The following is a 115343-nucleotide window of genomic DNA, read 5'->3' as shown; positions in this document are numbered from 1 at the left end:
TTTATCATTCTCGAGATCGAACTCGATCGTACCCTGGTTCTGACTATCAGATTTTGAATCGTCATTCTTCAGGTACGGTTCGTTCTCTTCTTCTTTTTTCTCTGGCTCAGCGGGTTCACTCTTTTGGTTCTGATCATTACTCACAGGATCAGTCAAGCGAGTATCCACATCTTCTTCAAGCTTGTGCACTTTACGCTGCGGCTTCTCTTCAAGAGAACTTGCTCCGGCATCGGGTGCGCTCTTGAAACCAGTTGCGATAATCGTTACGCGCAAACCTTCAGCGAGACTTTCATTTGATCCGTAACCCCAAATAACATCTGCGGTTGAACCGGCCTCTTCCTGGATGTAATCTGTGATATCAGAGATTTCGTCCATCGTGAGTTCGTGCTCTTCGCTCCCATATTCCATGTTGAGGAGTACATAACGTGCACCTTTGATATCGTTGTCATTGAGCAACGGAGATGCGAGTGCCTGTTCAACAGCTTTGATAGATCTGTTATCTCCCTCAGCAAAGGCAGATCCCATGATCGCAACACCACTGTCGTCCATCACTGTGCGAACATCTTCAAAGTCAACGTTCACGTGACCTGTACGAGTGATAATTTCAGCGATGCCTTTTGCGGCAGTCGATAAAACATCATCTGCCTGAGCAAAAGCTTCGCCCATTTTGAGATTGCCGTACATTTCACGGAGTTTATCGTTGTTGATCACGAGAAGTGTATCAACATGATCGCGAATAGCTTTTATTCCTTCCTCAGCTTGTTGGCGTCTTTTTCTACCTTCAAAGAAGAATGGCATGGTCACAATTCCGACTGTTAGAATACCAAGTTCTTTGCAAGCCTCAGCAATGATTGGCGCTGCTCCGGTTCCGGTACCACCGCCCATTCCGGCAGTGATAAATACCATTTTGGTGTTTTTGAGAAGTTCATCTCTCACTTCATCGATGGTTTCAATAGCTGCATTTTTACCAACTTCAGGCTTTGAACCAGCTCCGCGACCTTCAGTGAGGCTGGCGCCTAACTGAACTTTATGTGGTACAGGGCTAGCTTCCAGCGCCTGGTTATCAGTATTGCAAATAATGAAGTCTACACCTTCAATTCCTTGTTTATACATGTGATTGACAGCGTTGCTTCCCCCGCCACCAATACCGAGCACCTTGATGATAGATGGTGCGTTTTTAGGCAAATCAAATTCCATAAGCTCGAGTTTTTTCAATCAATTAAACATTGCCGTCATCAAAAAATTCGCGGCTTTTTTCTTTTATAATGTTGAAGAATCCCGACATACCTCTTTTCATTTTAGGCTGCTCATCGGAACTTTCTTCCGTTTCTTTTTCGCTCTCTGGCTGATTCGTTTTTTCGAGTCGTTCGTAACCTTTCAAAATTAAACCGGCACCGGTTGAAAAGCTCGGACTCGTAACTTCGTCAGATCCTTTTACGAGATGTTCTGTAGGATAGCCGATTCGTGTATCCATTCCGGTCATAAATTCAAACAGCTGAGAGATGTGTTTCATCTGTGCTCCGCCTCCGGTTATGACGATTCCGGCAATAAGCTTGTTCTCGAATCCGCTGTTTTTGATCTCGTAATAAATCTGCTCGATGATTTCTTCCATTCTCGCCTGAATGATATGAGCCAGGTTCTGAACAGAAATCTCTTTTGGCTCTCTTCCTCTCAGACCCGGAATAGCAACGATCTCATGAGCTGATGTGTGATCAGCTAAGGCTGAGCCGAATTTAATCTTCAATTGCTCTGCCTGCTTCTTGATAATCGTGCATCCTTCTTTGATATCCTCAGTGATAATGTTTCCACCGAATGGAATCACAGCAGTGTGCCTGATGATACCTTCTTTGAAAATAGCAACATCAGTAGTACCGCCACCAATATCAACTAAAACAACACCAGCTTCTTTCTCTTCAGAACTCAAAACAGCATCTGATGAAGCGAGTGGTTCAAGGATTAAATTAGCTACTTCTAATCCGGCTTTTGTAACACATTTGTAGATGTTCTTTGCTGCAGCAATTTCACCGGTTATGATGTGGAAATTAGCTTCCAGTCTGCCACCCGACATACCAATTGGATCCTGAATTCCCTGTTCGTTGTCGACAGTAAATTCCTGAGGTAACACATCAATAATGCGTTCGCCCGGAAGCATAACGAGCTTGTACATATCGTTGATGAGATCATCGATATCAGCTTGTGTAATCTCGTCCTCGTAAGAACTTCTCATCTTTACTCCGCGATGTTGTAAGCTTCTGATATGCTGACCTGCAATACCAACATTGACAACGTTGATCTTAACGCCAGATTTTTCTTCAGCCTCTTCAACAGCTTTTGTAATTGCATCAACAGTGGGTGATATATGGGTAACCACACCGCGATTAACTCCGATGCTTTCGGTTTTCCCCATTCCCAATATTTCGAGTTTGCCGTGCTCATTCTTGCGACCTACCAATGCTGCAATTTTGGTAGTCCCAATATCGAGGCCAACTATTATTTCATCTTGCTGATCCATAAGCTAATTTTTTGTACAAACTACCTGGTTGTGGTATTTTAAATTAATTACTTCATATTCGTTCCAACCGGTTTTATTCAAACCATCGTAGTAGAATATCTTCAGTTTATTCAGTTTTTCTTTCAGATCCTGAGCATCTCCGAGAATTATTCTGTGGTCGCCCACTCGCGGTATCAACTCGTAATCATTATTTTCATTCACATAAACCTGATTGAATTGTGCGTTCCACAATTCATCTTCTCTAATCGTTGAAACCAAACGATACAATTCGTGCAATTTCAACTTTTCGCTGTTCAGTTTCTTCCCTGAGGTGTCAGCGTAATTTTGCTGATAACTGAGGTTAAATGGAACACGAATATTCCCGTTTGCCACCGGAACATGAGCTGTATAATTACCAGAAAGTGGCATTAAAGCACCTTCATCATCTATATAAAAGCTCTCATTTCCACTGTAAACGCGGACTATAGGGTTTCGCTGTTCAATTTCAACCATAAGTTCCCCATTGATCGTGGAATATACTTGAGATTTCTTTACAGACGGATAGCGATCAAAAAATTCTTCTAACGATGTTATGTTAATACTGCGCACAGATTGAGCTCCGGTAGCATATCCCATATTTTTTACGGCTTGCTCAACTTCTGAGGTACTCACAAAAAAGTTCCCCTGATCAGTGTGGATATTTACCCGTAAATCTGAATACTTTTTAGATGCCAATTCGCTCTCTGTAAATCCGAGCACGACTATCAACCCGACAACCGAGAGTACCCAGCCCGCTATGTTCAATACTCGCTTCATCGGGTTAACTCCTCTTTTAAAGGTTCAACAAGTTTGCTGATATCTCCGGCACCAATTGTCACTAACAATTCTGGCTTTTCATCACCAATTCTTTTTACAACTGCTTTTTTGGTCAGAACCTCTACTTTATCAGCATTGATTTCTTTAGCCAGCTTATTGCTGTCAACTCCCGGTATGGGTCGTTCCCTTGCTGGGTAAATCGGCAAGAGATAAACCGTTTCACAACTCGATAAAGCCTTGCCAAAATCCTTCATATAATCTCTTGTTCGAGAATAAAGATGTGGCTGAAAAACAGCTGTTATCTTTTTATTTGGATGTGCTTCTTTAACTGCTGATATCAATGAGCTAATCTCATTGGGATGATGAGCATAGTCATCGATGAATATTGTATCGTCTTTTAGCTTGTACTCAAATCGCCTGTAAACTCCTTCAAAAGTTTGAAGTCCCTGGCGTAGTAAGTCAATATTCAACCCGAGCTGTACACAAACACCTAAAGCGGCTACAATATTTTCAAGATTGTGCCGACCGGGAAGTGTTACCTTAAACCCTTCATGAAGCGTGCCTTTAAAGTCGAGGTCAAACGAGGTTACGCCCTGGTTCTGACCGATATTTACAGCCATAATATCAGCTCCTTCCTCCAGTCCATAAGTATAGTGAGTTCCTTTGAGCTCCAGTTTTTCCTCAGCATCATTGTGAATCACCAAAAATCCGGAAATCAATTTCGCGAAACTCTCAAACCCTTCGATAAATCCTTTTTCACTCTCGTAAATATCGAGATGATCGGCATCTACGCTTGTAATTATCCCGGCATAAGGGTGCAGCTGGAGGAATGAACGATCGTATTCATCAGCCTCTATGACAGTGTAGTTAGCATCTTTACTCTGAATGAAATTCGTTTTGTAATTATTCATGATTCCGCCAACGAAGCCATTGACTTTTCCCGTAGCGTAATGCATCAAATGCGTTAAAATGGCTGATGTCGTGGTTTTTCCATGCGTTCCGGCCACGCCAATTGTGCGCTCCAGCTTAGTAATTTCACCCAGAACCTGAGAACGTTTGTACATCAGCACTCCAGATGAAAGTGCGGCTTTCCACTCGCCTAAATCTGAAGGAATTGCTGGTGTATAAATAATCAGATCAGCATCCTTAGGAATTTTATGTGGATTATCCTTGTAATGAATCTCCATTCCCTGCTTCTCGAGGTTTTCGGTCAGAGCCGACTTCACTCTATCGTAGCCGCTTATCCTCACTCCTCTGGCATGAAAATACCTGGCAAGTGCGCTCATACCAATACCGCCTATGCCCAAAAAATAGATATGTTTCGCTTCTTCGAGATTCACTTTTCTGCCAGTTTTATTACTTCGTTTGCAATGATATCTGCAGAGTCATGCACGGCAAGACCCGCTATATTTCGAGCTAAGTTTTCGAGCTTATTATCGTCTGTTATTGTAGTTGAAATGGTTGAAATCAATCCCTTACCTAAATCTTTATCGCGAATCATCAATGCTGCATTTCTATTGACTAATGCCATTGCATTTTTAGCCTGGTGATCTTCCGCAGCATAAGGAAATGGAACTAAAATAACCGGTTTTTGAACCAGTGATATTTCACTCACTGCTATTGCTCCGGCCCTACTTACTATCAAATCAGCCGCTGCATAAGCGAGATCCATTTCACTGATAAATTCGCACACTTTTATGTTTTGTGCACCGCTTTTTTCAACGGCACTTTTCACTTGTTCATGTGTCAATTTACCTGTTTGCCAAATCAATTGATAATCTGATTTTGCAATATCATCAAGCCCATCAATTAGAGCATTATTGACTGATCTCGACCCCAGGCTACCGCCCACAACGAGCAAAGTTTTTTTATCCGGTTTTAATCCAAAGTGCTCAAGCCCTCTTTCTTTTTTTCCTTCAATTTGTATCACACTACTCCGAACCGGATTTCCAGACAACACAATTTTGTCTTGCGGAAAGTATTTTTCCATTCCAGGGTAAGCGACACAAACTTTACTCGCTTTTCTACTGAGAATTCTATTTGTGATTCCCGGAAGCGAATTTTGCTCCTGCAGCAATGCCGGAACATCGCGTTTCATAGCTGCTCTTAGAGTTGGACCGCTGGCATAACCTCCGGTTCCGACCGCAACATTTGGATTGAATTCTTTAACCAGTTTTTTTGCTTTTATGCTGCTGCTGATCAACTTAAATGGAAACGCTAAATTCTTTAGCGTCAAACTTCGCTGCAGTCCACTGATCCAAAGACCTTCAATTTCATAACCTGCAGCGGGAACTTTTTCCATTTCCATCTTGCCCTTTGCACCTACAAAAAGGAACTGCGCATCAGGGCGTTTTTTCCTGACAGCATCAGCAATTGCAATAGCCGGGAAGATGTGTCCGCCCGTACCTCCACCACTTATGATCACTTTAATTTGCGGCATCAGCAATGGGTTTGTTTACAGGTTCATTTTTGGATTCGTCTTCTTTATAATTTTCTTCAGTAGCGCCTACTTCAACAGCACGGCTAACGCTCAAAATGATTCCGAGCGAAATACAGGTAAACCACAAGCTCGTTCCTCCCATCGACACGAGTGGCAACGGCTGACCAGTTACCGGCAAGAGATTCACATTTACCGCCATATTTACAAGTCCCTGGAAAACGAGACTGAAACTGAGCCCGAGGACCAGATAAGCGCCAAAAGAATGCGGTACTGCCTGCACAATTCTAACCGCCCTGTATAGCAAAATGAGGTAGAACATCAAGATAAACAAGCCTCCCAGCAGTCCGTATTCCTCCAGTACGATTGCGTAAATGAAATCAGAATAAGGATGCGGCAAGAAGTTACGTTGGGTGGAGTTTCCGGGACCTTTCCCGAAAAATCCACCCGTTGCTATGGCTATTTTAGCTTGTTCAATTTGATAATTCCCATTTGGATCTTCCTCCTTATCAGATGCAAATCGCTCAACCCTGTTGATCCATGTTTCTGCACGGGGAAATAGATCGGGTTGAATCTTTGCAACGGCAAAGACGAGTAAAAGGGCTAACCCTCCGGCTGGAATAATCAACGACATGTGTCTGAGTCTAGATCCTGCCATGAACATCAGCATCAAAACAGATGTAAACAAAACAGCTGCTGTACTGAAGTTTGCGGGTAATATCAATCCACAAATCACAATTGCCGGTAAAATAATTGGAAGAAAACCTTTCGTAAAATCTTTGAGGTCGTCTTTCTTTACTGCAAGCGTTCGCGCTGTAAACATGATCAGAGCCAGCTTCGCTAAATCTGACGTTTGAAAAGACTGGTTGATCACCGGAATAACAAGCCAACGACTGGCATTATTGAGGTTCTGACCGAGAAGAAGTGTAAGAATCAATAACGGAATACTTATCCAAAACAAAAGCTGTGCAAAGCGCGATAAATAGCGGTAGTGCACTTTGTGAATCAGGTAGATGAACAGGAAGCCGGAAATAATAAACAACCCGTGTTTCAGGATGTAATAAAATGTGTTTCCGTCCTGGTATTTATACGCGAGTGTTACAATGGAACTGTACACCAGCAATACTGATGCAAGCGCCATGAACACCACGATCATCCAGATCACCCGATCTCCGCCAATATGTTTGAATAAGCGCGTCATTAAAGTGCTCTCACGTATTCTTTAAATTGGTTTCCGCGATCTTCATAACTCTCGAACAAATCAAAGCTGGCACACGCTGGAGACAACAAAACAGCTTCGCCTTTTCGCGACTCACGATAAGCCAGACCTACTGCTTCACGCATATCAGTAACATCGTGAATAACCGGTACAACATTGTCAAATGCTGCGTGTATTCGGCTGTTGTCTTTCCCGAGTGCGATAATCGCTTTTACACGATCTTTCACAAGGTCGAGAAGTTCTGAGTAATCATTTCCTTTATCAACTCCGCCTACAATCCAAACAGTTTGTGACTGCATAGATTCAAGAGCGTACCACGTTGAATTGATGTTCGTGGCTTTTGAGTCGTTGATGTACTCAACTCCTGAAACTGTTGTCACGTGTTCGAGACGGTGTTCAACATTTTGAAAATCACTCAAGCTGTCGCGAATGATTTCTTTGCGGATCTCTAAGATCCTTGAAGCAATTCCGCTAGCCATTCCGTTGCTCGCGTTATGCTTTCCCTGAAGTGCTAATTCTTGTATTGACATTTCTAATTCCCCGTTTATATTGATTATTAATTTTTCGTTTTCTAACCAGGCGTTCAATCCTTCCTGATATCCCATTGCTGAGAAGCTGTATTGTTTTGCTTTCAGATCGCGATTTTGAAGCTCGTCAACTACCGCTTTGCTATCGGCTGAGTAGATGAAGTGATCTTCTTCTGTTTGACTTTTTGTGATTCTGAATTTTGAATCGACATATCGGTCAAACTCATAATTGTAGCGATCGAGGTGATCGGGTGTGATGTTCAGTAAAATCGCTACATGAAACCGTGTTTCGTAAATGCGATCGAGCTGAAAAGAACTCACTTCGAGTACCCAGTAATCACGATCTCCTTCGAGAATTTGGCGGGCCAGGCTCTGACCGACATTACCTGCTAAACCAACATCCAAATTTGCCTTTTGCAGAATGTGGTAAAACAGCTTGACCGTTGTCGTTTTGCCGTTTGTTCCTGTTACTGCCAGTAGCTTTCCTTTAGTGAAGCGAGCTGCGAACTCGAGTTCGTCAATCACCGGAATCCTCAAAGTATCGAGCTTGCGGATGAGTGGAGCGGTATCGGGAATTCCCGGACTTTTCACCACTTCATCAGCGATCAATACTCTATCCTCAGTGTGACCACCTTCTTCAAATGGAATATCAGCATGTGAAAGAACGTCTTTCTTATCTTGCTTGAGATTTCCCGCATCGCTGAGAAAAACCTCAAATCCTTTTTCTTTTGCCAACAGTGCAGCACCAACTCCGCTCTCTCCTCCTCCGAGTACTACAATGCGCTTCATCTATCTCAATTTGAGCGTTACAATACTCAAAACAGCCAGTATGATGCCCACAATCCAAAACCTTGTTACAATCTTGGATTCGTGCATACCAAGCTTTTGGTAATGGTGATGAATGGGCGACATTTTAAAAATCCGCCTTCCTTCACCGTATTTCTTTTTCGTGTATTTGAAATAGCTCACCTGGAGCATTACCGATAAATTCTCAACTAAAAACACTCCGCAGAGCATTGGTAAAATCAGTTCTTTGCGAATAGCGAGCGCCACAACAGCTATGATTCCCCCAAGCGCGAGCGAACCAGTATCGCCCATGAAAACCTGAGCCGGATGCGAGTTGTACCACAAAAACCCAATACAGGCTCCTATGAAAGCTCCTATGAAAATGACCATCTCCCCAGATTCAGGGATGTACATAATGTTGAGATAATCGGCAAAAATGTAGTTACCCGATACAAAAGCGAAAATCCCGAGTCCAAGACCAATAATACCGCTCGTTCCGGCAGCCAGTCCGTCAATTCCATCGGTCATGTTAGCTCCGTTTGAAACTGCTGTAACGACTATGATCACAACCGGAATGTAGAGCAGCCAAACGTAATCTTTGTAGTTGTTGCCAAGCCATGCCAGGAACCAGCCGTAATCGAATTCATTGTCTTTGACAAAAGGAATTGTCGTTTTGGTTGAACGGTGTTCTTCCCACGTAAAGCTTTCTTCACTTTTGCTTTGGTCAGATCCTTGCTGAGCTTCGGTCACAACCTCTTGCTCTACTTTTTCTTTGATTACCACATCATCGTGGAAGTAGAGAACAGCTCCTGCTATAATTCCAATTCCAACCTGACCAACAATTTTGAATTTTCCCTGAAGGCCTTCTTTATTCTTCTTGAATACTTTGATGTAATCATCGATAAAACCGATAGCTCCCAGCCAAACGGTTGACACCAAAAGCAACAGGATGTAAATATTATCTAATCGAGCAAAAAGCAATGTTGGGATAATGATAGAAGCCAAAATCATGAGTCCGCCCATTGTTGGGGTTCCCTGCTTTTCGATTTGACCTTTCAGACCCAGGTCACGAACTGTTTCACCAACTTGCTGGCGCTGGAGTAAGCGAATAATGCTCTTCCCGAACACCATTGAAATGATGAGTGAAGTAATGACTGCCATTGCGGCTCTGAATGAGATGTACCGGAATACACCTGCACCGGGCAAGTCGAGCTGATTTAAATATTCGAACAGATAGTATAACATTACTTGAGTTCGTTAAATTGTTCGTTCAACACTTCGAGGTCATCAAAATGGTGCCTCACGCCATTCACTTCCTGGTAAGTCTCATGGCCTTTTCCGGCTATGAGAATAATATCTCCCGGTTGTGACAAAGCACAAGCCGTTTTAATCGCTTCTTCCCTGCTGGTAATGGTCAGAGCCTTTTTCAAGCCAACCGGGTCGAGGCCTTTTTTCATATCTTCGATAATTGCATCGGGATCTTCAGTTCTGGGATTGTCAGATGTCAACAAAACCCTGTCTCCATACTTGGCGGCTATTTGAGCCATCTCGGGTCGTTTACCTGCATCTCGGTCGCCACCGCAGCCCACAACTACAATCACAGATTCATTTCCCCCTCTGATTCCCTGAATTGTACTGAGTACATTTTCGAGTGCATCAGGAGTATGAGCATAATCAACAATTCCCGTTACACCATTTGGCGACTGGATATGCTGGAATCTTCCATCAACCGGATTGAGTGATGAAATTGCTGTCATCAGTTCGAGTTGATCAACACCCAGTACCATTCCGGTTCCGTAAACTGCTAAGAGATTGTAGGCATTAAACCTTCCTACCAGCTTCGTAAATAGTTCTTTCTCATCGAGGATGAGTTGTAAGCCTGTCAACTGATTCTCCAGTATCTTGGCCTTGAAGTTTGCCAGAGATTTGAGAGCAAAAGTTTCCACTTTCGCTTTTGTGTTCTGAACCATAACCTCAGCGTGGCGATCATCATTATTGATGAGTGCATGAGCATGCTGAGGCAGATTATCAAACAACATTTTTTTAGCAGCTATGTAGTTGTTGAATGACCCGTGATAGTCGAGATGATCGCGCGATATATTCGTAAATACAGCCACGTCAAAGTCCAAACCCGTTGTGCGGTGCTGAACGATAGCGTGCGAACTCGCCTCCATAAAGGCATATTCACAGCCTTCGTCAACCATCTGCTGTAAAAGTTGATTGATTTGAACCGTATCCGGTGTTGTGAGCGATGCTTCAATCTCTTTCGTTCCAATCTTGTTGACAACCGTAGATAGCAAACCACTCTTTTTCCCGAGATCGGTAAATAATTGATGCAGCAGTGTTACGACTGATGTTTTTCCGTTCGTACCTGTAACCGCTACAAGCTTGAGTTTCTTTGAAGGATGATCGTAGAAGTTTGAAGCCATATAAGCCAGCGCCTCGGCACTGTCTTTCACTCTAACGTAAGTGATATTTTCAATCGGTTCTGACGGTAATTGCTCACATACAACTGCTATTGATCCATTCTCAATCGCTTTGTCGATAAAGTCGTGACCGTCAACCTGTGTACCGCGCACAGCTACAAAAACTGAAAACTCAACAGCTTCGCGAGAATCGAAAACGATGTTTTCTATCGCTACGTTTGTCGAGCCAACAACTTCCTCTATTCGGGCTTTGTACAATATGTCTTTCAATAACTTCACGTCAACTCCAACTTTATTTTTTTGCCTTTTTGAATGCGAGTACCGGCTCTGAGTGATTGCTGCTTCACTACTCCACGACCAGTCACTTCAACATGAAGCCCCATGTTTTCGAGTAAATACACAGCGTCCTGAGCTGCCATACCGCGAACATTAGGGACCAGATTTGGCGTAACTTTTCGTTCGTGTATATTCACTGAGTCATTCTCAGTTTGAGTAAAAACCCACTCTGCTTTATCGTTATCCAAATGGTATTTCACATCAACTCTGTCGAATACAGACTTCAACTTATCGACATCACCGTTTTTGGAAACAGGAATTTTAGGTCGCTCAGCAACCTGGAGTGGCTGCAACTCATCGTGAATATCGATACTTGTCGAGTAAACTTTATCGGCAATTTCCTTGAAAATAGGCCCCGCTACAAGGTTTCCGTAATAAACATTTTTCGATGGCGCATTTACCACCACAATGCAGGAGTATTTGGGCTTATCAGCCGGGAAGTATCCGCAAAACGAAGCCTGATAACTCACATCATCGTAACCGAATTTCTCTCTTGCTATTTGAGCCGTTCCGGTTTTTCCTGCAATTCTGTAATCAGCTCCTCTCAGGTTTGTTGCCGTACCATCCAGTACAACTTCTTCAAGCATTTGCTGAGCTCTTTTGATCGTACCTTCTGAAGCAATTTGATCTTTCAAAACTACCGGCTCAAAGTCTTTTACAATTTTGCCGTGTTTTTGTATTGAATGGGCAAAAGAAGGTTTCATCATTTTACCATCATTTGCAACGGCATTGTAGAATGTCAAAATTTGAAGAGGAGTCAGCTGTAGCTCATAACCGTGACTCATCCATGGCAGCGTAATACCACTCCATGTTTCATCATCTGCATCCTTAATATAAGGCACACCTTCACCGGCAATTTCAATTCCGGTTGGCTCATCGAGTCGGAAATCTTTTAGACGATCGACAAAACCCTGCGGGTTAGACTTGTAATACTTATTAATGATCTTCGCGATCGCGATGTTCGATGAAACGGCAAATGCTCTTTTCACCGAAATCTCACCATAACCGCCCTCTTTCGAATCATACATTGGTGTATCATAAAAGAGGTGTTTCCCATTGCCGGTTTCAATTTTATGATCGAGATCGATAAAACCGTCTTCCATTGCAGCCATGTAGGAAGCAAGCTTGATGGTAGATCCCGGCTCAGTGCTGGATCCGACCGCGAAATTGTAACTCTCGTAGTACTGATTGTCAGATCCTTTTTGAAGATTAGCGATAGCCCTGATCTCTCCGGTATTCACCTCCATCAGAACTACACAGCCGTGATCAGCCTCGTGCTTTTTGAGCTGTTTCATGAGTGCGTACTCCGCAACATCCTGAATATTGACATCAATTGTACTGTACAAATCAGCCCCGTCTTCCGGTTCAATTTCATTTTCATCATTGACCGGCATCCAAACACCACCGGCAATTTTCTTCATGAGCCGTTTTCCGCTGTTTCCGTGAAGCACATCGTGATAAGCCCCTTCGAGACCAACAGACTCTAAGCCTTCACGATCGTAGCCAATCGTGCGAGCTGCTAACAATCTAAATGGCTTTTGACGCTTATTCTGTTGCACATAAATAAAACCGCCTTTATAACGACCTCTTCTAAATAAAGGAAACTCCCTCATCGCTTTGAGATCATTGTACTTGACGTTTCTCTTAATAAGGTGGAATCGCTCTCCCTGGTTCCGGGCGTTTACAAGTTCTCGCTTGTACTGAAAAGGCGTTTTGTCTCTAAATAAATTCGAGAGTGATCTGGCCAGTGAATCAACTTTGCTATTGAACAACTCATCACTTAGCGCATCAGCGTTTGGATCAAAGCGCACTTCATAAATAGGAACTGAAGTCGCGAGTAACCTTGAGTTGTAATCGTAGATGTTACCACGAACAGCATCAATCGTCCTGTACTTCACCGTGAGGTTTTCTGCTTTTTCACGCCACTGATCGCCCTGCACATACATAATTTGTACAGTTTTAAAAACGATAGCAAAAGCAAACACCCCCAGTAAAAAATACAGGAGATACACGCGCATCATTTTGCTATGTTTCTTAGGCTTACTCATCTATTCCTATAGCTTCTTTTTCTTCTTCAGTCACTACTATTTTCCTGGGCGGCTGGTAAGACTCTTCAAGCCCCAGACCTCTTTTTTCAATAATCTTTATCAACTCACTTTGCTTGGTCGTGTACATCAAATCACTTTTCGTTGTGATGTATTCACTCCGCAACTCCTTCAATTCATTTGTCACCTTATTAATATCTCTCACTGTACCTTCAGCCATGTAGCCATTCGCGATGTAGAGCAAAGCCAAAAAACCCAAAAAGAGCATGTAGGGAAGATTCTTCACCACTGCATCTTTAGCCAAAAAGTTTCCGCTCACCAGATCTTTCACCGGCTGCATCACCTTTCTTCTGCTTTTTTGTTGTTCTTTTTCCTCAGCCATTTTTAATCGCAACCCTCATTTTTGCGCTTCTCGCTCTCGGGTTTCTTTTTATTTCTTCTTCGGTCGGAACCGTAACTTTATTCTTTACAGGTTTAAGCGGTCTTATCAGGTTTCCGTAAAAATCCTTCTCAGGCTTCCCAGAAAAATTCCCGGTTTTCAGGAAATTCTTCACCAGCCGATCTTCGAGTGAGTGATACGAGATCACTACTAGCCGACCACCTTCATCGAGCACATCAACAGATTGAATCAGCAGTTCCTCCAAAGCCTTTAGTTCATCATTCACCTCAATTCGCAGAGCCTGAAAAACCTGAGCGAAGAACTGAGCCATTTTATTTTTTGGTCCGAACCGCTCCACGACCGACTTCAGTTTCTCAACCGTATCGATCGACTCCGTATCACGCACACTGACTAACTCTCTTGCAATCAGCTTTGCTTTCCTCAACTCACCATAGAGCTTAAATATTCGCTCTAAAGCTTCTTCATCGTACTCTGCCACAACCTGAGCAGCTGATTTTTTTACTGATTGATCCATTCTCATATCGAGCGGACCATCAAACCGGGTTGAAAACCCTCTTTCTCCGGTATCAAACTGATGTGATGAAACACCTAAATCAGCCAGAACACCATCAACAGGAAGAGCATCATGCATTCTCAGGTAATTTTTCAAAAACCTGAAGTTCGCTTCAACCAACTCGAATCGCTCATCATCGAGCTGGTTTTTAACTGCATCTTCATCCTGATCGAAAGCGATCAACCTACCGCTACCACCCAACTTTTCAAGGATCGTTTTACTGTGTCCACCACCACCAAAGGTGACATCGACATAAATACCCGAAGGATCAATACTCAACCCCTCAATCGCTTCACTCAACAAAACCGGATCGTGATACATCACTCGTCAGTTTTATCATCGAGCTCACCCATCACATCTTCAGCGAGTGAAGCAAAATCATCCATATCTTCTTCCATCACTTCTTCGTAACGGTCTTTTGCCCAAACTTCAATTCTGTTAGCGTAGGCAAACAGCACTATTTCTTTTGATATCTCTGCCGATTTAGCAAGTGTACGCGGCAACAACAACCTACCCGTTCCATCGAGTAAAAGCTGAGTAGCCCCGTTGTGAAACTGACGGTAGAACTTGCGATTCTTCGCAACAAACAGGTTCAACTTTTCAAACTTCTGCGTTTCCTTTTCCCATTCGTTCATCGGATACAACACAAGACACCCCTCGAAACCACGGTTGATCACAAACTTCTCCTGGGCTGCAGGATCAAGCTGTTTCTTCAACCCCGAAGGCATCATGAACCGCCCCTTGGTATCTACTTTGCAATGATATTCTCCGATGAAATTAGCCATGTAACTACTACCGTCTTTTCAGAACGTAAAAGTATTGAAAATTTACCACTTTCTACCACTTCTTACCACTTTGTTGAAAACTTTCGGCTAAACGAGGGTTTTCAACAGCAAACGACAGTTGGCTATATTGCGGATCTGACCGTAAATACAAAGGGAAAATTATTCAGGTGGCAAAGAGTGGTAAAGTCGATTATGTGTCAACACGAGTTTGTTGAAACGAAAAGGGCTTTCTGCAACGGGTTAATGAATAATGTTTAATTTCGTAATCCGTTTAGAAACGCGAGAATCGAATAAATGGAAGATCAATTAATCCGCGAAGGCGAATTCGAATACGTAGAGAAAGGGGACGGCCCTGTCATCATTTTATTGCATGGATTGTTCGGGGCTTTGAGCAACTTTGAAGATGTGATTGACCACTTTAGCGAAAAATACAAAGTGGTTATACCGATCATGCCTCTTTACACTTTACCGATTATCAATACCAACGTAAAAAGTCTTAGTAAATTCATTCACAAATTCATTGAACACAAGGGATATGACAAGGTGAATTTATTGGGAAATTCACTCGGTGGTCACGTTGCATTGGTTTACATGACCAGGCATCCTGAGCGTGTGAGATCTATGATTTTAACCGGTTCTTCTGGCCTTTACGAAAATGCAATGGGTGGCAGCTTTCCGAGAAAAGGTGATAAAGAATACATCAAGAAAAAGGTTGAAGTCACTTTTTACGATCCAAAGCACGCTACTGACGAGTTAGTGGATGAATGTTTTGAAATTGTCAATGATAAAAACCGCCTGATTCGTATACTTTCTTTAGCCAAATCAGCTATTCGTCACAACATGGCGAATGATCTTCATAAAATGGATGTTCCGGCTTGTTTGATATGGGGTAAGAATGACACGATCACTCCTCCAGAAGTTGCTCAGGAATTTCAGGACAAATTACCTCAGGCAGATCTTTTTTGGATTGACGAATGTGGTCACGCGCCTATGATGGAACACCCCAGGCAATTCAACGAAATTCTGGAAAAATGGCTGGATAAGACTTTTGGTGATGCTGATTAAAAAAGCAGAGTTCATCAAGAGCAGCAAAGGGTTGGAGGATGCTCCTCCTGAATCACTTCCGGAATACGCCTTTATTGGGCGGTCTAATGTTGGCAAGTCTTCTTTGATCAACATGCTCACTGAGCAAAAAAACCTGGCCAAGACATCAGCTAGCCCGGGTAAAACACAATTGATCAATCACTTTGAAATCAATGAATCCTGGAACCTGGTTGATTTACCGGGATATGGTTATGCGAAAGTTTCCAAAAAGATGAGAAACGATTTCAAGCGCATGATCTATAGCTATCTTGAAAAACGAAAATCACTCATCGCAACTTTTGTCCTGTTAGATGCCCGCCACGAACCGATGAAGGCCGATTTAGACTTCATGCAATGGCTCGGAATAAAGCAAATACCGTTTGTGATGGTTTTTACAAAGATCGATAAGATTGACAGCAGTGCATTGCGTAAAAACCTCAACGCTTACCGCAACAAAATGCTGGAAACGTGGGAGTTTTTACCTGACAGCTTTACCACCTCAGCCGTGAGTGAACACGGCCGAGATGAGATTTTGAATTACATTGACCACATCAATACTGATTTGGCAAAAGGTTAATTTTCACTCGGTTTAATAATCTCCATTTTCATACCCCAGTCCTGTGCGAACTGTCGGAGTTCATCAGCATGATTATTCTCACCTGTTGCGCGAGCAAACGCATCGCTCATTGTCAAAATTGACTGGTAAACGAAGAGCTTCATATCATCCACCGTCATGTCTTTGGTCCACAAGTCAACACGCATGGTGTTTTGCTCATTTGAATCCCACATCGAAAGCATTGTAGCATCGCAGTTTCCTTTTTCTCCTGTGTCTTCTGCTTCCCATGTTATGTTTTCAGGAACATTATTTTCATCTAATTCTATGTTGAACTTGATCTCACTTTTCTTACCCATTACTTCTTCGGTTTATATTTAGATTTCTGTAATATCATTTGATAATTTTCGAGCTTCATGAACTCTTTCAAAGTCATATCAGGATGTTCGTCAATAAACGCTCTCGCTATTTGCCATCCTACCCAATATCCAACTCTGCCGGGAGACTCACGTGGCATTCCGGGTGTGAACGGTCCTTCAGAAAGGTAGGTTCTGACCGCTTCCTTTTCATTGCTGTAAAGCACATTTTGATCCATCATTTTGCCCCAAATCGAGAACTCACTGTTCTCACACCATTCTATTTGCTTTTTGGTATAGCCGATTTTCAAGTAATCTGGTGACTTTGGAAAAACAGCATCCATTACAACAAGTCCTTTTCCATACTCGATCATTTTTGAGAGAATATTCTTTTGTTTTTGAGGATCGCCAAACTCACTTAAAACCCAGCCTCGCAGAGCATCATAAGGCAAATATTCAGCATTCATCCTTTCAACACGATATCTAGGTAATGGAACCTTTTCATAGATTTCATGGTCAGATCCGAGATACATATCCAAACCAACTCCAAGTGTAGAATCAGTAACAGCAGCGTTGTAGCTAAACCCACCCACAAAAGAAACGACATTAGGAATGTATTTCTCAGGAAAATGATGGTGGTAATAAGCGTAGGCTTTTGATATTTTTTTTTGATAAGGGTCTACTGAAGGAAATTTATCCTGAATAGCTTTATTGAGTTTTTGAATGTATTCATCGTGAAGATAGTCATCTACCGGAAATGCAATTGCCGGATCTGTTGGATGACCTAGTCCAAGAATATTAACTAGATAACGCGTATAAAACTCCCCGTATTCAGCACTTAGAGAATCATTGACCGAGTCAATATTACGGCCTTTCATCGAGAAGAAGTCCTGATCGAGACGCTTCCACTCTATCGGTTCTGACTGTTGCTCAAGTTTAACATCCCAACGATTATCGTTACAGGCTGTTAAAATCAATACCAAAAATATACCTTTGACAACGTGTTTTAAACACAGACGGGAAGCAAATTTCCTGTTCATAAATTGAATTTAATTACGCAAAATTATGAAACCAATCAACGTAGTAAAGCACTCTGCTGCGATTGCCTTTGTTTTGTTTTCCTCAGTATTTGCAATCTCGCAGGATAACGAAGATGTAAAAACCGCAAGACTTGGCCTCAACCTGTCACCTAACCTGGGTTGGATTTCACCAGATAACGATGGTTATTCTGGAGAAGGCGTAAAGTTGGGTTTACAATACGGATTATCAATGGACTTTGTGCTTTTTAACAACCCTAATTATTATTTAGCAACTGGTGTCAAACTCAGTCATATTGGCGGAAAGTTGAGTCACCCTGATAGACCAAATTACCTTGGTGAGGATAATGATCGAGCAAGAGGTGTATCAGAAGCAAATTACAGTTTGCGTTATGTTGACGTTCCATTCGCAATTAAATTAAAGACTAATGAAATTGGCTTCGCTTACTATTACGGACTTTTCGGTTTAGAAGGTGGAGTAAACATCAAGGCTGAGGCCGATTACGATTACACCGATCAAAAAGGCAGCAGCGCTGAACTCAAAGATGTTGATGTCAAAGATGATGTAAGTCTCTTTAGAGCTGATTTAGTTTTTGGTGGTGGTATGGAACGTACGCTGAGTGGCAACACCAGAATCGTTCTTGGAATTCACTACCACAATGGCTTCACCAATATTGTAAACGGTAGATCTTATGATTTAGAGTCTAATGGTAGCTTCTCAAAAGATCAGGAATTGAAAAACCGCCAGCATTTTGTAAAACTCAACATTGGAATTACATTTTAAGTGATGCAAGCAAAAAAGGTCATTGATCATATTCAATCCTGGTTACTAAATTATGTTGATCAGGCCGGAGCAAAAGGATTTGTTGTTGGAGTTTCAGGTGGTATCGACTCAGCTGTTGTGAGCTCACTTTGTTCCCGTACCGGAAAGGATGTGATTTTAATGGAAATGCCTATTCACCAGGCTCACGACCAGGTTTCGAGAGGAAAAAAACATATCGAGTGGCTCGAAAAAAAGCACGACAATGTTTCGTCAATTGATATGGATCTGACTCCTTCTTATGATAAGTTTGTGAGAGCGCTTGAAAAGAATCAGGACATCAATTCACATACAGATTTAAAATTCCACACACTTTCAAATGTTCGCAGCAGGATGCGAATGGTTTCTCTTTACGCTGTGGCGCAACTGAACTCGCTCCTCGTTTGTGGAACTGGTAACAAAGTTGAAGATTTTGGCGTAGGCTTTTTCACTAAATACGGTGATGGTGGAGTCGATCTATCTCCCATTGCCGATTTGATGAAATCTGAAGTTTACGAATTAGGAAAAGCTCTCGGTGTCAACAAAGACATCCTCACAGCACGCCCAACAGATGGCTTATGGGATGACGGAAGAACTGATGAGGACCAAATTGGTGCCACTTATGATGAACTCGAGTGGGCGATGAAGGTTCAACAAAAGCACGGAGACAATCCACCCGAAAATGTCTTTGAAAACAGTCGTCAGGAAAACATCTGGAAAATTTACCTGGAACGACACAAAGCTAATACTCACAAAATGAAACCAATCCCAGTTTGTGAGATTCCCAAAGAGCTGATGAAGTAACCCTTATTGGTGATACCATGTATTTGGACCTGCAATTAAAGCATCCAAATCCCCTTCGCCTTTTTCTTCAATAGCCAACTCAACCTGATTGCTCAATTGATCTTCATAAGTTGGTCGGTTTTCGCTGTAAATCACACCAAAAACTCTAGGCAAATCTGCAGATTTATCATTGTCAAAAAACTGTGACAGAATATAAGCTACCGTTCTATCTGACGGATCGTGAACCAAACAATCATCAACTGAGTATTCATCACTGGTCAGATCCACAACTTTAGGTTTCAATCCATCCAGCACAATTCCTTTCTTATCCTTGTGGAAAGTCATCGGTTTTCCGGCTTCAATGAAAAGTGTATTTTCATCTTTCAAGCCCCTATCAGTGTAAGCGTTGAAAGCTCCGTCATTAAAGACAGGGCAATTTTGATAGATCTCTACAAAAGACGCCCCCTTGTGTTCATCTGCCTGGAGAAAAATATCTTTCATGTGTCTCGGTTCGCGATCGACAGTTCGTGCGATAAAACCGGCATCAGCACCAAGAGCTAGAGAAATAGGATTAAACGGATGATCGATAACTCCCATCGGGCTCGATTTAGTGTGGCTTCCTTCAGGGGTAGTTGGAGAATACTGTCCTTTCGTCAAGCCATAAATTTCGTTGTTGAACAACAAGATATTTGTATCAATATTTCTGCGCAACAGGTGAATCAAATGATTTCCCCCAATCGAAAGACTGTCTCCATCTCCCGTAATAATCCAAACGCTCAAATCAGGTCGAGCAGTTTTTAATCCGCTTGCAATAGCCGTTGCTCTACCGTGAATACTGTGCATTCCATAAGTATCCATGTAATACGGGAAGCGAGACGAACATCCAATTCCCGAAATAAAAACTATTTCCTCTTTGGGCTTTCCGGTTTGAGCAACTGCGCTCTGAACCTGCTTCAAAATCGCATAATCGCCACAGCCGGGACACCAACGGATTTCCTGATCACTCGCAAAATCTTTCGCCTTGTATTTCTTTTCCTTCACTTCACTCATCACGCATAATTTTCTTTGACTGATTCTACAATTTCCGCTGATGTAAATGGAATACCTTTGATCTTATTCAGTGGAATACATCGCTTGTTGTATTTCGATTGTATAATATGAATAAGCTGACCATCATTCATTTCCGGCACAAGTACCTTATCAAATTTGGTCAAAACCTCACCCAGATTTCGCGGCATAGGATTCAAATAGCGTAAATGTGCGTGTCCCACATCATAATCATCTTTCAGAAGATCTTCAACAGCCGTTTTCACAGCTCCGTAAGTTGATCCCCAGCTCAGTATGAGAACTTTTCCACTGTCAGATCCATTGTCGATTTCCTGTTCCGGAATGTAATCGGCAATCTTATCGATTTTCTCGGCTCTCAACTTCACCATTTTTTCATGGTTATCAGGATCGTAACTCACATTTCCGGTAAGTTCTTCTTTTTCCAGTCCGCCTATTCGATGTTCTAATCCTTCAGTTCCGGGAATAGCCCATTTCCTAACGAGTTTTTCATCGCGGGCATATGGCATGTATTCTTCTTCAGTTTTTTCAGCATATAGAGGCTTGATCGGTTTTAGAGAAGAAGCTTCAGGGAATTTCCACGGTGAAGCACCATTCGCGATGTAACCGTCACTCAACAGCATAACCGGAGTCATGTGTTCTACAGAAATACGCACCGCTTCGTAAGTCGCTTCAAAAGCTTCCTCAGGGCTACGAGCAGCAACAACCGGAATTGGAGCTTCTCCATTTCTACCGTAAACAGCCTGGAGCAAATCTGCCTGTTCTGTTTTCGTTGGGAGTCCTGTACTGGGTCCTCCTCGCTGAACATTCACCACAACAAGTGGTAATTCCAACATAATTGCTAAACCAATAGCTTCGGTTTTCAGTGCTATTCCGGGACCTGATGATGCCGTTACACCTAGCGCTCCACCAAACGAAGCTCCAATAGCAGACGTAACCGCTGCAATTTCGTCCTCAGCCTGGAAGGTTCTGACCGAAAAGTTTTTGTGTTTAGCCAGTTCATGTAATATATCACTTGCCGGAGTGATTGGATACGATCCGTAAAACATTTCGAGTCCGGCTTTTTTGGCTGCCGCTATCAAACCAATTGCAACACCCTGATTTCCCATGACGCTGCGGTAAGTTCCCGGCTCCAATGAAGCGGGTTCAACCTGATATCGAGAGGTAAACGCTTCACTTGTTTCACCAAAGTTGTAACCTGCTTTGAGCACTGAAACGTTGGCATCAATAACATCGGGAAGTTTGGAGAACTTTTCTTTGATGTAATTTTCAGTGGACTCTAATGAGCGGTTGAACATCCAAAAAAGAAAGCCGAGGACAAACATATTTTTGGTTCTGAGCTTTTCCTTTTTTGTAAGAGGCGAATCTTCCAAAGCCGCCATCGTGAGCTCGGTGATGTCCACATCATAAACCATAACATCTTCAAGCCTCTCACTCTCTAGTGGATTTTCATCTTCGCAGTTAGCTAGTTTGAGGTTTTTACTGTCAAACCCGGCAGTATTGGCAATGAGGATTCCGCCCTTCTTGAGCTTATGCATATTGGCTTTGAGAGCCGCTGCATTCATTGCTACAAGGACATCAGCAGCATCGCCCGGAGTGAAAATCCTGGAGCTACCAAACTTCACCTGGAAGCCTGACACTCCATTTACTGTACCTTGCGGAGCACGAATCTCAGCAGGGAAGTTGGGGAATGTACTTATATCGTTTCCAAAGAGAGCATGAGTAGAGGTAAATTGATTTCCTGTAAGTTGCATTCCATCACCGGAGTCTCCGGCAAAAAGAACGGTAATCTGCTCTCTTTTTTCTTTTACTTCAGCCATAAATATTCAACTGTTTGCGACAAAATTAGTCATGCCGGCAATCAGAAAACATGAGGTTTAGCAGGACAAGAACTAACTTTCATTGAGTGCGAAATTAACCGCCTCAACACCCTTAATTTCAGGAACCTGACGCATGATCGTATCTTTAACGCCCTCAGTAAATGTCATCCTGTTCATTGAACAGTTTGTGCAGGTACCTTTGAGCTCAACCTTAGCGATCATGTCATCAGTGATCTCTGCCAAAAAGAGATCGCCACCATCTTCTTTGAGAAATGGGCGAATTTGCTCCATGGCCTTTATCGTTCTTTCGTATATCTCTTCTTTGTTTGCCATAGTCCTATACTTTAGACATCTTCTTCTCCTGAAGCGTGCGTACAACCTCTTCAGTAAATTTCATCAGCTCTCGTGCCTGGATTGTATCGCCCTGTAAAACAGCCGGCCTACCAGCGTCACTCGCCTCACGTATGCTCTGTACCAACGGGATCTGACCTAAAAGGTTTACGTTCAAATCCTCAGCTAAATTCTTGGCTCCATCTTTACCGAAAATGTGGTAACGCTTATCTGGCGCATCTTCCGGAACGAAGTAGCTCATGTTTTCTACGATTCCCAACACCGGCACATTGATGTTTTCGAGTTGAAACATCGATACACCTTTCTTGGCATCACTCAAAGCTACCGCCTGAGGTGTACTCACAACAATTGCTCCGGTCAGTGGAGCTTCATTGACAAGCGTCAAATGAACATCACCTGTTCCCGGAGGAAGATCGATCAACATGTAATCCAAATCGCCCCAGTGAACATCCTGGAACATTTGCTGAAGTGCTTTTGTAGCCATGGGACCACGCCAAACAACTGCCTGCTCAGGATCAGCAAAAAAGCCTATCGAGATCATTTTTACACCCCACGGACTTTCAACCGGAGTCATCATCCTGCGACCATCAACTTCCACCACGCCCGGTTTGTCGTGAACAACATCAAACATCATGGGCATTGACGGACCGTAAATATCGGCATCGATCAATCCCACTTTGTAACCTTTTTTCACTAATCCGGCTGCGAGGTTTGCCGTAACGGTTGATTTACCAACGCCTCCTTTCCCTGAAGCTACTGCAACAACATGTTTGACTTTAGACATGTGTTTGCGTTGTTCAGGTTCGCGATCATTTGGTTTTTCGCTCAACGGTTTTACCTCGATGTGTGCATCGATATCTTCAGAAACGTGCTGCTTCAAATAATGCTCACAGGCATCAACAATTCGCTTTCTATTATGCATAGCCGGATTGTTCACCCGGAGTACAAACGCCACATTGTTTCCTTCAATCTTTATGTCAGATACTAAATTCGCTTCAATTAAATTCTTCTTGAGATCTGGCTCTATGACATAGGAGAGCCCTTCCTTAACCTGTTCCTCTGTAATCATCTTCTTTTGCGACATTTGTTCGCAAAATTAAGGATTATTCGACAGTTATTTAGACTGATTTTAAAGAAGTTCTATTTAGGAAACTTTTCCAAGCACAACCATTTGCTCGAGAGTAGGCTTTTCAACTCCGCCTTCTTTTTCAAGAGTAATAGCAAATGCATCTGCTTTAGCTGTTGCTAGCATCTCCTGGATAGTTCCGGCATCTTCACTTTCGATCATCCCTTTGCTGATTGGTTGATCTCCATCAAGCGCCCAAAGTTGATATTGCTTTCCTTCTGGAGGAGTTGGCAGTCCTGATACATTTATGAATACCGACTCAGCATCTTTGTTCCAGTGTATTTCAGCATAGCTGGAGTTGAATTTTTCAGTCCCTTTAAGTGGAATTCTTTTATAGTCAGATCCGGTTAAAGCATTCAATCGTCTGTCAACCTTTGCTAATTGATTCTCACGTTTCTCGAGTTTTTCAAGCGCTCCTTCGAGCTTTAACGATTGTTCCTCAACCTGATCAGCGAGTTTTTCGCTCTCGTTAAATTGCCAGTATGAGAGACCTAGACCCAGAATGAACAAAAAGGATGCTGCAACAGACCAGTAAACAAGGCTTTTATTCCGGTTCTGACCACGACCTGCATCGAGTCTTTCTTCCTGCGTTTTATCAATGGCTTTTTCCTTTACGGCTTCCATTACCGGTAGTTGTTCCGTTTCACGAACCTGAGCGAGAATTTTCGCTTTGAGATCTGACGGTGCTTTTTGGGCATGAGCTTTTGCGTACTCATCGAGGTTTTGCTGAACGCTTTCGAGCTCTTCCTTCAGTTCGGGATAGATAGAGGTAAGACACTGAACCTCCTGCCTCTCCTGATCACTAACCTGACCGAGAGCGTAAGCTTCAAGTATTCCTGATTCTATGTATTCTTTTACATTCACCCTACTGAAAATATATTTTTTAAATCTTTTAGTGCGTTTCGCATTCTTGTTTTCACGGTTCCAAGCGGCAATTCCATTTTCTTTGAAATCTCAGCTTGTGTGTAACCCCCAAAATAAGCCATTTCGATTAGCTCTCGCTTTTCCTGATCGAGAGAATCTACTATTTCTCTCAACCCAACATGGTCGATGTTTGGATTTGTAGAATGCTGTCGATCAATAAAATTTACGCTTGAATCGAGGTTTTGGATTTCTCCCTTTCGCTGTTTTGATCGAAGTTCATCGATAGCACGGTTTCTCGTTATGTTAAGACACCATGTAAACAGTTTTCCTTTTTCTTTACTGTAACGCTTTCCGTTTTTCCAGATTTTCACAAAAGCTTCCTGAATAATATCTGAAGCCAGGTCATCATCGCGCACAATCCTCAACACAACTCCGTAGAGTGCATCGGCATAATGATCATACAGCAATTCAATTGCATGTTCATTGCCTTCAGCTAAAAACTGGGCAATTCGCTTTTCTATGCTATTTAGTTCTTCCCGACTCAATTGCCCAAATCTACATAAAAATAATCACCGCTTTTTCAGATTTTTTTGGGTTGCGAAATCCAAACTCAAAAACTGAACGTAGGTATGCCGAATCAAAATTTTTAAACCGATAATTATGAATTACGCAAAATTATTTTCTCTGGCAGTTTTAGCACTTGCACTCGGAAACTGCGACAAAGATGACGATGATGACAACATGCCAACTCCTCAACCAAAGGAAACGGCTTCAATGACTGTCAATGATCAAACAACTTCACAAAACATGGTTGAAGTTGAGTTAGCAGATGTACCAGCCGATGGGTGGATTGTGATCCACAAAGATGATAACGGGAGCCCGGTTGTTCCTGACATCGTTTCAGAACCAAAATTCATCCAGGAAGGTGAAAACATGAAAGTAAAAGTTGCTTTCAACGATGAAACAACTCTTATGGATGGCGAAAAAGTATGGGTTATGCTTCACGAAGATACAGGCATGCCTCAACAGTATGAATTTGACGGGCAAAGTGGTGAAGATGCTCCATTTACAAAGAACGGGGATCCTGTGATGAGTCAAATCACCATTGAATCGGCTAGTATTATGGTATCAAACCAGGCGGCAACAAATAACATGGTGACAATTGACCGTGTGGTAGCAGCTCAGGACGGCTGGTTAGTAGTACACAACGATGACGGAACCGGAAATATCGTACTTCCCGATATCATTGGTAAAACAATGGTTGAAAAGGGTGTAAACACTGATGTACAAATTCAGTTAGACCAAAATGTAATGCTTCAAAGTGGGCAAAAACTTTTCCCGATGCTCCACTTAGACAACGGCCAAATTGGCGTTTACGAATTTGACGGATCAGGAGAGTTTGATGGTCCGGAGATCTTCGGAAATGAAGCGTTTCCGAACAACGTAATCTTCACTTCATTTGAAGTAATGTAATTCCCTAAGCTGCAAACTAAGCCACAACGGGAAGGGCCGACTACTCGCGAGAGTGTCGGCTTTTTTTTATTCCATGCTCAGCTCTTTCATCGGGTCCCAGAACAGTTTTTCAAACTCAATCACTTTATCATCCTCAACTCGCACACCTTCTTTCTCGAGTTTTTGTTCCATTTCCAATAAATCAGGAAAGTGGTGTTTTCCGGTCAGAACGCCATTCCTGTTCACTACCCGGTGAGCCGGAACCTCTACACTTGCCGAATGTGAAGCATTCATCGCGTAGCCTACCATTCGCGAACTGCGCGGAGCTCCAAGGTATTTAGCAATCGCTCCGTAAGATGTTACTCTGCCTCGCGGAATTTCACGAACTGTCAACCAAACAGATTCAAAAAAGTCGCTATGTTTTTTTACATCACTCACTCTTCAAGCTGAAAGATAATGTACTTGATCTTAAATCCTTTCTCGCTGAAAATACCTTCATAATGCGTTTTGATACTCAAAATTTCCTGCACACTCTCATCGAAATTCTCCATACCTTTTCCATAAAGGTCATTCGTTTCAAAAAGTAGCTTGAATCCGTGTTCTTTTATTTGCTCAAGCGTGTATTCGTACAGTGGAGTATTGTCTGTCTTGAGGTGAACGAGTCCGCCCTTTTTCAAAAACCTCTTGTAGCGATCAGTAAACATTTTTCCTGTCAACCGTTTTCTTTCTCTGCGCTCCTTGAGTTGCGGATCGGGAAAAGTGATCCATATTTCATCGACTTCACCTTTTTCAAAAAACAAATCGATGAAATCGATTCGGGTTCTGAGGAAAGCTACGTTTTTCAAATTTTCATCGAGCGCTGTTTTAGCTCCTCTCCAAATGCGGGCTCCTTTAATATCGACACCCAGAAAATTTTTATCAGGGAATTTTCGGCCCAAACCAACCGAGTACTCACCTTTTCCACAACCCAATTCCAACACGAGTGGATTTTTATTTTCATAAACTTCCTCGTGCCACTTACCTTTCAAATAGTGGCTTTTAAAGTTTCGTTCACCTTCATTTTTGATTTCGTGCAGAGCAGGCTCAATGGTATTGGGGAATTCCTTCATTTGCGCAAAGCGGGCTAACTTCTTTTTTCCGGGCATAACTTTCAATTAATGCCGCAAAAATAGCAGACTCATTTTGATTGGGTTCGCTATTTTTGACAAGTGGCAAAAGAACCGCACATATTAGTCGCCCCGTTGAATTGGGGCTTAGGACACGCCACGCGGTGCATCCCTATCATTCGAGCTCTGACCAAAAAAAATGTAAGAGTTTCCATCGCTGCTGAAGAACATCCAAAAGCTCTGCTGGAAAAGGAATTTCCCGATTTGGAGTTTTTCGATCTTCCGGGTTATCAAATCACTTATCCATCGGGTGGCAACATGGCGATTCACATGGTCAAGTTGATGCCTAAAATTTTAAAAGGAATCAGTGAAGAACGCAAAGCGCTTGAAAAACTTATCAGGGATAAAAACATCGATGGCGTGATCAGTGACAATCGTTTTGGCCTGCACACCAATCTCGTTCCCACGGTTTTCATCACGCACCAGGTTATGATCAAAAGCGCCTTTGCCGAATCAATTATTCAAAAGCTCAACAGGCGATTCATAAGCAAGTTTGACACGTGCTGGATTCCGGATTACGAAGGTGAACCCAACTTATCTGGCGATTTGAGTCACCGCTATGAAAAACCAAAAGGAGCCAGTTTTATTGGTCCGCTCACGCGTTTTTCACAGTCAGAACCACAAGAACCCGACATAGAGGTGCTAGCCATCATTTCTGGCCCTGAGCCACAGCGGACTCTTTTTCAGCACATTGTACAAACCGAGCTGGAGATTTCGAATTTGAAGTCAGTGATGGTCATTGGCAAAGCGGAGCAACCGCAACATTTAAAGCTGGAAAACATTGAAGTCCGCTCGCACGCTACAGCCACAGAACTCGAGGACCTCATCAACCGATCGAAGTATCTTGTAACGCGATCGGGCTATTCCACTTTGATGGATTTAGCAGCTATGGGGCGGTCAGCGATTATGATCCCAACTCCCGGACAAACAGAGCAGGAATATCTCGCACAATATCACATGGATCGCAAGCACTATTTCGCCATCGATCAGGATCGGTTCGATTTGGAAGAAGCCATAAAATTCTCAACTGATTTCAAAGGTGTTTACCTTCCTCCAACGCCTGAAAAGATGGGGGAGGCTATTGAGGAGTTTTTGGCTAAGGTATAAACTGCTTTTTCAACCAGTTTAAATTCAGTTCTGTCTTAACTTCCAACTCTTCACACTTCCTGTGCATCTTCGATTGAAAATCTGAAAAGTTTTTGTCATCATGGAAAGGGCTGTGATTTGCAGCTTTTGAGAGTTTCTCAATTTCGCTGACGATTTGCTTTGTTTGATCAGAGAAAAAGTAATTATTCACCTTTCCCCAAATAAAATCGATGGCCTGTTCATTAGGATGCACCATATCTTTAGCGAAAAACCGATAATCGCGTAATTCATCAATCACCCATTCGTAAGAAGGGAAATAATGAACTTGCTCAAAACTTTCTTCAGCCAAACAGCAAACATCAAGTAGCCTTCCTTTTGAGCGATTATTCTCTACAAATCCATCCTTCAAATGCCTTACCGGGCTCACTGTCAACACTACCTGGACTTCAGGATTTAGAGCCTGTAATTTCTTCAGGCAAGCATCCAATGCATGTTGAATTTCTAGCGTTTCCAATAATCGTTTGGTGAAAATATTTTGTTGTTGTTTGTGACAATTAGCAACGACTTCACCTGTTTCATCGAGTTCGTAAACCCAGGCCGTTCCAAATGTGATGAAAATTGTGTGTGCTTCTTTTAATCGTTCTTTCAGTTGAGCTTGCTTTGTTTCGAGTAGTTTTTTCAATTCACGATCAGAGCCGGCCGAAACTCTGGAGTGCGCATCATAACTGAACCAACGGTTGGCGGACTGGAGAAAATGGCTCTGACCAAAACTTTCATTCTCAATTGCTTTATTGATGTGATCGAGAATCGTTACAGGGTTAAAAATTACGCCAAACGGATTTTCTAAAATATCAAAACCTGCATTTCGCATCTTAGCTCCAATATTTTCACTGAAGCAAGATCCCAAATGCAACACTTTATCGTGATGCGTAATAGGGTCGAGGTTTAGTTTTGGGTGAAATTCGGTTCTGAACGAAGCGCTCATAATCATCATTTTCTTTACGCAAAGCTCGATTTTTTTAAAAAAGTAACGGTAGTTAGCCGTTTGCCTTTTACATTTGCGCTAAACTTTTTCAAAAAAATCAAATCAAATGGCTGAAAAACAGACCATCACGGTAGCTCACGGAGACGGAATAGGCCCAGAAATAATGGATGCCACGCTCAAAATTCTTGAAGCGGCAGGTGCGCAATTGAATTACGACAAAATTGCAATTGGGCAGGATGTATATCTCAAAGGAGTTACTTCAGGTATTGAAGAAGGTGCCTGGGATAGCTTGCGTAAAAACAAGATCTTTCTTAAAGCTCCTATCACCACTCCGCAGGGTGGCGGATTTAAAAGTTTGAACGTTACTGTTCGCAAATCGCTTGGTCTTTTTGCTAACGTTCGTCCATGTAAAGCTTTTACTCCTTTTGTGAGTTCAAACTTCCCTAACATGGATCTGGTAATCGTTCGCGAAAACGAAGAAGATCTTTACGCTGGTATCGAACACCAACAGACTGAAGAGGTTGTTCAAACACTCAAGTTGGTTTCTCGCCCTGGTATTGAAAGCATCGTGCGTTATGCATTTGAATATGCTCGTGTAAACAACCGCAAAAAGGTGACTTGCATGACTAAAGACAACATCATGAAACACACTGATGGCTTGTTCCACAGCGTTTTTGATGAAGTCTCAAAAGAATACCCGAACATCGAAGCTGATCACATGATCATCGATATCGGATCGGCTAAATTAGCTGATAACCCTGAAGATTTTGATGTTGTGGTTACACTCAACCTTTATGGTGATATCGTTTCTGACATCGCTGCAGAGGTTGCAGGATCTGTTGGACTTGGCGGTTCTGCAAACATCGGTACTGATGTTGCTATGTTTGAAGCAATCCACGGATCTGCTCCTGACATTGCAGGAAAAAATATTGCAAATCCATCAGGATTGCTCAACGGTGCCATCATGATGCTCGTTCACATCGGTCAAACTGATGTTGCCGAGAAGATCGAAAATGCATGGCTCAAAACACTTGAAGACGGCATTCACACCGGTGATGTATATCAGGAAGATATTTCTGTGAAAAAAGTGGGAACTCAGGAATTTGCTGATGCAATTATCGAACGTCTTGGTCAGACCCCAACAAAGTTCGAGATCAAGAAATACGACACTGATGCTGACCCGATGAAGGTTGAGCGCAGACCAACTAAAAACTATCGCAAGAAAGAACTCAAAGGTGTTGATGTATTTATCGACTGGATTGAGAACGATAGAGATCCTGATGTAATTGGAAAAGGTCTTGAAGATTGCCAGGGAGATACTCTAAAGCTCAAGATGATCACCAACCGCGGTGTAAAAGTTTATCCTGGTGGTTTACCGGAAACTTTCAAAACAGATCACTGGCGCTGTCGATTTGTAGCACAGGATGAGAACAAAGAACTCACTCACGCTGATATCACTCAACTATTAGACAACATCTCTAAAGCTGGTTTTGATTTTATCAAGACTGAACATCTTTACACTTTTGATGGTGATAGAGGTTACTCTCTAGGTCAGGGTGAATAAGATAAATCTTATCGATCATAAAAAATCCGCTTCGTTTGAAGCGGATTTTTTTATGCGATCTATTGAGGTTTAACTTTTTTAAGTGTGAAAGAGAATGTAGAGCCTTCTCCCTCCTGAGAGCGGACATTGATTGTTTGCCCGTGAGATTCGATGATGTGTTTCACAATTGCAAGGCCGAGGCCAGAACCTCCCTGGTGGCGAGATCTTGATTTGTCAACCCTGTAAAAGCGCTCGAATAATCTTGGAAGATGATCGGGAGCAATTCCTAAACCATTGTCTTCAACCTCAACGAGGATATTTTCATCCATATCGTAAAACTTGATGCGCGTTTCGCCATCCTCTTCCCGGCCGTACTTTATGGAATTCATAATTAGGTTGGTCAGAACCTGAGAAATTTTACTCCTGTCAGCTTCCACCCAAACAGGCATTTTGGGATCTCTAACAGTGAGCTTCACATTACTTTCTTTAGCTCTGAACTCGAGTTCTTTCACCAAATCATCCGTCAATTTTATCAAATCGAATTTTGTGAATTCCATCCTTCTCTCACCCGATTCTAACTTGGTGATTTCATCGAGCTCATTGATAAGATTCGTTAGCCTTTCCAGGTTGCGATCAGCTCGTTCAAGATAATCCCGATTGATTTTTGGGTCTTCCAACCCGCCTTCTAATAAGGTAAGTAAATACCCCTGGATACTGAAAATAGGAGTTTTGAGTTCGTGAGATAGGTTTCCTATAAACTCTTTCCGAAACTGTTCCTGCTTTCTAAGCTGCTCAATTTCTTCTTTATTACTCCTCGCCCATTCTTCAACCTCAGTGTTCACCTGGCCCAACACATCTTTACTCAAATCGAGATCTTCCATATTTCCCGATTGAGTTTTAAACCGGTGGATCGTTTTGTAGATGAGCTTAATTCTGCGGTGAATAAACTTTTCAATTCCTGTATTAACTGAAACCCAGGCAACAGCAAAGATCAGAATTATAGTAATCCCGTAAATGAGCCATGGCTCCCAGGAATCTGTAAAAAGCAAAAAAGCCGGCAACATCAGCACACCGGCAATAACAGCAACATAAAGCGCTGTAATGAACGCTATTTCGCGAGGCGTTCTATTCTTCATTAAACTTCAAATTTATAGCCTACTCCTTTAATTGTTTTAATGTACTTATCACCAATTTTCTCTCTCAACTTACGAATATGTACATCAATTGTACGATCTCCAACTACGACATCTTCACCCCAAACAGATGATAAAATAGTATCGCGATTGAAAACTTTACCCGGAGTAGAGATCAACAGAGACAGCAATTCAAACTCTTTTTTAGGAAGGTTTAACTCTTTACCAGATTTCGTTACAATATAACGATCTCTATCGATAACAAGATCGCCAACCACGTTTCCTTTTGGTTTATCATCAGAGGTTGTCCCTCTTCTCAACATCGCTTTTATTCTACTGGTCAGAACACGGGGTTTAACAGGCTTGATAATGTAATCATCAGCTCCTGCATCAAAACCTGCAATTTGGGAGTAATCTTCTCCACGAGCAGTTAAGAAAGTTACGAAGGTGTCTTTCAGTGAATCTATCTTACGCATCTCGGCACATGTTTCAATGCCATCCATTTCAGGCATCATAACATCAAGAATAATAAGGTCTGGATGTGTCTTTTTTGCGATAGCGATCGCATCGCGTCCGTTATCAGCTGTTTCAACTTCAAATCCTTCTTTTTTGAGGTTGTAACTGATGAACTCCAGGATGTCCTGTTCATCGTCAACGATTAAAATCTTTTTATTGTCCTGACTCATAGTGATTTAATGTAATTAATTAATCCTGGCGACAAAATTATTTCAAATGTACCCTTTTATATTAAACACGTATTAACATAGCTTTAATTTGAAGGTAACACAGCTTCAACACCTTTGCAATCAACAAAAAGCGGGTTTGGATCTGACCAAAAATTGCGCTAGTTAACATTAAGGAAACACTTCTTTAAATGTAAGATAAAAGCACATTAAAGTTCAAATAAAAAGACAAGCCTTCTTTTGCTCGCAAATCATAAAACAAAAAAATCTGTCACAGATGAAGAATTTAAAATTACTTTCAATGCTCGCTTTCGCTGCGGCTTTCACTTTCACATCATGCAGCGATGACGATGATGACGATCCAACACCAACACCTTCTACTGGTAACAGGGTGATTGAAGAAAACATCACTTCTAACACAACCTGGAGAACAGGAAATGTTTACGAATTAGGAAGCAGAATTTCTGTAACGAATGGTGCAACACTTACTATTGAGCCTGGTGTTATCGTTAAAGGACAAGCTGGTAGCGGTGCTAATGCAACTGCTCTAGTTATTGCAAGAGATGCTGAAATCATTGCAAACGGCACTCCTGAACAACCAATCATTTTCACTTCAGTAGCTGATGAAATTGAGCCGGGTATGATCATGAGCCCTAACCTTGATCCTAATCTTAATGGTCTTTGGGGTGGATTAATTGTACTTGGAAATGCTCCAATTTCAGCTGATGCTCAAGCTGTACAAATTGAAGGTATTCCACCATCTGACCAAAACGGCCTTTACGGTGGTAGTGATGCTAATGACAGCTCTGGAGAGTTGAGCTACATCTCTATTCGTCACGGTGGTTCTAACATCGGTGAAGGAAACGAAATCAACGGTCTTACTCTTGGTGGAGTAGGTAAAGGAACTCAAATTTCTAACATCGAAGTTGTTGCTAACCAGGATGACGGTGTTGAATGGTTCGGTGGAACTGTTGACGTAACAAATGTTATAGTTTGGAACGCTGGTGATGACGCTATCGATACTGACCAGGCATGGGCAGGAAGCCTTAGCAACTTTGTAGTTGTAGCTGGTGAAGATACTGATCACGCAATGGAAATTGATGGTCCTGAAGGAACTCTTCTTGATGGTCACACAGTTAGCAACGGTACTATTAAAGGTGCTGAAAATACTGAGCTAGGTGATTTCAGAGATGGTGCAAGAGGTTCTTTCCAAAACATCTATTTCTACAACTTCCCAAATCCTGCTGACGATGGTAGAGGTGATCTTTCTCTATCAGGTACTGGAACTCAAACAAACTTCACAACTGGTGATCTAAGTTTCTCAAACCTTGAGGCTACACTTCCTTCTGGTGCTACATTAACTGACGTATTCAAAGACGGTACTGATGCTAATGCTACTAATGTTGGATCTGGTGGAAACACTGTTGGAGCTGATGCTTCTCCATTCCAAAATTGGACTTGGACTTCATTAAGTGGTGAGTTATAAAATTGAATGATTTATATAACCAAGATTAATTAACTATAGGTAACTCGCAGGAAAATTTCCTGCGGGTTATCTTTTTTTAATGCCTTAAACAGATGAAATTCTTCACGACAGTTTTTTTAGTTTTTGTGACGGTAGGGCAATTAATTGCTCAAACAAGCGGTATAGCTGGTAAAGTCTTAGATGGCGCGACTGGTGAACCTCTCTTTACAGCTAACGTAGCTGTAAAAGGTACCACTACAGGTACAACAACAGATTTTGACGGTAAGTATGTACTCAACCTTGACCCGGGCACTTACAACATTCAGTACAGCTTTATCGGTTACGCACCTGTTACAATTACAGGTGTTGAAGTTAAAGAAGGAGAAAAGACAGTTCTCAACCCTGTTTCTCTAAAACAGAAGTCTCAACAATTAAAGACTTATACGGTAACTGCTGAATCTAACAAGAACTCTGAAACAGCTATCCTTACGATGAAGCGAAAATCAGAGAATTTACTCGATGGTATTTCATCGGCCAGTTTCAAGAAAATTGGCGACTCTGACGCTGCTTCATCAATGAAGCGTGTAACAGGAGTTTCAGTACAGGGCGGAAAATATGTTTACGTACGCGGGTTAGGTGATCGCTACACGAAAACCATGCTCAACGGACTCGATGTTCCTGGACTAGATCCAGATCGAAATACTCTTCAAATGGATATCTTCCCTACTGATGTTATCGACAATATTGTAGTCAACAAGTCTTTTGTAGCAAACTTACCTGCTGACTTTACGGGGGGTGTAGTCAACATCACGACTAAATCATTCCCAGACGAAAGAGAAGCAGGAATATCTGTAAGCGCTGGATATAACCCAAATTTTCACTTCAATTCAGACTACCTTACTTATCAGGGAAGTTCCACTGATGTTCTCGGTTTTGACAATGGTAAACGAGATATTCCAGCTGAGAAAAACATACCTCAGTTTGCTGATGTTGTGGGAAGCCCAGATAGTGAAGAAGGTCAGCGTTACCGTTCTATCATGAATTCTTTCAATCCACAGATGGCCACAATGAAACAAATGAGTTTGATTGACTTTGGAGTTGGTGGTCATTATGGTAATCAGGTTAAGAAGGAAAATGTAACCCTTGGGTATAACTTCATGCTGAATTACTCGAATAAAACTGAATTTTACGAGGACGCTGAATACGGAAGATATGGTTTGAGCGCAGATCCTGATGTATATGAAATGGAAACACGAGAGTATCAAAAAGGTAGCTTTGGTGTTAATAATGTCCTTGTGAGTGCGATGGGTGGTTTTGCAATAAAAACTGATAATGCTAAATACAAACTCAACTTGCTCCATTTACAGAATGGTGAATCTAAAGCAGGGCGTTTCATATATGAAAACTCTGATCAGGGAGCTGTTTTTGATGCTGAACAACACAACCTTGAATACAGCGAACGCTCACTATCAAATGTATTAATCAGCGGTGAACACTTTTTTGAAGAATCTGATTGGGAACTGAATTGGAAATTATCACCAACTTACTCATCTATGGATGATCCTGACATCCGATTTACTCGCTATCAAATACGAGATAATGATTATGCAATTGGTACTGAAGTTGGTTTTCCTCAAAGAATATGGAGAGATTTGGATGAGGTTAACATCAGTAGTAAAGTTGACCTCAAGAAGGACTTCACTATACTAGGTGGAAAGTCAAACCTTAAATTTGGTGGAGCATACACTTACAAAGAAAGAGACTTCACTATTCGCAACTTCAACATCAATGTTAGAAACGTACCTCTCACTGGTGACCCCGATGAATTGTTTTACGATGAGAACCTTTGGCCATACCAGGGTAACATAAATAGAGGTGTTTCTTACGACCCTATCTTTATCCCTACAAACCCCAACGATTACAACTCTAATGTAAATTACGCTGCAGCTTATGTTTCTTCAATGATCAGACCCACAACTGATTTATCAGTATCGCTTGGTTTGAGAATGGAAAACTACGTTCAGCGTTACACCGGACAAGATCAGTTAGGTACTCGTGTCCTCAATAATGAAGAGGTTCTCAACGATCTCGGGTTTTACCCATCGGTTAACGTGACTTATGCTCTTAATGACAAACAAAACATCAGAGCTTCTTACTCTCAAACAGTTGCACGTCCATCATTCAAAGAACTTTCTTATGCTGAGATCTACGATCCATTAACCGGTCGTACTTTCATCGGAGGTTTGTTCAGAGACGCTGATGATGCAAGAGGCGTAGAATACTGGGATGGTGATTTAACAAGTTCTTACATTCAAAACGTTGATTTGCGATGGGACTTCTTCCCAACTTACAGTCAAACAGTTTCTGTTGGCGCATTCTATAAATCTTTTGACGACCCTATTGAAATTGTTCAGTTTGCTACTCAAGCCGGAGCTTTCCAACCGCGAAATGTTGGAGATGGAGAGGTTTACGGTGCTGAAGTTGAGTTGAGACAAGGTTTGGGAATCATCACAGACAAACTGGAAAACTGGAAAGCTACAGCTAACGTAACACTCGTTGAATCACGCATTCGTCTTAGTTTGACAGAATATGAAAGTCGTGTAAACAATGCCAGAACCGGACAGGAAGTTGATCGATACAGAGATATGGCCGGACAAGCTCCGTACATCATCAATGCCGGTGTTTCTTATTCCGGTACTGACAGCAGTGGTATATTCAGCAACTTTGATGCTGCGTTGTTCTACAATGTTCAGGGCCCAACTCTTCAATACACGAGTATTGTTGACCGCCCAGATATTTACACAGTTCCTTTCCACAGTTTGAACCTCAACACTTCAAAGAAATTTGGAAAAGACAATCAAATGCAGGTTGGTCTTAAAGTTTCAAACATACTCAACGACTACCGCGAATCGGTATTCAAATCTTACAAAGCAGAAGATCAATACTTCACAAGACTTCGCCCTGCAACAACAATCAGCGCGAGTTTCAAGTATGAATTCTAACATATCTAAGCCCAAACAACTATAAATCAAAAAAGCCCGGAATTCCGGGCTTTTTTTATGATAACTATTTTTGGAAAAATCGCACTATTTAGCAGGCATTCCCCAGGCTTTGGTTCTGACCATTAATGCGATTTACTCTTCTTTGAAGTGCTTTTATTTTGCTGGCGAGAAGTTGCGTTGAATAAGCTTTGCGCAAATAGTCATCTACTCCGGCATTGAATGCAGCAACCTCAGAATACTGATCCTGAACTGTTGTGTAAATAACCAATATTGATTCAACATTCTCAATATGATCTCGTGCTGTCATTAGGAGATCTACTCCATCGCTTTCTTCTAAAACGAGTTCTGAAAAAATAATTTGTGGTTGTATTTTTTCACACAATGAAATCCCTTCACTGTAAGATGAAGCGTAAACCAGTTCAAAGCCTGCTACGCGAGCGGCTTCGCTAAAAGTTTTGTAGCTCTCATCGCTTGGATCTACGAGCAGTACGCGGAGAGAATTAGCCATTAGGTATATTTTGAAGGCGAAATTATAACCGCAAAAACAAGATAATTTAACTGATTGTTTATGTAACTGTTATCTATAAAAACGACTTTTAACCCTATGTTATGAGAAGTTGAGTTCAACTCCTTAACTTTTAAATAAAGCTGAATATCCATTTTATCGGGGAAGGATTATAATTTCGCATTTCAATAATGCTCATATGACATTTGATTTACTCAATATAGTTACTGCTCTTGGTGCTCTGGGGCTGTTTGTTTACGGGATGAAAACCATGAGTGAAGGCATCCAGCGCGTTGCCGGACCCTGGATTCGCCATCTCCTCTCTGATTTAACCCAAAGTACAGCTGGCGGAATTGCCAACGGTTTTCTCACAACGGTCATCGTTCAATCCTCATCTGCCACCACAGTGATGATGGTGAGTTTTGTCAATGCCGGCATCATGAAACTGAAGCAGGCTATTAATGTCATCATGGGAGCAAACATTGGAACTACTTCAACCGCTGTGCTCATTACTCTCATCGGTTTTTCTCCATTCAATGTCACGATTTGGGGTTTACCTATGCTAGCGATAGCATTCCCATTACTTTTTGCTAATAGTTCCACGATCAGATCCCTGGGCGAGTTTTTCGTTGGTTTTGGACTTTTCATTTTAGGGCTGGTTTTGATCAAAGCGAATATTCCAACGATCAATGAATTTCCTGAAATAGCTGAACTCATAGCATCTGTTCAAATCAACAGCTTTTTGCTATTCCTGATTTTTGTTACGATTGGAGCGCTGTTTACTGTTGTCATTCAGTCTTCATCCGCTTCGCTGGTTATAACCCTGACGCTTGCAGCAAATGGATTCATCGATTTTGAACAGGCTGCAGCCATGGTGTTGGGTGAAAACATCGGGACAACTGTTACAGCAAACCTCGCGGCTAACATCGGGAATGTTCATGCCAAAAGAGCTGCTCGTGCTCACTCGATTTTTAATGTGTTTGGAGTTGTCTGGATGCTCCTCGCCTTTCCGTTTTTTATTGATGGAATAGCAACATTTACTAATTGGGTTATCGGTTACAGTCCGCTCGATGTCAACCCGGCTTCAGAACAATATCAATACGCTGTCAACTGGGGAGTAGCATTTTTCCACATTGCTTTCAACCTCGCCAATACGTTCATTTTCGTTTGGTTTACTGACATTGTCGTGAATCTGGTTGTTCGCTTACTTCCATCTCAGGGTAAGATCGATAAAGAATACACACTTGAATTCATCGATCGCGGACCAATGGGAACGCCAGAATTATCGCTTCTCGAAGCCAAAAAGGAAATGGCTAAATTTGGATGGTTGACAGAAAAAATGCTCAACTACTTCACTGAACTATTCAATAGCAAAGAGCGCAAAATAACAGATAAGCGAATCCGCAAACTCAAGAAATACGAAAACATCACTGATCGCATTGAGCTAGAAATTGCTGATTATTTGATGAAAGTTTCTCGCGGTGAGTTAACTTCTCAAACATCAGAGAGAGTTCGCAGCATGTTGCGCATAAGCAGTGAGCTCGAACGAATTGGCGATTTATTTTTCCAAATGACGATCACAATGGAAAAGAAAATTGAAGATCGTATTTGGTTTACCCCTGAGCAGCGTTCAAATATCCAGGAAATGCTGGAAATGCTGAGGGAAGCGTTTGAGGTAATGAACAACAATTTAAAAGACGATGTAACAGATGAAAACATTGCGCGTGCCAAAGAGATCAAACGCAAAATCATGCAGCGCAAAGAAGAGATAAGGAAAAGTCACTTCAAGAGTGTAGAACTTGGAGATTACAACATCCACAGCGGATTAGTCTACAACGATTTGTTCAATGCGTGTGAAAAGATCACAGAAAACGTCACCAATGTAACTGAAGCGATGTACAACAAAATGGCAGAGCAACAGGCTCAATCTAATTCGAGAACATAAACATCGCTCTCGGCAGCGTTACTTTCATTCAGATCCCTGTCAACCAATATAGCGCTAAACTTCACTGTATCGAGCGAAGGATTGAAGGCTGTTTCATCGATCTTTTTGATTATTTCACCTTCGAGCAATGCATCGCCATCATCTTCCTTTAATCGGCTAATTCGGTCGTTTAGACCTGGAGAGCCTTCAGGATATTCGTATTTCAACCACTCTCCATTTTCTAAATAATAAAGGTCGATCAATAGGTTGTAATAATATTTACTTGAAGAATCGTAAGGAGGTTGTGTTTCACCTTGCTCCAGTCCTATGTTACCATCGCAATCTTTGAATTCATAAACCAATTCAAATGAATCGGCTGAGATTGGCCTAAATGATTTGTACTTCATGGAAGGAACCGGATCTGAACAAGTTTCAGGTTCACAAGACCATGCTGTGTACATCAATACAATTGCGGTAATTACCTTTGCAAGGTTTTTCATGTTTACGAAGTTACAATAAGCGCTCAAACGAATCAAATTACAATTGCCTGAAACTGCAGAAATATGGTCTATCCGTAACGAGCAACAATTCAATAATGTTGCCCTTAAAACGTTTCGTTTTCAATACGACAATGTCGCTATCTATCGCGAGTTTGTTGATACTTTAAAGATTGACCCCAACTCAATTGAGCACTTTTCTGATATCCCGTTTTTGCCCATTTCTTTTTTCAAAACGCAGTCAGTTTACCCTCAGCAATACCCAAAGCCTGAGGTTGTGTTTTCGAGTAGCGGAACCACCGGATCTGACCGTAGCCAACACAAAATTCATAAATTAAAGACTTACAGGGAATCTTTTAACCGCGCCTTTAGGCAATTCTACGGCAAGCCTGAAGAGCTGGCTATCCTGGGATTGCTGCCGAGTTATCTGGAACGAGAAGGCTCTTCATTGATTTACATGGTTGATGACCTTATTGGTCAGAGCCGAATTCAGGAAAGCGGGTATTACCTCTATGACCACGAGGCATTGCGTGACCAACTCCTCAAACTCGAAGATAAAAAACAGCCAACTCTACTCATTGGAGTCAGTTACGCATTGCTGGATTTTGTTGAGAAATATTCGCTAGATCTCAACCATACAACCGTGATGGAAACCGGAGGCATGAAGGGAAAACGAAAAGAGATGGTGAAGGAAGAGCTGCACAGAATTCTGCAAAAAGGTTTTGGAGTTGAATCTATTCACAGCGAATACGGCATGACAGAGTTGCTTTCTCAGGCCTATTCGAGCGGTCACAATATTTTTCAGGCTCCGCCCTGGATGAAAGTTTTGATTAGAGATACAAATGACCCGTTTTGTTACATCGAAAATGACAGCACTGGCGGACTCAACATCATCGATTTGGCCAATCGATACTCATGTAGTTTTATCGCTACCCAGGATTTGGGAAAGCTACATGATGATGGCAGCTTTGAAGTCGTAGGCCGATTTGACAACAGCGACATAAGAGGCTGTAATCTATTAGTTCAGTAGTTTCACGATCAGAGCCAATCTTCACAATAATCTTGAATATCGGTCCATTTATTGAAAAAAATTGCTTGTTTTGAGTGATAACTGAAAAACATCAAGCATGAACTTTCTCGGAATTATACCGGCTCGTTACGGATCAACACGTTTAGAAGGAAAACCACTTGCCGATATCAACGGCAAGCCGATGATTCAGCACGTTTACGAACGAGCTCAAAAAGCTCTCGAAACTGTTTGCGTGGCAACAGATGACAAACGCATTTTTGAAACAGTTGAGTCATTTGGCGGGAAAGTAATCATGACCAGCAAAAACCACTCTACTGGTACAAATCGGTGCTTAGAAGCTTACCAAAAAATCCAGAAAGAAAACGAAACGGAATACGATGTGGTCATCAATATCCAGGGCGATGAACCCCTTTTAGCTAAAGAAAACCTCACATCGCTCAAAAAGTGTTTTAAAGATCCCAAAACAAAACTCGCAACGCTCATCACACCCGTTGTTCGTTTAGATGACCTCTTTAACGAAAGCGAAGTTTTTGTCACATTCGATAAAAATTATTTTGCACTCTACTTTTCAAGATCTGTAATACCACACATTAGAGGCGTTGACAAAACAAAATGGCTCAAAAAAACCACGATATACAAACATCTGGGCTTTTATGCTTACACTATTGAGACACTTGAAGAGTTTGCAAGTTTACCGCCATCAGGACTGGAAAAAATGGAGAGCCTGGAACAAAATCGTTGGTTAGAAAATGGCGGTAAAATCAAACTAGGCTTCACCAGTCACGACAGTATTTCAGTGGATACAGTTGATGATTTGGAACGGGTGAGGAAAATGATGAAATAGGAATCATATTACGCGTTTATTAGCCTTTTGCTCATAAACACTCCTTTAAGCACTAAATCGTTTTGTGAACGAAACGATTTTTCGCCTTTACTGTTCCACCCACGGAACAATTGAGATGCTAACTTTAAGGCTCTGAAAAAACATATTCAATTTTACAATAATTGTTCATCCCTCAACCAAATAAGAGCTACCGATAAAACACTACTAACTTCATCCAAATACCTATTTTTGCGCAAATTTAAGTTCGAATGAGTAAGTTCAAAGTTCAGGTTGGCGACATCACAGCCGGAGATGACAAATTGTTTCTCATATCTGGCCCGTGCGTGATAGAAGAAGAAAGCACGATGATGCGCACAGCCGAAAAAATCAAGGAAGTCACTGAAAAGCTCGATATTCCGGTAATCTACAAATCTTCATTCCAAAAAGACAACCGCAGCTCTGTCGATTATTACATGGGGCCGGGAATGGATGAAGGACTCCGCATACTGGAAAAAATCAAAAAAGAGTTCGGCTTTCCGCTTTTGACAGACATCCACTATCCTGATCAGGCAAAACCTGCCGCTGATGTTGTTGACGTACTTCAAATTCCGGCATACCTTTGCATGCAAACAACACTCGTAGTTGAAGCAGCTAAAACAGGTAAAACCGTGAATCTGAAACACGGTCAGTTTTTGGCTCCTGAAAACATGGCAAAGCCAACTGCTAAAATTGAATCGACTGGAAATAAAAACATTATCTTAACAGAGCGTGGTTACACATTTGGCTACAACGACCTCGTAATCGATCCCAGGAGTTTTTACGACATGGGCAAAATCGGATATCCTGTAGTTTTTGATATCACACACGCCATTCGTAAATACGGTATTCCAAGTTCAGATCCTAGCGGTGGAGCACGCCAATACCTACCCGTTTTGGGCAGAGCCGGAGTCGCAGCCGGAGTTGACGGCATCTTTGTGGAAACACATCCGTGCCCTAGTGATGCTCTTTGCGATGCTGCCAGTCAGCTCGATATGGACCAGCTCGAGGAATTCCTCAAGCCACTCATCGAATTACATGAAGTTGAATTAAAATACCGCAAATAATTAATTCATAAGAAAACCACATCTTTGTGGTCTGATAAGAAGGAAAAAAGAAATTTAAACCATGGAATTATATCTCGATTCTGCCGATATAAACGAAATCAAACACGCTTTTAAACTCGGCTTTTTAAGTGGACTAACAACTACACCAACTTTCATGCACCGTCACGGTATCACTGATATTGACGGTACAATCGTTGAGCTTTCTAAAATTGTTCCTGTACTTCAAATTGAAGCACTTGGCGAAACTGCTGAAGAAATAGTAGCTGAAGCAAAACGCCAGGAAAAACTGGGACTCGATCGTGAAACAACAGTTTACAAAATTCCTATTTCAATGGAAGGTGTAAAAGCCTGTAAAGAATTGACTGATCAGGGATTCAAAGTAAACATTCACCTGGTGTACACGCTACAACAAGCTTACATGGCGATGCAGGCAGGTGCAACTTACGTTTGTCCACTCGTTGGTCGTTTACAGGATCAGGGAACTGACGCTCTATCATTGGTAGAACAATGTGTTGATGCAGTAAATTATTACGGCTACAACACAAAAATCATGTTCTCATCTGTTCGTCACGTTGAGCACGTTCGCAACGCTATTAACGTTGGCGTACACACAATTACAGTTCCATGGAAAGTGATGAAGCAACTCACTGAAAACCACTTTACTGAAATTGGTACACGCCAGTTCTTTGAGCACACTCGCCTCATGACTGTTCGCGTGAAGGACATCATGAACGATCACAACCCAATGGTTGAAGAAGGTGCTTCAGTTACTGATTGTACAGTTAAAATGACATCAGGTGGGTTTGGAGCAGTGAGCGTTGTCAACGACAAACAGGAAGCAATCGGTATTTTTACTGATGGCGACCTCCGCAGATTAATCGAAACAGAAGGTGCAAGTGCAGTAAACAAAAGAATGAGCGAGCTCAATCTTTCAAAACCGCTTTCTGTGGATGCAGAATCATTGCTCATCGATGCCCAGTCGATCTTTACTGAAAAGAAAATCGATGAACTGGTAGTCACCAAAAACGATAAAGTTGTTGGTATGCTCGATGTTCAGGATATCGTAAAAATGAATAGCTAATCCGATGCAGGATATTCAACATATTTTTGAATCAAAAGGCGGGGAGTTTATCTCTTCGCCTTTTTTGTTGCGCCAAAAATTAAAAGACGTGAAAGCCCTCATCTTTGACTGGGACGGAGTATTCCATTCAGGCTACAAAGATGAATCGCGCAGCAGCTCATTCTCTGAGACCGATTCGATGGGTGTCAACATGATGCGTTTTGGCTATTATTTGCTCAACAAAAAAATTCCGTTTACGGCAATTATTTCAGGCGAAAATAACCCTACTGCTATTCACTGGGCTGAGCGGGAACACCTGGATCTGACCATTAGCGGAATGAAAAACAAGGTTGAGGCGCTCGATTATTTACAGTCAGAACACGACATCAAACCAAATGAGGTGCTTTTCGTGTTTGACGACATCCTCGACTTATCTCTCGCTAAAGAAAGCGGTGCCAGATTTCTGGTGCGTAAATCTGCAAATCCTCTACTGATCGATTACTGCAAGCGCAAACAACTCGCTGACTACATAACCGGATCTGAAAGTGGTCAACATTGTGTGCGAGAGGTGAGTGAAGTTGTGTTGTCAAATCTCCAGCTATTTGACGAAACAGTTGATAAACGCGTGGCTTTTGATGATGACTACAGCGCATACATCAAAAAACGAAACGCTATAAAAACAAAAAGGGAGTGAATCCTTAAAAACACCCCCTTTTCGCACCCCTAATTTTAACTCTTAAAACTTAATCCTGAGCGTAGCCATATAGTTACGGCCAGCTTGCGGGAATAAACCTGTGTAGCGGTAATAAGGATCGCTCGCATCATTCGTTCTTTCCTTAGTCACGTAAGGATCAGATGAATCTACATACCCAGGGTTACTGCTCGCAAAACGGTAAACCCATGCGTTCGTGATATAGTCAACATCAAGCACATTACGCACCTGGAAAGCGACTTCTAAATGCCTTACAAATGAATTCTTGATTCCGTAAGAAAGCTGAATATCATTCGTCAAATAAGCATCGAGAACGCGTTGGTCAGATCCGGTATTATCAAAGTGTTGTTCACCAACATACTTTCCAAATCCGGTAATTTTCAACCGATCGTCAAGACCGGTGAAATTTGTAGGAACCGTATATGAAAGTTGAGTAGCAGCAATTGTGTTTGGAGAAAAAGCAATATCAGTATTCTCGCGCTCAATTTCAATTTGACCACCATTTACCCAATCATCAACTTTTTCTGTGTAGCTGCTGATCTTGTTTTGACTGAACGTAGCATTACCCTGCCAATCGAGGCGTTTTGTGATTTGCCAGCCAAAAGTCAATTCAATACCTGCCCTGTAGCTTTCTGGCACATTCATACGAACAGGTGATCCCACATCGTTTACATCACCAGTAAGCACGAGCTGATCATTGTAATCCATGAAATAGAGATTAGCTCCAAATGAGTAGCGTTGAGTAGCTCGCTTGTATCCAAACTCGTAGTCGATGAGTTCTTCAGGCTTTGGCTTTACTCCATCAGGAGCATCGAGGTAATCATTACGTGTTGGCTCACGATGAGCCACCGATACCGATCCGTAAAGTTTAGACTTATCACTCATGTTCCATGTAAAACCTCCCTTAGGATTGAAGAAAGTGAGCGTTTCATCCACATCGATTAGGCGACCATCGTTATCAACTCCGTTAGCCTCATATCCAATTTGGCGCAATTGTAAATCTCCAAAAAAGTTAAAATCATTCAAACGGTAGTTCGCTTTACCGTAAACGTTCCAATCCGTTTTTGTAGCTGTGTTATCGTAATAGAGATCATAGATTTCACTACCGCTCGAATACTCAGCCCAAATAATTTCTCCGTAGTGATCACCAACATATTCATTGGCTCCACCACCAAGTGTGAAATCGAAGTTTCCTTTATGATATTGGAGTGAGTAAACAATTCCGTAAAAATCATTATCCAACCACCTGCGCTGAATAAGGTTTGTTTCGTTAATCTCTGAATCACGAACAACCATTGAATCTCCGTTTACAACAGTTGTATCATAATTTGCTGATGCATCAGGATTTAGGAATGGCTCATCATTACCCAGTCCAAATGTATCAGTACCCAAATTAATTGGCTCAAGTCCATAGTCACTGAACGACTCTTTAGAGTCAAAATTCAGGTAATAGTTGTAACCTTCACCCTTATATTGCTCAAAATAACCCTGTCCTTTCGTGTAATGCAATGAAGCCGTGAACGAAAGTGACTTACTAATATCCTGTAGCCAGTGCAATTGATAATGCGTTTGCTCGTAGTTATCAACCTCATCAGGATAAGTGTATGAATTAAATGTGCGGTTTTCATCGAGCAATTGCGGAGGAACACCGTTCCACGCCTGGTAAGTGCGCTCCTTACCACCAAATGTCAAAAACTTAAGCGTTGTTTTTTCGCCATAGTAGCCTCCACTAAAGTAGTACGACTTGAGATCAGAACTCGCTCTGTCAATGTAGCCGTCACTCTGAATCGTAGATAACCGACCATCAAAAGCAAAGTTATTTTTAGTTAGACCCGAACCGAATTCTACTGTGTGACGCATCGTATTGAAAGAACCATAACTTCCAGTGTATTTTCCATAAGCCTCAGGCTCTAATTCTAGCGTGTTGATTTTCATCGTTCCGCCAAAAGCTCCGGCACCGTTTGTCGATGTTCCAACTCCACGCTGGATTTGAATGTTATCAGCGGATGAAGCGAGATCAGGCATGTTGACCCAAAATGTTCCGTGCGACTCAGCATCATTGTAAGGAATTCCATTGATTGTAACATTCACACGAGTATTGTCAGATCCTCGGATTCGCATTCCTGTGTATCCAACTCCAGCACCGGCATCACTCGTTGTGGTTACTGATGTTGACATGTCCAGGATATAAGGAATATCCTGCCCAAAATTTCGATTTTCAATTTCCTCCTCAGAAATGTTCTCGAAAGCAATAGGCGTTTCCTCCGTAGCACGCGTAGCCTCAATCGTTACTTCTCGTGCCTCCATGGCTTTGCGTTTCAACGTGACTTCAACCGGGCTCTGACCGTTAGCAGCTAAATCAACTGTAACTTTTTTAGTAGCATACCCGATGTAAGAAATCTTGAGTTCGTACTCTTTTTCCGATAAGCCCTCAAACGAAAACTCACCTTTTTCATCAGTGGATGTCCCGCGGTAAGTCCCCTCAATGAGGACCGTAGCTCCGGGGAGCGGTTCGTCAAGTGAACTGAGCACTTTTCCTTTTAATGTGACATTTTGTGCCATGGCAGTCATCACCATCAACCAAAGGCAAACAAAGAGCAGTCCTTGTCTTTTCATAACATAAATGTTTTAGACAGAAAACTGGGGCGGTTTTCCTCTGGTTAATAATTGTTTAATAATATGTAGTTACCCACTACGTTTTTACCTACGCCAGCATTACCTGGATCAGGTTTTGTCTTTAGAAAGACCTGGGTATAATCTCAGCCCGTAGCAACGGACACCCCATGAGATGGCGCAAAGGTATTGAGATTTATCGTATAGCCATGAGTGGAATTGGAGAAGTTTATCACTTGCAATGAATTTTTTCCTTAATTTCACACACTTATATTTTTAACATTTATTGACTTTTGATTATGAAGAAATTGCTAGTGTTGACAGCTTTTGCTGTAGTCGGTATTGGTGTAGGAATAGGACAAAGTGTGACAGGACAACAAGCCAAAAATCTTGTAAACGGTGCTGCTGAAGTATGGATGCAGGATAAAATCAACACACCGGAATATGTGAAATTTGCTCCGGGCGAGGAGCTCAACCCAAACGAATTATCAAACTGGTTGAAGCAATTCACAAAAGATAGTGGATTTGGACTGAAAGAGATCAACAAAAGAACCGATAAGCTGAGACAAGCTCACGTTACTTATCAATTGACTTACAACGGAATTCCTGTTTCGTTTAACCGAATCATTGCCCACATTGAAAATGGAAAAGTAACTTCGGTAAATGGAAATTTCAATCTTTCTTCTCCATCTTCAACACAGGCTGGAATTACTGAAAGCACGGCTCTGACCAATGCGCTTAACAGTATTAATGCTCAAACTTACAAATGGGAAATACCTGCTGAGGAGCAATTGCTCAAAACTGAAACAGGTAATCCATCAGCTACTTTTTACCCTGAAGGTGAATTGTGTTACGTACAGCCCGATGCTAGAATTGATGCTGACCACAAATTAGCATGGAAGTTCAACATCTACGCTCAGGAACCACTTTCAAGAAAAGAATACTTTGTGGATGCACAATCAGGTGAAATCATTTTCACTAACGATAAGATTCACCACTCTGACTCGCATGGAACAGCCGAAACGAAATACAGCGGAACACGCACAATTGTAGCAGACAGTATTTCTCCAAATTTGTTCAGATTGAGAGAAAGTGGGCGCGGAAACGGAATCAACACTTTCAACATGCAAAACGGAACCAGTTATGGAAATGCTGTAGACTTTACCGATGGCGACAATTACTGGGACAACGTAAACGCTAATCAGGATGAAGTAGCAACAGATGCGCACTGGGGTGCCGAAATGACTTATGATTATTTCCTCAGCCAACACAACCGAAACTCAATTGACGGTAATGGTTTTGCTCTTAATAGCTACGTTCATTATGACAATAACTTCGGGAATGCTTTTTGGGACGGCCAACGCATGACGTATGGTGACGGAGGAAACCAAACAACACCTTTTACAGCTCTCGATATCACGAGCCACGAAATCACACACGGCTTAACGAGCAGAACAGCTGATCTCATTTACTCATACGAATCTGGAGCATTAAACGAATCATTCTCTGATATTTTTGGAGCTGCAGTGGAAATATGGGCTCGCCCTAATAACAACAACTGGCTCATTGGTGAAGATATTGGCGTTACTCTTCGCAGTATGTCAGATCCTAATCAATACGGAGACCCCGACACTTACCAGGGAAATAACTGGGAGTTTGGAGCTTTTGACAATGGTGGTGTTCATATTAATAGTGGCGTCCAGAATTACTGGTTTTATTTACTTGTAAATGGTGGAAGCGACACAAATGACAATAATGAAAGTTACAATGTAACAGCTCTTGGACTTACTTCTGCTGCTGAAATCGCTTTTAGAAACTTAGTCACTTATTTAGGCCCATCATCTGATTATGACGAAGCTCGTTTTTACTCGATTAAATCTGCAGTTGACTTATTTGGAGCTTGTAGCCCTGAGGTAGAATCAGTGACAAATGCATGGCATGCAGTTGGTGTAGGCCCGGCTTACACTCCTAATGTTGTAAGTGATTTTTCTGCAAGTTTAACATCGAATTGTACAGCACCACTTGAAGTATCTTTTACAAACAACAGCATCAATGGACTCAATTTCACGTGGGACTTTGGTGATGGAAATTCGAGCACACAACTCAATCCATCTCACACTTATGCCAATAATGGAAACTACGATGTTCAACTAATTGTAGATGGCGGTAGCTGCGGTGCAGATTCGGTAGTGAAATCCAGCTACATAAACATTGGTCCAAATGAGCCTTGTGTAGTTACGATGCCTTCATTAGGTCCAGGTGAAGATCAAACAAGTTGTACAGGTCGCGTATTTGATTCTGGTGGTGAACAGGGCAACTACGGAAGTGGTGAATCAAGTTTTCTCACAATTGCTCCATCAGGTGGCGCAAGCAGTGTTACGCTTTACATCAACAGTTTTGATGTTGAAGCAGGATCTGGATCAACATGCGACTATGACTATCTCGCAATTTATGAAGGACAAAGCACTAACGGCACTTTGATTGGCAAGTATTGTAACACGACCGGAATACCAGGAGTAATCACTTCTCAAACCAATGCTGTTACTCTTCACTTCTTTTCTGATGGTGGTGTAGAAAATGCCGGGTTTGATATCACATGGAACTGTACTTACCCTGATGTTCCTCCCGCTGCAGACTTTACTGCTTCAGCCGTTAGCGATTGTCGCGGAACATATTCCTTCAGCGATGAATCTGCCAATGGCCCAACTGGCTGGACATGGGATTTTGGTGATGGAAACACGTCTACTGATCAGAACCCAACTCACACTTACACGCAAAATGGTGATTTTGATGTTACCCTAACAGCTACAAATAGCCACGGAACTGACAGCGTTGTAAAATCATCTCACGTTACAATTACAAAACCATCAGCTCCACAGGTCATGTTGACTAACAACCCGGGACCGGGTGACTCTGCGGTTCTGACCACTAGCGATAGCGGAATCATTTATTGGTTTGACAATATTTGGGGAGGTAATCTGTTGGATACCGGAAATACGTTTACCTCAGCTCCTCTTTCTAGTTCTACTTCATTTTTTGTTGAACGTGAAATTGTAAAACCGATTGAAAAAGTTGGCCCTGTTGACAACCAGTTTGGTTCAGGAAATATTTTTAATAATGACCAGCATTTAGTTTTTGATGCACTTTCTGATTTCGAACTCAAAACTGTAAAGGTATTTGCCGGGCAGGCAGGGAACAGAACAATCGAGCTACGCAATTCAAGCGGTCAATTGTTGGCGAGTGAAACTACTTTCATCCAGCCTGGCGAACACAGAGTTGAGCTCGATTTTGATGTTCAACAGGGAACTGATTACCGTCTCGGTATTTCTACAAATAACACGATTTCACTATACAGAAATGACGGTGGTGTTCAGTATCCTTACAGCGTTGCCGGATTAGCGTCAATCAAGAGAAGTTCAGCTAATTCAAATCCTTTTGGGTACTACTACTTCTTCTACGACTGGGAGATTCAGGAACCGTCTTGTATCTCAGAACGCGAAGAAGTAATTGTAAACCTTACCGGAACAAATGAACTATCTCAAAACTCAGGATTGACACTTTACCCGAACCCAGCTCGCTCAGAATTAAATGTTGAGTTCAGCGGTTGGAATAACGAAAAAGTTCAAATCGAGATATTGTCATCGACCGGTGCTCTCGTGAAAACGATCAACACATCAGCTACAAGAGCTACAATTAATGTTTCCAATTTAGCTGCCGGTTACTATTTGCTCAAAGCAACTGGTGATCAAAAAACAGCGATTGAAAGAATTGTGATCAACTAATATCACGATACTAAATAACTCAAAACCGTGCAGAGTCTTCTTTGTACGGTTTTTTTTTATTTTTAGGAATGCTGTAAAAAAGCAATTTTTCAAAAAAGTGCAGCAACTCTAAACATCACAACTGAAGAAGTAATCTGCAACTCATCATTAATAGTATCAGTATAGCTGTTAAAAGTTATCCCGTACCTGGCACCTTTAAGAAAGAAAGTATTTGAATAATAGTCAGTATAAGCCAATCCTAACTTGAGGTGAGAGCCAAAGTTCGATACTATGTCATCATCATTCATTTCATTCCCTATCGTTAATTCTGAGTCGTCTCCCATTTGGTCAGTTCGGTAAAAGACTCCTATGCCAAAAACAGGGGAAACACCCTCACTATTTTTTGAATAGTTTATTGATAGCGGAATAATAGCTGTATTCCCTGAATATGCTGAGGAATTATTAGATCGCTCAAATTGAATACGATGATCTGTGCTTACCAATAACCCTGTTGCCAAATAGAAATTATGACTCAAGCGATAACCCAAATTGAGCCCAAAATATTTCTCCGGGCTAATACCTGAGTTATTTTCATTAAGCACAGAGGACATTCCCAATCCAAAACCACCTCCAAAAATAACCCGATGTGCAGGAGATCCATTATCCACAGTATCGTCATCTACTTTCTGAGCAGATAAGAATGAAGGCGAGAATAAAAATATCAAACAAGCTATCTTAATTGAATTCATAGTAGAGGTGTTTACTAGTAAATACAACAACTAAACTAAAAATAACTATTCAAATGAGTAAAGCACATCATTGTCAAACCTCAAAAAAAACCTAATCTATCTACTCTAAATTCTCTTAATTTTCCCTAAATCCAACACAAAATATAGCGAATACAAAATCCGTTGAGTAATTTCGCCATTCAATAATTGATTTAATCGTGTCGAACAACGTTGTAATAATTCCAACCTATAATGAAAAGGAGAATGTGGAACGCATGGTCAGAACCGTGTTTTCACTCGAAATTCCGTTCGACTTGCTCATTATTGATGACGGCTCACCTGATGGAACCGGAGAAATCGTCAAAACACTTCAAAAAGAGTTTTCTCAAAAACTCCACATCATTGAGCGAAGAGGAAAATTAGGTCTGGGTACAGCTTATATCACCGGCTTTAAATGGGCTCTCGACAACGATTACGACTACATTTTCGAAATGGACTGCGACTTCTCGCACAACCCTGAAGACCTCGTTCGGTTACATGAAGCCTGTGCTACAAAAGGAGCTGACATGGCTATTGGATCGCGGTATGTTTCGGGAGTCAACGTGGTCAACTGGCCGATGGGCAGAGTACTCATGAGTTACTTTGCATCGGTTTATGTTCGCATGATAACCGGAATGCCCATTCAGGATGCCACGGCCGGTTTCAAATGCTACTCAAAAAAAGTATTACAACGCATCAATCTCGACAAGATAAAGTTTAAAGGTTACGCCTTTCAAATAGAAATGAAGTTCACAACCTGGAAGTTGGGCTTCAACATTGTAGAGGTTCCGATCATTTTCACTGACCGCCAGGAAGGAACTTCTAAAATGAATACCGGAATTTTCAAAGAAGCTTTCTTTGGAGTTATCGAAATGAAAATAAAATCGTGGTTTAAAAAATACTGATCGTTATGCGCACACTCATCAAGAATGCAACAATCATAAATGAGGATAAGCAATTTGTAGGAGACGTGCTTATCGAAGATGAATTCATCATTGAAGTTGGCGAGGCACTTGACAAACCGGCTGACAAAACGATTGATGCTTCAGGGAAAATTTTGATCCCGGGCATGATTGACGATCAGGTGCATTTCAGAGAACCGGGACTCACGCACAAAGCTGAAATAAAAACCGAATCACGGGCAGCTGTAGCTGGCGGAATCACGAGCTATATGGAAATGCCCAATACCATCCCACAGGCCACAACGATTGACCTTCTTGAAGACAAGTACAAAAGAGCAAATGAGGTTTCGCTGGCGAACTATTCCTTTTACATGGGCACCACGAACAAAAACCTCGATGAATTGCTCAAGATCGATCAAAAGAAAATTTGCGGTGTCAAAATCTTCATGGGTTCTTCTACGGGAGACATGGTTGTAGATGATGAAAAAGCTTTGGAGAAAACATTTGAAGAAGTTAAAACACTCATTGCCACGCATTGCGAAAACGACCCGATGATTGGTGAAAACGCAAAAAAATACCGCGCAAAATACGGAGAAAACGTTCCGATAGAATGTCATCCTGATATCCGCAGTAGAGAAGCTTGCTACAAGTCTTCTTCTTACGCCAAGAGCCTGGCTGACAAATACGGGACACGACTTCACATTCTGCATATTTCCTCAAAAGAAGAACTGGATCTTTTCCGCAACGATATTCCAATGAAAGAAAAGCATGTAACGAGTGAAGCATGCATCCACCACATGTGGTTTTCACGAGAAGATTACAAAGAAAAGGGAACTCACATCAAATGGAATCCGGCCGTAAAAGAACGTGAAGATGCTGAGGCTATTCTGCAGGCTGTAAATGACGATAGAATAGATGTAATTGCTACGGATCACGCTCCTCATACGCTTGAAGAAAAAGACAACACGTATTTCAAAGCACCATCGGGCGGACCTCTCGTTCAACATGCTCTTCCTGCTCTGTTTGAGTTTTGGAAACAGGGCAAGTTGACACTCGAAAAAATTGTGCGCAAAACAAGTCACAATGTGGCCGATATGTTCAGCATTGAAAAACGCGGTTACATCAAGCCCGGCTACTACGCTGATTTGGTTCTGATCGATCCTGAAAAACCACTGACCGTTTCAAAAGACAATCTCCTCTACAAATGCGGATGGAGTCCGTTTGAAGGAACTACTTTCCAGTGCAGCATTGACAAAACATTCGTGAACGGCTACCTCGCCTGGGACAATGGTCATATCCATGACCAGCAACTGGGTAAACGCCTAACATTTGACCGCTGATGCGCAACTTTTTATTCATAGCATTTATTTCGCTTATTTCGTTTGGCTGCAGCTCAGATGAAGAAAAAGCAACTCCGCCTAATGATATTATCCAACAGGAACAAATGGTTCAGATTCTGACCGATATTCAAATTGCAGAAGCGATTTACCAGCGTGGAAATTTCCCAAAGGATGATTACGATGGAAAAAAGTACGTTCTCAAAATGTATCAAAAGATTTTTGAGAAGTATGAAATAGATGAGCAAAAATTCAAGCAATCGCTAACCTGGTATGAAGAGCACCCGAAAATTTTAGCCGATGTATACGATGAAGTGCTCAACGAACTCTCTCAGCGAGAAGCCAACCTTCGCGACAAAAGAAAAGCAAAAAATAAGGAGAAAAAGAAAGACAATTAGTGCTCATTTAAAAACCGTTCAGCAGTATCCTTTACAGCCTTTTCAATTGAGTTAAACTCAAAGTCTAATTCCTTTTTAATCTTCTCGTTGCTGTACTGCACATTACTATTAGCCGATTGAGCCGTTTCTCGAGTAATCAACGGCTTTTTCCCCGTAAAAAAGCTGCGTACCTTTTCCAGTCGCCACGCGATGGAGCTCATTGTTTTAGTCGCCTGTACTGAGGGCCGTTTCTTATCCAGAGCATCAGCAATCAAATTGAAGTAATCGCGATACTTCATGTTTTTCCCCACAACCAAATAGCGATTTCCAAAAAGCTCTTCATCCATCACCTCGATGAGAGCCTGAGCCACATCGCGAACATCTACAAAAGCATTAGAACCCGTTGTGTAAAACTTGAGACCGTCCCAAACCTGAGAAAACATAGCGGCACTACTTGTATTCCAGTTTCCAGGCCCCACAACAATACATGGATTCACCATCGCCACGTTTAAACCTTCCTGAGATCCGCGCCATATTTCACGCTCTCCGTAGTGTTTTGAAATCGCGTAATAAGATGTATGTTTATCCTCTTTCCACTTGATGTTCTCATCCGTTTTGTCACCGTTTCGGCCAGAACCGATTGCAGCCGTAGAGCTAACGTAGCCAAACTTCCTGACACCGACATCAAGCGCGATGTTAACCAAATTAGCTGTTCCCTCAATATTGACCTTGTACAACTTATTTTTCTCAGCCGGATCAAAACTCACATAAGCTGCAGCGTGATAAACCTCATCACACCCATTTACGAGTTTTTCCAGCTCGATGACATCAAATAAATCACCATCAACCCATTCGATGTTTTTCAACAGTTGGCTATCTCCTCCGTAATGCTTGAAATGATTTTCGAGAATTGATGTATCACTCGATTCCCTTTTGAGCGCACGCAACTTTTCACCTCTTGAAAGGAGAAAGTAAGCTAAGTGAGAGCCTACAAGTCCGGTTGCGCCCGTAATGAATATCACGTGGCAAAGGTAGTCAGGGAATTGATTTTTTAAAGTGTTAATCTGACTATCTTTGGCCCGCAAAACGAAACGCAACAATGGCATCAGCATTAATAGAAGAACTACAATGGCGCGGAATGGTGCACGACATCATGCCGGGAACTGAAGAACAACTCGAGAAAGAATCAACTACAGCCTATGTTGGCATTGACCCCACTGCAGATTCTTTGCACATCGGTCACCTCGTATCAGTTATGTTGCTCAAACACCTGCAACTTCACGGACATAAACCTCTGGCTCTTGTTGGTGGAGCCACAGGAATGATCGGTGATCCATCAGGTAAATCGAAAGAGCGCAATTTGTTAAATGAAGAACAACTTCGCCACAATGAAGCTTGTTTGAAAGAGCAACTCAAACGCTTTTTGGATTTTGACCAGTCAGAACCTAACGCAGCCGAACTCGTGAACAACTACGACTGGATGAAGGAGTTCTCTTTCCTCGAATTCATCCGTGATATTGGTAAGCACATCACCGTGAACTACATGATGGCGAAAGACTCGGTTAAGAAACGTCTCGGTTCTGAAAGTAAAGAAGGCATGTCGTTCACTGAATTTACTTACCAGTTGGTGCAGGGTTACGATTTCCTCCACCTGTACCGCGAAAAAAATTGCAGATTGCAAATGGGCGGATCTGACCAATGGGGAAATATCACGACCGGAACTGAGATGATCCGCAGAATGGAGCAGGGCGAGGCATTTGCATTTACATGTCCGCTTATCACAAAAGCCGATGGATCGAAATTCGGAAAGACAGAAAGCGGCAACGTTTGGCTCGACAAAAAACTGACATCTCCTTATAAGTTCTACCAGTTTTGGCTTAACACCAGCGATGAAGATGCTGAAAAATACATCAAGATTTTCACGTTGTTGAAAAGGGAAGAAATCGAAAAAATCGTTTCAGAACACAAAGAAGCTCCCGGCCGAAGAGCTTTACAAAAGAAACTCGCTGAGGAAGTCACGATAATGGTTCACGGTGAAGAAGATCTCCAAGCTGCAATAGAGGCCAGCAACATTTTGTTTGGTAAAGCGACTGAAGAATCATTGCGTAAGCTCAGTGAAGAGGATTTCCTGAGTGTTTTTGAAGGAGTTCCGCAAACAGAAATACCCAGGAATGAAATCATCGGCAGTAATGAGTACGACTTGTTCAGCGGCAAAACAGATTTCTTGAAATCGAACGGGGAAGTTCGCAGGGCACTCAAAGAGAACTCCCTACAACTGAACAAAGAGAAAATTAAGGGAGAAATCAGTATTTCTGATGACAACCTCATCAACGACAAATACCTCCTCCTCCAACGCGGAAAGAAAAACTACTTCCTCGTTATCGCGAAGTAATTTCTTTTAAAGCACCTTTTCCAAAGTTTTGAACTTTGGGAAAGGTTTTCAATCGAACATCAAAACCCGTACTTCTTTTAAATTCGTTCATTTAACTCACTAATTGGAATAAAATCATCAATTCCTAAAACGGTCAGCTTTTTTTAACAACACCTTTTTACTATCTAATAAATTAGTAAAAACTAAATATACCCAAAAATACCAGATCATAGACCATACTCTACAATAATGAAAACCACAAAACAACTACTTAAAGTATTGTTAACTTATCTCCATCATTACAACTTCTTTTTTAACTACTTTAGCCAAGTAATATTAACCCTATAAATAATTATTCAATGAAAAAAAACATTTATCTTACACTATTATTAGGGCTTTACTTATTAAGCCCATTTAAGTTAATGGCTACAAGTCCAAATCAGACAAAGTTCAAATCATCAATTTCGGACTTAAAAGTTAGAAAATTCATACGCTCTACTTTCAATCCAAATGAGTATATTATCGCCTTATCAACACATGCTGATCTCGTTCCTTTTTGTGATGATTGGGAAAACACCCAGTACTCTGTAATTGCTAAAATAGATTTGAACGGTGACCTTATCTGGTCTCGCACACTCGACAACCACACTGTATATGAAGCAATTGGTGAAAATCCAACAACTGGTGAAATTGCCGTTGGCGCCAATCCTTCGTGTAAACTTCCAAATAATCATCATATTGGATTCCCGAAAATCATAAAACTATCACCAGATGGTACTTTGTTAGATTCTTATACATTCACATGTCCCAGTGATGAATTCCTTGAGGAATCTGGACTATATGGTTACTCTAGATCTTCTTCACAAATCCCTCCACCTGATGAATTCGATCCAGCCGGAAAAAGAAGAGAATGTGGGTTTACAGTTTATGATTTATCATTTAATGAAAATTCTTCACATTGGGAAATTGTTGGGCACTTCTCTTATCTTTCAATTAATGATGATGAAGCCCCAAATGATTACGCACAAGCAGTAACTTATACAACCCCTTACATCCTCTCCCTCTACAATATGGACTACACCTACAACAAATTTAAGCTAATTGAAAACCACTACCTTAAGGGCACAAACCAAGAAAGAACAGCTGGAGGAACAGCTATAGATGTTGTTTCAAAACTTAATAAAAACACTATTGTTGGATGTGTAGGAGGATATAAGGTTGATGAGGGAAAAGGATTCTGGGTAGAAATAGTTTCTAACACTCAAATGAATCATCACAACATTTACACTTCTCACGGATCCGCATCAGAAGCATCAGAGTTAATCGGAATTGATATAATAGATGATTACACATATACCTCTGGCGGCAACAGGGCTGTTATAAGCCCTATGCAATTAAATGTAAGTCCTGGCTTCGTTTATCCTACCGACTATGGTTTGAATAAAAGAAAAATAATTGATATTGAAATACATGAAAACTTTTTGTATGTCTTAGCAACAGAATATTTATATGGTTCTTTTTTAAAAGAAGTTACTTTAACAAAGTATAAAATTAAAGACTTGATTACTGGTCAAAAAGTCTTTCAGTTTGAAGCTAAACAAATAATTGAAAGTGAATGCAATACAATTGAGCTAAAAGACCCTCACCTTGGCTTAAACACATTAGAAAGTATAACAGCTGGTGACTTAACAATTAATCAAGACAATATCCTCACATACTCGTTTAATACCGGAAAATATGAAGATAATGATTTAATTCAATACTATGGTGAAATTCAGATCCAGGCAAGATCAGGAGAATCTCTCTATAATCCAGAAAACTGCTTGATAAATAACAATTACACTTCTATAGGTATTAATACGCTATCAGCAATATCATTTGAATACGAAAATTCTTATGAAAGTAATTTAGAGAGAGAACAAGTTGAACTATGGCCTTCTAGTCTTCAGAATGAAACAAACTGCTGTAATGAAGTCATTGAAATAAACGACACTTATTACCTGTGTGGTGGTGAAGATTCTTTCTCACCGGATTTTATTTCTTCTGACATCTTAGCTGTCTCCTATTATAGCAAGTTCTTTGAAGAATATATATACTTAGACAATGAATCATTTGATGTTTCCTCCTTTTATCTACAAAGTGGCAACCTATCTGATTTATATTATATAAACACGATAAATCAAGATGGCTGTATTACTACTTATAAAGTTAAGGTTATTAATTCAATTAAGTTTGATCACCCTTTCACATATTGTTGCCCTGGCCCTTGGTACATTACTGTTAACTCAACTCTAGGAGGCCTTTCTTTTACACCTAATGGATCGACACAGGGAACACCTTATATCGTAAGTTTTAATTACAACCAAGACGGTACTAGGACATTTGAAATAGGCATCAATGGATCCTGCTCGCCTAATGACTCTTATACAGCTACATATACAACCAATGTCTATGATGACAATGGAGACTTTCAATGTAAACTTGAAAATAGTATTCAATTAAACTTATCCTCTTGCAAAGGAGAAGCAACCTCTTCTTCTGGCATTGAGGGAATCCAGCCTCCTCATAATAAAGATGAGGTTTCTTATATTAGAATAGTTGATATGTTAGGCCGAGTAGCATATTCTGGTAACAACTTAACAAACCCAGAAATTAAAAACATATTGGAAGCAAATACTATTTATCTAATCCAAAAATTCGACAAGAATAATCAACTGATTGATAACGAAAAGGTCCTATACATAAACTAAAACCTCAAAAAAGGAGCTGCTGAGCAGCTCCTTTTTTATTATCCATAAGCATATAGCATCTCTCAAACTTTAATTTTGAATTGTCTGGTTTTTAGTAAACCATCTCCCATTACCAATTCATTAACTTTTCAAAAAGCGGTCAAAATTTTTCATAACAGATCGAAAATTGAACGTACTTTTGCCGGCAGAAACACAATTTTATGCGTTTTATACTCCTTATTACCGGGCTGCTATCCCTTCAAACACTTCGCAGCCAGGAGGACATAAAGGTCCTCACGTACAACCTCATGTTGTATCGTTCAACGATAGGTCAGTGCGATTACAGCAACAATGATCCCGCTCAAAAAGAAGACAACCTCAAAACCGTTATTCAATACGCAAATCCCGATGTTGTTGTATTTCAGGAAATCGGGAACAGTCAGGGGAATATCCTCGATCTTTTGGATAATTCTCTCAACACAGACGGAGAAACGAAATACACTTACACCACTTATGCAGGCAGCTCAAGCCTCATCAATCACTGCTTTTTCAACGAAAACAAAATAGGTTACATCGGTCACAACAGCATTGAGCGCGGCATCAACAACGAGTACATCGTTCGCCTCATCGATGCTTACCGCTTTTACTACAAAGACCCTTCTCTCGCTTCGGGAGCCGACACGACTTACTTCACGGTATTCGCAGCGCACTTCAAAGCAGGTCAGGGTGGTCAGAACCCTGATGACCGTCACGTTGCTGCTGAAGCCATCATGGAATATGTTCGCGACAACGATCTTCAAAACTTTATGCTCGCGGGCGATCTCAATCTTTATGCTGCATCAGAACCCGCTTATCAGGAACTGACAGATTTCTACGATGCCTCGTACAACTTCAATGACCCAACGGGAATTGAAGGGTCCTGGCACAACAGCAGCAGTGGCAACTTCAAGCTCGTTCACAGTCAGAGCACACATACCGGCTCTGATCCGTGTTTTTCAGGTGGCGGACTGGATGACCGCTTCGATTTCATCTTGCTCAGCAACTCGATAATGGATAATTCAAATTACCTGGAATACGATAGCTATTCTTACCGGGTAATCGGGCAGGATGGCAACCGATTCAACTCTAATGTTGTAACGCCCAGCAATGCTGATGTAAGCCTCAATGTGGCAAACGCACTTTACCGCGTAAGCGATCACCTGCCGGTTGTCGTGAATCTCAAAGCATATTCGAGAAACCCAAGTTCTACTCATGAACCAGAGTTCAATAAAAACCTCATTAAAATTCAGAACCCTGTTCGCAACAAGGCTCTGATCATTAGAAGCAGTTACAACCGACAAACAACGGCTACGCTTTACGACTTAACGGGCCGCAAAATACAGGACATTCATATTATTCCCGGAGTGAATAACATTCAGCTCGACTCAAAAACTAAAAAAGGTAACTATATATTGAAAATCAACAAAAAGGAATCAACTCCTTTCCGTATAGTTATAATTTAATCTTAACCTAACAATCAGGGAAATATTCAAAGGTAATTTTGCCGCGAAATGAAAAAGATAATTGTATCATTTTTTATTCTGGGGCTGTCGCTTAGCGGCTGGTCTCAATCGTTTGACGAAAAGGTAACCTCTTCATCAAGAGTGAGGCTAAATGTTACGAATGTAGGAACATTCGGAAACGCTTTCAGAGGATATCGCGATGGCTCAGGTACCCCTTCCTGCGAGTACCCTGCAGGCTCAGGAATTGAGCACCTTTTCGAATCCGGAATATGGATTGCAGCTAATCCCGATCAGGTTTCTACTGCAGCTTATGATGCGCCAAGTGGTTATGCTACAGGCGGACAAGGCTTTGAGATGACAGTTCCTGTCGGATCGGTTCTGAACGAAAAATCAACGCTTTTTGACAGTCCTAATTATGCGACAAATGCTATTTCACAACAGGATTTCATCGCAGATTTCACCGATAGCAATGTTGTGGTTCCCGGAACGAACACACCTATTTCAGATCACAACGATCCATTGAATATTGGTGTTCACATGGAAGCTTACAACTGGAATTACGCTTTTAGTGACTTTTTCGTGATTGTAAGTTTCGATATTGTAAATTACTCAAACCGCACTTACGACTCTATGTACGTTGGCCTGTGGTCAAATACTGTTGTCCGAAATGTGAATGTTACTCCGGCAGGATCAGGTGGATCTGCTTTTTACTCTCAAGGAGGAAACGGATACTCCGATTCGCTGAATATGGCTTATTGCTGGGATGTTGCAGGTGATGTTGGTTTCACGGAAAGTTACATCGGTCAAAAATTCCTCGGTGCCGATTACAACGGGGCATTCTACAATCCGCAAAACACACCGGGCTTTAATGTTCATTATAACACCTGGCAATTCAACTCGGGATCGGCAACATTGGCGTTCCCTACAAGTGAAAATGCGCGCTTCCAAAAAATGACACGTGGACTCAATTACGAGCAAAACTGGGATCAAATCCAAAACGACATCAGTCAGCCTGGTAACCGTTCAGATCTCGTGAGTGCAGGACCCTTTTACAACTACCAGCCCGGTGATACGATCAGCTTAGCTTTTGCTTTCATCATGGGGCAAAAGAAGGAAGACGGAAATCCGAACAGTGCGAATACACTTGCTCAACGCGAAATTTTCTACCGCAATGCAGATTGGGCACAAACAGCATACCTCGGTGAAGACGCAAACGGAGATGGAATCTTGACTCCTGATGAAGATCTCGATGGTGATAACAAGATCGATCGCTATATCCTTCCTACTCCACCCGATATCCCAAAAACAAAAGTCATTGCTGAAGGTGATAGTATTCAGCTCTACTGGGGTGATAATGCCGAGTCATCAGTAGATCCTATTTCATTGGAACAGGATTTTGAAGGCTACCGCGTTTACCTTTCTAAACTCGGTTTTGATGTTGTGGGAACATCAGATCTCGACTTTGAAGAAGAACTCTTCAAAATTGCCGAGTACGACCTCGATGATAACGGGATAGCTTACGACATAGGCCTCAACAGCGTTAGGCTTGAAGAGCCTTACACCTTTGAAGGCGAAACTTATTACTACAAGTACACAATCAATGATGTACAACCGGGCTGGCAATACGCAGTTGCGGTGACATCATTTGACCGTGGCGAACCCGAAAATAATTTGGAGTCACTGGAGAGTTCACCGGCTTCAAACCTCAAACGCGTATTTACCGGAACTCCGGTAAACGATGATCCCGACAGCGAAGAGCCTTTTGCTTATCCAAATCCGTATTACAGCGGTGCAGCCTGGGAGGGAACCAGTAACTTCCAGGAAGAAAGTAGAAAAATGTATTTCGCCAATTTACCGGCAGAATGTGTAATTCGGGTATTTACCCCGGCTGGTGATTTGATTGACGAAATTCGCCACGACCAGGACTACAATGGATCAGACATAAGATGGTTCCAGACTTTTGGAGCTGAAGATCCAGACGAAAACGTTTTCTCAGGTGGTATTCACGCCTGGGATTTACTCTCCCAAAACAACCAAATTATATCGAGAGGACTCTACCTCTTTACGGTTGAAGATTTGGGAACCGGAAAAATTCACAAAGGCAAATTCATGGTTATTAAATAATGCAAACAAATATGAAACAATTACTACTCAGCGCAGCAGCATTTTTGGGACTTGCAACAGCGCAGGCCCAGTTTGACACGGTTAGCGTGTACGACATCCAGTACGTTGACCAGAGCAGCTTACAAAGCTGCAACGACACGAGCTCATACCTCGGTGATACCGTAACCGTTGCCGGTTATGTTGTTACTCCGGGTGGATACTCAGAATTAGCATCTGGCAGCTCTCCAACAGGCCAACGTCCACTTTTAAACATCGTGGACACGATGAATCAGGGAGCTGGCGGCCCATTCCATGGCGTTCAAATTCATGGTTACTGGGAAGATGAAAATAATAATACTATTACTGCTAGTACGCTTAATAATATTCCAGCAAATCAACTTGTTTATATTACCGGCATAGTTGATGCTTACGACAATGAAACTCAGATTTATCCTTTAACAAACACTCAAACACATATTGTTGTTCCTGGTATTTCTGTAAACGAAATCAATCCGGTTAGTATTAACCTTTCAGATCTTCAGGATGGAAATGGGAACAATCAAATTGAAACTGGAGAGCAATGGGAAGGATCTTATGTTGAGCTTACTAATTTGACAGTTGTAACTGATGAATCATATACATCAAGTGGAGATACCAGAAACCAATATATTGTCCAAGACCAAAGTGGAAATCTAATTTGGATCTATGACAAGTTTTTAGGAATGAAAAATAGCAATTGGTCCACTTACAATCCAAATTCACCAGTAGCTAACGGTTCTTTTACACCTCTCCAACCTGGCCAGGTATTAGATACGTTAAGAGGAATTATTGACCATAATTCTAATGGATGCTTTGGACCAGAAGACTTTTCAGGTGGCTACAGAATATCACCAGTTTATAATTCCGACATTGTTCGTGGTATTTCTCCAGCTATTATAACTAATGTTGAGAAAGATGTAGCCATTCCAACTTCTTCAGATGACGTAACAATTTCAGCTGACATTGTTGACCCTGATGGATCTGTTGTAAACACTACGCTTTATTACTCAACAAACCTCAATGCAGGCTCTGTTAATTTCACGTCAGTAAATATGAGCAATACAAGTGCTGATACTTATGAAGCTACTATTCCTGCTCAGGGAGATGGCACAACAGTAGGTTATTACATCGAAGCAGAGGACAATGACGGAAACATGTCTTATTTCCCAATCACAAATGCCGGACAACAACAAAATGTTGAATTCTACACGGTTCGTGATAATGGACTTTCAATTTACGATCTTCAATATATTCCATATCCAAACCAAAACGATGCTTCCAGCTTTGTAGGTGAAGAAGTGACTGTAACAGGTGTCGTAACTGCTTCTTTAAAGGATTACGACCTTGGATATGTTTATATTCAGGACCAAAACGCAAGTGAGTTTGGTGGCATTATGCTTGTTGGAGCTCTTCAACTGGCAGAACTCCAACGTCATAATATCGTGACTGTAACCGGAACTGTACAGGAAACCGGCCAGGAAGTAACTCAACTAAATGTTTCAGATATTGTATCAATTGACTCCACAACGCTCGATACAATTTCACCAATCGTTCTCGATCCAGCTGACACAGCATCTAAAGCCAACAGAGGCTGGGAAAAATACGAAGGAATGTTGGTTGAGTACAGTTCTATTAACAACAGAATTCATGTTACTGACGACTTTTATGATTATTATGGATCATGGATGGTATCCTCGATTGATCAAGCTCCAAATGATCAGTCTTCACTGGTAATGTCAGGTATTGAAGCAGAACAAAACTTCTCATCACTTTATGTTTCTGTTGTTACGCAAGACACAGTTCAACAAAGTATCTTAGAAGTAGATCACATATTAACTGACACAACTCAATCAATGGATGCTATTCGCGGTGTTATGACTTCGAGATATGAAGACTATAAGCTCACTCCACGTAACAACGATGATATTATCGGGTTTAGCGTTCCTTTGGATTCTGCACAACTTGAAGATACTCAATTACCAACTGGTCTTGCTGTAATCAACGGAAACACTGTTGAAACGGCTCTTTATCCAAATCCTGCGAGCAACAGATTGAACGTTCGCGTAAAAGGTGCTCAGGATCTTACAACAGTTGAACTTTACGACCTGAGCGGTCGCAATGTAAAAACAGTTCGCGTGAATAACGGTCAGAACCAAATTGACATTGCTAACCTACAGGCTGGCGTTTACCTCGCAGTTATCAAAACTGAGGGTGTAAAAGTTCAAACTGAAAAGATCATTATTCAATAACCATATTTTATAAAACGTCTGCTGTTGAGTCAATCAATGGCAGACGTTTTCTTTTAATCCTTTTAAGAAACGCATTCAAATCAACTGATCGTTTCGTGTATAGATTTTAAGCTGATGAACAAAGTCTATCTTCAAATACTATCAATCGTGGTTCTTGCCTTTCTTTCTTCCTGTGAAAAAACAGGAGACAGAAATGAAAATAAGTATCCCGAGACAAAAATCGCTTTTGAGTCGATTGATCTCAGCGGTGATGATCGCCTCAGCAGCAGTGTTAGACTGAGTTGGTTCGGAACCGATTCCGATGGCTACATCACAGGATTTGAAATTTCAATTGATGATGGCGAATGGCAGTACACGAACGCCCAGGATAGCACTTTCAAGTTCAGCATTCCAGCCGGGAGTGACTCAGCCGACATAGAATTTGCCGTACGCGCAATCGACAATGATGACAATATCGATCAGAGTCCTGCTATACTTTCGGTTCCAATCAAAAACAGTACTCCAATAGCGACCATCGACAACAGCACCATCAAAGGTGACAGCACATTAGTTGTTCTTTCTTTCGATTGGGAAGGAACAGACCCGGATGGTTTCGAAACACTCGAAAAAGCTTATATCAAAGCAAATAACGGCTCGTGGTCAGAACTCGACTTCAGCCAGGGAACAAACCTCATTTCTGTTGTTCCCTCCCAACCTGATCAACAAGGACAACAATCTGCTGATATTTACATCGGCCAGGAAGATTCACCAAATGCCACAATTGATGGCTTTATCAACGGTGACTCAAACACATTTTACATCAAAGTAGCTGATATTGCAGGAAAGGAAAGTGAACCTGATACTTCGAATACAGTATTCTTCCGCGACATCAACTCTGATTTATTGATGGTTACCGGTCAGCCGGAAACCGTTACTGATCAATACCGCTCTATCCTCAACAATGTTTACCCGAATTACAACATTTACAATATCAGTCAGAACACGAGACTACCGCGTTATTTCAACCCAACATTTAAGTTGCTTATCCAACAATTTGATAAGGTATTCTTCAATACGGATTCGCAAATTTTCACTAATCTGAACAACCAACAGGAAGGACTGCTTTTAAATTTTGCCACTCCTTCTCTACTCGAGTTTACGAATGACGGAGGAAAACTATTCATCACGACTTCATTCACCAGTGGACAAGATCTCAGCGCAATTGCCGGAGTTCTTCCATTTGAGGAGCTTTCAACCGGTCCGGGAAGTGCTGATCTCTATCCAGACAGTACCGTGTACTCGAATGACAGCAACTATCCAAATCTCAAATCAGGATCAGTTGTATTCAGTATGGATCCGGTAGTTCCCACTGCCGATGCAGAGCCGTTTTACTTCGCCAATTTTAATAACTACCAAAATTGGAGCGACAACGTAATCGGAATAAAAAGAACAGGCGCAAATAACAACGTCAACCAAATACTTTTCGCTGTTGAACTCTACACGTTGAGCGGTAACCAACAAAATTTGGAAAACCTATTTGACACAATACTGAATGATGAATTTGACTGGTAAACACATCATCGCGACCCTCGGCTTGTTGCTTTCGGTTCTGACCGTAACAGCTCAGGGAAAACTAAAAGGAACCCTCACAGATAGTGAAACGGGACAGCCACTGATTGGTGCCACCGTGCAAATTGTGGGGACTTATAAAGGGACATCGGCTGATGTTGACGGCAAATACGAGATTAAAGATATCAAGCCGGGTGACTACTCGATCAAGATATCGTTCATCGGTTTTGCGGCTAAGGTTTTCAACGGGATAACGATTAAAGATGGTGAAACCACTAAATTGGATGCATCGCTTGAACCGCGCTCACAAACGCTTCAGGAGGTAACAATTGTTGGTGAAGCAAACCTCGTTGACCTCGAATCTGGAAAATCTGAAGTGAGCATCGGGCAGGACGACATCGAGGAGATGAACGTTCGCGATGTCAAGGAAGTTGTGAGTATGCAGGCCGGTGTCAACACAACAACTGATGGTATTCAGATCCGAGGTGGTCGTGTTTACGAAACCGAATATTTGATCGATGGAATCTCAGCTCAGGATCCGCTGGCAGGTAGTGGTTCGGGTGCAGATGTATCAGCAAATGCAGCGGCTGATGTAACAGTAATTACCGGTGGCCAGGGAGCTGAGTTTGGCGGTAGTTCGGCTGGGGTTATCTCAACGAAAATTCGCGAAGGTGGTGACAAGTTCCAAATTGGTGGTAGCTGGCAACGCGACAACCTCGGCTTTGATAAAGACAATGCTTACTCCTGGAATACTGATATCATCGAGCTCAACATGGGCGGACCAGTTCCCGGAACAAAAAAGAAGGTGAAGTTCTTTACAGCCATTCAGTCGATCATGAGTGACAACTACTTTGGGCCGACTGCCAATCAACTCGAAAGTAGTATCCTAAGAACGAATTACAATCGATCAGGAAATGACTGGCTGAATGATAATGTTATTGATCCCTTGAACCAGGGAAAATTTTGGGCTCCCCGTCAACGCAACAACTGGTCGCACACGCTCAAGTTATCGTGGCAAATAAAAGAAGGGACGAGACTTTCACTCACCAATCAGCACAGCCTCAACATCAACCAAAATACAAGAACACTTCAAATTGTGGGGTTTGATGCGATTCTCCTTCCCGGTTTTCAATTCCGCAGAAGTTTAAACCTCGACAATGCCACAACCTACACGCACCACTCAAACCTAACGGCTCTGAACTTTAACCACTTTTTAAATGATAAGTGGAACCTTGACGTTTCTGTTGGCCGACTCTTTACAAACCTGAGAGCAGACGCAAACGGTCGCCCATTCAGAACCGAAACTGTTGATCAAATTCTCGATGAGCAATCGATTATTACTGATCCAGTTCAACTCTACAATCCGGGCGATGAAATCGTTTATACAATTCCATCACCGTGGTTGATCAATAACGGAGGTATTTCTTCATTATGGCACGATCACTACGCACAGGAATACACACTCAAATACAAGTTCCGTTTTTACCCGAACAGTAAAATTCACAAGATCACATTTGGCCACGAACACAAGTTCACAGGATACCAGTGGGTTGATGTTACGCGTCCGTGGGTTGGAGCTCCAATCAGGATCGATGAGAACACAACAACACCTAACAGAAGTATCGGGAGTTCATTCGATATTTGGAGTGTAAACGCCATGAACGGAGGTCTCTTCGCTCAGGATGTCATCACTTACAAAGGAATTATCGCTACACTCGGTATGCGACTCAATTATTGGGCACCGGGTAAATTCGCTGATGATGCAGTAGAGAATCCTAATTCTCCTGTTGTCGATCAGGTTCGTCAGAATTATGAAGAAGAAACATTTGGTTTGTTTGGTCAACGCTGGAAAGCGAGATTGTTACCACGTATCAACGTTTCTTTCCCGGTTACAGAAAACAACGTGCTCTATTTCAACTACAGCCACTCGATGCGCTTACCTCACCCACGATTTGTTTATCAGGGATTAGACCCTGACTTCCAGGACCGCTCATTCCTGAGCAACCTCGGAAACCCGAATATCAATCCTGAGGTGAACGTTTCTTATGAAGTTGGGATGAAGTCTCAGCTCACGAAAGATCTAGCTTTCACGCTTTCAGCATTTAACAACAACCGTTTTGATTACATCGTATCGAGACGAGTTTTGGTAGAAGATCAAACTGGTCGCCCGGTTAGTAAGCAGATGTATATCAACCAGGATTACGCCAAAATACAAGGTGTTGAGCTCGGTGTTTTCCTCCGTATTGGCGAGCATTTCAAAGCATTTGCTAACGGAACCTATCAGGTTGCTCGTGGTAAATCGAACTCTGCTCGTGAGGCCGGACTTCAAATTGAGCAAAATGGTGAAGTCGAGTTAACCCGCGAACAATACCTCGCATTTGATCGCCCGTGGAACTTCAACGGAGGAGTTACATTCTCACCGGATAGCACACTCAAACTTTGGGGATACAGTCTTGGCGGATGGAGAGTTTTCCTCAAGCAGAGTTACCGCAGCGGCTATCGCTACACACCCGTTGAACAAGTGGGAACAAATGACCTAGGCCGCCCGATTTACGCACCGGATAACGACCGTTACCTGCAGGAAATCGGAACACCGTGGATCAGCACAGACATCAAAGTTTCCAAAACTTTCTACTTCAACGATAACAGCAAAACAGGCATTACACTCAGTATTGAATTGCGTAATGCACTCGATAACAAACGAGCTCAAATCGTGAACCCGGTAACCGGAACAGCTTATGAGCAGGGTGACCCTGTAACAAACAGCTACCGTGATCCGCGTTACTTAGGTCCGCAGGAAACTGGAGCTCTACCCAATAATCCCGCACGTTACCTACCTCCGCGTCAATTGTTGTACGGCATAAGCTTTAAATTCTAATGAAGAAATTTATAGTACATATCGCATTGATCATTATTTCAGCTCAGGCTTTCGGTCAGATCCTACCCAACTTTGGTGGGCAAAGAGCCGGCCTCTCAACACTGAGCTTTTTGAAAAATGATATGAATCCACGATCTGTTGCAATGGGCGGAGCTTCTGTTGCATTGCCGGGAGACATCATGTCGGTTTACACAAACCCCGCTTCAGTATCAGAAGTGAAAGATCTCTCATTTGGCGTTTCCAACTACTTCGTTGGAGCCGGAGCTAACCAGGGATTGGTAACAGCCATTATCCCGACAAAAAGCGCATCTTCATTTGGCATTACGGTCAACACGCTCAACTCAGGAGCGATGGAAGTGAGAACGGAATTTCAACCGATGGGAACCGGACAAAAAACCTACGCTAACAATTTAGCAGCCGGATTGACATACAGCAAAATTCTCAGTGATCAGTTTTCTTTTGGTGTAACCATGAAGTACATCTACGAGCAACTAGCAGAATATTACAATCACACTGCGGCAGTTGATGTGGGCTTCAAATACAACACCGATTTTAAAGATTTATCATTTGCCGTGATGATGCAAAACTTCAGTGGAAGTTCATCACTCAGTGGAGATGAACGAGAAGTTGATTTCAATAGATCAGGCATGAGCCTCGACAATTACACGGTTCCGAACGTGTTCAAATTAGGCGTTTCCATGAAGCCGGTTGAAGTTGGTAATCACGCGCTACTCACAACATTTGAATTGAACCACCCAAATGACAACGCTGAAAACTACCGAATTGGAGCTGAATACCAGTATTTAGATCTTTTACAGGTGAGAGCCGGATACAAGTTCAATGTGCTTGGTCAGCGCTTCCCGACTTTTGGAATTGGGATACGTCACAGCATAGGTGCTCACCCGATGCAAATCAACTACGCAGTAAACCCGACCAATTATCTTGGCGTACAACATGCTGTGAGCTTTGGTTTGTCGATCAATAAAATGGAAAGAAATTGATGATGAAAAAGATTGCACTTTATATAGCATCTGTATTTCTGCTCGTTTCGTGCAGTGATTATTTTGGTGATAAAACCGATCTCGATTTCATTGAACCGCCCGAGTTCGATGCTCGCCAGGCTGCTTATGTTCCCATTCAGCCGGCTCTGACCAATTTTGTTAAACCAGTTGATATCGTAGCAGGTTTCGATCAACTGATGTATGTTGTGGATGAAGGAAGTGAAGAAATTATTTCATTCGACTACTCGGGGCGTGAGTTGAGCAGGCTATCTGTTCCCGGTGTGACTGAGGTTGTTCAAGACCGCAGACTCAACCTGCTGGCACTTGGAAAAACAGATACAACGATTCAGGATTCCACTTACACTTTGCCTTGTATATATCGAATTGAACTGGGAGGAGCCGGGAACTACGGCTTGCAGTTTGGTCAGATCACCAACAAAATCGTACATCCGTTCTACTACAAGTCTGTCTTTTCAAAAAGTGATGCGATTGATGTGAAGTTTACCGGAATTGCGATCGCTGATGTAAACGAATTTTACGTTACGCGTACCGGCCCAAAAAACAACAACGAGTCATCCATCCTCCCTCCTGATGATGCTGTTTTGCGCTTCAATGAAGATGATGAATTTGTAACTCCGATCAACGTCACTACTTCTCAGGGACTTTTCAGGAATTACTTCAAACAACCTTCAAGCGTTACTTCACTGGTTCGTCCACCGCAAATTGAAGCTACTGCCAGTCGTGACTTCATGGTAACACTTGCAGACCCTAATGAAAGTGTGAAATTTCGCTTTATTCGCTACAATGAAAGTGCAAACGGAATTAGTTACACTCCGGCTTCAACATCGCGTGATACATCAAAAGCAAATAGTTTCATAACTGATGTGGACAAGTTTATCGATCCTACTGATGTTACAACTACAGGTGACGGTTCCAACTTCATATTCGTGACGGATGCCGGAACCGATTCGCTTTATCAATTTACGCGCGAAGGATATGAAGGTGTTCGCCCACCTCCGGGTTCAAATGAAACAAAGTACATCAAAACATCCTTTGGCGGAACAGGAAATGCTCCAACTGAATTCAACAACCCGATGGGAGTCGCATATGCTGACGAGATCCTCTACGTAGCTGATGCCGACAACGGACGCGTTCTCCGTTTCAAGCTGACACTCGATTTCGATTAACCGAGAAAATTGATTACATATTCGTCAAAGACTTTCGGTTCTTCAGCGTGAAGCCAGTGTCCGGCTTTTTCAATGGTTTTAATTTCACTATTGGGAAAGCTAACTTTGAGTTCGTCAAGTTGATTATCCTTGATGTAATCTGACGCTCCACCGCGAATGAAAAGCGTTTTTCCCTGATAGCGTGAATCCATCACGGCATCGCCCATTCTTTCGATGTTGGCTTCAATAGCATCAACATTGAATCGCCAGCCAAATGTTTTGTCTTTCTTTCTGTGAAGACTTTTCATCAGGAATTGACGAATACCAACTACCTTGATGTACTCTGCTAAAAATTCATCAGCTTCTGTCCGTTTTTCAATTTTATCGAGCGGAACGTTGCGCAAACTTTTAAGAATAAGTTCGTGGTGAACCGGATAAGACATGGGGGAAATATCAGCCACAATGAGTTTCTTCACGCGGTAAGCATAATTCTGTGCGAATTTCATCACAATTTTTCCGCCCATTGAGTGGCCAAGTAAATGCGCCTCATTGATACTCTGGCTATCTAAAAACTCTTTGAGATCTTCCATCATCACCTCGTAATTCATTTCGTCACTCCACGGAGAGCGGCCATGATTACGAGCATCAACTAAATAGACTCTGTAACCCTGATCTTTAAAAAAACGAGCATGACTAGACCAGTTATCCAACATTCCCAATAATCCGTGAATGATGATAAGTGGTTCTCCTGAGTCTCCGTACTTTTTAAAATTCAATTCCATCTTTCAAAAAACGTATTAAGCCGATTGTAGTTTTCGCAAGTAAAGCTGGATCGTATTTTCCAATCCTATATAAAGAGCATCTGATATCAATGCATGCCCGATCGACACCTCATCGAGGTGCGGTACATTTTGAGCAAAGTATTCCAGGTTATCGAGATTGAGATCGTGACCCGCATTAATTCCGAGTCCGATTGAATGAGCCAGCTCAGCACTTTCAGCAAAAGGACTCACCGCTTGCTCACGGTTCTGACCGAAACCAACTGCATACGACTCAGTGTACAATTCAATCCTATCAGTTTTTGTTTCAGGAGCCGCTTCAATCATTTTGGCATCAGTCTCAATGAAGATACTCGCGCGAATGTTGTGCTCGTGCAACTCGGCAACAACGTCCTGCAAAAGCGTTTTGTGCTTAACTGTGTCCCAGCCGGCATTTGATGTGAGTACATCTGGCGGATCGGGGACAAGCGTAACCTGAGTAGGTTTAACTTCAGTCACTAAGTCCAAAAACTTGCGGGTTGGATATCCCTCGATGTTAAATTCTGTCTTTACATGTGGAGCAATTTCGCGAACATCGCTGTAACGAATATGACGTTCATCGGGACGTGGATGAACCGTGATTCCCTGAGCGCCAAAACGCTCGCAATCCATTGCTACCTGAAAAACATTGGGTATGTTGCCGCCTCGCGCATTGCGAATTGTGGCAACCTTATTGATATTTACACTTAATCGCGTCATTAAAAAGGCTAATTTTGGCTGTTGAGCGTTCAAAAGTAAAGCAATTCAAATCAACGAAAGTTCATGATAGCAAAAGAACTCATATCTGACGATGTACCTGAAATTTCACCGAGTGATAACGGGCAAAAAGCCAGCACGTTAATGGATGAATTTCGCATGACGCATCTTCCCGTGATTAATGGTCAGAACCAGCTTCTGGGAATGCTGAGCGAATCAGCACTTTTCGATGTTGACGACTGGGACGCTCCCGTAGAATCTTACAAATCGACTCTTGTCGATATTTCAGTGAAGGAAAACGACCACATTTTTACGGTAATCAAGCAGATGGGAGAAAGCAACAGTAGTTGCATAGCCGTTGTGAGCGAAAAGAAACAATTTATTGGCGCCATTTCCATTTACCATCTCATGAAAATCATCAGTCAGTTAGCGCTATTTCAAGATCATGGCGGAATCCTAGAGCTCGAAATGAATATCATCGATTATTCACTCTCTGAAATTGCCAATATCGTTGAGAGCAACAACGCTAAAATACTGGGTATGTACATCCGCAACCACCCTGACTCGCGAAAGATTCATGTGGCGTTAAAAATCAACAAATCAGATCTATCAGCCGTGGTGCAAACTTTTGAGCGATACGAATACACCATTGCAGCTAGATTTTACCAGAACAATGAAAATGACGATTTGCAAAACCGCTACGACAACCTCATGAATTACCTCAACATTTAGTAAGGCAGTATGCGTTTTTGGTTGCTAAATACACTTTTTGTTGTTCTGCTTTCTGTTTCGGTCAGAGCCCAGCAAAACCAATACCGCGTTACAGGTATCGAGGTCAATGGCAATGACGTGACGAAAAACGAGATCATTACGCGAGAGCTCACTTTTAAAGTTGGTGATACATTATCGCTGGAAAGAATGAGCTACAACATCGAGCGGTCAGAGAACAACATCTTTAACACCACACTTTTCAATTACGTCACCATTATCCCCGAGTTTGAGGACAACACAGTAGCTTTTTCCATTTTCGTTTTTGAGCGCTGGTACGTTTGGCCTTTTCCGCTCATTGAAAATGCCGATAGGAACTTTAATGTATGGTGGCAAAACAAGGATTTTGACCGGCTATCCTACGGAATGCGACTGGTGTGGAACAACTTTAGAGGCAGAAACGAAACCCTGGTTCTGACCGGTAAAGCAGGTTTCCAGGAGCGACTGAGTTTAGCTTATGGAATTCCTTATTTAGATCGCGAGAAAAAGTTCGGACTCAAATTGGAAGTTGGTTATTCCATGAACAAAGAAGTCAATTACGGGAGTAGCGAAAACAAGAGGCTTTTTTACAAGGAAATCGAAACACCACAAAGGCGAAATTCCTACGCGAATATGCGTTTTACCTGGCGAGATAAACTTTACACCCGTCAGCATTTCACGTTATTTTACGACCGCATTTCAGTGACCGATACACTGCAAGAGCTAGGTCAGCCGTTTGAACTCCTTACCGGTAACTCATCAAAATCTGAATTTTTCAGTTTTAGTTACGACATCAAGTTTGACAAAAGAGATTACATCAACTATCCGCTCGATGGATTGATGCTCCACGCCAATATCATGAAAAAAGGATTTGGCATTGTCAACGATGAAGGCCTCGATGTACTGACAGCAAGAATGGAAGCTCATCACCACCAACCAATTGGGGAACGCTTCACCTTATCGAACGGAATATATTCATATCTCAACTTCCTGGAAAACCCACCTTACATGCTTCAAAGCGGACTCGGTTACAACGATTTTGTACGCGGTTACGAACTCTACGTCATTGATGCACAGGATTATTTTTTATCGCGAAACAATATTAAATTCCACCTGCTCAAGCCCAAACTAAAGCGTATCGATTTCATTCCGCTGGAACAATTCAAAACCATACCTTTGGCTATCTACACCAACGCTTACATCGATGTGGGTTACGGATCTGAGCTTCGCTATCAAACGAATAATAACCTCGCCAACAAATGGCTTGTTGGTTACGGAGCCGGGCTCGATTTTGTAACTTATTACGATTTAATCGTAAGAACAGAATACTCATTTAATATTGAGGGACAAAGCGGCTTTTTCTTACATTTTGTAAAACCGATTTAATGAAAGCAGTTGCACTTTACGGAAAAACAGTCAACAGGGAACACATCGAGCAAATTGAGTTTTTGATCGACACGTTACTAGAATGGGATGTGAAAATTTTCATTTGCGCACCATTTCACGATGCCATTAAAGATCATTTCTCCACTGGTAATATTGATGTTTTTTCAAACAGTAAAGACATTCTCAATGAACTGGATGTTTTCATGAGCATTGGCGGAGACGGAACATTTTTAGAATCGGCCAGGCAAGTTGCAGGAAGCTCAGTTCCAATCATCGGGTTCAACACCGGTCGGCTAGGATTTTTATCACGCATTTCATCGTCAGATCTCAAAGAAGCTCTCGTTCAACTCAAAAACCGCGATTACGGAATTGAGCAACGAGCAATGCTACAGCTCAAAACTGAGGGCGATTTATTCGGCTCTGACAATTTCGCTCTCAATGAGTTTACCGTTCACAAGAACGATACATCATCCATGATCATCGTGAAAACCTGGCTCAATGATGAATACCTAAACACCTACTGGGCCGATGGATTGATAATCGCCACACCAACCGGCTCTACTGCTTACTCGATGAGTTGCGGTGGCCCCATTATTATGCCCGGTTCTGAAAACTTCATCATTACTCCGGTTGCTCCACACAATTTAAACGTGCGCCCCATTGTAATCCCTGATAATAGTCAGATCCGATTGAGCATTGAGGGAAGAATCAACAATTACATGGTAAGCCTGGACTCGCGAATTCACAAAATAGACCACAATACAGATCTCCATATCTCGCTCTTCCCTGAAAAACTGAACCTTATAACATTAAAAGATCACTCCTACCTCACAACACTACGCAACAAACTCAATTGGGGACTCGACAAAAGAAATTAACATTCCAACGTTAATATTTTTGTAGATTTGGCGCACCTTAAGCCTAACAGTGAACCAAAAGTACCTCATATCCCTTATGGTATTCGCGTTCCTGGCTGTAAACCTTTGTGCGCAAAATTCATGGCGCTATTACAAAAATGAGTTTATAGCAGGAGCCGGATATGCCGGTTGCCTCACCGACCTCGGTGGCGGAACAGGAGATGGCGGCTACGTGAAAGATATTGACTTTCAAACTATTCGCTATTCAGCTCAGGTCGGTTACAGACTTAGAACCAGCGACCGAACGGCTTTCAAAACAACCTTTTCTTTTCTACATGTTACCGGAAGTGATGAATTTTCAGGAAATGAAGGTCGCAGAAACAGAAACCTCAATTTTCGTTCAAATATCCTGGAGCTCAAAGCACAATTTGAATACTATATTGTCGAAGAACCACTCGGTAGATATAACGGTCCCGGGGTAACATACAGAGATGACAAAAGATTTGATTATTCGCTTTACCTTTTTGGTGGAATCGCTCCATTCTATTACAATCCACAGGGACAAATAAATGGTAGTTGGGTTGACCTCCGTCCACTCAAAACGGAAGGTCAGGGATTAGAAGGTGGTGCATCAGAATACGGTAGCATAGCGGTATCTTTCCCATTTGGAGTGGGTTTTAAATACCTAATCAACAGACAAATGAGTATTGGATTTGAAACTGGTGTGCGGTTCACCACTACTGATTATCTCGATGATGTGAGTACCACATATTACGACCAAAGTGAATTGAGAAGTGAAGTTGGGGCTCAATCTGCCCGCTTGGCCGATAGAAGGTTGAGTGACAGGAGGGGAAATAGCGGAGGTATTCGAGGCAACCCCGATAGAAACGACCTTTATTTTGCAGGCTTTTTCACGTTTAATTATAAATTAGCTAAAGATCAAAAACTACAACTCAATATTTTTAAACGGAAAAAAAGACCCAAATTCTAATTCATTTCAAATAAAATTTGCTGATTTACAAATAATAACTCTATATTTGTAGCACCTTACCTTTTAAACTCTTTTACAAACAACCATTATTATGAAGGCTAGAAACATTCTTCAGGCCTTCCTTCTATTCTTATTATTTGGTACAGTTTTAAATTCTTATGGTCAGCGCTGGAAGCGTTACAGGCATGAGTTCAGTCTTGGCGTTGGAGCGTCAAACTATCTCGGTGACCTGGGTGGAGCCACTACCGGAGACGGTACGCGCTTTGGCGATTTCCAGTTTGTTGTATCCAGGCCTTCGGTGAAAGGTTCCTACAAGTACAGAGCTCTTGAGCGTGTTGCTTTCAAAGGAAACCTCGCTTACGGCAGAATTTACGGATCTGATGAATACGCAGGAAACCCGGGGCGTGAAAACAGAAACCTAAACTTCCGTTCAGATGTGATTGAACTTTCTGTTCAGGGTGAATATTACTTCATCAAGGAAAAAGTTGGTCCTGTTTATCGCTTACCTGGATTGAGAGGTCAAACTCTCGAGAGCTTCTCAGGATATTTATTCGGTGGAATTGGAGCATTCTATTTTGATCCTCAGGGTCAGAACGCTGACAACGAATGGGTGAAACTTGCTCCATTGAACACTGAAGGTCAAGGCCTACCGGGCGGACCAGATGATTACTCACAAGTATCAATTGCATTCCCAATCGGTTTTGGGTTTAAATATGCAATCGATCGTCAGTGGTCAATCGGTCTCGAGTACGGTTTGCGCATGACAACAACTGATTACCTCGATGATGTGAGCGGAAAATATTACAATCCAGATGTACTAGCTGCAGAATATGGCCAAGAAGCCGTTGATATGGCAGATAAAAGATTGAGTAGCAACCCACCATCAGGATTAACCCGCGAACAGTACGGTACAAGAGGAAATCCTGACAGGTTAGATACTTATATGTTTGGCTTTTTAACATTAAGTTACAAAATGAAGTCAAAAGGACCTGGCAGAACTCGATTCTAAAAATAATTTTGTGGCTGTTTCGTTAGCGAACTGAAAATGAAGAACAGCCTTTTAATAGCAGTCTTTTTAATAATTGGAATTAAAGCACTTCCCCAACGGTACCTTGAATTAGGTGTCTTTGGGGGAGTTTCTTATTATACAGGTGATCTAAACCCCAACGCATACTTCCCTCTTGAAAATACTCACATGGCGCTGGGATTAGCCGGCCGCTACAATTTTAATAGCCGCTGGGCCATGCGTTTTAACTTAACACATGGGAATATTTCTGGTAATGATGGAAACTCAACTGATCCCTTCCAGCAAAACCGCAACCTGAGTTTCTACTCTTCAATCAATGAGGCTTCAGCCGTGATGGAATTCAATTTCCTCTACTTTGATCCTTATAATCCCATGAGTTATTTTAAAGGGCCTGATAAATTCACACCTTTTATTTACGGTGGGTTGAGCGTCTTCAATTTCAACCCAAAAGCAAGGATCGGACAAAACGAATACGAATTACGTGCTTACACAACAGAGTTAGAAGAATACAGTAGAACAAGTATTGCCATTCCATTTGGTGGCGGGTTTAAATTCAGGCTTTCTGACAGGTTAATTGTAACAACAGAATGGGGAATGCGAAAAACCTTCACCGATTACCTGGATGATGTAAGCGGCATGTACCCTGACAGTCCACAACAACTCAGTGAAACTGGTGCCGATCTATCAGACCGAAGCGTAAAGCAACAGGGAAAAGACGGATCTAACTGGGGAACTCAAAGAGGAAACTCACAAACAACTGATTGGTTTTCATTTGCCGGCATTACACTAACATACAACATACACAAGAACCCAAATCATTGCCACTTCAATCAGTGGAAATCGAGATAGTTAAAGTATATTTGCGCGAAAGTCGTCAATAAGGGCGATTTTTTTGTTTATGGAGAAAGTTAAAGGCATCATACCAGAGAGAGTACCTGAACACATTGCCATCATCATGGATGGAAATGGCAGGTGGGCCAAGAGCCAGGGTAAGGCTCGTATTTTTGGCCATAAAAATGCTATCTCAGCAGTGCGCGATACCATTGAAGGATCGGCAGAGCTCGGTGTGAAATACCTCACTCTTTACGCCTTTTCTTCAGAAAACTGGAACAGACCAAAACTCGAAGTCCAGGCTTTGATGGAGTTATTAGTGAATACCATCAGCAAAGAAGTCAACACACTAAACAAAAATAACATCCGTTTATTGGCAATTGGTGATTTACACAGCTTGCCAAAAAGATGTCAAAGAGAGCTCAACAAGGCGATTGAAGCGACAAAAGATAACTCTCACATGAGTGTTATACTCGCTTTGAGCTATAGTGCGCGGTGGGAAATACTCAACGCAACAAAAAAAATCGCACAGGAAGTTAAAGATGATAAAATCGATATAGACGATATTGATGAAAAAGTATTTGGGTCTTTTTTAGCTACGGCAAACTACCCTGATCCAGAATTAATGATCAGAACCAGTGGCGAGTATCGCATCTCCAACTTTTTGCTGTGGCAACTGGCTTACACGGAGTTAATCTTTGTTAACAAGTTTTGGCCAGACTTCAGGAAACCCGATCTTCATCAAGCAATTCAGGAATACCAAAAAAGAGAAAGACGATTTGGCAAAACGAGCGAACAATACGCAGTTAAATAAAGCGCTATTTACTTTAGTTGTGCTCATTGTGTCTTGCGCCTTTTCACCGGCCATAGCTCAATTACAACTTCAATCGAACAGAGGTTCAGGATCGTCATCATCCATCAACTACTCTGCTCCTAAAGAGTACATAATTAGCGACATTACGATATCCGGAACCCAATCGCTCGATAAAAATGCCATCATTCTGCTTACGGGTCTGACCATTGGAGACCGCGTAACAATTCCAGGAGATGAAATTTCAAGTGCGATAAGAAACTTGTGGCAACAAGGTTTATTTTCTGATATTCAGGTTTCTTACAAAAAGATTGAAGGAGAAAGAATTTCACTCGACTTTTATGTTCAGGAACAGCCCAGAATGTCGAGATTTAGAATTGAAGGTGTTAAAAAATCTGAAGCTGATGATATTCGCGAAAAAATCAATCTCTACAAAGAGAAGATCCTCACGAATAGTGTTGTAGCAAACACCAAGCGCAAAATCCGCAACCACTTCGTAGATAAAGGGTACCTGAACACTCAGGTGGAGGTTGTTCAAAAGCAAGACACTTTATTCGATAACCACATCTTCGTCATTATAAAAGTCGACAAAAAGAAAAAGGTGAAAATCAATCGGATTTTCATCAATGGCAACGAAGCTATCAGCGATGCCAAGCTCAAGCGAGCGATGAAGGAAACCCATGAGAAGTCTGTTTTCAAGCCATTTTATAAAATGGATGACTTTATCAAAAGCCTGGCAAAAGAAACCTGGAAAGGAAATACTGATACACTTTCCACCCTCAGTTTAAATTACTTTCAGAACCGAGTAAGATTCAGGATTTTTAAGAATGCAAAGTTCCTTCGCTCAAAGTACAAAGAGGATAAGAAAAAACTGATTAGTGCATACCGCGAAATGGGTTATCGTGATGCTGAAATTGTTACCGATTCCGTAGAAAAGATAAACGACAAACTGGTTAATATTCACATCAAAGTTGAAGAAGGCGATCGTTATTATTTTAGAAACATCAAGTGGATAGGAAATTCGAAATATTCAACTGCCAGGTTATCACGCATACTCGGCATTGAAAGAGGAGATGTGTACGACCCCACAATACTGGAAAGACGATTATTCATGAATCAGGCAGGACTTGATGTGAGTTCGCTTTACATGGATAACGGCTACTTGTTTTTCCAGGTTGAGCCTGTTGAAACGAGAGTTGAAAATGACTCTATCGACCTTGAACTGAGAGTTTACGAAGGAAAACAAGCACGAATTGACGAAGTAACAATCTCAGGAAACACGAAAACGCACGATCACGTAGTGAGGCGTCAAATCAGAACCAAGCCCGGTGATCTTTTCAGCAGAAGTGATATCATGCGTACTCAGCGCGAGTTATCAATGCTCGGATATTTCGATCAACAACAAATGAATGTTGTTCCAACTCCTAATCCGCAAGACGGAACAGTTGATATCGAATATCAGGTTGTGGAGAAACCATCTGACCAGATTGAACTCTCTGGTGGGTGGGGTGGAAACTTTATCGTAGGTACGCTCGGTTTGCGTTTCTCTAACTTCTCAACCAGCAACTTATTCAACAAAGAAGCATGGCGACCTTTACCATCAGGTGATGGCCAATCGTTGAGTATTAGAGCGCAAACTAACGGTACTTTTTACCAGTCTTACAACATCAGCTTTACTGAACCATGGCTTGGCGGTAAACGCCCTAATGCACTTACGGTAAGTACTTATTACTCCATCCAAACAAATGGTGAAAAGAGAGATAGCGATAACCGTAGAGCATTAAACATCTTTGGTGCTTCTATCGGTTTGGGAAAAAGACTGAGATGGCCAGATGACAATTTCCAACTACAACAGGAAATTGCCTATCAAAACTACGATGTTAACCAATGGAGAACTTTTGAAAACTTCTCTGATGGACACGCTAACAACATCTTTTATAAAATTTCGCTATCGAGAAGTTCAATGGATGACCTCTACTTCCCTACTTCAGGATCTCAAACAACCATTTCTGCTCAGCTAACACCTCCATATTCATGGTTCAACGGAAAAGATTACACAACGCTATCAACGAAGGAGCGATTCAAATTTGTTGAATATCACAAATGGAAGTTTACTTCTAAATGGTACTCTAAAATCTTTGACAAGTTTGTGCTCTACACCAAAGTTGGCTTTGGCGGTTTGTTCCGCTACACACCTGAAGTAGGAAACGCTCCGTTTGAGCGCTTTTACTTAGGTGGTTCCGGTCTCACAGGGTTTAACCTTGATGCACGTGAAATTATTGCATTGCGCGGTTATGGTGATCAAACTGTAACAAACAGTGGCATTAGAGGTAATGAAGAAAATGTTGGTGGAATTCTCATCAATAAATACACCACTGAATTGCGCTACCCATTCTCAACAAACCCACAGGCCATGATTTACGGCCTCACATTCTTTGAAATGGGTAACAGTTGGGGAAACCTTTACGATTGGAATCCATTTGACGTTTACCGAAGTGCCGGTGTGGGTGTGAGAGTTTATTTACCGATGTTTGGCTTGCTAGGCCTCGATTGGGGTTACAGATTTGACGAAGTTCCTGGCCGCAGCGGAATGGAACGCTCACAGGTGCATTTCACGATTGGCACAAATCTTGGTCAACTATAGTATCACTATGAAAAAGTTACTGGTCATATTCACCTTTCTCGCAGTTGCTGTTAGCATGCAAGCACAGCGTTTTGCTTACGTTGATGCTCAGTACATTTTAAAACAAATGCCCGAGTACAAAGAAGCTCAAAAAGAATTAGATGCTTTGAGCTCTCGCTGGCAGGAAACGGTTGAGGCAAAATATGCTGAAATCGATAAAATGAAAAAGGCCTACCAGGCAGAGAAAATTCTCTTAACGCCTGATATGCGTAAGAAAAGAGAGGCTGAAATAAAAGAAAAAGAAGAAGAAGCCCGTAAATATCAACGTGATAAGTTTGGTGTTGAAGGCGAACTCTTCAAGAAAAGACAGGAATTAATACAACCCCTACAGGATGAGATTTTTGAAGCCATAAAGGAACTGGCCCGAGACCGCAGCTACGCTGTGATTTTCGATAAAAGTGCCGGTAACTCAAATATACTTTTTTCTGATCCTCGCTACGATAAAAGCGATGTTATCATAAGAAAGTTAGGCTTATCAACATCTGATGAATAATTTTGTAAACCATTTTTAAATAAACACAATAGAATATGAGAACCTTTATCATAATTGCAACACTTCTTACGGGAATCGCAACTAGTGGACTAGCACAAAAAATTGGGTACATCAACTCTAACGAGCTTTTAGCTGCAATGCCAGCCAGTCAACAGGTACAGGCTGAATTAGAAAAATATGCCAAAGAGCTCGAATCGCAATTGACAACAATGTCTACAGAGTACGAATCAAAAGTTTCAGAGTACCAATCAAATCAAGCGCTTTGGTCAGATCCGGTAAAAGAATCCAAAGTGGAAGAGATCGGCTCGTTGGAAAAGCGTATCAACAAGTTCCAGCAAACTGCTCAAAAATCACTTTCTGAAAAAGAACAGGAACTGCTACAACCGGTACTCGACAAAGCCCAAAAAGCAATTGATGCTGTTGCTGAAGAAAAAGGTTACGATTATGTTTTTGACACAAGTAACGGAATGCTACTCCACTACCCTGATGGAGATAATTTGTTACCCGCTGTTAAAAAGCATTTAGATATACAGTAAATTGAATGCACCTGTAGGTATATTTGATTCTGGACTGGGTGGTCTTACCATCTGGAATGAACTTGTGAAACTGCTCCCTCGTGAGCAGTTTTTTTATTTGGGTGATAGCATAAATGCCCCATACGGTAACAAATCGACAGATGAAATCATTCATCTATCAGAAAAAAACACAGATTTTCTACTCAACCACAATGCCAAGATTATCATTGTAGCTTGCAACACAGCTACAACTCAAGCAATTCAGCACTTACGAGAAAAGTACCGGGGCCTTCAGTTTGTAGGAGTAGAGCCTGCTGTGAAACCAGCAACTCAAAACACCAGGACAAACTGTATAGGTATTTTAGCCACGAAAGGAACGCTAAATAGTCCGCACTTTCACGATACTTACAGCAGATTTGGAAACGATATAGAATCTGTGATGCAAATTGGTGAAGGACTTGTTAAGTTGGTTGAGGAAAACCGCATCGAGTCTGAAGAGTCAAAAAAACTGCTCGAACGCTATATCGCACCAATGCTGGAGCAAAATGCTGATCAAATCGTCCTCGGCTGCACGCACTACCCTTTTTTCAAAGACATCATTCAGAACCTGGTTCCGACCAACGTTGAAATCATCGATTCAGGTGAAGCAGTAGCCAAACAGACTAAGCGGATTTTGACCGAGCTAAACGCGTTAGCCGACAAGCCACTCGGATCTGACCAAATGTACACCACCGGATCAAAAGAAATCATGACTGAATTGGCGAAAAGACTACAGCCAAACAGAGCTATTAAAGTTACTCCTCTTTAAACCAACCGGAATATTTCACATAATTCTGCGCGATACGCTGCACTTCACCCTTGAATAAATCCTCGCTCAAGTCTTTCACCTTTTTAGCCGGAACTCCAGCATAAATACTGCCACTCTCGAGCTTTGATCCTTCAAGGACGACCGCCCCGGCTGCGATGATCACATTCTCAGGAATGTGAGCGTTATCCATCACTATAGCTCCCATCCCGATGAGCACATTATCCTCAACTGTGCATCCGTGAACCAAAGCATTGTGACCAATTGAAACATTGTTCCCGACAATCGTACGCGTTTTTTCATACGTGCAGTGAATAACCGCACCGTCCTGAACATTTACACGATTCCCGAGCTTGATCGAGTTAACATCTCCGCGAACAACCGAGTTAAACCAAAAGCTGCACTCGTCTCCGCATGTCACATCTCCAACGATTGTACTGTTCTCAGCTAAATAACAATCATCGCCAAATTTGGGTTTAAAACCTCTGCACGACTTTATTAATGCCATCTTTAATCTTTTTATGGTGTTAAATACAAACCTAATTCATAAAAATGACGTATTCAATTGTCCATCACTTACTAAATTTGCATTCTTAAAACAACGCAATCATGAGCGAAAAAGAAGTTCCTTTTACAATATACGCTGAAACCACTCCCAACCCTAAAACGATGAAGTTTGTGGCCAACAAGATTCTGGTTCCTTACGGAGCATCAGTTGAATACACTTCAGAGCTCGAGTGCCAGGACGCACCTCTCGCGAAAGTTCTCTTTACTTTTCCATTCGTGGAGAGTCTATTCTTTTCGAGCAACTTTGTTTCAATAACGAAAAAAGATTTCATCGAATGGGATGATGTCGTGATGGAAATGAGAGAATACCTCACCAATTATCTCCGTGCTGATCAGCCTGTTTTTACAAAACCGCCCAAAACAACCGGACACGAAACCAAAAACGAAGACAATCAATCTGAAAAGATCAAAGTAACTTCCACTCCGCAAAATGAGATGGAAGAAAAGATCATCAACTTGCTCGAAGAATATGTTCGTCCGGCAGTTGAAGGAGATGGTGGAGCTATTCACTTCAAATCCTTTGATGAAGGAAAAGTTACTGTTAAATTGAGTGGAGCTTGTAGTGGTTGCCCTTCTTCAACTCAAACACTTAAATTTGGAATTGAAAACCTTTTCAAAGAACATTTACCTGAAGTTCAAGAAGTAGTAGCTGAAGATGCGTAGATTATTCAACTTTTTATGTGTTGCCTTTATCAGTATTGCCCTTTTCTCAAATTGCAATACGGAGGAAAGTTATGAGACTTTCTCCAAAATCGAAAAAACGTATTCCAACGGCAAAAAACATGTAGTCCTCCATTATCAAATGAGAGAAGACACTGTTTATCAAGTCAAAAAAGAGTATTTTTACGACAGTGGAGAAAAGCTAATGGAGGGGCCTGTTACGCCAGATGGAAAACGAAACGGGCACTGGAAAGCATACTTTCAAAACGGTAAAATTAAGAGCGAAGGCTCTTTTGAGAACGATAAAGCCAGCGGAAAAAGAACCGTTTATTATGACAACGGCCAAAAACGGTACGAGGGCAAATACAAAAACGGAAAAAGATCTGGTAGCTGGCACTTTTGGGACAAAAACGGAAAGCTACTAAAAACAGAATCATATTAATGCCAGCAGGTGATAGCGCGGAAGACCATAGATGAAATCATGCAAACCGCTCGTATTGAAGAAGTCATTGGTGACTTTCTTCACCTAAAGCGAGCAGGTTCAAACCTCAAGGCGCTCTCACCATTCGTCAATGAGAAAACACCTTCTTTCATGGTTTCGCCTGCCAAGCAAATCTTCAAGGATTTCAGCTCAGGCAAAGGCGGTAACGTAGTCACTTTCCTCCAGGAACACGAACACATGTCGTATCCTGAGGCACTCCGCTTCCTAGCAGACAAATACAACATCACCATTGAGGAAGATGGTGAGCAAACGCCAGAACAGCTCGAAGAACAAAACAAGCGTGAGAGCCTTTACATCGTCACAAACTTTGCTTTAGACTTTTTTAAGGACCAACTTCACGAAACAGAAGACGGCCAGGCAATTGGTTTGAGTTACTTCAAGGAGCGCCAGTTCGAAACCGACATCATCAAAAAATTTGATCTCGGGTATGCTCCGGGCAAAAACATATTTACCAAAACCGCTGAGGAAAAAGGCTACAAAGACGAATACCTCCTCGAAACCGGACTAATCAAACAAAATGATCGCGGTAAATACGATGGATTTCGCGAGCGTGTCATTTTTCCCATTCACGATCTTTCAGGAAGACCAGTAGGCTTTGGTGCTCGCACTTTACGGTCAGATCCCAAAGTTCCAAAGTACATCAACTCCCCTGAGAGTGACATCTACAAGAAAAACCGCATTCTCTACGGGATTTTTCAGGCCAAGCACTCCATCATCAAAAACGACCTCTGCTTTTTAGTTGAGGGCTACACCGATGTTATCTCGCTACACCAGGCCGGCATTGAAAACGCGGTAGCTTCGTCTGGTACGGCTCTGACCGAAGGCCAAATAAAACTCATAAAACGCTACACCCAAAACGTCACAATCCTTTACGATGGTGACCCGGCCGGAATTAAAGCATCCTTTCGCGGAATCGACCTTATCCTGCAGGAAGGCATGAACGTGAAAGTTGTGTTGTTGCCTGAAGGGGACGATCCAGATTCGTACGCAAAAAATTACGGCAAGGAAAAAACACTGGATTATGTTGGTCAGAACCAAACCGACTTCATCACATTTAAAACCAACGTTCTTCTAAAAGACGTAGAAAACGATCCGCTCAAAAAATCACAGGCGATTCGCGATATCGTGAACTCCATTGCGCAGGTTCCCGATCATATTTCACGAGCCGTTTTTATCCAGGAATGCAGTTCTAAACTCGATGTTCCGGAAAAAGCGATCATTGCTGAGACAAACAAGATCAGGCGAAATCAGTTCAACCAGCAACGAAGAGAGAAACTCAGGGAACAACAGCGCGAAGAAAGGGAAAGCAACCTACCTGAATCTGAACCGGAGAATTTCTTAGAGGAAAACACAAAGCCTGTTATTCAGGACGAAATCAAAAATCAGGAACGCGAGATCCTGAGATTAATCCTGAGGTATGGCTCTGAATTGATAAATACCAATATTTTTTTAGAGGAAAGTCAAAAAGAAGAAGAGGTTTCTGTTGCTGTGGGAGAGTTTCTTGTGAGTGAAATCATAGCAGACGAACTCACATTTCAAAGTCAGCTCCATGACACCATTTTTGAAGAAATAGCTGAATTGATCGAACGAGATGGAGCAATCGATGAACAACACTTTATCCATCACGAAAATGATAAAATAAGAGAGTTTGTGGTTGATTTACTGGCTGAACGCTACGAACTACACGATTGGGAAAAGAAAAACATATTTGTAAAGCGCGAAGAACAACATGTTGGCAATCATGTTGAAAAGACCCTTTACAAGTACAAACTGGCCTGTATTAACCAAATGATCCAGGCAAATCAAAACAAGATGAAAACCGCTTTCAAGAGCGAAGAACCTATCGATGACATTCTTTTAGAGCAGAGAGAATTGGATAAAATCAAGATGAAATTATCAGAAATGCGCGGGTCAGTCGTTATCCGATAAGTAATATAGAACCAATCTAAGTTTATTAAAACTAACCCACTTACCCAACCATTGTGAAATAATGCCCGTTTACCTTAATGTGTTAACAAGTAAAGACAGGCCTTGAGTTAAAAATGAATGATCGTTGATCAGGAACTTATACAGTTATGTAAGAAGGAAGATCGAAAAGCACAGTTTACGCTTTACAAGCAGTGTTACGGAATTCTTATGGCTGTATGTTTACGCTATGAGCGCAACAAAGAGGATGCAGAAGAGCTTGTTAACATGGGGTTTCTCAAAATCGTCACCAAGCTCGACAAATACAATTCCGATATTCCCTTTGAAGCGTGGATCAGGCGTATAATGATCAACACTGTGATAGATGAGTTTAGGAAAAGGAAGAAAGAGCAAGAGACCATAGAATACACCGACTTTGACGACCAACACCACCACCGACAAGTTGAAATGAATGATGCAGACTTACGCTTTGATGCTGAAGAGCTGGAGCTAATGCTGCAAAATTTGCCAAATGTTACACAAAAGGTTTTTAACCTTCATGTAATTGATGGCTACAGTCACAAAGAAGTTAGTGATATGCTCAGCATATCTGTAGGAACTTCAAAGTGGCACGTGTCCAACGCACGAAAACTGTTGAAGGAGCAAATTGAAAAGAATAAAAATAAAGCAAGTAACTCTCAGAGTATTACAGCATGAGCAAGGATTTAGATGAAATTTTTAAAGAAGGACTGAAAGACCGCAAAGTCTCCTTTAACCCAGGTGCCTGGGATAAAGCTGAAGCTATGCTCAATAAAGAGCAGGGCAATTCGAGAAAAGGCTTTGTGTGGTGGAAAGCTGCTGCTGCAGCATTGCTGTTAGTTTCACTTTCAGTAGGTGCTTATTTTGTTGTTGACTCAACTTCAAATAATCAACTCGCTGAGAAACAAGAAACAAAAGACAGTGATTCTCAGTCTCAAAACAACCAGGAAAAACTTTCTGGAAAAGATGTTTTTGAACAAGAAAACGATACCCCCAAAACAAACCAAAATCCCAAAGATCAGCTCGCGAAAGAAGAGATGAAGTCAACATTTTCCGCTACTTCGAAAAGGAACCAAAAGCGTGCTGATCAAATGCGATTTGCCAAAACCAGCGAGCCCAACAGGGCCGCTGCGGGGCAAACGTATCCAAGAGAACAATCATCACTTTCTGATGTGAAAAGTAGTTCTTCAACCGAAATAAAACAGGGTAAAAGAACTTATTCATTAAGTGAAATCCCTCTTCTAGAGAAATTATTGAGCAATTCAAAAGAAGAAAATTCACTCGATCATACAATTTACACTGATAAGATTCCAGATTTCACGCCAGTCGTGAAGCACAGATTCTTCCTCATAGGTGGTGGAATGGTAAGCAATGCTTACAAAACTGGAGACTACTCTAAAAATTACGCGATAGATCCTTTTGGTGGATTTGGTTACGAATACCTCATCAATCCAAACTTCTCACTTGAGGCAGATGTACTTTACCTCCACCGTAGCGGTGTTAACACGACAAAAACAATTGAGAGCGGTGAGTACAGCTTTGGTCGGGTTACTGATATTTACAACATCAATCATGAGGTGCTACATTATCTTGAGTTGCCGGTTTTTGCAAATTACAGAATCGGGAATAATATGATTAAAGCCGGTGTTGGTGTTAGTTATCTCATCAACTCTAAAAGTACAGTTGAACACATTCACAACACACCTTTTGAGCAACAGGTTTCAACCTCAACAGAGTACGGTCACAATGACGGATTCAACAAAATAGATTATTCTGTTCAATTTGGTTATGAGAGACTTGTTCTCAACAAATTGAATTTGGGTGTTCGCGGATCTTACGGTTTTGCTGATGTCGTAAAAGATGATTACTACAATCACTCTGCTGTTGACAACAACCTCAACGTACGCATTTACGCTAAATACAACCTGGCGAATCTGTAATGAATAAAATTGTATCCATTTCAATTGCTGTCGCATCGTTATTCCTTTTGAGCTGCGACAAGGATACTCCTGAAGTATCCAGCAATGATGTGGTTTTCTATGTCGATGGACAAATGGGTGAAAACCCCATCAGCTTAAAAGGTGGCATTGATAACAACTTCATGCACACCAATTACAATTCTGACAGCGCCAATATCAATTCATATGTTGGTATGATGGCCGGTTCTGACTGTGAAATGGACAATCCCTGTGAAAACGCATTGACTTTCAAGTTCCGCGCTAATGGTCAGAGCCATGTTGACTCAACGCTCTCACCGCAACAAAAAACTTTCCGCAGCATTTCAGATTCTAGCCTGGCGGGATACAATGTCTCCTTCAACTCCAACATTGAACCTCCCGGAGGTAATTACAAAGTTGAATGGACATTCAGTAATGGCGAAACAAGCACGTCAGAAAATCCAACAGTGTTTTTCCAGACTCCCGTTGGAACAATTACAGCCTGCATGACAGTAACAAATCTCGATTCCAATACGAGTGTCACAACTTGTAATACAATTTCACCAACAAAAAGCTGTTATGCAGATTTTACCTACAGTTTTTCATCAGGCGGTAACGTAACAGTCAACGCTATTGAAAACGGAGTTGCGCCATTTACTTATTTGTGGGATTTTGGAAATGGTTTTATGCCACTCAATCAACAACCCAATTTAAACTTTAGCGGACAGGATACTGTTTCAGCTTGTTTGAAAATCATTGATGCTGTAAACTGTGAAGCTATTATGTGTAAAACACTTTTAGTTGATTCATCAGCTACATCAGCATTTACAGTTGGAAATTTCAGTTATACAACTTCAAAACAATACTCATTTAATCAACACGATTACAATGAAGTTGTGGTAGAATATGTTGATGAAAACGGAGACAAATACACATCACAACTTAAAGAACAGCCGGGTTGGGCAAACTTCGAGATCGTTGAAATGGAGAGTTATGAGCAAAACCGTTTTGGTCAGAACACAAAACGTCTAGAATTTAACTGCAACGTTCAGCTATACAAAGTGAATGATGTTTCGCAAAAAATGGACTTCATCAACGCAACCGGATTTATTGGAGTAGCTCATCCGTAAATTGAATGTCCTTTACTTTCATTTGAAGTGACGTTTTCCCGTTAAAAGTATTTTCCTCAATTGTGTAAGCAATACTAAAAGGTTCTCCTGATTGAACAATTTCAATTTTATCGGCCATTCCAAAACCTATTCCTGAAATCATGATATTTGAACCTTCATTTTTCACAACAACACGTAAATGAGTTTCGTCACTTCCCACGACTTTTGAATATCCGGCATCATCCAAATAATGGGTAGCAAAAACAGGAAGCATATTTTTAGGACCAAACGGTCCCATTCTTTTCAGGATTTTATAGAAGCTATTGTTGATTTCATCGAGAGTTAATACAGCATCAATATCCTGGATAGGCTGCTTGTGCTCCTCTTTTATCCGCTCCCTAACCGATTGATCAAACTTCTCTTTAAACTCATCCACCTTGTTAGGAGAAATGGACAAGCCGGCTGCGTATTTATGACCTCCAAATTGCTCAATGATGTCACTACAGGCATCAATAGCCTCATAAATATCAAAGCCTCTCACACTACGTGCCGAGCCGGTTACTTTTCCGTCATATTCGGTTAAGACTATCGTTGGTTTATAATGTGTTTCAATCAATCGAGAAGCAACAATCCCGATGACTCCTTTATGCCATCCCGGCTTGTAAACGACTGTAGATACAGCGCTTTCATACCAATTATCCTCAGCAATCATTTGGAGAGCCTCCTCATTGATCGCTCTATCCAAATCTTTCCGCTCCTGGTTCTGACTGTTAATCAAGGATCCTAATTCGCTTAGCTGAGCCTCATCAGAGTTTGTGAGTAACGCAACAGCTTTTGTTGCACGTTCCATTCGGCCGGCAGCATTTATTCGAGGCCCCACAATAAAAACCAAATCGCTAACAGTGATTTCGCGATCATTAGCAGCGTGCTCGCCTAAAAGTCGCTTTATACCGGGCGATGGATTTTCGTTGATCTTCTTTAGACCGTGGAACAGCAGAATCCTGTTTTCACCGTTTACAGGAACAATATCACAAGCTATACTCACCGCCAACAGATCTAAAAAATTTGCCGGTGGATTAGCATTGGCTAGTTCCGGCTCAATTGCACAAAGAGCCTGCATCAATTTATATCCCACTCCACAACCTGAAAGTTCTTTAAAAGGATAGTCACAATCTGATCGTTTGGGATCTAAAACAGCCAAAGCTGCCGGTAATTCATCACCCGGCCGGTGGTGATCACAAATAATGAAATCAATTCCTTTCTCACGGGCATACTCCATTTGCTCGATGGCCTTAATTCCGCAGTCGAGCGCTATTACGACAGAAAAATTATTTTCTGACGCGTAATCAATACCAGCTTTAGAAATTCCGTAACCCTCAGTGTAACGATCTGGAATGTAATAATCAATTTCATCAAAATGCGGCTTTAGAAAACTGTACATCATGGATACTGATGTTGTTCCATCGACATCGTAATCGCCATAGATAAGAATTGCTTCACCGTTTTTTTTCGCGGTCAGAACCCGGTCAACAGCCGTTTTCATATCAGCCATAATGAGCGGATCATGGAGGTTTGCAAGGTTCGGATTGAAAAAATCTCGCGCTTCTTCAAAACTGCTAACACCGCGATTTACAAGAATTGTTGCAAGCGGTAGCGGACAGTTTATCGCTGATGAAAGTTCAAGCGATTTCGATTCGTCAACAGGTGGTATAAAGTGCCATCTTTTTTCCATTACTTCAAAGATGAAAAATTTTGAATGTATTTTTGGCCGCATTGAAGGTTAAAATATGGAAATACTCAACATCGTAATTCTTCTGGTTTTTCCTGCTGTAGCAATATTGATCGCTCAACGCATACCGGCACTAAATGCTATCATCCTGTGTTACGCGGCCGGAATATTAATCGGGAATACCATTCCGGAGTATGTTGCTCACGACACGGTAAGATCTATTATTGAAGTCATGGTAGTCTTGGCTTTACCTCTCCTTCTTTTTTCGTCAGATTTCAAAGGGTGGCTCAAAAATCCCGGGATGATGCTCAAATCTTACGGATTACTTTTAGTCTCTGTAACCATTGCATCCTTTGTAGGGTTTTACGCTTTCAATGAACTAGCTGATGCACCGATAATCGCTTCCATGTACAGTGGAGTGATTTCTGGCGGAACACCAAACCTCAACGCTATTGGGATTGCGCTCAACGCTGGCGATGAAATGTTTGTACTACTCAACGGATATGATGTTATATTGAGTGGTAGTTATTTCTTTCTACTCGTCTCTATAGCCAGGCCATTACTCAGCAAGGTTCTTCCTTCAAAAGAGAAAGGTGAAAAGAAAAAGGAAGTACCTCTTCAATTTCAAAATGTGACACTAAAAAGTTTCAAGGGTCATCTCAAAAATGTGATTGTGGCATTACTCTGGGGAATAGGATCAGTTGGTCTCACAATTGGACTGTCCTTTTTGTTCTTTGATGAGTTAAATGCATTGTTTGTCGTGATTGGAGCTTCGAGTTTAGGGATTCTATTTTCTTTCAATAAACGGATCAGAGCCCTTCCTCTCACCTATGAAACCGCAGATTACCTTCTCTTAATTTTTGCATTTGGAATGGGGACGCTCGCTCAATTCGATAAGCTCGTGAGCAGTGACTGGCGTAGCTTTGCTATGTGCGCTATCATTTTTGGCGTAATGCTGATTCTTCACATCTCTTTTTCCAGATTGTTGAAAGTGGATACTGATCACTTCATGATCAGCTCGACAGCCGGAGTCTTTGGTCCGCCTTTCATTGGTCCTGTTGCAAACGCAACGGGAAATCAAAAGCTCATCGCTCCCGGAGTTGCTATGGCCATCTTTGGAAATGCTGTTGGAACTTATCTTGGAATTCTACTCTTTGAGATCTTCAAAAACCTGTAGAAACAAAAAATCCGGTTGAATAACCGGATAAATTGAAAATAAAAAAGGGAGCCACCGCATTACGCTAAGTGACTCCCCCCACTAACCACCTACTTGAGTACAAATATAAGACAACTTTATTTCTCTAGCCAAATCAAAAATGATTTTTTTGAGAAATAATTCCACTCAACCAATGGTTCACCCTTTTTTATCAGGTAAAACTCATTCGTTGAGAATATCGGTTTGAACTTTAATTGACTCATCGTGAATCAATTGAAGCAACAACTCTACAAACTGCTTATCGAGTCCTTCTCCCTCACCAAAAGGTATTCGAGTATCTAGAATTTCTCTCCATCGCTCTAACTGGAGAATAGTAACATCGTTCTCTTTTTTGTAAGAACCGATTTGGCCCACGATTTCTTTCCGTTTAGCGAGTGATTTCAATATTTCTGCATCTATTTCATCAATCTGGCTACGCAACTGTTCGAGCTGGTTCTGAAAAGTTTTTGACTTACTCGTATTGCTCCTCACAGTCAATAGCGACATAGTCTCACTTAGTTGTTGAGGAGTAATTTGTTGCTGGGCATCACTCCAGGCATCATCAGGTGTGATATGAGTTTCGATCATGAGTCCGTCAAAATCGAGGTCGAGTGCTTTTTGAGCAACATTGAAAACTTTATTGCGCTGCCCTGAGATGTGGCTGGGATCACAAATGATTTTCAAATCAGGGAAATCTGTTTTTAGCTTAATAGGAATTTCCCAGTTTGGCGTATTTCTATACTCAGAGCTAATGGATGAAAATCCGCGGTGAATAGCTGCTAATTTATTGTTCCCAGTATTCAGTAATCTTTCAATCGCGCCAACCCATAATGCGTAATCTGGATTGATCGGGTTTTTAATCATAACAGGAATATCAACTCCTCGCAGCGACTCTGCTATTTCCTGCACGGCAAAGGGGGAAACCGTAGTACGAGCTCCAATCCACAAAACATCAATATCGTATTTGAGCGCTTTCTCAACATGATCAGTATTTGCTACTTCAATTGTGACTGGTAAACCGAACTCTTCTTTCACTCTTTTGAGCCATGGAAGTCCTTTTTCACCTACACCCTCAAATGAATTGGGCCTTGTTCTCGGCTTCCAAATTCCGGCTCTGAATAAATGAGGTTTATTCGATTCGACTAATTGACGAGCCGTTTCCATTACCTGATCTTCTGTCTCAGCGCTACACGGGCCAGCTATCAGGTACGGATCTGAATGTTTAATCCAACTATTTGTGAAATTATGTTTTTCTTTTTTTCCCATTTCTAATGACTGTATCCAATAAAACAGCCCTCCCTTTCAAATGTTTCAATAAAACTTGAAACTACCAGTTTACCACGACTTTCCCAATCGAGTTTCTACTTTCAAGTAAGTGATGTGCATCAGCGATTTCTTCAGCTTTAAACTCTCCTCTAATATGCGGTATTAAAATATTTTGATCAGCGAGTTCAACAACTTTAGCCATCACATCACCGAGTACAGAAGGGTTTTGCTCCGCAATGCGTAACATATTGAGTCCAATAACTCCATTACTTTTCAATAAGAACTGAAGGGGATGCATTAAGCCAAAATCCCACGCAAGTTTCAATTTATCAAATACATTTCCCTTGCTTCCGCTCCATGAAGAAACACCAAAAATGATGTGACGCCCACCAAAACGAACGAGTTTGTTGCCATTTTTGAAGGTTTTGCCACCAATCGGGTCGAATATTACGTCAACTGGGTGCTCGCCAAGCTTGGCTCTGACCGAAGTTGCAAAATCTTCTTTTCTATAATTGATCGGGTAATCAACGCCCTGCTCTTTTAAAAATTCAATTTTTTGGTCAGATCCTGCAGTACCAACAACCTCACAGCCTAACCATTTAGCGAGCTGAGTGAGCGCAATACCAACGCCTCCTGCACAAGCATGAATGAGCACTCTTTCGTGTGGCTGAATATTCGCCATTCTTATTGCCGCGTAATAAGCTGTGCAATATTGGGTAGCCAATGCTACTCCGGCAGAATTAGAAATTGAATCGGGAAGTTTTACAGTTGTCCTGCTGTCAGCTACACACTGTTGAGCATAACCACCAAATTGAGTAAAGGCCAAAACACGATCGCCTTTCTTAAACTTCTCAGCCCCAGAGCCTACTGCTTCAACACGGCCAACAGCTTCGTAACCCAAAACTGCAGGGAGTGGCGGTGCATCATTGTAAATTCCGTTTCGGGCCATTACATCAGCGTAATTGAGTCCAAACGACTCAACATTGATGAGTAACTGACCTTCACCCGGACTTTCAATCTTGTGATCTCTCAGCTCAAACGCCTTTTTAGGATCTCCGTTTTTTACGAGGTAAATTGCCTTCATACTATCTCACTTTCACTTTTGAAAGAACCTTAGCAAAGAGAGCAGGAAAAAACCTTTTTACATAAATACCTGACACCTCTTTGAGTCCGCCCATGTAAATTTCATTTTTACCGGATTGCATAGCCCTGTAGATCTTTGACGCAACATCTTTAGGATTCATTCCATTAGCCTGCGCGTCATCCATTTTATTCAGCTTCTCTCCTTTTCCGGTTAGCGCATTATTGGCGATGTTAGTACGAACAAATCCCGGACAAATAAGCGTAACCTGGAGATTATCCTGAACATGCTCAGCCCTCAAGCCATCAAAAAAGCCGTGTAAAGCGTGTTTTGAGGCAGCATAAGCTGTTCTGTAAGGTGAACTGTACATTCCGGTCACACTCGTAGTAACACCAATTTTTCCTCCTTTATTTTCAATGAAATGCGTGAGCAGTGCCTTCGTCAAGGAAATAGTACCAAAATAATTGACATCCATTATTTTGCGATCAACCTCGAGATCTGTTTCTATCGCAAAAGCTCGCTGACTGATTCCTGCGTTGTGCAAAACCTCATCTACCCTTCCAACTTTCTCAATGATGTCATCGACTACTTTTTGGTGAGAAGCAATATCAGAAATATCCAATGGCTGAACGACAACCTCAACATCAAACTGAGAAAGGTTCTCTTTGAGTTCCTTCAACTTTTCTACTCTACGGGCACTTACAATTAAATTGCAGCCCTGTTCAGCGTACTCAAAACATAAAGCCTCTCCTATTCCTGAGCTAGCGCCCGTTATCCAAATATTTCTTTTTGAGGTCATATTCACTTAATGCCGATTATGTACTTTCACTTACAATTTTCAAAATTATGAGATTTATTGTCGTCATCTCTATTTGTCTGTCGCTAATGCTAAATTGCACGAATATGAATAACGAAAACTTCGACATTCAGGGTCACCGCGGATGCCGTGGCTTACTCCCGGAAAATTCTCTCGAAGCATTTGAAAAAGCCCTGGAAATCGGTGTAACTACTCTCGAAATGGATGTTGTGGTATCTGGAGAAAACAGGTTGATCGTCTCACACGAGCCTTATATCAGCAAGGAGATTTGTGATATTCCAGACTCAATTCCGCAAAATAGCGACAAGCTAAACATCTATAAAATGGATCACGGTCAGATCCGGAATTTCGACTGCGGAACAAAGTTCAATCCCAGATTTCCTGAACAAAAAAAAATTAAAACCTATAAACCTACTCTGACTGAAGTAATTGAACTGGCTAAGTCTTTCAGTGAAAAGAACAATACTCCTCCGGTTCACTTCAACATAGAAACAAAATGCATTCCCGAAACGGATAACATCTACCATCCTGAGCCAAATGAGTTTGCTGAATTACTGATTCAAACTATTAAGAAGCACGGATTGACTGATCGGTTTACGCTTCAATCATTTGATATTAGAACTCTGCAATACGCTCATGAAAACCATCCTGAAGTAGAGATTGCTTTGCTTATTGAGAATGTAAAACCATTTGAAGAAAACATCGCTGAGCTCGGTTTTAAACCAGACATCTACAGTCCAGATTTTGAACTTTTAAATGCTCAAGACATTGAGAATTTACACGAACAAAATATTCGGGTAATTTCCTGGACAGTCAACGAAAAAGACGACATGATAAACCTGATCAACTGGGGCATTGACGGAATTATCACGGATTACCCCAACAGGTTAACTGAGGTTCTGACCGAAATTAAATAGACGCTAGTTTTTCACCTTTTACAGCATCAGTATCGATTGGAATACTATCGAGTTGCTGTTTTTGTTCGTGCATTTCCTGCTCAAACTCTTCGCGCATATCTTCTTTAACCGGTTTTGATGGAGGCAATTTTTCGCGTCTGTGATCAACCTGACTTCCGTTTTTCCAAAAGCGGTAGCAAACGTGAGGTCCGGTCGCTAAGCCTGTGCTTCCAACATAACCGATAATATCGCTCTGCTTAACTTTTACACCAGCTCTAATTCCGCTCTTGATCTTGGTCATGTGAAGATACTGAGTGGTATAAGTTCCGTTGTGACGGATTTTTACGTAATTCCCGTTGTACTTGCTGTATTGAGCCGCTATAACAACACCGTCACCTGTACTCATAATAGGCGTTCCGCGCGGAGCAGCATAATCGGTTCCAAGATGAGCTTTCCAACGCTTTTGAACCGGGTGGAATCTGCGTTTTGTGTAGCCTGAAGTCAATCGGCCAAACTTGAGTGGGGATTTTAGGAATGCTTTGCGCAAACTCTCTCCATTTTCATCGTAGTAATCTTCAAAGTCGCCATCGTTAAAGCTGAAAGCGTAAAATGGATTCCCCATGTGGTTGAAGTTTGCAGCATGAATTTTACCTACGCCAATGAATTCATCATCAACGTAATGCTCATCAAAAACTACTTTAAAATAATCTCCTTTTTGAATGCGGTAGAAGTCGATTGTCCAGGCATAAATGTCGCTTAACTCCAAAGCAAGTGCCGGACTCAAATCATTATCGACTAATGTTTCAAAAAGAGATGATGTTATTACACCTGAGGCTTCTTTCGTTCTGACTTCAATCTCTTTTTGTCCTTTAAAGACAGAAATACTATCTCTCAAATCAAAAACAACATACTCTGTTGGGTTGGGTTCATAAACAAAACAAGCAGCTTTTCCAGTGCTGTCTTTCTTGCAATAAACTGCGTAATCGCGACCGTGACGGATATCGCGGACATCAAAAATGTCTTTGGCATTTTTCACCAACCTGTCAATCTCAGGATATGAAACATTGTACTTGAGCAGGATATCTGCCAAAAACTGATTGCGTTCAATCTTTCCTTTGTACACAGAAAATGAGTCGGCAATCATTCCGTATTCCATGTTGAGTTCACTGGAATCGGGAGTGAGCGTGTCGGCTACGGTAGACGATTGCGCGAGGGTTTGCGGGTTCTGACTGTTATTTTCACAAAATAAAAGAAGGCCGGCAAAAACGGCAACTGTGATTCCCAGTAAGATGTAAGCTAATTTATGTTTCGCCATGTCAGGTATTTTGGCTGATAATTCGCGTTATTTACGAGTTCTTCTCTATGAGGTTCGCTAAAACGGCTGCGAATATACAACTCATTTATCCAAAGAAAACGAAAAGCAGGCCTAAAAATTAGACCTGCTTTAAATTTGATTCACAATGAATTGTGAAAATTATTTACTCACTAAAGCTACAGGATGTGAAAGCTGGCTGTAATTGGTAAGTTCCATTTTTATTGAGCCTACCAAAATTCCTGCTTTAGCCAAGACCGGTATTCTGTTTTTATCATCAGTAATATACACTGTGAGATCTCCCGGTTCGTCAAAAACCCTTCCCGGCTGAACGATTGGTTCAAACTTTAAGCACCTGAACTTACCTGCTTCAGTTTTAATCGTTTCTCTACCTGTGTAGCGAATTTTTAAAGGTTCAATTTTTCCGTCCATGAATGCTTGTAAAACGATTATTTCACCTTTTTCATATTTACTGAGGTCGAGCGTGCGGGCAAAGTAAAATGCACTAATCATATCCTGTATTCCGTAAGGAACTCTTTTCACTTCACCTTTTTCAGTTTTCACTTTGTTTTCGTCATGTTCAAACTTGTAGTGTTGTTTGAACTCATAACCACCTTCACTTACATCGCGCTTAAACTCGTATGGGTGAATGTTTTTAGCATCGATAAAACTCTCGTAAGTATCTCTTACTTTAAAAACCCAGTCAAAAGCACCAACACTTCTACCTTTACCTACTACGTGAAGTGCTTCACGACTTCCGTAATAATGTGTTTCGTTTTTAATTTCAATTACAGCTTTACCTGCATCAACAATCCCGTAATGCACGAGATATTCAATACGTTCACCTTTTTGAAAAACGGGATAGTCTACTCTGTGAAGTTCACTGATATCCTGTTCAATTCTTTTGATTTCGGGCTTTTGGGCATGAAGCATGCTGAGGCCAAATAACACCACGAAAACGATTCCTATTCTTTTCATGATTTCCTCCTTTTGCATCATATAGTTCAATGTTCGTGCCAAATTAGATTTTTAACTCTCAGCCAGCCTACTACACCAGAACCAATCAGTGATTTCACGAGTAGGCCCGGAATAAAATTCAGGCTTTCGAGCATAATATGAAGACTGTCCTGTTTTATAGATAATACGATAAATCCGGTTATCAAGGTCACAAATTGACTGATGCTAAAGTTAATAAATGTTGACCAAAACCTATTATTGAGGAATACTTTAAGAGCACTTGCAACAACATTTGAAATCAAAAAACCAATGAAAAAGCCAATATGAGGTCCCAATAAAACATCTATCCCAGAAGAGCCATCTGAAAAAACCGGTAACCCCAACGCACCCAGGAACAAATAGCTCAACACCAACAGCAATGCTTTTTTCAAAGGAAAAACAAAAGCGGGTAAAACGAGAAAAAGGGTTTGAAGCGATATATCTACCTCAGTTCCGGGAATCGGGATACTCAGTGGTCCGCTTAGGCAGGCCAGTCCCAATAAAATGAAGAATATGGCTATTTGCTTTGTATTCACGATTTTCTGCCGAGTCCTTCAACAACGACCACTATTTCGCCTTTAACACCTTTAGAGTCGTAATAGTCATGTAACTCATGAAGCGAGCCGCGTTTTGTTTCCTCGTGTATTTTAGTCAATTCTCTGCAAACTGCTGCTTTTCGGTCAGATCCAAAATATTCGCTGAGTTGCTTGAGTGTTTTCACCAACCGATGAGGCGATTCATAAAAAACGATTGTCCGTTCCTCTTCAGCCAGTTTTGTAAGGCGTGTTTGTCTTCCTTTTTTGTGAGGAAGAAAGCCTTCAAACAAAAAACGATCGCACGGCAAACCTGAGTTTACAAGAGCAGGGACAAAAGCGGTTGCTCCGGGAAGCGTTTGCACATCAATATCGTGAGCCACGCATTCGCGAACGAGTAAAAATCCCGGATCTGAAATTCCGGGGGTTCCCGCATCAGAGACCAATGCTAGTGTTTGCCCTTCTTCGAGTAATTCAACTACTTTTTCTACCTGCTTGTGTTCGTTGTGCTGATGAAAAGATTTGAGCGGCTTGTCAATACTAAAATGCTTGAGGAGCTTTCCGGTTTGCCGGGTATCCTCGGCCAGAATCAAATCCACCTCTTTGAGGACTGAAAGGGCTCTGACCGTAATATCCTCTAAATTGCCAATTGGCGTGGGAACCAGATAAAGGCCTGCCATATTAAATGGCTTTTTCAACTAAGCTGCTCGCGATAGCTTCTTTCGATTCGCCAGACTCAATTTTTTCTGCAACAGTTTTGATGAAATCTTCAATTTTTTCAGAGTCAATCCCCATAGCAACGCCAAAGCTCATGCAAAGCTCCTGCTCCCGCTGATCGGCTTCACCGTCAAGGCTCATCATTTCAACGAGGTCGTAAAGTTGCTCAGCTCTATCTTGCTGAGTGAGTTTGATGTTTTCATCGTGAAACTCATTCGGTTTTTGAATGATCTCGCTCAACTCTTCACGAGTGATATAAAACTGGTTTGAGATTTTAAATAAAAAATCGAGTTCTGCTTTATCTAAAATACCGTCAGCCATTGCTATACTGAGCAAGTGGCGAAAATGTTCTTTGTTTTTAAGCTTGTTTTCAGTCTCCATAAAACGGTTAAAAATTTTTACATAAATCTACGTTGAATTAACGACATAAAAGCAACAGTTGTCTCACTTTCCATGTCCCACTCATAAGTTGGTTTGAGTTGTTTTTCAACGTAATTATTTGCGTGTTCGTAACTTTCCAAATGATTCAATTCACTCAATGCCCTGTTAAACGCTTCCATATTTCCATCGAACAGTTCATTTGAAAACAAAAAGCGTTCGTTCAACCCGATTGCCGTTTTCAGGTCATCGATTCTTTTGCTGCCGAGATAATCGGCAAGTGAATTATTTGATGGTGAAGAATCTTCAATGGTTGATTTTTCTTCAACTTCATGGTCAGATCCCTTCTCAGCCGACTTTTCTTCAACTTCCTCACTTTTTTCCTCAGAGCGATCTTCGGTTTTCTCAGCCGAATCTTCAGAATCTGCTTTTGGCTGTTCCTCTTCGATTTCTTCTTCTTTCTTTTCCTCAACCGGCTCTGTCTTTTGCTCATCAGGCTTTTCTCCACTTAAGGTTTCGGATTCAGGCTCTGACCGTTCATCTTCTTTCACTTCTTCAGCATCCTCAGCAATTGATTCCTCAAAATCATCTACCTGATGCATGATTGATTCGTGTTGAGCAGGTTTTTCTTCTTTTTCGCTATTCGATTCAACAGCGTTTTGCGTCACAACCACTTCTTCGCCATCAGGTAATTCCAACATAAACTTCAGCACCGATAATTTTTGTTGAACCTGCTGAACGTGACTTAAAAGTTCATCGATTTGTTTCTCACTCAACTGCTGAGATGATTTCAACACATCAGCATCACTGTTGAGCAACTCAATTTGTTTAAGGGCAATCTCTTTTAATTCTTCTGTTTTTATCGGCATTTTGGTTCAATTATATTCACCTTTGTACAACGCAAATTTAGTTAGATTTGTGTGTCTCCTATGTTGATTTTTTAATCATCCTAAATGTTTTTAGAAGATACAATCAATCACCACGCTAAAAGTGGTTGGATAGAAGTCATATGTGGATCAATGTTCTCGGGCAAGACCGAGGAATTAATAAGACGATTAAAACGTGCCGAATTTGCCAAACAACGCGTTGAAATTTTCAAGCCACAAATCGATACTCGTTATCACGAAGAAGAAGTTGTGAGCCACGATGAAAACTCGATTAGCTCAACTCCGGTTCCATCATCAGGAAACATCGCTATTTTGGCTGATAACGTTGATGTGGTGGGAATTGATGAAGCCCAGTTTTTTGACGATGAACTCACTGAGGTTTGTGTTCAACTGGCAAACAGAGGCGCAAGAGTTATTGTAGCCGGACTCGACATGGATTTTAAAGGTCATCCTTTTGGTCCCATCCCTAACCTTATGGCTGTTGCCGAATACGTCACCAAAGTTCATGCTGTTTGTGTCAAATGCGGAAACCTCGCCAACCACTCAAACCGTATAAGCAAAGCAGAGGCACTCGTTCATTTAGGAGAAAAAGAAGATTATCAGCCTCTTTGCCGAAAATGTTTTTATGAAATTCAAAGCGCGACAAAATAGCAAACTACTCGATATGCGTGAAAACGCTATGGAGATGAAATCAGGGATTTACGGATCTACTCTCGTGAGTAACCTCAAATGTGAAGATCTCAGCGATATTCGCAAATCCATGAATTTTCTCCTGCAGCAGGGAAAGAATGCCAGGAAAACGGTTATTCTTTCAGATCCTGCCGGTAAACCTAAACCACAACTATATGAGGAAATTGCAAATATCTTGCAGCAGAATATCATTGAGCGATTTATAGGAATTGGCCCGGGATTTTGCGAAAACCGTGAACAGTTCAAATACCAAAATCAGGCGTTTTACAAGAACGTTAGCAAGTTTCTCGAGAATGAAGACCTCCTCTCATTTGAAGAACACTTCATTTTAGTTGCCGGGTCGTCAAAATCTAATTTTCAAAAGCTCGATTACGTTTTTCAGGAAAAGACACACGAGACAATACTGAACATTTCGCTCGATAACCTCATCCACAACCTCAATGTTTACCGCAGTGTTCTCAAGCCAAATGTGAAGTTGATGGTCATGGTGAAAGCCGCTGCTTACGGAAGTGGAATCACGCAAATAGGAAATTTACTCCAGGCAAATGATGTCGATTATCTTGGTGTTGCTTATCCCGATGAAGGCATCAACCTGAGGCTTGCCGGTGTAGAATTACCCATTATGGTTTTGAGTCCTGAACAGAGCGGCTACGAAGCGATGATTCGTTTTAACCTGGAGCCTGAGATTTACAATTTGCGAGGATTTCGTGCTTTTACTGAAAAGTTGAAGAAATCAGCCAGTGAGTTTGAAAATCCTTATCCCATTCATATCAAGGTTGATACCGGCATGAACCGACTCGGATTTGAGGAACATCAAATTGATGAATTAATCGAACAATTACGGTCAGAACCGAGCGTAAGAGTAACCTCTGTGATGTCGCACCTTGCCGTGAGCGAAGATCCAAATGAAAACGATTTCACCCTCGGTCAAATCGAAAAGTTTGAGCGTATCGCACAAAAGCTGGAAAAAGAACTCGGTTACAGTTTCCAAAAACACATTCTCAATTCATCAGGTATTTCACGTTTCCCCGATGCGCAATTCGACATGGTTCGTCTCGGACTCGGAATTTACGGGGTTACCGGTGACAAAGAACTTCAACCAAAACTGAAACACATTTCTTCGCTTCGATCAGAGATTGTACAAATACGCGAAATTGAAGCTGGTGAAACGGTTGGTTACGGACGTGCAGAAAAGGCATCTAAAAAAATGCGTATCGCAACGGTAAGCATCGGTTACGCTGATGGCCTCGATCGCAGACTCGGAAACCGAAAAGCCCATATGTTGATCAACAACCAACCGGCTCCTATCATTGGAAATATTTGCATGGACATGTGCATGCTGGATATTACGGATCTGACCGATGTAAAAGAAGGTGACGAAGTCATTGTTTTTGGTCAGAACCAAACAGTACAACAACTCGCCAAAATCATGGAAACGATTCCGTATGAAGTGCTCACAAGTGTCTCAGGTCGGGTAAAACGTGTTTATTTGCAGGAATGACACCGATCAGTGCCGTCATAATAACCTTCAACGAGGAACAGAATATTGGTCGTTGCCTCGATTCGCTCAAGCCAGTAGCTGATGATATCGTGGTGGTTGACAGCTTTTCTACCGATCGCACAAAAGAAATTTGTGAGGAAAAAGGGGCACGTTTTGTCACACATAAATTTGACGGACACATCGAGCAAAAAAACTGGGCGATTACACAAGCCAAATATCCGCATGTCCTTTCGCTCGATGCCGATGAAGCGCTAGATGAAGAACTCACAAAAAGCATCAAAAAAGCCAAGGAAAGTTTTTCAGTTGACGGCTACAAAATTAGGCGACTCACCAACTATTGCGGCTCCTGGATCAGGCACGGAAACTGGTACCCTGATATCAAGCTTCGACTTTGGGATTCACGAAAGGGGAAATGGACAGGCCTCAATCCGCACGATCGTTATGAATTAGAAAAAGGCAGTTCTGAAAAATTACTTGACGGACACTTACTTCATTACAGTTTTTATTCATTCGATCAACATCTCAAGCAAATTCATAAATTCACTGATATTTCGAGTAAAGCCGCTTTCAAAAAAGGCAAAAAATCAAACTGGTTGAAATTAATCATTAACCCTTTTGCAAAATTTGTTGGCGGTTATCTATTGAGACTAGGACTACTCGATGGCAAAGCCGGATTCAAAATCGCCTGGTACTCTGCTTACGCTACTTATTTGAAATATTCCAAATTACTTAAAATTCAGCGCGGTGCGTAACCCTAAAATACTGCACATATCAACGCCAACATCGTGGCGCGGAGGCGAGCAACAACTCGCGTATCTCGCTGAAGAACTCTTTAAAAAAGACATTGATCAACATATCCTCTGTGCAAAAGACGGTGAAATGGCCCAGCGTTGTAAAAGTCAAAACTGGCCATGTACTGAGGTTAAAGAACGCTTTTCTGTGAATCCACTTTTTGCAAAAGCTGTAAGGCGTGTTTGCAGGAAAGAAAACATCGATATTATTCACGTTCACGATTCTCACGCGCATACTTTCGCTGTAATGGCCGCTTCTTTTTTCGGGAATGATTGCCCTATAGTCGTGAGCAGGCGAGTTGATTTTCCTGTTTCTAAATCACCGCTCTCAAAATGGAAGTACAATCATCCAATGGTCAGAGCCATACTGTGCGTTAGTGACATGATTAAAGAGATTACAGCACCTTCAATTCGCGACAAATCTCTATTAAAAACAGTCTACTCAGGAGTTGATAAATCACGCTACGAGAAGCGCAAGCTCAGTCATCCTCTAATTGAAAAATTCGGGCTAAATCCAAACAAAACGATAATCGGAAATGTAGCAGCTCTAGCTGATCACAAGGATTATCCAACATTCATTGAAACTGCTAAAGAAATCGTTAGCCGAGGCTCTGATGCACAATTTGTGATAGTTGGTGATGGTCCGCTCAAAAGTGATGTTCAAGAGCTCGTCAAAAACTCAGGAATTGCTGATCATATTTTCATGACCGGATTCCAAAAAGACGTTCTCGAAATCATTTCAGATTTTGACATTTTCCTCATCACCTCAAAGACAGAAGGATTAGGGACATCCATCCTGGATGCATTTGGGTGTAAAGTTCCGGTTGTAGCTACTCAAGCTGGCGGAATTCCAGAGATTGTTCAAAATGAAAAAACAGGATTAATAGCTCCGGTAAAGAGCCCCAAAAAACTTGCTGATCAAGTCGAGCGGTTACTCAAGGACGAAGCTTTGAAAAACGAAATGATTGAGGGAGCTACAAATCTGCTCGAAAACTTCACAAAAGAAGCAACAGCGCAAAAGACGCTTGAAGTCTACCGATCTTTATTAGAAAATTGACGAGGTAGCCCCTGCAACAAGAAAGAGTTGAAAAACGCAAAGAATGTAACGCCTACTTGCGTTTCCAGTGTATCCTCACTCAACATCGAAGACATCACAACAACGAAGAAAAGAATGTAAACCAATGATCGGGCATTTGGCTCTGACCAAAATGGTGCTACAAAACTGAAAAGAACCAAAGCAAAACCAATTGCTCCAAATGTGATTAAAAAAGTGAGTAATTGATTGTGTGCTCTTCGCCTGTAATCTCCTTTTAGCGGGGAATTGAGTTCATCGTAAGCCCTGTCAAAACTAGCCTGAACATCACCCGTTCCAACTCCTAAAAAAGGATTTTGAGTGAAAATATGCCAACCTGTTTTCATGTATTCGAGTCTCATCGTGAGGGAATTTCCCTGCGGATTAAATCCTTCGAGATAATTATTGAACTCGAACAAAATTTTGAGATAGCGTAGTTCTATTCCGCTCGCATCCATGTAACGTACACTTGCCACACCATTTTCAATGGCTTTAATTTCTTCATCGGTCAGAGCCATAACCCCATCCCGATCTTTTTTGAGTCCTTTTGATGTGATAAAGCGCTTCATCGTCATTTCAATTCGCTGACCTTTTGCGTCAAGGCTATCGAACGGAATATCACTCCGCTTTTCCCAGGTTTTTCGCAATTCCCCGTAAGCGACAAAATGAGTGATGTAATAACCGTTTTCAACTCGTTTATCCTCACGATCAGTCACGTAAATATCACCGTAAGGAGTGTATTCTTGCGAATAATCAAAATCCTGTTTTACTGTGAGGTAGCTCTTTGCCGTATCGTACATCCACCAACCTGTAGCTATGAATAACACAATAAACGCACTCCAAAAAAAGGTTGCCAATTTTTTAGACGCTTCACGTGTAAAGTAGATTAGAGCTGTTAGAGCTCCTAACCCGAGAGCAACATACCCGCCAATAACATTAATAACCGAAAGGAAGTAGATGAACCACAAAATCAAAATAGCTCCAATAACTTTCCATTTCCCCAAAATATACCGCTGCCTGATACCTTCAGCGATGAAAATTATCGCCATCACAATCAGCAAGCTAAACCGAATATGAGAGATGTATTTTGAGATGTTGCGGATATCAGAAATCTGATCAGGGTATTGCGTCAAATAGAGGTTGTAGCTAATAATGGTGCTCACCAGGGCACTAGAAATGAAAAAACCTAAAATGATCTTTGTTTCGAGATCTGAAAATCGTTTAAATGCTGAAAATGCAATTGGAAAAAGAAGTAGCGGAAGTTTTATTCGCAAGTCTTTGAGTGCGTAATCAAAGTCGTGCGTCCAGCTCAATCCAATGACATGTAAAAGAAATACGATCAATAGAATCCATGCCAGCCGATCGGTGAAAAAGCTTTTGGTTCTGACCAGTAAGTCTTTTTTTAAAAACCAGTTGACGGCAAATGTGATTGCCCCAATGCTGATAAAAGCTTTTGAAAAAAATAGCCCTACGCAGAGGAGCGAAAGGGCTATGATATCTATTATTCTATGCCATTTTGAACCAAACAGCATCTTACTTTTCCTGGGTATTAGCCGAAACTGTTAAGATTCCAGAATACTTCTCGTTGTTGTTCAGAACCTCGACTGCTTTTGCTACATCATCATCTTCATTGAGAGATGCCTGAATCCTCCCCTTTTGATAGTAGTAACGCGATGCTATTTCGTTTTCCAGTACTTTATCAATTTGATCGCGGAAGGTTTTTAAATCTCTGCCTTTATTGTGATGCATCTGCTGTTTGAGCTCAGCATATGAATCTTTTATCTCGTTGTAATACTTTTCTTTTTTCGTTGCTTCTTCTAGCTTTTCCAGCATCTTTTCTGTGCGGGTTGTGTACTCGTAATCTTTAGTACTCAACCACTTCTCAAAATCAGCATATTGCTCATCAGATATTTGAAAAGTTGAAGCAGGCGAAATTGAGTCATTTTCATTCCTAAAGTGTGTGGCGTAATCAAAAATCAAACTCTTTCCCAAAAGCACCTGTAAAATAGGTGACGCTTTTTGGTTTTCTACCTTGATATCAGGCTCAATTCCGGCTCCGTCTAAAACAGTTCTGCCATTTTCAGTTTCAAATTCTTTACGCAAAGAATCAGGAACTTCGGTTGCATTTCCTTCTTCATCTTTGTGAGAGTAATCGAGTCGTTGAATACAGCGGCCGCTTGGAATGTAGTACTTGGCAACCGTCACTTTCATTTTTGTGTTGTATGAAAGATCTTTTGTTTGCTGAACAAGACCTTTCCCAAAAGAATTTTGACCGATCACAACACCGCGATCGAGATCCTGAATCGTTCCCGCAACAATCTCAGATGCTGATGCAGAAGAACCATCGATCAAAACAGTTAATGGAATTTCGAGATCAACCGGATCGTTTATCGTGCGATGACTACGGTTCCACTCTTCGTTTTTCCCTTTTGTGTAAACAACCTCAGTTCCTTTGGGCACAAAAAGGTTTACAATATTTACTGCTTCGCGAAGCAAACCACCACCATTTCCGCGTAGATCCAAAATGACAGATTCAACTCCTTCATTTTCCTTCAAATCAACAAGAGCTTTTTTCACATTGCTCGAAGCCGTTTCTGTAAAGCTGTTGAGTTTGATATACCCCACACCTTCTTCAACTTCCCCGTAATAAGGAACTTCATCGATTTTCACTTCTTCTCTGATCACTTCTACTTCCAGGTATTGGTCAGATCCAGGTCTATCGACAACCATTTTGAGCTTCGTGCCCGGTTGTCCTTTCAGAACCTTGCTCATCTCAGAAGAGTTTTTCCCGATAGCCGTATCTCCGTCAACTGTAATGATTCGGTCACCTGCTCTCAGTCCAGCCTTTTGGGCCGGAAAGTTCTCATAAGGTTCAGCAATTACAACGTGATTATCCACGGTTCTGATCAATGCTCCAATTCCACCGTACTGACCTGTGGTCATGAACTTGTAATCTTCGATATCGCTTTCGGGATAAAAAACCGTGTACGGGTCGAGCGAATCCAACATTGCATCGATCGCTGTTTTAATCAGCTTACCCGGTTTTGTTTCGTCTACGTAGTAAACATTGATTTGCTTGTAAAGCGTGTTGAAAATGTCAATGTTCTTAGCAATTTGGAAATAATTATCAGCAGATTTACCGGCAGTGAACAGAATTCCACTACCTATCAACACTACTGAAAATATTGAAATGGATAGAATTTTTAGCGCTCGTTTCATTTATCTAAAACTTGTTTACCTCAATTGACTTTAAAAATAACTCAATTAATGTGCGAGAATTACGAGTTTGAGGTTTCATTAATTAGCGTTTTTTGTAAACGCTGTAAAATTAGGATTATTTTATCTTCAACAGTTGAATAAGCAACGGGTTTATGACCTGTAAAGATCAAGGCTAAAGTTACTGTTTTACCTGCAGATACTGCAGCTTCATTTATTCCGGATTTATTTTTTCTGTATACTTCACGCATCAACCGCTTCATCCTATTGCGATCGACAGCTAGTTTTAAGTTTCTTTTTGGAACAACAAACAAAACACTTACAGGTGCTTCAGCATCACTTTCTTCAACAATAAACAATGTTTTGAAAGGCCTTGCTTTTAAAGATGTACCTTTTTTAAAAAGTGCCTGAATAGCATTCTGTTTATTGAGTCGTTCTTGTTTTGTAAGCCTGTTTTCCATGATACAAAAAAGGGGCAACGAGCAAAGCCGTTACCCCTTCAAAAGTAATCGTAAATAATTTACTTCTTTTTATTCTTTTCCTTAACGTATTGCTCAATTGCCATCGTCATGGATGGAGCATTTTTCGTTGGAGCCTGAATATCTACTCTCAAACCACGGTCTTTAACAGCTTTGGTTGTTGTGGGACCAAAAACTGCCAAACGAGTATCTCCCTGTTCAAAGTTGGGGAAGTTTTTAAAGAGTGATTCAATACCTGCCGGACTAAAGAATACCAGCATATCGTATTTTACAGATTCCAAATCACTGAGATCTGAACACACTGTGCGGTAAAAAACCGCTTTAGTGTAAGAGTAACCTTCTTTATCGAGCAATTTAGGGATATCTTTTTTGAGGATATCAGAGCACGGTAAAAGGAACTTTTCCTTCTTGTGGCGCTTCATAACATCGATCAAGTCGACAAAGCGTTGTTTTCCGTGGAAAATTTTACGCTTTCTGTACACCACATACTTTTGAAGATAATAGGCCGTAGACTCAGAAATACAAAAGTATTTCATCGATTCTGGCACGTTAACGCGCATTTCTTCACACATTCTAAAGAAGTGATCAACAGCATTTCGGCTTGTAAAAATTACTGCCGAGTGCTCGAGGATACCAACCTTTTGCTTTCTGAATTCCTGCGCGGGTACACCTTCAACGTGAATGAATGGCCTAAAATCAATCTTGAGCTTTAGCCTGTCTGCCAGATCAAAATAAGGCGATCTTTCATTGTCGGGCTTGGGCTGTGAAACTAAGATACTTTTAACTTTCAACGTGAATCCCTCCGTATTTTTTGCGTTTACCTACTCAACTACCAGATTAAACGACTTCCAATAGCCACTTACAAGCAATAATCCAAGGTAGAATTTCGAAGGCGCAAAGGTACAAAATAATGTATAAAGGAGAAATTTTATACTCAGCCACAGATCGATAAAATGTTTTCAGCAACCTGATTACGAATACGATTAACAAAATACATACCACCACAATAAGCCATGTAAAGCTCGTGAATGAAGGTGTATAGCTACTAATAATTGCTATGGGTAATAGCCCTACACCAAGCATTTGAAAAAATTGAAAATAATGCCAGAGATAATCCTTTAAGAAATCACCAACCTGAAACAGCCCTGCAAACAAGCGATGAACAAGCAATTTTAGTAGAAACAATACCACCATAGAGGCAGTGATAACTGCATAAACACCAAGAGCCGGTAGTTCACCTGGGTTATCTCCAAAAACAAAAAGCCAAAGCTTAAATCCGAAAAAGCCTAGCAACAAAAAAGCATTGAGCAACAGCACTATATTGACATTACCAACGAAAGCTCCCTCTTCCCTAATCAACTGGTTAGCAAACCTGCTATTCCAAAAAGAAGCCAGGACTTCATTCATCTGTCTTCCGCTGTATCTTCTCAGGTATGCGAAAAGAAAGAGAACCCCCAGCAATAAAAAGAAAATCCAGTCTGCCGTGAAGGAAGTCGAACGCTGTGTAAAATACTGACTGTAGTCGGCTTGATCCGGTTCTGAAAGTGAACGATGAAAAAACTGATCACTGTCAGATCCGTATACAACATAAGGTTTCACTCCAACAAATACTGAATCGTTGGAAGGACTCAACCAATATGGATTTTGGTTTGTTACCACAATGCAAAAGTAGGTTAGTATTTATAAAGTGGCTCAATGAAGTTTTGAAACGAGGTAAATTAAATACTTTTGAACTCAACTTATTGACAAGGCAAAAAACAAAGATATGGCTGATAAATTTGAAGCGCACGACTACTATATGATGGATGAGTTTTTCAGTGACGAACAAAAACTCATGCGCGACTCACTCAGAACCTGGTTAAAGCAAGAGGTGTCACCAATCATTGAGGATTATTACGAACGCTCAGAGTTTCCGAATCAAATTCTCAAAGGACTGGCAGATCACGGGTGTTTTGGCCCATACATTCCTGAAGAGTATGGAGGACCGGGATTGAGTCAAGTTACTTACGGATTGTTAATGCAGGAACTTGAACGTGTTGACTCAGGCGTTAGATCAACTGCTTCTGTTCAATCTTCACTTGTAATGTTCCCAATTTGGAAGTACGGATCTGAAGAACAAAAAAAGAAATATTTACCAAAGCTCGCTACTGGAGAAATGATTGGCTGTTTTGGTCTCACCGAGCCAGACCACGGATCTGACCCGGGAAGTATGATCACAAATTTCAAAGAAGATGGCGACCATGTCATTTTGAACGGAGCTAAAATGTGGATTTCAAATGCTCCTTTTGCAGATATCGCAGTCGTTTGGGCTAAAAATGAAAATGATGAAATTCAGGGTTTAGTTGTTGAAAGAGGAATGGAAGGATTTGAAACTCCTGAGATGAAGGGAAAGCACTCTTTACGTGCATCAGCAACCGGAGAACTGATCTTCAATGATGTTAAAGTCCCTAAAGAAAATGTTTTCGAAGGCAAGAAAGGACTTGGCGGACCACTCTCCTGCTTAAACTCTGCCCGGTACGGAATCGCATGGGGAGCTATTGGCGCAGCTATGGATTGCTATGATGCGGCATTAAAATATGCTAAAGAAAGAACACAATTTGGTAAGCCCATCGCGTCATTTCAACTTCAGCAAAAAAAATTAGCTGAGATGATTACCGAAATCACGAAAGCTCAAACATTGACTTTTCGACTTGGCCAATTGAGAGATGAAGGAAGAGCAACTCCCGGACAAATCTCTATGGCTAAACGAAACAATGTAGATATGGCTCTGAAAATTGGCCGTGAAGCTCGCCAAATACTTGGCGGAATGGGAATCACGAATGAATATCCGATTATGCGCCACATGGCTAACCTCGAGTCAGTTATCACATATGAAGGAACGCATGATATTCATCTCCTTATAACTGGAATGGATATTACAGGAATTAACGCCTTTAAATAGGAGCACATTAAAGGAAATCATTAGCCTTCGTTCAACATTTTTGAGCGAAGGCTTTATTGTTTATGAGACTTATTTCAATAAATTATTTCAATTCATTAGTTTTGGAAGGAATTAATCAGACATGCCTACCATATTAAAGACCATTTTATTTTTCGTTTTTGTGTTTGTTTCCTTTTTCTCAAATGGACAAACACTTCCTCCTAATGTTCCATCAAATGGTCTAGTTGCCTGGTATCCATTCAATGGAAATGCCAATGACGAAAGTACTTTCAACAATGATGGCGCCCTTTTTGGTAATGTATCATCTACAACTGATAGATTTGGAAATCCTAATAGTGCATTCTATTTCGATGGAAATGGAGATTTCATAGAAGTTCAAGACCCACATCAACTTCAATTTGGCACTAACGAATCCTTTACAATAAATGTATGGGCTTTAATTGACACTACTCAGCCCTTTAATGCAAATCAAAAAATAGTTCAAAAGTATGCCTGTCCATACGGAGCAGGGGATGATATTTTTGGCATCTACTTTCAGGATACCATTAAGTTTAACTACCGAAGTAGCGCTTCAGGTACATACTACAGAACAGGAGCCCCTTTCAATCCATGTAGCCAATGGCAAATGATTACTTATGTAAAAGATGCTCAAAACGACATTTTAAAGTCATACCTCAATGGGGTTTACCAAAATCAAATAAATATCCCTTCTACAGGTAACAACAGCTCAAGTGTTCCTTACAGATTTGGTGCGGGTAGATTTTGTAGTAATCAAAGCATACTGTACGAATTCAAAGGAAAGATAGATGATGTTGGGTTTTGGGACAGAGAGCTGACAACAACCGAAATCCAAAATCTCTTTGATATTAACTTTTCCGGAATAAGCTTTTTCGGGCTCGATTCAAATAACCTGTGTCTCGGTGATATCCTTACTGGATATTCTTCTGACACCAACAATGTTTTTTCTAAAACGTGGGTTGTCAACACTCCTGATACTTCTTTTACTCAAAATCACGACACCTTTCAGATCCAAATTCAATCAGGAGGCTACTACGAATTCAAACTCTACCGCAACTCTACGATTTGCCCCGATTCTGTTACGTATTCCTTTACTCTAGATTCATTTCCTGATATTTCGATTGTTCCTCCTGTTACTAACAGTTGTGGCGATTCACTTTATGTAATTGGTGCTGATTCCGGTTTTACTTACTTATGGAACACTTCTTCTACCGATTCTTTCACGCTCGTTAACGATACCGGACTCTACACTGTGCAGGTGACTTCGCCTGCTAACTGC

General features: G+C 41.5%; 102 protein-coding genes (1 of these 102 running past the window's edge). 53 read left to right on the top strand and 49 right to left on the bottom strand.

Features of this window, described 5'->3' with window-relative positions:
- The 13 genes in view from ftsZ to mraZ are tightly spaced (at most 22 nt apart) and all read right to left on the bottom strand, a layout consistent with a single transcriptional unit that may run on beyond the window.
- Nucleotides 1-1197, bottom strand: partial view of a cell division protein FtsZ gene (ftsZ, locus tag F3059_RS11925; protein WP_151169558.1) — the 5' portion only. It extends 402 nt beyond the left edge of the window; only the first 1197 of its 1599 coding nucleotides appear in the window; its start codon is at nucleotides 1195-1197; the stop codon falls past the left edge of the window.
- A 22-nt stretch (nucleotides 1198-1219) separates the two neighbouring features.
- On the bottom strand, nucleotides 1220-2512 hold the full coding sequence (ftsA, locus tag F3059_RS11920) for a cell division protein FtsA (protein WP_151169556.1): 1293 nt from the start codon (nucleotides 2510-2512) through the stop codon (nucleotides 1220-1222).
- 3 nt (nucleotides 2513-2515) lie between these two features.
- On the bottom strand, nucleotides 2516-3307 hold the full coding sequence (locus tag F3059_RS11915) for a cell division protein FtsQ/DivIB (RefSeq protein ID WP_151169554.1): 792 nt from the start codon (nucleotides 3305-3307) through the stop codon (nucleotides 2516-2518).
- Nucleotides 3304-4647 carry a UDP-N-acetylmuramate--L-alanine ligase gene (gene murC, locus F3059_RS11910; RefSeq protein WP_151169552.1) on the bottom strand — a complete coding sequence of 448 codons (1344 nt, stop codon included), beginning with the start codon at nucleotides 4645-4647 and terminating at the stop codon, nucleotides 3304-3306. Before murC ends, F3059_RS11915 begins: the two co-directional genes overlap by 4 nt.
- Nucleotides 4644-5747 carry an undecaprenyldiphospho-muramoylpentapeptide beta-N-acetylglucosaminyltransferase gene (gene murG, locus F3059_RS11905; protein WP_223274609.1) on the bottom strand — a complete coding sequence of 368 codons (1104 nt, stop codon included), beginning with the start codon at nucleotides 5745-5747 and terminating at the stop codon, nucleotides 4644-4646. Before murG ends, murC begins: the two co-directional genes overlap by 4 nt.
- Nucleotides 5734-6945, bottom strand: a complete 1212-nt coding sequence (locus F3059_RS11900) for an FtsW/RodA/SpoVE family cell cycle protein (protein ID WP_151169550.1) — start codon at nucleotides 6943-6945, stop codon at nucleotides 5734-5736. The genes murG and F3059_RS11900 overlap by 14 nt, the downstream gene beginning before the upstream one ends.
- Nucleotides 6945-8279, bottom strand: coding sequence for a UDP-N-acetylmuramoyl-L-alanine--D-glutamate ligase (gene murD, locus F3059_RS11895; protein ID WP_151169548.1), 1335 nt, complete (start codon nucleotides 8277-8279; stop codon nucleotides 6945-6947). The genes F3059_RS11900 and murD overlap by 1 nt, the downstream gene beginning before the upstream one ends.
- A complete protein-coding gene (gene mraY, locus F3059_RS11890; protein ID WP_151169546.1) occupies nucleotides 8280-9521 on the bottom strand; it encodes a phospho-N-acetylmuramoyl-pentapeptide-transferase in 1242 nt (413 codons plus the stop codon).
- Entirely contained in the window at nucleotides 9521-10981 is a 1461-nt protein-coding gene (locus tag F3059_RS11885; RefSeq protein ID WP_151169544.1) for a UDP-N-acetylmuramoyl-L-alanyl-D-glutamate--2,6-diaminopimelate ligase, read from the bottom strand. The genes mraY and F3059_RS11885 overlap by 1 nt, the downstream gene beginning before the upstream one ends.
- Nucleotides 10978-13086, bottom strand: coding sequence for a penicillin-binding protein (locus tag F3059_RS11880; protein WP_151169542.1), 2109 nt, complete (start codon nucleotides 13084-13086; stop codon nucleotides 10978-10980). Before F3059_RS11880 ends, F3059_RS11885 begins: the two co-directional genes overlap by 4 nt.
- On the bottom strand, nucleotides 13079-13465 hold the full coding sequence (locus F3059_RS11875) for an FtsL-like putative cell division protein (RefSeq protein WP_189683224.1): 387 nt from the start codon (nucleotides 13463-13465) through the stop codon (nucleotides 13079-13081). The genes F3059_RS11880 and F3059_RS11875 overlap by 8 nt, the downstream gene beginning before the upstream one ends.
- Nucleotides 13458-14357: a 16S rRNA (cytosine(1402)-N(4))-methyltransferase RsmH gene (gene rsmH, locus F3059_RS11870; RefSeq protein ID WP_189683223.1), complete on the bottom strand. Its 900-nt coding sequence runs from the start codon at nucleotides 14355-14357 to the stop codon at nucleotides 13458-13460. The genes F3059_RS11875 and rsmH overlap by 8 nt, the downstream gene beginning before the upstream one ends.
- Nucleotides 14357-14821 carry a division/cell wall cluster transcriptional repressor MraZ gene (gene mraZ, locus F3059_RS11865; protein WP_151169538.1) on the bottom strand — a complete coding sequence of 155 codons (465 nt, stop codon included), beginning with the start codon at nucleotides 14819-14821 and terminating at the stop codon, nucleotides 14357-14359. The genes rsmH and mraZ overlap by 1 nt, the downstream gene beginning before the upstream one ends.
- A 294-nt stretch (nucleotides 14822-15115) precedes the next feature.
- On the opposite strand from mraZ, the gene F3059_RS11860 reads away from it, so the two are divergent.
- The gene (locus F3059_RS11860; protein ID WP_151169536.1) at nucleotides 15116-15886 is read left to right on the top strand and encodes an alpha/beta fold hydrolase; all 771 of its coding nucleotides are present in this window, start codon (nucleotides 15116-15118) and stop codon (nucleotides 15884-15886) included.
- Nucleotides 15876-16481 carry a ribosome biogenesis GTP-binding protein YihA/YsxC gene (gene yihA / locus F3059_RS11855; RefSeq protein WP_151169534.1) on the top strand — a complete coding sequence of 202 codons (606 nt, stop codon included), beginning with the start codon at nucleotides 15876-15878 and terminating at the stop codon, nucleotides 16479-16481. Before F3059_RS11860 ends, yihA begins: the two co-directional genes overlap by 11 nt.
- Here the strand turns inward: yihA and gldC are convergent.
- Nucleotides 16478-16816, bottom strand: a complete 339-nt coding sequence (gldC, locus tag F3059_RS11850) for a gliding motility protein GldC (protein ID WP_151169532.1) — start codon at nucleotides 16814-16816, stop codon at nucleotides 16478-16480. The genes yihA and gldC overlap by 4 nt on opposite strands.
- Complete coding sequence (gene gldB, locus F3059_RS11845; RefSeq protein WP_151169530.1) at nucleotides 16816-17796, bottom strand: gliding motility lipoprotein GldB; 981 nt, start codon at nucleotides 17794-17796, stop codon at nucleotides 16816-16818. Before gldB ends, gldC begins: the two co-directional genes overlap by 1 nt.
- A gap of 82 nt (nucleotides 17797-17878) precedes the next feature.
- Here gldB and F3059_RS11840 point away from each other — a divergent pair, with 82 nt between their 5' ends.
- A complete protein-coding gene (locus F3059_RS11840; RefSeq protein ID WP_151169528.1) occupies nucleotides 17879-18634 on the top strand; it encodes an outer membrane beta-barrel protein in 756 nt (251 codons plus the stop codon).
- Between the two features lie 3 nt (nucleotides 18635-18637).
- Nucleotides 18638-19453: an NAD(+) synthase gene (nadE, locus tag F3059_RS11835; RefSeq protein WP_151169526.1), complete on the top strand. Its 816-nt coding sequence runs from the start codon at nucleotides 18638-18640 to the stop codon at nucleotides 19451-19453.
- 3 nt (nucleotides 19454-19456) lie between these two features.
- Here nadE and F3059_RS11830 read toward each other — a convergent pair whose 3' ends face one another.
- From F3059_RS11830 to F3059_RS11805, 6 genes are all read right to left on the bottom strand, one after another.
- On the bottom strand, nucleotides 19457-20482 hold the full coding sequence (locus F3059_RS11830; RefSeq protein ID WP_151169524.1) for a 2-oxoacid:ferredoxin oxidoreductase subunit beta: 1026 nt from the start codon (nucleotides 20480-20482) through the stop codon (nucleotides 19457-19459).
- Complete coding sequence (locus F3059_RS11825) at nucleotides 20482-22317, bottom strand: 2-oxoacid:acceptor oxidoreductase subunit alpha (RefSeq protein WP_151169522.1); 1836 nt, start codon at nucleotides 22315-22317, stop codon at nucleotides 20482-20484. Before F3059_RS11825 ends, F3059_RS11830 begins: the two co-directional genes overlap by 1 nt.
- A gap of 72 nt (nucleotides 22318-22389) precedes the next feature.
- A complete protein-coding gene (locus F3059_RS11820; protein ID WP_151169520.1) occupies nucleotides 22390-22650 on the bottom strand; it encodes a NifU family protein in 261 nt (86 codons plus the stop codon).
- A gap of 4 nt (nucleotides 22651-22654) precedes the next feature.
- Nucleotides 22655-23752: an Mrp/NBP35 family ATP-binding protein gene (locus tag F3059_RS11815; protein ID WP_151169518.1), complete on the bottom strand. Its 1098-nt coding sequence runs from the start codon at nucleotides 23750-23752 to the stop codon at nucleotides 22655-22657.
- Between the two features lie 60 nt (nucleotides 23753-23812).
- Nucleotides 23813-24658: an anti-sigma factor gene (locus tag F3059_RS11810; protein ID WP_170265169.1), complete on the bottom strand. Its 846-nt coding sequence runs from the start codon at nucleotides 24656-24658 to the stop codon at nucleotides 23813-23815.
- The gene (locus F3059_RS11805; protein WP_223274608.1) at nucleotides 24655-25203 is read right to left on the bottom strand and encodes an RNA polymerase sigma factor; all 549 of its coding nucleotides are present in this window, start codon (nucleotides 25201-25203) and stop codon (nucleotides 24655-24657) included. The genes F3059_RS11810 and F3059_RS11805 overlap by 4 nt, the downstream gene beginning before the upstream one ends.
- A 115-nt stretch (nucleotides 25204-25318) precedes the next feature.
- Between F3059_RS11805 and F3059_RS11800 the strand changes: the two genes are divergently transcribed.
- Nucleotides 25319-26131, top strand: coding sequence for a DUF7282 domain-containing protein (locus tag F3059_RS11800; protein ID WP_151169514.1), 813 nt, complete (start codon nucleotides 25319-25321; stop codon nucleotides 26129-26131).
- 66 nt (nucleotides 26132-26197) lie between these two features.
- On the opposite strand, the gene F3059_RS11795 is transcribed toward F3059_RS11800, so the two are convergent.
- Entirely contained in the window at nucleotides 26198-26548 is a 351-nt protein-coding gene (locus F3059_RS11795) for an MGMT family protein (protein ID WP_151169512.1), read from the bottom strand.
- Entirely contained in the window at nucleotides 26545-27255 is a 711-nt protein-coding gene (trmB, locus tag F3059_RS11790; RefSeq protein WP_151169510.1) for a tRNA (guanosine(46)-N7)-methyltransferase TrmB, read from the bottom strand. The genes F3059_RS11795 and trmB overlap by 4 nt, the downstream gene beginning before the upstream one ends.
- Before the next feature lie 63 nt (nucleotides 27256-27318).
- Between trmB and F3059_RS11785 the strand changes: the two genes are divergently transcribed.
- Nucleotides 27319-28383 carry a glycosyltransferase gene (locus F3059_RS11785; RefSeq protein WP_151169508.1) on the top strand — a complete coding sequence of 355 codons (1065 nt, stop codon included), beginning with the start codon at nucleotides 27319-27321 and terminating at the stop codon, nucleotides 28381-28383.
- Here the strand turns inward: F3059_RS11785 and F3059_RS11780 are convergent.
- Nucleotides 28373-29347, bottom strand: a complete 975-nt coding sequence (locus tag F3059_RS11780; protein ID WP_170265168.1) for a GSCFA domain-containing protein — start codon at nucleotides 29345-29347, stop codon at nucleotides 28373-28375. The two genes, F3059_RS11785 and F3059_RS11780, sit on opposite strands and share 11 nt — an antisense overlap.
- Before the next feature lie 106 nt (nucleotides 29348-29453).
- Between F3059_RS11780 and F3059_RS11775 the strand changes: the two genes are divergently transcribed.
- Nucleotides 29454-30911, top strand: coding sequence for an NADP-dependent isocitrate dehydrogenase (locus F3059_RS11775; RefSeq protein ID WP_151169504.1), 1458 nt, complete (start codon nucleotides 29454-29456; stop codon nucleotides 30909-30911).
- A gap of 59 nt (nucleotides 30912-30970) precedes the next feature.
- On the opposite strand, the gene F3059_RS11770 is transcribed toward F3059_RS11775, so the two are convergent.
- Entirely contained in the window at nucleotides 30971-32026 is a 1056-nt protein-coding gene (locus tag F3059_RS11770) for a sensor histidine kinase (protein ID WP_151169502.1), read from the bottom strand.
- Nucleotides 32026-32709 carry a response regulator transcription factor gene (locus F3059_RS11765; protein ID WP_151169500.1) on the bottom strand — a complete coding sequence of 228 codons (684 nt, stop codon included), beginning with the start codon at nucleotides 32707-32709 and terminating at the stop codon, nucleotides 32026-32028. The genes F3059_RS11770 and F3059_RS11765 overlap by 1 nt, the downstream gene beginning before the upstream one ends.
- Nucleotides 32710-32983: 274 nt before the next feature.
- On the opposite strand from F3059_RS11765, the gene F3059_RS11760 reads away from it, so the two are divergent.
- Together F3059_RS11760 and F3059_RS11755 are read left to right on the top strand one after the other, a co-directional pair.
- Complete coding sequence (locus F3059_RS11760; RefSeq protein WP_151169498.1) at nucleotides 32984-34192, top strand: hypothetical protein; 1209 nt, start codon at nucleotides 32984-32986, stop codon at nucleotides 34190-34192.
- A gap of 92 nt (nucleotides 34193-34284) precedes the next feature.
- Complete coding sequence (locus F3059_RS11755; RefSeq protein ID WP_151169496.1) at nucleotides 34285-37173, top strand: TonB-dependent receptor domain-containing protein; 2889 nt, start codon at nucleotides 34285-34287, stop codon at nucleotides 37171-37173.
- Nucleotides 37174-37261: 88 nt separating this feature from the next.
- Here F3059_RS11755 and F3059_RS11750 read toward each other — a convergent pair whose 3' ends face one another.
- Entirely contained in the window at nucleotides 37262-37681 is a 420-nt protein-coding gene (locus F3059_RS11750) for a response regulator (protein ID WP_151169494.1), read from the bottom strand.
- Nucleotides 37682-37877: 196 nt separating this feature from the next.
- Between F3059_RS11750 and F3059_RS11745 the strand changes: the two genes are divergently transcribed.
- Nucleotides 37878-39623 carry a Na/Pi cotransporter family protein gene (locus F3059_RS11745; RefSeq protein WP_151169492.1) on the top strand — a complete coding sequence of 582 codons (1746 nt, stop codon included), beginning with the start codon at nucleotides 37878-37880 and terminating at the stop codon, nucleotides 39621-39623.
- On the opposite strand, the gene F3059_RS11740 is transcribed toward F3059_RS11745, so the two are convergent.
- Complete coding sequence (locus F3059_RS11740) at nucleotides 39602-40102, bottom strand: hypothetical protein (RefSeq protein ID WP_151169490.1); 501 nt, start codon at nucleotides 40100-40102, stop codon at nucleotides 39602-39604. The genes F3059_RS11745 and F3059_RS11740 overlap by 22 nt on opposite strands.
- Nucleotides 40103-40145: 43 nt before the next feature.
- Here F3059_RS11740 and F3059_RS11735 point away from each other — a divergent pair, with 43 nt between their 5' ends.
- The 5 genes from F3059_RS11735 to F3059_RS11715 all read left to right on the top strand — a co-directional run bounded on the left by F3059_RS11735 (nucleotide 40146) and on the right by F3059_RS11715 (nucleotide 44809).
- On the top strand, nucleotides 40146-41129 hold the full coding sequence (locus F3059_RS11735) for a LuxE/PaaK family acyltransferase (protein WP_223274607.1): 984 nt from the start codon (nucleotides 40146-40148) through the stop codon (nucleotides 41127-41129).
- A gap of 97 nt (nucleotides 41130-41226) precedes the next feature.
- Nucleotides 41227-41973 carry a 3-deoxy-manno-octulosonate cytidylyltransferase gene (gene kdsB, locus F3059_RS11730; RefSeq protein ID WP_151169486.1) on the top strand — a complete coding sequence of 249 codons (747 nt, stop codon included), beginning with the start codon at nucleotides 41227-41229 and terminating at the stop codon, nucleotides 41971-41973.
- Between the two features lie 248 nt (nucleotides 41974-42221).
- Nucleotides 42222-43055: a 3-deoxy-8-phosphooctulonate synthase gene (gene kdsA / locus F3059_RS11725; protein ID WP_151169484.1), complete on the top strand. Its 834-nt coding sequence runs from the start codon at nucleotides 42222-42224 to the stop codon at nucleotides 43053-43055.
- Nucleotides 43056-43116: 61 nt separating this feature from the next.
- Nucleotides 43117-44136, top strand: coding sequence for a transaldolase family protein (locus F3059_RS11720; RefSeq protein WP_151169482.1), 1020 nt, complete (start codon nucleotides 43117-43119; stop codon nucleotides 44134-44136).
- Nucleotides 44137-44140: 4 nt separating this feature from the next.
- Nucleotides 44141-44809 (top strand): HAD family hydrolase, encoded by a 669-nt coding sequence (locus F3059_RS11715; protein ID WP_151169480.1) that lies wholly within the window; start codon nucleotides 44141-44143, stop codon nucleotides 44807-44809.
- 42 nt (nucleotides 44810-44851) lie between these two features.
- Here F3059_RS11715 and F3059_RS11710 read toward each other — a convergent pair whose 3' ends face one another.
- The gene (locus tag F3059_RS11710; RefSeq protein WP_151169478.1) at nucleotides 44852-47443 is read right to left on the bottom strand and encodes a TonB-dependent receptor; all 2592 of its coding nucleotides are present in this window, start codon (nucleotides 47441-47443) and stop codon (nucleotides 44852-44854) included.
- Nucleotides 47444-47739: 296 nt separating this feature from the next.
- On the opposite strand from F3059_RS11710, the gene F3059_RS11705 reads away from it, so the two are divergent.
- A complete protein-coding gene (locus F3059_RS11705) occupies nucleotides 47740-51222 on the top strand; it encodes a M4 family metallopeptidase (protein ID WP_151169476.1) in 3483 nt (1160 codons plus the stop codon).
- Between the two features lie 89 nt (nucleotides 51223-51311).
- Here the strand turns inward: F3059_RS11705 and F3059_RS11700 are convergent, their stop codons facing one another.
- Nucleotides 51312-51950 (bottom strand): PorT family protein, encoded by a 639-nt coding sequence (locus F3059_RS11700; protein ID WP_151169474.1) that lies wholly within the window; start codon nucleotides 51948-51950, stop codon nucleotides 51312-51314.
- A 197-nt stretch (nucleotides 51951-52147) separates the two neighbouring features.
- Here F3059_RS11700 and F3059_RS11695 point away from each other — a divergent pair, with 197 nt between their 5' ends.
- The 3 genes from F3059_RS11695 to F3059_RS11685 are packed head-to-tail and all read left to right on the top strand — an operon-like array spanning nucleotide 52148 to nucleotide 54605.
- Nucleotides 52148-52873: a polyprenol monophosphomannose synthase gene (locus tag F3059_RS11695; protein ID WP_170265167.1), complete on the top strand. Its 726-nt coding sequence runs from the start codon at nucleotides 52148-52150 to the stop codon at nucleotides 52871-52873.
- A gap of 5 nt (nucleotides 52874-52878) precedes the next feature.
- The gene (locus F3059_RS11690; RefSeq protein WP_189683222.1) at nucleotides 52879-54210 is read left to right on the top strand and encodes a dihydroorotase; all 1332 of its coding nucleotides are present in this window, start codon (nucleotides 52879-52881) and stop codon (nucleotides 54208-54210) included.
- The gene (locus tag F3059_RS11685) at nucleotides 54210-54605 is read left to right on the top strand and encodes a DUF4296 domain-containing protein (protein WP_151169468.1); all 396 of its coding nucleotides are present in this window, start codon (nucleotides 54210-54212) and stop codon (nucleotides 54603-54605) included. Before F3059_RS11690 ends, F3059_RS11685 begins: the two co-directional genes overlap by 1 nt.
- On the opposite strand, the gene F3059_RS11680 is transcribed toward F3059_RS11685, so the two are convergent.
- A complete protein-coding gene (locus F3059_RS11680; protein ID WP_170265166.1) occupies nucleotides 54602-55606 on the bottom strand; it encodes an NAD-dependent epimerase/dehydratase family protein in 1005 nt (334 codons plus the stop codon). The genes F3059_RS11685 and F3059_RS11680 overlap by 4 nt on opposite strands.
- Nucleotides 55607-55683: 77 nt before the next feature.
- On the opposite strand from F3059_RS11680, the gene tyrS reads away from it, so the two are divergent.
- The 9 genes from tyrS to F3059_RS11635 all read left to right on the top strand — a co-directional run bounded on the left by tyrS (nucleotide 55684) and on the right by F3059_RS11635 (nucleotide 72191).
- Nucleotides 55684-56976 carry a tyrosine--tRNA ligase gene (gene tyrS / locus F3059_RS11675; protein WP_151169464.1) on the top strand — a complete coding sequence of 431 codons (1293 nt, stop codon included), beginning with the start codon at nucleotides 55684-55686 and terminating at the stop codon, nucleotides 56974-56976.
- 338 nt (nucleotides 56977-57314) lie between these two features.
- Nucleotides 57315-59705, top strand: coding sequence for a hypothetical protein (locus tag F3059_RS11670; RefSeq protein ID WP_151169462.1), 2391 nt, complete (start codon nucleotides 57315-57317; stop codon nucleotides 59703-59705).
- Between the two features lie 200 nt (nucleotides 59706-59905).
- Nucleotides 59906-61186 (top strand): T9SS type A sorting domain-containing protein, encoded by a 1281-nt coding sequence (locus F3059_RS11665; RefSeq protein WP_151169460.1) that lies wholly within the window; start codon nucleotides 59906-59908, stop codon nucleotides 61184-61186.
- A gap of 48 nt (nucleotides 61187-61234) precedes the next feature.
- Nucleotides 61235-63310 carry a hypothetical protein gene (locus F3059_RS11660; RefSeq protein ID WP_151169458.1) on the top strand — a complete coding sequence of 692 codons (2076 nt, stop codon included), beginning with the start codon at nucleotides 61235-61237 and terminating at the stop codon, nucleotides 63308-63310.
- An 11-nt stretch (nucleotides 63311-63321) separates the two neighbouring features.
- Nucleotides 63322-65577 (top strand): T9SS type A sorting domain-containing protein, encoded by a 2256-nt coding sequence (locus F3059_RS11655; protein WP_170265165.1) that lies wholly within the window; start codon nucleotides 63322-63324, stop codon nucleotides 65575-65577.
- A 114-nt stretch (nucleotides 65578-65691) separates the two neighbouring features.
- Nucleotides 65692-67128: a hypothetical protein gene (locus F3059_RS11650; protein ID WP_151169454.1), complete on the top strand. Its 1437-nt coding sequence runs from the start codon at nucleotides 65692-65694 to the stop codon at nucleotides 67126-67128.
- Nucleotides 67109-70003: a TonB-dependent receptor gene (locus F3059_RS11645; RefSeq protein WP_151169452.1), complete on the top strand. Its 2895-nt coding sequence runs from the start codon at nucleotides 67109-67111 to the stop codon at nucleotides 70001-70003. The genes F3059_RS11650 and F3059_RS11645 overlap by 20 nt, the downstream gene beginning before the upstream one ends.
- The gene (locus tag F3059_RS11640) at nucleotides 70003-71004 is read left to right on the top strand and encodes a PorV/PorQ family protein (RefSeq protein WP_151169450.1); all 1002 of its coding nucleotides are present in this window, start codon (nucleotides 70003-70005) and stop codon (nucleotides 71002-71004) included. The genes F3059_RS11645 and F3059_RS11640 overlap by 1 nt, the downstream gene beginning before the upstream one ends.
- Nucleotides 71004-72191, top strand: coding sequence for an NHL repeat-containing protein (locus F3059_RS11635; RefSeq protein WP_151169448.1), 1188 nt, complete (start codon nucleotides 71004-71006; stop codon nucleotides 72189-72191). Before F3059_RS11640 ends, F3059_RS11635 begins: the two co-directional genes overlap by 1 nt.
- Here the strand turns inward: F3059_RS11635 and F3059_RS11630 are convergent.
- Both F3059_RS11630 and F3059_RS11625 read right to left on the bottom strand, forming a co-directional pair.
- A complete protein-coding gene (locus tag F3059_RS11630; protein WP_151169446.1) occupies nucleotides 72188-72952 on the bottom strand; it encodes an alpha/beta fold hydrolase in 765 nt (254 codons plus the stop codon). The genes F3059_RS11635 and F3059_RS11630 overlap by 4 nt on opposite strands.
- Before the next feature lie 15 nt (nucleotides 72953-72967).
- On the bottom strand, nucleotides 72968-73687 hold the full coding sequence (locus F3059_RS11625; RefSeq protein WP_151169444.1) for a pyridoxine 5'-phosphate synthase: 720 nt from the start codon (nucleotides 73685-73687) through the stop codon (nucleotides 72968-72970).
- A 63-nt stretch (nucleotides 73688-73750) separates the two neighbouring features.
- Between F3059_RS11625 and F3059_RS11620 the strand changes: the two genes are divergently transcribed.
- From F3059_RS11620 to murI, 11 genes are all read left to right on the top strand, one after another.
- On the top strand, nucleotides 73751-74416 hold the full coding sequence (locus tag F3059_RS11620; RefSeq protein ID WP_151169442.1) for a CBS domain-containing protein: 666 nt from the start codon (nucleotides 73751-73753) through the stop codon (nucleotides 74414-74416).
- A gap of 9 nt (nucleotides 74417-74425) precedes the next feature.
- Nucleotides 74426-75817, top strand: coding sequence for a POTRA domain-containing protein (locus F3059_RS11615; RefSeq protein ID WP_151169440.1), 1392 nt, complete (start codon nucleotides 74426-74428; stop codon nucleotides 75815-75817).
- Nucleotides 75817-76695: an NAD kinase gene (locus F3059_RS11610; protein ID WP_151169438.1), complete on the top strand. Its 879-nt coding sequence runs from the start codon at nucleotides 75817-75819 to the stop codon at nucleotides 76693-76695. The genes F3059_RS11615 and F3059_RS11610 overlap by 1 nt, the downstream gene beginning before the upstream one ends.
- A gap of 76 nt (nucleotides 76696-76771) precedes the next feature.
- Entirely contained in the window at nucleotides 76772-77665 is an 894-nt protein-coding gene (locus F3059_RS11605; protein ID WP_151169436.1) for a DUF6089 family protein, read from the top strand.
- 91 nt (nucleotides 77666-77756) lie between these two features.
- Entirely contained in the window at nucleotides 77757-78674 is a 918-nt protein-coding gene (locus F3059_RS11600) for a DUF6089 family protein (protein ID WP_151169434.1), read from the top strand.
- 36 nt (nucleotides 78675-78710) lie between these two features.
- Nucleotides 78711-79541: a type IX secretion system protein PorG gene (porG, locus tag F3059_RS11595; RefSeq protein ID WP_151169432.1), complete on the top strand. Its 831-nt coding sequence runs from the start codon at nucleotides 78711-78713 to the stop codon at nucleotides 79539-79541.
- Nucleotides 79542-79590: 49 nt separating this feature from the next.
- Complete coding sequence (locus F3059_RS11590; RefSeq protein WP_151169430.1) at nucleotides 79591-80337, top strand: isoprenyl transferase; 747 nt, start codon at nucleotides 79591-79593, stop codon at nucleotides 80335-80337.
- On the top strand, nucleotides 80222-82978 hold the full coding sequence (locus F3059_RS11585) for a BamA/OMP85 family outer membrane protein (protein ID WP_170265164.1): 2757 nt from the start codon (nucleotides 80222-80224) through the stop codon (nucleotides 82976-82978). Before F3059_RS11590 ends, F3059_RS11585 begins: the two co-directional genes overlap by 116 nt.
- A 7-nt stretch (nucleotides 82979-82985) precedes the next feature.
- Nucleotides 82986-83510, top strand: coding sequence for an OmpH family outer membrane protein (locus tag F3059_RS11580; RefSeq protein WP_151169426.1), 525 nt, complete (start codon nucleotides 82986-82988; stop codon nucleotides 83508-83510).
- 35 nt (nucleotides 83511-83545) lie between these two features.
- Nucleotides 83546-84046 (top strand): OmpH family outer membrane protein, encoded by a 501-nt coding sequence (locus F3059_RS11575; protein ID WP_151169424.1) that lies wholly within the window; start codon nucleotides 83546-83548, stop codon nucleotides 84044-84046.
- A gap of 1 nt (nucleotide 84047) precedes the next feature.
- Complete coding sequence (gene murI, locus F3059_RS11570; protein WP_223274606.1) at nucleotides 84048-84833, top strand: glutamate racemase; 786 nt, start codon at nucleotides 84048-84050, stop codon at nucleotides 84831-84833.
- Here the strand turns inward: murI and F3059_RS11565 are convergent.
- Complete coding sequence (locus F3059_RS11565) at nucleotides 84820-85338, bottom strand: gamma carbonic anhydrase family protein (protein ID WP_151169420.1); 519 nt, start codon at nucleotides 85336-85338, stop codon at nucleotides 84820-84822. The genes murI and F3059_RS11565 overlap by 14 nt on opposite strands.
- Nucleotides 85339-85439: 101 nt before the next feature.
- On the opposite strand from F3059_RS11565, the gene F3059_RS11560 reads away from it, so the two are divergent.
- The 6 genes from F3059_RS11560 to F3059_RS11535 all read left to right on the top strand — a co-directional run bounded on the left by F3059_RS11560 (nucleotide 85440) and on the right by F3059_RS11535 (nucleotide 91570).
- Nucleotides 85440-86060 (top strand): NifU family protein, encoded by a 621-nt coding sequence (locus F3059_RS11560; RefSeq protein ID WP_151169418.1) that lies wholly within the window; start codon nucleotides 85440-85442, stop codon nucleotides 86058-86060.
- Entirely contained in the window at nucleotides 86053-86499 is a 447-nt protein-coding gene (locus F3059_RS11555; RefSeq protein WP_151169416.1) for a toxin-antitoxin system YwqK family antitoxin, read from the top strand. The genes F3059_RS11560 and F3059_RS11555 overlap by 8 nt, the downstream gene beginning before the upstream one ends.
- A gap of 9 nt (nucleotides 86500-86508) precedes the next feature.
- Nucleotides 86509-88488 carry a DNA primase gene (gene dnaG / locus F3059_RS11550; protein WP_151169414.1) on the top strand — a complete coding sequence of 660 codons (1980 nt, stop codon included), beginning with the start codon at nucleotides 86509-86511 and terminating at the stop codon, nucleotides 88486-88488.
- A 117-nt stretch (nucleotides 88489-88605) separates the two neighbouring features.
- Nucleotides 88606-89181 carry an RNA polymerase sigma factor gene (locus tag F3059_RS11545; protein WP_151169412.1) on the top strand — a complete coding sequence of 192 codons (576 nt, stop codon included), beginning with the start codon at nucleotides 88606-88608 and terminating at the stop codon, nucleotides 89179-89181.
- Nucleotides 89178-90443 carry a porin family protein gene (locus F3059_RS11540; RefSeq protein WP_151169410.1) on the top strand — a complete coding sequence of 422 codons (1266 nt, stop codon included), beginning with the start codon at nucleotides 89178-89180 and terminating at the stop codon, nucleotides 90441-90443. The genes F3059_RS11545 and F3059_RS11540 overlap by 4 nt, the downstream gene beginning before the upstream one ends.
- On the top strand, nucleotides 90443-91570 hold the full coding sequence (locus tag F3059_RS11535) for a PKD domain-containing protein (protein ID WP_151169408.1): 1128 nt from the start codon (nucleotides 90443-90445) through the stop codon (nucleotides 91568-91570). The genes F3059_RS11540 and F3059_RS11535 overlap by 1 nt, the downstream gene beginning before the upstream one ends.
- Here F3059_RS11535 and recJ read toward each other — a convergent pair.
- Nucleotides 91548-93281: a single-stranded-DNA-specific exonuclease RecJ gene (recJ, locus tag F3059_RS11530; protein WP_151169405.1), complete on the bottom strand. Its 1734-nt coding sequence runs from the start codon at nucleotides 93279-93281 to the stop codon at nucleotides 91548-91550. The two genes, F3059_RS11535 and recJ, sit on opposite strands and share 23 nt — an antisense overlap.
- Nucleotides 93282-93336: 55 nt before the next feature.
- On the opposite strand from recJ, the gene F3059_RS11525 reads away from it, so the two are divergent.
- Nucleotides 93337-94455, top strand: a complete 1119-nt coding sequence (locus F3059_RS11525; protein ID WP_151169403.1) for a DUF819 family protein — start codon at nucleotides 93337-93339, stop codon at nucleotides 94453-94455.
- A gap of 201 nt (nucleotides 94456-94656) precedes the next feature.
- On the opposite strand, the gene F3059_RS11520 is transcribed toward F3059_RS11525, so the two are convergent.
- The 3 genes from F3059_RS11520 to F3059_RS11510 form a co-directional block, all read right to left on the bottom strand.
- A complete protein-coding gene (locus F3059_RS11520; RefSeq protein WP_151169401.1) occupies nucleotides 94657-95739 on the bottom strand; it encodes a chorismate mutase in 1083 nt (360 codons plus the stop codon).
- A 61-nt stretch (nucleotides 95740-95800) separates the two neighbouring features.
- Nucleotides 95801-96823, bottom strand: coding sequence for a quinone oxidoreductase family protein (locus F3059_RS11515; RefSeq protein ID WP_151169399.1), 1023 nt, complete (start codon nucleotides 96821-96823; stop codon nucleotides 95801-95803).
- A 1-nt stretch (nucleotide 96824) separates the two neighbouring features.
- Nucleotides 96825-97619 carry an SDR family oxidoreductase gene (locus F3059_RS11510; protein ID WP_151169397.1) on the bottom strand — a complete coding sequence of 265 codons (795 nt, stop codon included), beginning with the start codon at nucleotides 97617-97619 and terminating at the stop codon, nucleotides 96825-96827.
- Between the two features lie 104 nt (nucleotides 97620-97723).
- Between F3059_RS11510 and F3059_RS11505 the strand changes: the two genes are divergently transcribed.
- Complete coding sequence (locus tag F3059_RS11505; RefSeq protein WP_223274605.1) at nucleotides 97724-98554, top strand: glycerophosphodiester phosphodiesterase family protein; 831 nt, start codon at nucleotides 97724-97726, stop codon at nucleotides 98552-98554.
- Here the strand turns inward: F3059_RS11505 and F3059_RS11500 are convergent.
- The 6 genes from F3059_RS11500 to F3059_RS11475 all read right to left on the bottom strand — a co-directional run bounded on the left by F3059_RS11500 (nucleotide 98547) and on the right by F3059_RS11475 (nucleotide 103338).
- Nucleotides 98547-99848 carry a peptidoglycan DD-metalloendopeptidase family protein gene (locus tag F3059_RS11500; RefSeq protein ID WP_151169395.1) on the bottom strand — a complete coding sequence of 434 codons (1302 nt, stop codon included), beginning with the start codon at nucleotides 99846-99848 and terminating at the stop codon, nucleotides 98547-98549. The two genes, F3059_RS11505 and F3059_RS11500, sit on opposite strands and share 8 nt — an antisense overlap.
- A 159-nt stretch (nucleotides 99849-100007) precedes the next feature.
- On the bottom strand, nucleotides 100008-100823 hold the full coding sequence (locus F3059_RS11495) for a DUF3108 domain-containing protein (protein WP_170265162.1): 816 nt from the start codon (nucleotides 100821-100823) through the stop codon (nucleotides 100008-100010).
- Nucleotides 100824-100849: 26 nt separating this feature from the next.
- A complete protein-coding gene (locus tag F3059_RS11490; RefSeq protein ID WP_170265161.1) occupies nucleotides 100850-101377 on the bottom strand; it encodes a biotin transporter BioY in 528 nt (175 codons plus the stop codon).
- Entirely contained in the window at nucleotides 101374-102054 is a 681-nt protein-coding gene (rsmI, locus tag F3059_RS11485; RefSeq protein ID WP_151169389.1) for a 16S rRNA (cytidine(1402)-2'-O)-methyltransferase, read from the bottom strand. Before rsmI ends, F3059_RS11490 begins: the two co-directional genes overlap by 4 nt.
- Before the next feature lies 1 nt (nucleotide 102055).
- Nucleotides 102056-102472 carry a tellurite resistance TerB family protein gene (locus F3059_RS11480; RefSeq protein WP_151169387.1) on the bottom strand — a complete coding sequence of 139 codons (417 nt, stop codon included), beginning with the start codon at nucleotides 102470-102472 and terminating at the stop codon, nucleotides 102056-102058.
- A gap of 17 nt (nucleotides 102473-102489) precedes the next feature.
- A complete protein-coding gene (locus F3059_RS11475; protein ID WP_151169385.1) occupies nucleotides 102490-103338 on the bottom strand; it encodes a hypothetical protein in 849 nt (282 codons plus the stop codon).
- Between the two features lie 84 nt (nucleotides 103339-103422).
- On the opposite strand from F3059_RS11475, the gene F3059_RS11470 reads away from it, so the two are divergent.
- Genes F3059_RS11470 through F3059_RS11455 form a run of 4 tightly spaced genes read left to right on the top strand, consistent with a single transcriptional unit; the run spans nucleotide 103423 to nucleotide 107395 of the window.
- A complete protein-coding gene (locus F3059_RS11470) occupies nucleotides 103423-104007 on the top strand; it encodes a thymidine kinase (RefSeq protein ID WP_151169383.1) in 585 nt (194 codons plus the stop codon).
- Entirely contained in the window at nucleotides 103982-105547 is a 1566-nt protein-coding gene (alr, locus tag F3059_RS11465) for an alanine racemase (protein ID WP_151169381.1), read from the top strand. Before F3059_RS11470 ends, alr begins: the two co-directional genes overlap by 26 nt.
- Nucleotides 105544-106299, top strand: a complete 756-nt coding sequence (locus F3059_RS11460) for a glycosyltransferase family 2 protein (protein WP_151169379.1) — start codon at nucleotides 105544-105546, stop codon at nucleotides 106297-106299. The genes alr and F3059_RS11460 overlap by 4 nt, the downstream gene beginning before the upstream one ends.
- On the top strand, nucleotides 106292-107395 hold the full coding sequence (locus tag F3059_RS11455) for a glycosyltransferase family 4 protein (protein ID WP_151169377.1): 1104 nt from the start codon (nucleotides 106292-106294) through the stop codon (nucleotides 107393-107395). The genes F3059_RS11460 and F3059_RS11455 overlap by 8 nt, the downstream gene beginning before the upstream one ends.
- On the opposite strand, the gene F3059_RS11450 is transcribed toward F3059_RS11455, so the two are convergent.
- From F3059_RS11450 to F3059_RS11430, 5 genes are read right to left on the bottom strand one after another with little or no spacing between them, the layout of a single operon-like run.
- Nucleotides 107371-108942 (bottom strand): O-antigen ligase family protein, encoded by a 1572-nt coding sequence (locus tag F3059_RS11450; RefSeq protein ID WP_151169375.1) that lies wholly within the window; start codon nucleotides 108940-108942, stop codon nucleotides 107371-107373. The genes F3059_RS11455 and F3059_RS11450 overlap by 25 nt on opposite strands.
- A gap of 1 nt (nucleotide 108943) precedes the next feature.
- Nucleotides 108944-110629: a S41 family peptidase gene (locus tag F3059_RS11445; RefSeq protein ID WP_151169373.1), complete on the bottom strand. Its 1686-nt coding sequence runs from the start codon at nucleotides 110627-110629 to the stop codon at nucleotides 108944-108946.
- 59 nt (nucleotides 110630-110688) lie between these two features.
- Nucleotides 110689-111087: a ribonuclease P protein component gene (gene rnpA / locus F3059_RS11440; protein WP_151169371.1), complete on the bottom strand. Its 399-nt coding sequence runs from the start codon at nucleotides 111085-111087 to the stop codon at nucleotides 110689-110691.
- A gap of 59 nt (nucleotides 111088-111146) precedes the next feature.
- Nucleotides 111147-111896 carry a uroporphyrinogen-III synthase gene (locus F3059_RS11435; protein ID WP_151169369.1) on the bottom strand — a complete coding sequence of 250 codons (750 nt, stop codon included), beginning with the start codon at nucleotides 111894-111896 and terminating at the stop codon, nucleotides 111147-111149.
- A gap of 46 nt (nucleotides 111897-111942) precedes the next feature.
- Nucleotides 111943-112704, bottom strand: a complete 762-nt coding sequence (locus tag F3059_RS11430; protein ID WP_170265160.1) for a DUF4271 domain-containing protein — start codon at nucleotides 112702-112704, stop codon at nucleotides 111943-111945.
- 166 nt (nucleotides 112705-112870) lie between these two features.
- Between F3059_RS11430 and F3059_RS11425 the strand changes: the two genes are divergently transcribed.
- Together F3059_RS11425 and F3059_RS11420 are read left to right on the top strand one after the other, a co-directional pair.
- Nucleotides 112871-114046 (top strand): acyl-CoA dehydrogenase family protein, encoded by a 1176-nt coding sequence (locus F3059_RS11425; RefSeq protein WP_151169365.1) that lies wholly within the window; start codon nucleotides 112871-112873, stop codon nucleotides 114044-114046.
- A gap of 121 nt (nucleotides 114047-114167) precedes the next feature.
- A partial coding sequence (locus tag F3059_RS11420; protein WP_151169363.1) for a LamG-like jellyroll fold domain-containing protein occupies nucleotides 114168-115343 on the top strand: 1176 nt, incomplete at its 3' end.

The sequence above is a fragment of the Salibacter halophilus genome (genome assembly GCF_008806325.1).
Classification (GTDB): domain Bacteria; phylum Bacteroidota; class Bacteroidia; order Flavobacteriales_G; family Salibacteraceae; genus Salibacter; species Salibacter halophilus.
Note: the sequence above shows the minus strand (reverse complement) of the source record. Positions and strands in the feature narration are given on the sequence as shown.

What these genes read in the sequence shown, in the direction of transcription:
- ftsA (WP_151169556.1), bottom strand. Translation starts at nt 2,512, where the DNA reads ATGGATCAGCAAGATGAAATAATAGTTGGCCTCGATATTGGGACTACC.
- F3059_RS11915 (WP_151169554.1), bottom strand. Translation starts at nt 3,307, where the DNA reads ATGAAGCGAGTATTGAACATAGCGGGCTGGGTACTCTCGGTTGTCGGG.
- murG (WP_223274609.1), bottom strand. Translation starts at nt 5,747, where the DNA reads ATGCCGCAAATTAAAGTGATCATAAGTGGTGGAGGTACGGGCGGACAC.
- F3059_RS11900 (WP_151169550.1), bottom strand. Translation starts at nt 6,945, where the DNA reads ATGACGCGCTTATTCAAACATATTGGCGGAGATCGGGTGATCTGGATG.
- murD (WP_151169548.1), bottom strand. Translation starts at nt 8,279, where the DNA reads ATGAAGCGCATTGTAGTACTCGGAGGAGGAGAGAGCGGAGTTGGTGCT.
- mraY (WP_151169546.1), bottom strand. Translation starts at nt 9,521, where the DNA reads ATGTTATACTATCTGTTCGAATATTTAAATCAGCTCGACTTGCCCGGT.
- F3059_RS11880 (WP_151169542.1), bottom strand. Translation starts at nt 13,086, where the DNA reads ATGAGTAAGCCTAAGAAACATAGCAAAATGATGCGCGTGTATCTCCTG.
- F3059_RS11875 (WP_189683224.1), bottom strand. Translation starts at nt 13,465, where the DNA reads ATGGCTGAGGAAAAAGAACAACAAAAAAGCAGAAGAAAGGTGATGCAG.
- rsmH (WP_189683223.1), bottom strand. Translation starts at nt 14,357, where the DNA reads ATGTATCACGATCCGGTTTTGTTGAGTGAAGCGATTGAGGGGTTGAGT.
- mraZ (WP_151169538.1), bottom strand. Translation starts at nt 14,821, where the DNA reads ATGGCTAATTTCATCGGAGAATATCATTGCAAAGTAGATACCAAGGGG.
- F3059_RS11860 (WP_151169536.1), top strand. Translation starts at nt 15,116, where the DNA reads ATGGAAGATCAATTAATCCGCGAAGGCGAATTCGAATACGTAGAGAAA.
- yihA (WP_151169534.1), top strand. Translation starts at nt 15,876, where the DNA reads ATGCTGATTAAAAAAGCAGAGTTCATCAAGAGCAGCAAAGGGTTGGAG.
- gldC (WP_151169532.1), bottom strand. Translation starts at nt 16,816, where the DNA reads ATGGGTAAGAAAAGTGAGATCAAGTTCAACATAGAATTAGATGAAAAT.
- F3059_RS11840 (WP_151169528.1), top strand. Translation starts at nt 17,879, where the DNA reads ATGAAACCAATCAACGTAGTAAAGCACTCTGCTGCGATTGCCTTTGTT.
- nadE (WP_151169526.1), top strand. Translation starts at nt 18,638, where the DNA reads ATGCAAGCAAAAAAGGTCATTGATCATATTCAATCCTGGTTACTAAAT.
- F3059_RS11830 (WP_151169524.1), bottom strand. Translation starts at nt 20,482, where the DNA reads ATGAGTGAAGTGAAGGAAAAGAAATACAAGGCGAAAGATTTTGCGAGT.
- F3059_RS11825 (WP_151169522.1), bottom strand. Translation starts at nt 22,317, where the DNA reads ATGGCTGAAGTAAAAGAAAAAAGAGAGCAGATTACCGTTCTTTTTGCC.
- F3059_RS11820 (WP_151169520.1), bottom strand. Translation starts at nt 22,650, where the DNA reads ATGGCAAACAAAGAAGAGATATACGAAAGAACGATAAAGGCCATGGAG.
- F3059_RS11815 (WP_151169518.1), bottom strand. Translation starts at nt 23,752, where the DNA reads ATGTCGCAAAAGAAGATGATTACAGAGGAACAGGTTAAGGAAGGGCTC.
- F3059_RS11800 (WP_151169514.1), top strand. Translation starts at nt 25,319, where the DNA reads ATGAATTACGCAAAATTATTTTCTCTGGCAGTTTTAGCACTTGCACTC.
- trmB (WP_151169510.1), bottom strand. Translation starts at nt 27,255, where the DNA reads ATGCCCGGAAAAAAGAAGTTAGCCCGCTTTGCGCAAATGAAGGAATTC.
- F3059_RS11780 (WP_170265168.1), bottom strand. Translation starts at nt 29,347, where the DNA reads ATGAGCGCTTCGTTCAGAACCGAATTTCACCCAAAACTAAACCTCGAC.
- F3059_RS11775 (WP_151169504.1), top strand. Translation starts at nt 29,454, where the DNA reads ATGGCTGAAAAACAGACCATCACGGTAGCTCACGGAGACGGAATAGGC.
- F3059_RS11770 (WP_151169502.1), bottom strand. Translation starts at nt 32,026, where the DNA reads ATGAAGAATAGAACGCCTCGCGAAATAGCGTTCATTACAGCGCTTTAT.
- F3059_RS11765 (WP_151169500.1), bottom strand. Translation starts at nt 32,709, where the DNA reads ATGAGTCAGGACAATAAAAAGATTTTAATCGTTGACGATGAACAGGAC.
- F3059_RS11760 (WP_151169498.1), top strand. Translation starts at nt 32,984, where the DNA reads ATGAAGAATTTAAAATTACTTTCAATGCTCGCTTTCGCTGCGGCTTTC.
- F3059_RS11755 (WP_151169496.1), top strand. Translation starts at nt 34,285, where the DNA reads ATGAAATTCTTCACGACAGTTTTTTTAGTTTTTGTGACGGTAGGGCAA.
- F3059_RS11750 (WP_151169494.1), bottom strand. Translation starts at nt 37,681, where the DNA reads ATGGCTAATTCTCTCCGCGTACTGCTCGTAGATCCAAGCGATGAGAGC.
- F3059_RS11745 (WP_151169492.1), top strand. Translation starts at nt 37,878, where the DNA reads ATGACATTTGATTTACTCAATATAGTTACTGCTCTTGGTGCTCTGGGG.
- F3059_RS11740 (WP_151169490.1), bottom strand. Translation starts at nt 40,102, where the DNA reads ATGAAAAACCTTGCAAAGGTAATTACCGCAATTGTATTGATGTACACA.
- kdsB (WP_151169486.1), top strand. Translation starts at nt 41,227, where the DNA reads ATGAACTTTCTCGGAATTATACCGGCTCGTTACGGATCAACACGTTTA.
- kdsA (WP_151169484.1), top strand. Translation starts at nt 42,222, where the DNA reads ATGAGTAAGTTCAAAGTTCAGGTTGGCGACATCACAGCCGGAGATGAC.
- F3059_RS11720 (WP_151169482.1), top strand. Translation starts at nt 43,117, where the DNA reads ATGGAATTATATCTCGATTCTGCCGATATAAACGAAATCAAACACGCT.
- F3059_RS11715 (WP_151169480.1), top strand. Translation starts at nt 44,141, where the DNA reads ATGCAGGATATTCAACATATTTTTGAATCAAAAGGCGGGGAGTTTATC.
- F3059_RS11710 (WP_151169478.1), bottom strand. Translation starts at nt 47,443, where the DNA reads ATGAAAAGACAAGGACTGCTCTTTGTTTGCCTTTGGTTGATGGTGATG.
- F3059_RS11705 (WP_151169476.1), top strand. Translation starts at nt 47,740, where the DNA reads ATGAAGAAATTGCTAGTGTTGACAGCTTTTGCTGTAGTCGGTATTGGT.
- F3059_RS11700 (WP_151169474.1), bottom strand. Translation starts at nt 51,950, where the DNA reads ATGAATTCAATTAAGATAGCTTGTTTGATATTTTTATTCTCGCCTTCA.
- F3059_RS11690 (WP_189683222.1), top strand. Translation starts at nt 52,879, where the DNA reads ATGCGCACACTCATCAAGAATGCAACAATCATAAATGAGGATAAGCAA.
- F3059_RS11685 (WP_151169468.1), top strand. Translation starts at nt 54,210, where the DNA reads ATGCGCAACTTTTTATTCATAGCATTTATTTCGCTTATTTCGTTTGGC.
- tyrS (WP_151169464.1), top strand. Translation starts at nt 55,684, where the DNA reads ATGGCATCAGCATTAATAGAAGAACTACAATGGCGCGGAATGGTGCAC.
- F3059_RS11670 (WP_151169462.1), top strand. Translation starts at nt 57,315, where the DNA reads ATGAAAAAAAACATTTATCTTACACTATTATTAGGGCTTTACTTATTA.
- F3059_RS11665 (WP_151169460.1), top strand. Translation starts at nt 59,906, where the DNA reads ATGCGTTTTATACTCCTTATTACCGGGCTGCTATCCCTTCAAACACTT.
- F3059_RS11660 (WP_151169458.1), top strand. Translation starts at nt 61,235, where the DNA reads ATGAAAAAGATAATTGTATCATTTTTTATTCTGGGGCTGTCGCTTAGC.
- F3059_RS11655 (WP_170265165.1), top strand. Translation starts at nt 63,322, where the DNA reads ATGAAACAATTACTACTCAGCGCAGCAGCATTTTTGGGACTTGCAACA.
- F3059_RS11650 (WP_151169454.1), top strand. Translation starts at nt 65,692, where the DNA reads ATGAACAAAGTCTATCTTCAAATACTATCAATCGTGGTTCTTGCCTTT.
- F3059_RS11645 (WP_151169452.1), top strand. Translation starts at nt 67,109, where the DNA reads ATGATGAATTTGACTGGTAAACACATCATCGCGACCCTCGGCTTGTTG.
- F3059_RS11640 (WP_151169450.1), top strand. Translation starts at nt 70,003, where the DNA reads ATGAAGAAATTTATAGTACATATCGCATTGATCATTATTTCAGCTCAG.
- F3059_RS11635 (WP_151169448.1), top strand. Translation starts at nt 71,004, where the DNA reads ATGATGAAAAAGATTGCACTTTATATAGCATCTGTATTTCTGCTCGTT.
- F3059_RS11630 (WP_151169446.1), bottom strand. Translation starts at nt 72,952, where the DNA reads ATGGAATTGAATTTTAAAAAGTACGGAGACTCAGGAGAACCACTTATC.
- F3059_RS11625 (WP_151169444.1), bottom strand. Translation starts at nt 73,687, where the DNA reads ATGACGCGATTAAGTGTAAATATCAATAAGGTTGCCACAATTCGCAAT.
- F3059_RS11620 (WP_151169442.1), top strand. Translation starts at nt 73,751, where the DNA reads ATGATAGCAAAAGAACTCATATCTGACGATGTACCTGAAATTTCACCG.
- F3059_RS11615 (WP_151169440.1), top strand. Translation starts at nt 74,426, where the DNA reads ATGCGTTTTTGGTTGCTAAATACACTTTTTGTTGTTCTGCTTTCTGTT.
- F3059_RS11610 (WP_151169438.1), top strand. Translation starts at nt 75,817, where the DNA reads ATGAAAGCAGTTGCACTTTACGGAAAAACAGTCAACAGGGAACACATC.
- F3059_RS11605 (WP_151169436.1), top strand. Translation starts at nt 76,772, where the DNA reads ATGGTATTCGCGTTCCTGGCTGTAAACCTTTGTGCGCAAAATTCATGG.
- F3059_RS11600 (WP_151169434.1), top strand. Translation starts at nt 77,757, where the DNA reads ATGAAGGCTAGAAACATTCTTCAGGCCTTCCTTCTATTCTTATTATTT.
- porG (WP_151169432.1), top strand. Translation starts at nt 78,711, where the DNA reads ATGAAGAACAGCCTTTTAATAGCAGTCTTTTTAATAATTGGAATTAAA.
- F3059_RS11590 (WP_151169430.1), top strand. Translation starts at nt 79,591, where the DNA reads ATGGAGAAAGTTAAAGGCATCATACCAGAGAGAGTACCTGAACACATT.
- F3059_RS11580 (WP_151169426.1), top strand. Translation starts at nt 82,986, where the DNA reads ATGAAAAAGTTACTGGTCATATTCACCTTTCTCGCAGTTGCTGTTAGC.
- F3059_RS11575 (WP_151169424.1), top strand. Translation starts at nt 83,546, where the DNA reads ATGAGAACCTTTATCATAATTGCAACACTTCTTACGGGAATCGCAACT.
- F3059_RS11565 (WP_151169420.1), bottom strand. Translation starts at nt 85,338, where the DNA reads ATGGCATTAATAAAGTCGTGCAGAGGTTTTAAACCCAAATTTGGCGAT.
- F3059_RS11560 (WP_151169418.1), top strand. Translation starts at nt 85,440, where the DNA reads ATGAGCGAAAAAGAAGTTCCTTTTACAATATACGCTGAAACCACTCCC.
- F3059_RS11555 (WP_151169416.1), top strand. Translation starts at nt 86,053, where the DNA reads ATGCGTAGATTATTCAACTTTTTATGTGTTGCCTTTATCAGTATTGCC.
- F3059_RS11545 (WP_151169412.1), top strand. Translation starts at nt 88,606, where the DNA reads ATGATCGTTGATCAGGAACTTATACAGTTATGTAAGAAGGAAGATCGA.
- F3059_RS11540 (WP_151169410.1), top strand. Translation starts at nt 89,178, where the DNA reads ATGAGCAAGGATTTAGATGAAATTTTTAAAGAAGGACTGAAAGACCGC.
- F3059_RS11535 (WP_151169408.1), top strand. Translation starts at nt 90,443, where the DNA reads ATGAATAAAATTGTATCCATTTCAATTGCTGTCGCATCGTTATTCCTT.
- recJ (WP_151169405.1), bottom strand. Translation starts at nt 93,281, where the DNA reads ATGGAAAAAAGATGGCACTTTATACCACCTGTTGACGAATCGAAATCG.
- F3059_RS11525 (WP_151169403.1), top strand. Translation starts at nt 93,337, where the DNA reads ATGGAAATACTCAACATCGTAATTCTTCTGGTTTTTCCTGCTGTAGCA.
- F3059_RS11520 (WP_151169401.1), bottom strand. Translation starts at nt 95,739, where the DNA reads ATGGGAAAAAAAGAAAAACATAATTTCACAAATAGTTGGATTAAACAT.
- F3059_RS11515 (WP_151169399.1), bottom strand. Translation starts at nt 96,823, where the DNA reads ATGAAGGCAATTTACCTCGTAAAAAACGGAGATCCTAAAAAGGCGTTT.
- F3059_RS11510 (WP_151169397.1), bottom strand. Translation starts at nt 97,619, where the DNA reads ATGACCTCAAAAAGAAATATTTGGATAACGGGCGCTAGCTCAGGAATA.
- F3059_RS11505 (WP_223274605.1), top strand. Translation starts at nt 97,724, where the DNA reads ATGAATAACGAAAACTTCGACATTCAGGGTCACCGCGGATGCCGTGGC.
- F3059_RS11500 (WP_151169395.1), bottom strand. Translation starts at nt 99,848, where the DNA reads ATGGCGAAACATAAATTAGCTTACATCTTACTGGGAATCACAGTTGCC.
- F3059_RS11495 (WP_170265162.1), bottom strand. Translation starts at nt 100,823, where the DNA reads ATGAAAAGAATAGGAATCGTTTTCGTGGTGTTATTTGGCCTCAGCATG.
- rsmI (WP_151169389.1), bottom strand. Translation starts at nt 102,054, where the DNA reads ATGGCAGGCCTTTATCTGGTTCCCACGCCAATTGGCAATTTAGAGGAT.
- F3059_RS11480 (WP_151169387.1), bottom strand. Translation starts at nt 102,472, where the DNA reads ATGGAGACTGAAAACAAGCTTAAAAACAAAGAACATTTTCGCCACTTG.
- F3059_RS11475 (WP_151169385.1), bottom strand. Translation starts at nt 103,338, where the DNA reads ATGCCGATAAAAACAGAAGAATTAAAAGAGATTGCCCTTAAACAAATT.
- F3059_RS11470 (WP_151169383.1), top strand. Translation starts at nt 103,423, where the DNA reads ATGTTTTTAGAAGATACAATCAATCACCACGCTAAAAGTGGTTGGATA.
- alr (WP_151169381.1), top strand. Translation starts at nt 103,982, where the DNA reads ATGAAATTCAAAGCGCGACAAAATAGCAAACTACTCGATATGCGTGAA.
- F3059_RS11460 (WP_151169379.1), top strand. Translation starts at nt 105,544, where the DNA reads ATGACACCGATCAGTGCCGTCATAATAACCTTCAACGAGGAACAGAAT.
- F3059_RS11450 (WP_151169375.1), bottom strand. Translation starts at nt 108,942, where the DNA reads ATGCTGTTTGGTTCAAAATGGCATAGAATAATAGATATCATAGCCCTT.
- F3059_RS11445 (WP_151169373.1), bottom strand. Translation starts at nt 110,629, where the DNA reads ATGAAACGAGCGCTAAAAATTCTATCCATTTCAATATTTTCAGTAGTG.
- rnpA (WP_151169371.1), bottom strand. Translation starts at nt 111,087, where the DNA reads ATGGAAAACAGGCTTACAAAACAAGAACGACTCAATAAACAGAATGCT.
- F3059_RS11425 (WP_151169365.1), top strand. Translation starts at nt 112,871, where the DNA reads ATGGCTGATAAATTTGAAGCGCACGACTACTATATGATGGATGAGTTT.